The 112,953-nt window shown below is 63.0% G+C and carries 107 protein-coding genes and 2 tRNA genes (2 of these 109 cut by a window edge); 51 read left to right on the top strand and 58 right to left on the bottom strand.

Going from position 1 to position 112,953, the window contains the following annotated elements:
* Positions 1 to 481 carry the 5' portion of a ribonuclease PH gene (gene rph / locus LHJ54_RS10725; protein ID WP_228243893.1) on the bottom strand. It extends 245 nt beyond the left edge of the window, so only the first 481 of its 726 coding nucleotides appear in the window; the start codon lies at positions 479 to 481; its stop codon lies beyond the left edge, outside the window.
* Positions 482 to 562: 81 nt separating this feature from the next.
* Between rph and hrcA the strand changes: the two genes are divergently transcribed.
* The 3 genes from hrcA to LHJ54_RS10710 all read left to right on the top strand — a co-directional run bounded on the left by hrcA (position 563) and on the right by LHJ54_RS10710 (position 2,553).
* The gene (gene hrcA / locus LHJ54_RS10720; protein WP_228243892.1) at positions 563 to 1,603 is read left to right on the top strand and encodes a heat-inducible transcriptional repressor HrcA; all 1,041 of its coding nucleotides are present in this window, start codon (positions 563 to 565) and stop codon (positions 1,601 to 1,603) included.
* Between the two features lie 13 nt (positions 1,604 to 1,616).
* Positions 1,617 to 2,201 carry a nucleotide exchange factor GrpE gene (grpE, locus tag LHJ54_RS10715; RefSeq protein ID WP_228243891.1) on the top strand — a complete coding sequence of 195 codons (585 nt, stop codon included), beginning with the start codon at positions 1,617 to 1,619 and terminating at the stop codon, positions 2,199 to 2,201.
* Between the two features lie 61 nt (positions 2,202 to 2,262).
* On the top strand, positions 2,263 to 2,553 hold the full coding sequence (locus LHJ54_RS10710; protein WP_228243890.1) for a glycine zipper domain-containing protein: 291 nt from the start codon (positions 2,263 to 2,265) through the stop codon (positions 2,551 to 2,553).
* A gap of 58 nt (positions 2,554 to 2,611) precedes the next feature.
* On the opposite strand, the gene LHJ54_RS10705 is transcribed toward LHJ54_RS10710, so the two are convergent.
* Together LHJ54_RS10705 and LHJ54_RS10700 are read right to left on the bottom strand one after the other, a co-directional pair.
* Entirely contained in the window at positions 2,612 to 3,118 is a 507-nt protein-coding gene (locus LHJ54_RS10705) for a vgr related protein (RefSeq protein WP_228243889.1), read from the bottom strand.
* Positions 3,119 to 3,130: 12 nt separating this feature from the next.
* The gene (locus LHJ54_RS10700; protein ID WP_228243888.1) at positions 3,131 to 3,661 is read right to left on the bottom strand and encodes a copper chaperone PCu(A)C; all 531 of its coding nucleotides are present in this window, start codon (positions 3,659 to 3,661) and stop codon (positions 3,131 to 3,133) included.
* Positions 3,662 to 3,832: 171 nt separating this feature from the next.
* Between LHJ54_RS10700 and dnaK the strand changes: the two genes are divergently transcribed.
* Together dnaK and dnaJ are read left to right on the top strand one after the other, a co-directional pair.
* Complete coding sequence (dnaK, locus tag LHJ54_RS10695; protein ID WP_228243887.1) at positions 3,833 to 5,764, top strand: molecular chaperone DnaK; 1,932 nt, start codon at positions 3,833 to 3,835, stop codon at positions 5,762 to 5,764.
* Positions 5,765 to 5,842: 78 nt separating this feature from the next.
* Positions 5,843 to 6,955: a molecular chaperone DnaJ gene (dnaJ, locus tag LHJ54_RS10690; RefSeq protein WP_228243886.1), complete on the top strand. Its 1,113-nt coding sequence runs from the start codon at positions 5,843 to 5,845 to the stop codon at positions 6,953 to 6,955.
* Here the strand turns inward: dnaJ and LHJ54_RS10685 are convergent.
* Positions 6,952 to 9,285 carry a patatin-like protein gene (locus tag LHJ54_RS10685; protein ID WP_228243885.1) on the bottom strand — a complete coding sequence of 778 codons (2,334 nt, stop codon included), beginning with the start codon at positions 9,283 to 9,285 and terminating at the stop codon, positions 6,952 to 6,954. The two genes, dnaJ and LHJ54_RS10685, sit on opposite strands and share 4 nt — an antisense overlap.
* A gap of 70 nt (positions 9,286 to 9,355) precedes the next feature.
* On the opposite strand from LHJ54_RS10685, the gene radA reads away from it, so the two are divergent.
* The 11 genes from radA (at position 9,356) to rnr (ending at position 21,323) form a co-directional block, all read left to right on the top strand.
* On the top strand, positions 9,356 to 10,720 hold the full coding sequence (gene radA, locus LHJ54_RS10680; RefSeq protein WP_228243884.1) for a DNA repair protein RadA: 1,365 nt from the start codon (positions 9,356 to 9,358) through the stop codon (positions 10,718 to 10,720).
* A gap of 13 nt (positions 10,721 to 10,733) precedes the next feature.
* The gene (locus LHJ54_RS10675; protein ID WP_228243883.1) at positions 10,734 to 11,258 is read left to right on the top strand and encodes a CvpA family protein; all 525 of its coding nucleotides are present in this window, start codon (positions 10,734 to 10,736) and stop codon (positions 11,256 to 11,258) included.
* Complete coding sequence (locus tag LHJ54_RS10670) at positions 11,255 to 11,698, top strand: iron-sulfur cluster assembly scaffold protein (protein ID WP_228243882.1); 444 nt, start codon at positions 11,255 to 11,257, stop codon at positions 11,696 to 11,698. The genes LHJ54_RS10675 and LHJ54_RS10670 overlap by 4 nt, the downstream gene beginning before the upstream one ends.
* A 47-nt stretch (positions 11,699 to 11,745) precedes the next feature.
* Positions 11,746 to 13,404, top strand: a complete 1,659-nt coding sequence (locus tag LHJ54_RS10665) for an MFS transporter (RefSeq protein WP_228243880.1) — start codon at positions 11,746 to 11,748, stop codon at positions 13,402 to 13,404.
* Positions 13,394 to 14,434: an alanine racemase gene (gene alr / locus LHJ54_RS10660; RefSeq protein ID WP_228243879.1), complete on the top strand. Its 1,041-nt coding sequence runs from the start codon at positions 13,394 to 13,396 to the stop codon at positions 14,432 to 14,434. Before LHJ54_RS10665 ends, alr begins: the two co-directional genes overlap by 11 nt.
* Before the next feature lie 69 nt (positions 14,435 to 14,503).
* Positions 14,504 to 15,067, top strand: coding sequence for a polyhydroxyalkanoate synthesis repressor PhaR (gene phaR / locus LHJ54_RS10655; protein WP_228243878.1), 564 nt, complete (start codon positions 14,504 to 14,506; stop codon positions 15,065 to 15,067).
* Positions 15,068 to 15,113: 46 nt separating this feature from the next.
* Complete coding sequence (gene proS, locus LHJ54_RS10650) at positions 15,114 to 16,658, top strand: proline--tRNA ligase (RefSeq protein WP_228243877.1); 1,545 nt, start codon at positions 15,114 to 15,116, stop codon at positions 16,656 to 16,658.
* Between the two features lie 135 nt (positions 16,659 to 16,793).
* A complete protein-coding gene (locus LHJ54_RS10645) occupies positions 16,794 to 18,128 on the top strand; it encodes a M28 family peptidase (RefSeq protein ID WP_228243876.1) in 1,335 nt (444 codons plus the stop codon).
* Positions 18,129 to 18,164: 36 nt separating this feature from the next.
* Positions 18,165 to 18,518, top strand: coding sequence for a DUF6152 family protein (locus LHJ54_RS10640; protein ID WP_228243875.1), 354 nt, complete (start codon positions 18,165 to 18,167; stop codon positions 18,516 to 18,518).
* A gap of 3 nt (positions 18,519 to 18,521) precedes the next feature.
* Positions 18,522 to 19,001, top strand: a complete 480-nt coding sequence (locus tag LHJ54_RS10635; RefSeq protein WP_228243874.1) for a hypothetical protein — start codon at positions 18,522 to 18,524, stop codon at positions 18,999 to 19,001.
* Positions 19,002 to 19,034: 33 nt separating this feature from the next.
* Entirely contained in the window at positions 19,035 to 21,323 is a 2,289-nt protein-coding gene (gene rnr / locus LHJ54_RS10630; RefSeq protein WP_373457071.1) for a ribonuclease R, read from the top strand.
* Position 21,324: 1 nt separating this feature from the next.
* Here rnr and LHJ54_RS10625 read toward each other — a convergent pair whose 3' ends face one another.
* Positions 21,325 to 21,777 carry a universal stress protein gene (locus LHJ54_RS10625; RefSeq protein ID WP_228243871.1) on the bottom strand — a complete coding sequence of 151 codons (453 nt, stop codon included), beginning with the start codon at positions 21,775 to 21,777 and terminating at the stop codon, positions 21,325 to 21,327.
* Between the two features lie 124 nt (positions 21,778 to 21,901).
* On the opposite strand from LHJ54_RS10625, the gene LHJ54_RS10620 reads away from it, so the two are divergent.
* From LHJ54_RS10620 to LHJ54_RS10605, 4 genes are all read left to right on the top strand, one after another.
* Entirely contained in the window at positions 21,902 to 23,323 is a 1,422-nt protein-coding gene (locus tag LHJ54_RS10620; RefSeq protein ID WP_228244356.1) for a pyruvate dehydrogenase complex dihydrolipoamide acetyltransferase, read from the top strand.
* An 82-nt stretch (positions 23,324 to 23,405) separates the two neighbouring features.
* Positions 23,406 to 23,747: an acyl-CoA thioesterase gene (locus LHJ54_RS10615; RefSeq protein ID WP_228244355.1), complete on the top strand. Its 342-nt coding sequence runs from the start codon at positions 23,406 to 23,408 to the stop codon at positions 23,745 to 23,747.
* Positions 23,748 to 24,028: 281 nt separating this feature from the next.
* Entirely contained in the window at positions 24,029 to 25,438 is a 1,410-nt protein-coding gene (gene lpdA, locus LHJ54_RS10610) for a dihydrolipoyl dehydrogenase (RefSeq protein WP_228243870.1), read from the top strand.
* Between the two features lie 59 nt (positions 25,439 to 25,497).
* Positions 25,498 to 25,677 carry a hypothetical protein gene (locus LHJ54_RS10605; protein ID WP_228243869.1) on the top strand — a complete coding sequence of 60 codons (180 nt, stop codon included), beginning with the start codon at positions 25,498 to 25,500 and terminating at the stop codon, positions 25,675 to 25,677.
* A 16-nt stretch (positions 25,678 to 25,693) separates the two neighbouring features.
* On the opposite strand, the gene LHJ54_RS10600 is transcribed toward LHJ54_RS10605, so the two are convergent.
* Positions 25,694 to 25,783: transfer RNA gene (locus LHJ54_RS10600), tRNA-Ser, on the bottom strand.
* A gap of 103 nt (positions 25,784 to 25,886) precedes the next feature.
* Between LHJ54_RS10600 and LHJ54_RS10595 the strand changes: the two genes are divergently transcribed.
* The 9 genes from LHJ54_RS10595 to mazG all read left to right on the top strand — a co-directional run bounded on the left by LHJ54_RS10595 (position 25,887) and on the right by mazG (position 33,717).
* Complete coding sequence (locus LHJ54_RS10595) at positions 25,887 to 26,900, top strand: lytic transglycosylase domain-containing protein (RefSeq protein WP_228243868.1); 1,014 nt, start codon at positions 25,887 to 25,889, stop codon at positions 26,898 to 26,900.
* Between the two features lie 19 nt (positions 26,901 to 26,919).
* Positions 26,920 to 28,104, top strand: coding sequence for a D-alanyl-D-alanine carboxypeptidase family protein (locus tag LHJ54_RS10590; RefSeq protein WP_228243867.1), 1,185 nt, complete (start codon positions 26,920 to 26,922; stop codon positions 28,102 to 28,104).
* Positions 28,101 to 28,739 (top strand): dTMP kinase, encoded by a 639-nt coding sequence (gene tmk / locus LHJ54_RS10585; RefSeq protein ID WP_228243866.1) that lies wholly within the window; start codon positions 28,101 to 28,103, stop codon positions 28,737 to 28,739. Before LHJ54_RS10590 ends, tmk begins: the two co-directional genes overlap by 4 nt.
* A complete protein-coding gene (locus LHJ54_RS10580) occupies positions 28,736 to 29,599 on the top strand; it encodes a DNA polymerase III subunit delta' (protein ID WP_228243865.1) in 864 nt (287 codons plus the stop codon). The genes tmk and LHJ54_RS10580 overlap by 4 nt, the downstream gene beginning before the upstream one ends.
* Positions 29,592 to 31,142 (top strand): methionine--tRNA ligase, encoded by a 1,551-nt coding sequence (metG, locus tag LHJ54_RS10575; RefSeq protein WP_228243864.1) that lies wholly within the window; start codon positions 29,592 to 29,594, stop codon positions 31,140 to 31,142. Before LHJ54_RS10580 ends, metG begins: the two co-directional genes overlap by 8 nt.
* The gene (locus LHJ54_RS10570; protein WP_228243863.1) at positions 31,139 to 31,918 is read left to right on the top strand and encodes a TatD family hydrolase; all 780 of its coding nucleotides are present in this window, start codon (positions 31,139 to 31,141) and stop codon (positions 31,916 to 31,918) included. Before metG ends, LHJ54_RS10570 begins: the two co-directional genes overlap by 4 nt.
* Positions 31,915 to 32,682 carry an MBL fold metallo-hydrolase gene (locus LHJ54_RS10565; RefSeq protein ID WP_228243862.1) on the top strand — a complete coding sequence of 256 codons (768 nt, stop codon included), beginning with the start codon at positions 31,915 to 31,917 and terminating at the stop codon, positions 32,680 to 32,682. Before LHJ54_RS10570 ends, LHJ54_RS10565 begins: the two co-directional genes overlap by 4 nt.
* Complete coding sequence (locus LHJ54_RS10560) at positions 32,679 to 32,852, top strand: hypothetical protein (protein WP_228243860.1); 174 nt, start codon at positions 32,679 to 32,681, stop codon at positions 32,850 to 32,852. The genes LHJ54_RS10565 and LHJ54_RS10560 overlap by 4 nt, the downstream gene beginning before the upstream one ends.
* Positions 32,853 to 32,955: 103 nt before the next feature.
* Positions 32,956 to 33,717 (top strand): nucleoside triphosphate pyrophosphohydrolase, encoded by a 762-nt coding sequence (gene mazG, locus LHJ54_RS10555; RefSeq protein WP_241721442.1) that lies wholly within the window; start codon positions 32,956 to 32,958, stop codon positions 33,715 to 33,717.
* Here the strand turns inward: mazG and hflX are convergent.
* The 5 genes from hflX to dusB all read right to left on the bottom strand — a co-directional run bounded on the left by hflX (position 33,671) and on the right by dusB (position 40,473).
* Positions 33,671 to 35,035, bottom strand: a complete 1,365-nt coding sequence (gene hflX, locus LHJ54_RS10550; RefSeq protein WP_228243858.1) for a GTPase HflX — start codon at positions 35,033 to 35,035, stop codon at positions 33,671 to 33,673. The genes mazG and hflX overlap by 47 nt on opposite strands.
* The gene (hfq, locus tag LHJ54_RS10545) at positions 35,017 to 35,568 is read right to left on the bottom strand and encodes an RNA chaperone Hfq (RefSeq protein WP_228243857.1); all 552 of its coding nucleotides are present in this window, start codon (positions 35,566 to 35,568) and stop codon (positions 35,017 to 35,019) included. Before hfq ends, hflX begins: the two co-directional genes overlap by 19 nt.
* Positions 35,569 to 35,728: 160 nt before the next feature.
* On the bottom strand, positions 35,729 to 37,120 hold the full coding sequence (locus LHJ54_RS10540) for a sigma-54 dependent transcriptional regulator (protein ID WP_228243856.1): 1,392 nt from the start codon (positions 37,118 to 37,120) through the stop codon (positions 35,729 to 35,731).
* 20 nt (positions 37,121 to 37,140) lie between these two features.
* Positions 37,141 to 39,342 carry an ATP-binding protein gene (locus tag LHJ54_RS10535; protein ID WP_228243855.1) on the bottom strand — a complete coding sequence of 734 codons (2,202 nt, stop codon included), beginning with the start codon at positions 39,340 to 39,342 and terminating at the stop codon, positions 37,141 to 37,143.
* Positions 39,343 to 39,456: 114 nt separating this feature from the next.
* Complete coding sequence (dusB, locus tag LHJ54_RS10530) at positions 39,457 to 40,473, bottom strand: tRNA dihydrouridine synthase DusB (protein WP_228243854.1); 1,017 nt, start codon at positions 40,471 to 40,473, stop codon at positions 39,457 to 39,459.
* Positions 40,474 to 40,541: 68 nt separating this feature from the next.
* On the opposite strand from dusB, the gene LHJ54_RS10525 reads away from it, so the two are divergent.
* Both LHJ54_RS10525 and LHJ54_RS10520 read left to right on the top strand, forming a co-directional pair.
* Positions 40,542 to 41,693, top strand: coding sequence for a bifunctional 2-C-methyl-D-erythritol 4-phosphate cytidylyltransferase/2-C-methyl-D-erythritol 2,4-cyclodiphosphate synthase (locus LHJ54_RS10525; RefSeq protein WP_228243853.1), 1,152 nt, complete (start codon positions 40,542 to 40,544; stop codon positions 41,691 to 41,693).
* Positions 41,694 to 41,703: 10 nt separating this feature from the next.
* The gene (locus LHJ54_RS10520; RefSeq protein WP_228243852.1) at positions 41,704 to 42,234 is read left to right on the top strand and encodes a CinA family protein; all 531 of its coding nucleotides are present in this window, start codon (positions 41,704 to 41,706) and stop codon (positions 42,232 to 42,234) included.
* Here LHJ54_RS10520 and LHJ54_RS10515 read toward each other — a convergent pair.
* From LHJ54_RS10515 to LHJ54_RS10505, 3 genes are all read right to left on the bottom strand, one after another.
* Positions 42,226 to 42,681 carry a type II toxin-antitoxin system RatA family toxin gene (locus tag LHJ54_RS10515; protein WP_228243851.1) on the bottom strand — a complete coding sequence of 152 codons (456 nt, stop codon included), beginning with the start codon at positions 42,679 to 42,681 and terminating at the stop codon, positions 42,226 to 42,228. The two genes, LHJ54_RS10520 and LHJ54_RS10515, sit on opposite strands and share 9 nt — an antisense overlap.
* Positions 42,681 to 43,640 (bottom strand): lipoyl synthase, encoded by a 960-nt coding sequence (lipA, locus tag LHJ54_RS10510; RefSeq protein WP_228243850.1) that lies wholly within the window; start codon positions 43,638 to 43,640, stop codon positions 42,681 to 42,683. The genes LHJ54_RS10515 and lipA overlap by 1 nt, the downstream gene beginning before the upstream one ends.
* A 208-nt stretch (positions 43,641 to 43,848) precedes the next feature.
* Entirely contained in the window at positions 43,849 to 45,180 is a 1,332-nt protein-coding gene (locus LHJ54_RS10505; protein ID WP_228243849.1) for a tetratricopeptide repeat protein, read from the bottom strand.
* Between the two features lie 359 nt (positions 45,181 to 45,539).
* Here LHJ54_RS10505 and gyrA point away from each other — a divergent pair, with 359 nt between their 5' ends.
* Positions 45,540 to 48,242: a DNA gyrase subunit A gene (gyrA, locus tag LHJ54_RS10500; RefSeq protein WP_241721449.1), complete on the top strand. Its 2,703-nt coding sequence runs from the start codon at positions 45,540 to 45,542 to the stop codon at positions 48,240 to 48,242.
* A 51-nt stretch (positions 48,243 to 48,293) separates the two neighbouring features.
* A complete protein-coding gene (gene trmFO / locus LHJ54_RS10495; RefSeq protein WP_228243846.1) occupies positions 48,294 to 49,640 on the top strand; it encodes a methylenetetrahydrofolate--tRNA-(uracil(54)-C(5))-methyltransferase (FADH(2)-oxidizing) TrmFO in 1,347 nt (448 codons plus the stop codon).
* Here the strand turns inward: trmFO and LHJ54_RS10490 are convergent, their stop codons facing one another.
* Complete coding sequence (locus tag LHJ54_RS10490; RefSeq protein WP_228243845.1) at positions 49,641 to 50,108, bottom strand: hypothetical protein; 468 nt, start codon at positions 50,106 to 50,108, stop codon at positions 49,641 to 49,643.
* A gap of 55 nt (positions 50,109 to 50,163) precedes the next feature.
* The gene (locus LHJ54_RS10485) at positions 50,164 to 50,838 is read right to left on the bottom strand and encodes a hypothetical protein (protein ID WP_228243843.1); all 675 of its coding nucleotides are present in this window, start codon (positions 50,836 to 50,838) and stop codon (positions 50,164 to 50,166) included.
* 110 nt (positions 50,839 to 50,948) lie between these two features.
* Between LHJ54_RS10485 and LHJ54_RS10480 the strand changes: the two genes are divergently transcribed.
* The 3 genes from LHJ54_RS10480 to LHJ54_RS10470 are packed head-to-tail and all read left to right on the top strand — an operon-like array spanning position 50,949 to position 54,294.
* The gene (locus tag LHJ54_RS10480) at positions 50,949 to 52,994 is read left to right on the top strand and encodes a TadE/TadG family type IV pilus assembly protein (protein WP_228243841.1); all 2,046 of its coding nucleotides are present in this window, start codon (positions 50,949 to 50,951) and stop codon (positions 52,992 to 52,994) included.
* Positions 52,991 to 53,620, top strand: coding sequence for a TadE/TadG family type IV pilus assembly protein (locus LHJ54_RS10475; protein ID WP_228243840.1), 630 nt, complete (start codon positions 52,991 to 52,993; stop codon positions 53,618 to 53,620). The genes LHJ54_RS10480 and LHJ54_RS10475 overlap by 4 nt, the downstream gene beginning before the upstream one ends.
* Positions 53,611 to 54,294 (top strand): TadE/TadG family type IV pilus assembly protein, encoded by a 684-nt coding sequence (locus tag LHJ54_RS10470; protein WP_228243839.1) that lies wholly within the window; start codon positions 53,611 to 53,613, stop codon positions 54,292 to 54,294. Before LHJ54_RS10475 ends, LHJ54_RS10470 begins: the two co-directional genes overlap by 10 nt.
* Positions 54,295 to 54,304: 10 nt before the next feature.
* On the opposite strand, the gene LHJ54_RS10465 is transcribed toward LHJ54_RS10470, so the two are convergent.
* The 3 genes from LHJ54_RS10465 to LHJ54_RS10455 form a co-directional block, all read right to left on the bottom strand.
* Positions 54,305 to 55,708: a pyruvate dehydrogenase complex E1 component subunit beta gene (locus tag LHJ54_RS10465; RefSeq protein WP_228243838.1), complete on the bottom strand. Its 1,404-nt coding sequence runs from the start codon at positions 55,706 to 55,708 to the stop codon at positions 54,305 to 54,307.
* Positions 55,709 to 55,710: 2 nt separating this feature from the next.
* Entirely contained in the window at positions 55,711 to 56,766 is a 1,056-nt protein-coding gene (gene pdhA / locus LHJ54_RS10460; protein WP_241721441.1) for a pyruvate dehydrogenase (acetyl-transferring) E1 component subunit alpha, read from the bottom strand.
* Positions 56,767 to 56,890: 124 nt separating this feature from the next.
* Positions 56,891 to 57,214: a septum formation initiator family protein gene (locus LHJ54_RS10455; RefSeq protein WP_228243836.1), complete on the bottom strand. Its 324-nt coding sequence runs from the start codon at positions 57,212 to 57,214 to the stop codon at positions 56,891 to 56,893.
* Positions 57,215 to 57,420: 206 nt separating this feature from the next.
* Between LHJ54_RS10455 and hppD the strand changes: the two genes are divergently transcribed.
* Genes hppD through LHJ54_RS10440 form a run of 3 tightly spaced genes read left to right on the top strand, consistent with a single transcriptional unit; the run spans position 57,421 to position 60,022 of the window.
* The gene (hppD, locus tag LHJ54_RS10450) at positions 57,421 to 58,533 is read left to right on the top strand and encodes a 4-hydroxyphenylpyruvate dioxygenase (RefSeq protein ID WP_228243835.1); all 1,113 of its coding nucleotides are present in this window, start codon (positions 57,421 to 57,423) and stop codon (positions 58,531 to 58,533) included.
* Positions 58,534 to 58,556: 23 nt separating this feature from the next.
* Complete coding sequence (locus tag LHJ54_RS10445; protein ID WP_228243834.1) at positions 58,557 to 59,102, top strand: VOC family protein; 546 nt, start codon at positions 58,557 to 58,559, stop codon at positions 59,100 to 59,102.
* A 59-nt stretch (positions 59,103 to 59,161) separates the two neighbouring features.
* Positions 59,162 to 60,022, top strand: coding sequence for a mechanosensitive ion channel family protein (locus tag LHJ54_RS10440; RefSeq protein WP_228243833.1), 861 nt, complete (start codon positions 59,162 to 59,164; stop codon positions 60,020 to 60,022).
* Between the two features lie 114 nt (positions 60,023 to 60,136).
* Here LHJ54_RS10440 and LHJ54_RS10435 read toward each other — a convergent pair.
* From LHJ54_RS10435 to tpiA, 6 genes are all read right to left on the bottom strand, one after another.
* A tRNA-Arg gene (locus LHJ54_RS10435) sits at positions 60,137 to 60,213 on the bottom strand.
* A 51-nt stretch (positions 60,214 to 60,264) separates the two neighbouring features.
* A complete protein-coding gene (locus LHJ54_RS10430; protein ID WP_228243832.1) occupies positions 60,265 to 60,750 on the bottom strand; it encodes a DUF1178 family protein in 486 nt (161 codons plus the stop codon).
* A gap of 125 nt (positions 60,751 to 60,875) precedes the next feature.
* Positions 60,876 to 61,148 (bottom strand): glutaredoxin 3, encoded by a 273-nt coding sequence (gene grxC / locus LHJ54_RS10425; protein ID WP_228243831.1) that lies wholly within the window; start codon positions 61,146 to 61,148, stop codon positions 60,876 to 60,878.
* Between the two features lie 358 nt (positions 61,149 to 61,506).
* On the bottom strand, positions 61,507 to 63,141 hold the full coding sequence (locus tag LHJ54_RS10420) for a CTP synthase (RefSeq protein WP_228243830.1): 1,635 nt from the start codon (positions 63,139 to 63,141) through the stop codon (positions 61,507 to 61,509).
* A gap of 79 nt (positions 63,142 to 63,220) precedes the next feature.
* A complete protein-coding gene (secG, locus tag LHJ54_RS10415) occupies positions 63,221 to 63,607 on the bottom strand; it encodes a preprotein translocase subunit SecG (protein ID WP_228243829.1) in 387 nt (128 codons plus the stop codon).
* A gap of 79 nt (positions 63,608 to 63,686) precedes the next feature.
* Positions 63,687 to 64,460: a triose-phosphate isomerase gene (gene tpiA, locus LHJ54_RS10410; protein ID WP_228243828.1), complete on the bottom strand. Its 774-nt coding sequence runs from the start codon at positions 64,458 to 64,460 to the stop codon at positions 63,687 to 63,689.
* A 236-nt stretch (positions 64,461 to 64,696) separates the two neighbouring features.
* Here tpiA and LHJ54_RS10405 point away from each other — a divergent pair, with 236 nt between their 5' ends.
* From LHJ54_RS10405 to lexA, 7 genes are all read left to right on the top strand, one after another.
* Entirely contained in the window at positions 64,697 to 66,628 is a 1,932-nt protein-coding gene (locus LHJ54_RS10405) for a peptidylprolyl isomerase (RefSeq protein WP_228243827.1), read from the top strand.
* Positions 66,629 to 66,644: 16 nt separating this feature from the next.
* Complete coding sequence (locus tag LHJ54_RS10400; protein ID WP_228243826.1) at positions 66,645 to 68,177, top strand: anthranilate synthase component I family protein; 1,533 nt, start codon at positions 66,645 to 66,647, stop codon at positions 68,175 to 68,177.
* Between the two features lie 8 nt (positions 68,178 to 68,185).
* The gene (locus LHJ54_RS10395) at positions 68,186 to 69,049 is read left to right on the top strand and encodes a phosphodiester glycosidase family protein (protein WP_228243824.1); all 864 of its coding nucleotides are present in this window, start codon (positions 68,186 to 68,188) and stop codon (positions 69,047 to 69,049) included.
* Positions 69,046 to 69,645, top strand: coding sequence for an aminodeoxychorismate/anthranilate synthase component II (locus LHJ54_RS10390; RefSeq protein ID WP_228243823.1), 600 nt, complete (start codon positions 69,046 to 69,048; stop codon positions 69,643 to 69,645). The genes LHJ54_RS10395 and LHJ54_RS10390 overlap by 4 nt, the downstream gene beginning before the upstream one ends.
* Positions 69,642 to 70,649 (top strand): anthranilate phosphoribosyltransferase, encoded by a 1,008-nt coding sequence (gene trpD / locus LHJ54_RS10385; protein WP_228243822.1) that lies wholly within the window; start codon positions 69,642 to 69,644, stop codon positions 70,647 to 70,649. The genes LHJ54_RS10390 and trpD overlap by 4 nt, the downstream gene beginning before the upstream one ends.
* Positions 70,646 to 71,431 (top strand): indole-3-glycerol phosphate synthase TrpC, encoded by a 786-nt coding sequence (gene trpC / locus LHJ54_RS10380; protein WP_228243821.1) that lies wholly within the window; start codon positions 70,646 to 70,648, stop codon positions 71,429 to 71,431. Before trpD ends, trpC begins: the two co-directional genes overlap by 4 nt.
* A 182-nt stretch (positions 71,432 to 71,613) precedes the next feature.
* Positions 71,614 to 72,300 carry a transcriptional repressor LexA gene (gene lexA, locus LHJ54_RS10375; protein WP_228243820.1) on the top strand — a complete coding sequence of 229 codons (687 nt, stop codon included), beginning with the start codon at positions 71,614 to 71,616 and terminating at the stop codon, positions 72,298 to 72,300.
* On the opposite strand, the gene LHJ54_RS10370 is transcribed toward lexA, so the two are convergent.
* A complete protein-coding gene (locus LHJ54_RS10370) occupies positions 72,294 to 74,468 on the bottom strand; it encodes a ComEC/Rec2 family competence protein (RefSeq protein WP_241721440.1) in 2,175 nt (724 codons plus the stop codon). The genes lexA and LHJ54_RS10370 overlap by 7 nt on opposite strands.
* Positions 74,469 to 74,520: 52 nt before the next feature.
* Between LHJ54_RS10370 and gltX the strand changes: the two genes are divergently transcribed.
* Positions 74,521 to 75,966 (top strand): glutamate--tRNA ligase, encoded by a 1,446-nt coding sequence (gene gltX / locus LHJ54_RS10365; protein WP_228243818.1) that lies wholly within the window; start codon positions 74,521 to 74,523, stop codon positions 75,964 to 75,966.
* Between the two features lie 10 nt (positions 75,967 to 75,976).
* On the top strand, positions 75,977 to 77,254 hold the full coding sequence (locus tag LHJ54_RS10360) for a citrate synthase (protein ID WP_228244353.1): 1,278 nt from the start codon (positions 75,977 to 75,979) through the stop codon (positions 77,252 to 77,254).
* A 47-nt stretch (positions 77,255 to 77,301) separates the two neighbouring features.
* Here LHJ54_RS10360 and LHJ54_RS10355 read toward each other — a convergent pair whose 3' ends face one another.
* From LHJ54_RS10355 to LHJ54_RS10340, 4 genes are read right to left on the bottom strand one after another with little or no spacing between them, the layout of a single operon-like run.
* A complete protein-coding gene (locus tag LHJ54_RS10355; protein WP_228243817.1) occupies positions 77,302 to 78,681 on the bottom strand; it encodes a sensor histidine kinase KdpD in 1,380 nt (459 codons plus the stop codon).
* The gene (locus LHJ54_RS10350) at positions 78,678 to 79,628 is read right to left on the bottom strand and encodes a hypothetical protein (RefSeq protein WP_228243816.1); all 951 of its coding nucleotides are present in this window, start codon (positions 79,626 to 79,628) and stop codon (positions 78,678 to 78,680) included. The genes LHJ54_RS10355 and LHJ54_RS10350 overlap by 4 nt, the downstream gene beginning before the upstream one ends.
* 26 nt (positions 79,629 to 79,654) lie before the next feature.
* Positions 79,655 to 80,857, bottom strand: a complete 1,203-nt coding sequence (locus tag LHJ54_RS10345) for a hypothetical protein (RefSeq protein ID WP_228243815.1) — start codon at positions 80,855 to 80,857, stop codon at positions 79,655 to 79,657.
* A 60-nt stretch (positions 80,858 to 80,917) separates the two neighbouring features.
* Entirely contained in the window at positions 80,918 to 81,241 is a 324-nt protein-coding gene (locus LHJ54_RS10340) for an Hpt domain-containing protein (RefSeq protein ID WP_228243814.1), read from the bottom strand.
* A 70-nt stretch (positions 81,242 to 81,311) separates the two neighbouring features.
* Between LHJ54_RS10340 and LHJ54_RS10335 the strand changes: the two genes are divergently transcribed.
* Positions 81,312 to 83,966 (top strand): hypothetical protein, encoded by a 2,655-nt coding sequence (locus tag LHJ54_RS10335; RefSeq protein WP_228243813.1) that lies wholly within the window; start codon positions 81,312 to 81,314, stop codon positions 83,964 to 83,966.
* An 8-nt stretch (positions 83,967 to 83,974) separates the two neighbouring features.
* Here the strand turns inward: LHJ54_RS10335 and LHJ54_RS10330 are convergent, their stop codons facing one another.
* From LHJ54_RS10330 to LHJ54_RS10225, 22 genes are all read right to left on the bottom strand, one after another.
* Positions 83,975 to 84,268, bottom strand: a complete 294-nt coding sequence (locus LHJ54_RS10330) for a DUF1467 family protein (RefSeq protein WP_228243812.1) — start codon at positions 84,266 to 84,268, stop codon at positions 83,975 to 83,977.
* Positions 84,269 to 84,283: 15 nt separating this feature from the next.
* Positions 84,284 to 85,924 (bottom strand): ribonuclease J, encoded by a 1,641-nt coding sequence (locus tag LHJ54_RS10325; protein WP_228243811.1) that lies wholly within the window; start codon positions 85,922 to 85,924, stop codon positions 84,284 to 84,286.
* Entirely contained in the window at positions 85,921 to 86,712 is a 792-nt protein-coding gene (locus LHJ54_RS10320) for a type III pantothenate kinase (protein ID WP_228243810.1), read from the bottom strand. The genes LHJ54_RS10325 and LHJ54_RS10320 overlap by 4 nt, the downstream gene beginning before the upstream one ends.
* A 3-nt stretch (positions 86,713 to 86,715) precedes the next feature.
* On the bottom strand, positions 86,716 to 87,462 hold the full coding sequence (locus tag LHJ54_RS10315; protein ID WP_228243809.1) for a biotin--[acetyl-CoA-carboxylase] ligase: 747 nt from the start codon (positions 87,460 to 87,462) through the stop codon (positions 86,716 to 86,718).
* A complete protein-coding gene (gene nuoN / locus LHJ54_RS10310) occupies positions 87,459 to 88,934 on the bottom strand; it encodes an NADH-quinone oxidoreductase subunit NuoN (protein WP_228243808.1) in 1,476 nt (491 codons plus the stop codon). The genes LHJ54_RS10315 and nuoN overlap by 4 nt, the downstream gene beginning before the upstream one ends.
* Positions 88,934 to 90,493, bottom strand: a complete 1,560-nt coding sequence (locus tag LHJ54_RS10305; protein ID WP_228243807.1) for an NADH-quinone oxidoreductase subunit M — start codon at positions 90,491 to 90,493, stop codon at positions 88,934 to 88,936. The genes nuoN and LHJ54_RS10305 overlap by 1 nt, the downstream gene beginning before the upstream one ends.
* Complete coding sequence (nuoL, locus tag LHJ54_RS10300; protein WP_228243806.1) at positions 90,493 to 92,550, bottom strand: NADH-quinone oxidoreductase subunit L; 2,058 nt, start codon at positions 92,548 to 92,550, stop codon at positions 90,493 to 90,495. The genes LHJ54_RS10305 and nuoL overlap by 1 nt, the downstream gene beginning before the upstream one ends.
* A 7-nt stretch (positions 92,551 to 92,557) precedes the next feature.
* Positions 92,558 to 92,863 (bottom strand): NADH-quinone oxidoreductase subunit NuoK, encoded by a 306-nt coding sequence (nuoK, locus tag LHJ54_RS10295; protein ID WP_228243805.1) that lies wholly within the window; start codon positions 92,861 to 92,863, stop codon positions 92,558 to 92,560.
* Complete coding sequence (locus LHJ54_RS10290; RefSeq protein WP_228243803.1) at positions 92,860 to 93,480, bottom strand: NADH-quinone oxidoreductase subunit J; 621 nt, start codon at positions 93,478 to 93,480, stop codon at positions 92,860 to 92,862. Before LHJ54_RS10290 ends, nuoK begins: the two co-directional genes overlap by 4 nt.
* A gap of 126 nt (positions 93,481 to 93,606) precedes the next feature.
* A complete protein-coding gene (gene nuoI, locus LHJ54_RS10285; protein ID WP_228243802.1) occupies positions 93,607 to 94,092 on the bottom strand; it encodes an NADH-quinone oxidoreductase subunit NuoI in 486 nt (161 codons plus the stop codon).
* Positions 94,093 to 94,115: 23 nt separating this feature from the next.
* A complete protein-coding gene (nuoH, locus tag LHJ54_RS10280; RefSeq protein WP_228243801.1) occupies positions 94,116 to 95,237 on the bottom strand; it encodes an NADH-quinone oxidoreductase subunit NuoH in 1,122 nt (373 codons plus the stop codon).
* A 49-nt stretch (positions 95,238 to 95,286) separates the two neighbouring features.
* Positions 95,287 to 97,293, bottom strand: coding sequence for an NADH-quinone oxidoreductase subunit NuoG (nuoG, locus tag LHJ54_RS10275; protein ID WP_228243799.1), 2,007 nt, complete (start codon positions 97,291 to 97,293; stop codon positions 95,287 to 95,289).
* On the bottom strand, positions 97,293 to 98,021 hold the full coding sequence (locus LHJ54_RS10270; protein WP_228243798.1) for a hypothetical protein: 729 nt from the start codon (positions 98,019 to 98,021) through the stop codon (positions 97,293 to 97,295). Before LHJ54_RS10270 ends, nuoG begins: the two co-directional genes overlap by 1 nt.
* A gap of 42 nt (positions 98,022 to 98,063) precedes the next feature.
* A complete protein-coding gene (gene nuoF, locus LHJ54_RS10265) occupies positions 98,064 to 99,356 on the bottom strand; it encodes an NADH-quinone oxidoreductase subunit NuoF (RefSeq protein WP_228243797.1) in 1,293 nt (430 codons plus the stop codon).
* Positions 99,356 to 99,499: a hypothetical protein gene (locus LHJ54_RS10260; RefSeq protein WP_228243796.1), complete on the bottom strand. Its 144-nt coding sequence runs from the start codon at positions 99,497 to 99,499 to the stop codon at positions 99,356 to 99,358. Before LHJ54_RS10260 ends, nuoF begins: the two co-directional genes overlap by 1 nt.
* Positions 99,499 to 100,167, bottom strand: coding sequence for an NADH-quinone oxidoreductase subunit NuoE (nuoE, locus tag LHJ54_RS10255; protein ID WP_228243795.1), 669 nt, complete (start codon positions 100,165 to 100,167; stop codon positions 99,499 to 99,501). The genes LHJ54_RS10260 and nuoE overlap by 1 nt, the downstream gene beginning before the upstream one ends.
* Positions 100,160 to 100,342, bottom strand: coding sequence for a hypothetical protein (locus tag LHJ54_RS10250; protein WP_228243794.1), 183 nt, complete (start codon positions 100,340 to 100,342; stop codon positions 100,160 to 100,162). The genes nuoE and LHJ54_RS10250 overlap by 8 nt, the downstream gene beginning before the upstream one ends.
* The gene (locus tag LHJ54_RS10245) at positions 100,339 to 101,553 is read right to left on the bottom strand and encodes an NADH-quinone oxidoreductase subunit D (RefSeq protein ID WP_228243793.1); all 1,215 of its coding nucleotides are present in this window, start codon (positions 101,551 to 101,553) and stop codon (positions 100,339 to 100,341) included. The genes LHJ54_RS10250 and LHJ54_RS10245 overlap by 4 nt, the downstream gene beginning before the upstream one ends.
* Positions 101,554 to 102,444, bottom strand: coding sequence for an NADH-quinone oxidoreductase subunit C (locus LHJ54_RS10240; protein ID WP_228243792.1), 891 nt, complete (start codon positions 102,442 to 102,444; stop codon positions 101,554 to 101,556).
* Positions 102,441 to 103,031 (bottom strand): NADH-quinone oxidoreductase subunit B family protein, encoded by a 591-nt coding sequence (locus LHJ54_RS10235; RefSeq protein WP_228243791.1) that lies wholly within the window; start codon positions 103,029 to 103,031, stop codon positions 102,441 to 102,443. The genes LHJ54_RS10240 and LHJ54_RS10235 overlap by 4 nt, the downstream gene beginning before the upstream one ends.
* A gap of 1 nt (position 103,032) precedes the next feature.
* Positions 103,033 to 103,407 carry an NADH-quinone oxidoreductase subunit A gene (gene ndhC / locus LHJ54_RS10230; RefSeq protein ID WP_228243790.1) on the bottom strand — a complete coding sequence of 125 codons (375 nt, stop codon included), beginning with the start codon at positions 103,405 to 103,407 and terminating at the stop codon, positions 103,033 to 103,035.
* A 132-nt stretch (positions 103,408 to 103,539) separates the two neighbouring features.
* Entirely contained in the window at positions 103,540 to 104,946 is a 1,407-nt protein-coding gene (locus LHJ54_RS10225) for a coniferyl aldehyde dehydrogenase (protein ID WP_228243789.1), read from the bottom strand.
* Positions 104,947 to 105,070: 124 nt separating this feature from the next.
* Here LHJ54_RS10225 and LHJ54_RS10220 point away from each other — a divergent pair, with 124 nt between their 5' ends.
* A complete protein-coding gene (locus tag LHJ54_RS10220; protein WP_228243788.1) occupies positions 105,071 to 106,267 on the top strand; it encodes an acetyl-CoA C-acyltransferase in 1,197 nt (398 codons plus the stop codon).
* An 18-nt stretch (positions 106,268 to 106,285) separates the two neighbouring features.
* On the opposite strand, the gene LHJ54_RS10215 is transcribed toward LHJ54_RS10220, so the two are convergent.
* A complete protein-coding gene (locus tag LHJ54_RS10215) occupies positions 106,286 to 106,759 on the bottom strand; it encodes an SH3 domain-containing protein (RefSeq protein ID WP_228243787.1) in 474 nt (157 codons plus the stop codon).
* Positions 106,760 to 106,855: 96 nt separating this feature from the next.
* Between LHJ54_RS10215 and LHJ54_RS10210 the strand changes: the two genes are divergently transcribed.
* Complete coding sequence (locus LHJ54_RS10210) at positions 106,856 to 107,869, top strand: D-glycerate dehydrogenase (RefSeq protein WP_228243786.1); 1,014 nt, start codon at positions 106,856 to 106,858, stop codon at positions 107,867 to 107,869.
* 18 nt (positions 107,870 to 107,887) lie between these two features.
* On the opposite strand, the gene uvsE is transcribed toward LHJ54_RS10210, so the two are convergent.
* The 5 genes from uvsE to LHJ54_RS10185 all read right to left on the bottom strand — a co-directional run.
* The gene (gene uvsE, locus LHJ54_RS10205) at positions 107,888 to 109,051 is read right to left on the bottom strand and encodes a UV DNA damage repair endonuclease UvsE (protein WP_228243785.1); all 1,164 of its coding nucleotides are present in this window, start codon (positions 109,049 to 109,051) and stop codon (positions 107,888 to 107,890) included.
* A 322-nt stretch (positions 109,052 to 109,373) separates the two neighbouring features.
* The gene (locus LHJ54_RS10200) at positions 109,374 to 110,780 is read right to left on the bottom strand and encodes a nitronate monooxygenase family protein (RefSeq protein WP_228243784.1); all 1,407 of its coding nucleotides are present in this window, start codon (positions 110,778 to 110,780) and stop codon (positions 109,374 to 109,376) included.
* Positions 110,780 to 111,550, bottom strand: a complete 771-nt coding sequence (locus tag LHJ54_RS10195; RefSeq protein ID WP_228243783.1) for a class I SAM-dependent methyltransferase — start codon at positions 111,548 to 111,550, stop codon at positions 110,780 to 110,782. The genes LHJ54_RS10200 and LHJ54_RS10195 overlap by 1 nt, the downstream gene beginning before the upstream one ends.
* The gene (gene prfB, locus LHJ54_RS10190) at positions 111,547 to 112,674 is read right to left on the bottom strand and encodes a peptide chain release factor 2 (protein WP_228243782.1); all 1,128 of its coding nucleotides are present in this window, start codon (positions 112,672 to 112,674) and stop codon (positions 111,547 to 111,549) included. Before prfB ends, LHJ54_RS10195 begins: the two co-directional genes overlap by 4 nt.
* A gap of 95 nt (positions 112,675 to 112,769) precedes the next feature.
* Positions 112,770 to 112,953, bottom strand: the final stretch of a protein-coding gene (locus LHJ54_RS10185) for a penicillin-binding protein 1A (protein ID WP_228243781.1). Its footprint extends 2,330 nt past the window's final position; only the last 184 of its 2,514 coding nucleotides appear in the window; its start codon lies beyond the right edge, outside the window; it ends in the stop codon at positions 112,770 to 112,772.

Genomic DNA, 112,953 nt, shown 5'->3' with positions numbered 1-112,953 from the left:
CCGCCACCTTGCCCGTGATGGGATCGGTTGCCACCTGCTTGTTCGCCAGCAGGCCATCGACCGCCAGGCGCAAGGCGATCCAGGCGCCGGAAATCGCCGCGGTGCGGGTTCCGCCGTCCGCCTGCAGCACGTCGCAGTCGAGAGTTATCTGCCGCTCTCCCAGAGCCTTCAGATCAACCACGGCGCGCAAGGAACGGCCGATAAGCCGCTGTATTTCCTGTGTACGACCCGACTGCTTACCCTTGGCGGCTTCCCGATTGCCACGCGTGTGGGTGGCACGCGGCAGCATCGAATACTCGGCCGTGACCCAGCCCTGACCCTTGCCGCGCAACCAGGGTGGCAGCCGTTCTTCTACGCTGGCGGTGCACAGCACCCGCGTATCGCCAAACCCGATGAGGCACGATCCCTCGGCATGCCGGGTGAAGCCCGTTTCTACCGTCACCGTGCGCATTTCGTCAGGGGATCGACCGGAAGGCCGCATGATGTTCTCCAACTTGTCTGAGTGCGATCCATGCGTTGCCCAACATTTGCAGCCAGCGCAATTGGTTCTACATCGGTCGTCATGGCACCACCTGTTCTTGAACTGAGCGAGCGGGCGCGGGCGATCTTCCGGATGGTGGTGGAAGGCTATCTGGAGACCGGCCAGCCGGTTGGGTCGCGGACACTGGCAGGAGACGGTGGGTTGAACCTGTCCCCGGCGTCGATCCGGTCGGTGCTCGCGGAGCTGGAGCAGCTCGGACTGCTGAGCGCACCGCATGTGAGCGCGGGACGCATGCCGACCACCACCGGTCTGCGCCTGTTTGTGGACGCGATGATGCAGGTCGGCACGCCCACGCCGCAGGAACAGGAGACGATCCGGCAACGGTTGAGGGATCGCGGCCCGGTCGAGCAGGCGCTGGAAGAAACCAGTGCCCTTCTTTCCGAACTGTCGGGCGGCGCGGGCATTGTGTTCGTGCCCACGCGCGAGCCGCGGCTGCACCAGTTCAGCCTGGTGCCGCTGTCCGCCGGGCGGGCACTGGCGATCCTGGTGGGGGAAGATGGGCAGATCGAGAACCGGATGCTGGACCTGCCACCGGGCATTGGCTCGGCCGAACTGGAGCGGGCGAGCAACTACATTTCCGCGCGGCTGGCAGGGCGCACTCTGGCAGAGGCCTTGCGCCGGGTTCGCGAAGAACTCGCCTCGCAGCGGACGGCTCTCGACGAGGCCGCCCGCGATCTGGTCGAGCGCGGGCTTGCTGTCTGGAGCGAGGACGCCGAAGCCCGGCCCGTGCTGATCGTGCGCGGGCAGGCCAGGCTGCTCGACGATACAGCGGTGGCGGACCTTGACCGGGTGCGCCAGCTGCTCGACGATCTGGAAAGCAAGCGCGCCATCGCCGAGGTGCTCGACCACGCGCGCGAGGCGCAGGGAACGCGCATCTTTATCGGCGCGGAAAACCGGCTGTTCGCCTTGTCCGGGTCGTCCGTCATCGCCTCGCCCTATCGTGACCGGGACGGGCAGGTGATCGGTGTGCTGGGCGTCATCGGGCCAACGCGGTTGAATTACGCGCGGCTTGTGCCCATGGTGGATTTCACCGCCCGCTCGCTGGGCAAACTCATCGGATAATTACGGGAAAGCTATGAGCAAGGAAAAGCGGTCTTCGCAGGACGAGGCTGTGCAAAAGGAACTGGAGGGCGTTCCGGCGGAAATGCTGGATGGGAGCGCGGACGAGGAGAGCGGGGAGGATGCCGCCGACGATGCGCTCGCCTCGCTTCGCCGCGACCTCGACGCCGCCAGGCAGGATGTGCTTTACGCCCGCGCCGAAACGCAGAACGTGCGCCGCCGCGCGGAACGCGACGTGGCGGATGCCCGCAGCTATGCGGCCACCGACTTCGCGCGCGACATCCTGGGCGTGTCGGACAATCTGCAGCGTGCGATAGCATCGGTTCCGGCGGACCTGCGCGAGGACGAGCGGGTGAAGAACTTCCTGGCCGGGATCGATGCAACGCTGCGCGAACTTGAAAAGGTGCTGGGCCAGCATGGCATCACGCGCATAGCGGCCATGGGCCTGCCGCTCGATCCCAACCAGCATCAGGCGATGATCGAGGTGCCCAGCAGCGAAGCCGAGCCGGGTACTGTCGTCCAGGAAATGCAGCCTGGTTACATGATCAAGGACCGCCTGCTGCGCCCCGCGCTGGTCGGGGTGGCCAAGCAGCCGGAGTAGCGGGAACTTTCATCCTTTCAGGTCGTCCTCTCTTGCGACAGGGAGACGCAGGAGGACAACCATGAAAACGAAGATGTTACTTGCCCCGGCACTCGCGATTTCGACGCTCGGCCTTGGTGCATGTGCCCAGAACTACGCGGCCGAAGGCGCCGGTCTTGGCGCCGCAGCCGGTGCGGGCCTCGCCTTGCTGACCGGCGGCGATGTGGTCACCTACGCTTTGGCGGGCGGCGCGGCTGGCGGTCTTGCCGGTTATTTTGTGGACAAGAACGACCGCTGTGACGGTTATGCCGAAAACGGCTATCTTGACGACGACTGCTTCGGCACCGCGGGCTACCCGGTCGATCCGCGCTGAGTTGGCTTAAGTTGCAACGATCCCGCCGGGCTGCGCGCCAGGCGGGATTTTTCATGCCCTATTGGGGCCGGGCCGCGCCCCTGAAGTTTACCAGCACATCGTAAGCCGCAGGGTCCGCCACTCCTGCGACCTTGACGCCTTGTCGCAACCAGAAGGCATGCTTCACGATTTCGGCCTGCTGTTCGATCCCGTACCGGGTGAGATGCCATCCGGGTTTAAGACTGTAGTCGTAACGCGCCCACGGCATGCGCTTGCATACCAGATGCCACTTCCCATTGCTCTGCGTCTGCCAGACGTGCGTCAGCTCGTGGATCATCAATCCCTGGCGCAGCACGTCGACTTTCGAAAAATCATCGCAGTAGGCGGGCGATCGAGGATGAAAGTGCAGGTGCCCCAGCGGTGCCATGGTGATGTGGCGGGGCTGCAGCGGAAACCATTTGCGCCGCCGTATTGCGACGCCGGAATAGTCCAGCGCGTCGCCGAAGACCTGCCGGGCAAGCGCGATCTCTCCCGGGGTAAGCGGCCGTTCGCCCCCGGCCGGACAGCTCGCCGGAACCTCATCCATATGTCGGTGCGCTTACTGGTGGTTGTGCCCTGCGGCCGCACCAGTCGCCGCCGGCACAGGAGGCGGTGTTTCAGCTACGCTGCCGGCCGCGAGGATCGGCGTGCTAAAGGTCTCGCTTCCGCCGCCCAGCAGGTTCAGCGTTACTTCTGTCGTGCCGCCGGGTTGCAGGGTGGGCGCGACTCCCATCGCCATCAGGTGCCGGCCACCGGGCACGAACTCTACGCTTTCACCCGGCTGCAGCACCAGCGGCCCCATCTGACCCATGACCATTTGCCGATCCCATTCCATGTATTCGTGCAACTCCGCGCTTTGGGCGTCGGCGACCGAAGCGCCGCGGATGGTGATGGGCCGGTCGCGGTTGTTCGTCACGGTGAAGTAAATCGCCGCCGGTCTGCCCGATACGGCGTTCAGAACCATGCGGGGATCGCTTACGGTGACCCCGTCGTCGGCAGGAGCGACGGCGGAAACGTCGTCGGCCCGCTCGCACGCGGATAATCCCCACAACCCCGCGCCCAGCGCCAACGCCGCGACAATCTTTTTCATGCCCGCCACCGTCTTGTCTCCTGTCCTGTACCGCCGCCTCATAGCCGCGGCACTTGTCTTGTGCCACCACAAACCCGACCTATATCGCCGACAAGATTGAGCTTTGCTGCTGCTCACCTGCGTGGGCTGCGCAGCGGGCTTTTGATTCAAAACGCACGAGACGGGGACATAATGGCAAAAGTAATCGGTATCGACCTTGGCACCACCAACAGCTGCGTGGCCGTCATGGACGGCGGCAAGCCAAAGGTGGTCGAAAACTCCGAAGGCGCGCGCACCACGCCTTCCATCGTCGCCTTCACCAAGGATAACGAGCGGCTGATCGGTCAGCCGGCGAAGCGGCAGGCCGTGACCAATCCGGACAACACCATCTTCGCGGTCAAGCGCCTGATCGGTCGGCGTTTCGACGATCCGATGACCAAGAAGGACATGGATCTCGTTCCCTATGACATCGTCAAGGGCAAGAATGGCGATGCCTGGGTAGAGGCAGGCGGCACTGAATACTCGCCCAGCCAGGTGTCTGCCTTCATCCTTCAGAAGATGAAGGAAACGGCCGAAGCTTATCTGGGTGAAAGCGTGACGCAGGCGGTGATTACTGTGCCCGCGTACTTCAACGACGCGCAGCGGCAGGCGACGAAAGACGCCGGGCAGATCGCCGGGCTGGAAGTGCTGCGCATCATCAACGAACCCACCGCCGCGGCGCTGGCCTATGGCCTGGACAAGGAAGACGGCAAGACGATTGCCGTGTACGACCTTGGCGGCGGCACGTTCGACATCTCCGTTCTGGAGATTGGCGACGGCGTGTTCGAGGTGAAATCCACCAATGGCGACACTTTCCTGGGTGGTGAGGACTTCGACCAGGCTTTGGTCGAATACCTCGCAGAACAGTTCCAGAAGAAAGAGAACATGGACCTGCGCAAGGACAAGCTTGCGCTGCAGCGGCTGAAGGAAGCGGCGGAAAAGGCGAAGATCGAGCTGTCCAGTTCGCAGCAGACGGAAGTGAACCTGCCGTTCATCACCGCCCGCATGGAAGGTGGGTCGTCCACGCCACTGCACCTGGTCGAGACGATCACCCGGTCGCAGTTCGAGAAATTGGTCGACGGGCTGATCCAGCGCACGCTTGAGCCGTGCCGCAAGGCGCTGGCCGATGCGCAGCTGGACAAGGGCGGGATCGACGAAGTCGTGCTGGTCGGCGGGATGACCCGGATGCCCAAGGTACGCGAAGTGGTGGAAAGCTTCTTCGGCAAGAAGCCGCATACGGGCGTCAATCCTGACGAAGTGGTGGCCATGGGCGCCGCCATTCAGGCCGGCGTGTTGCAGGGCGACGTCAAGGATGTGTTGCTGCTTGACGTGACGCCGCTTTCGCTGGGGATCGAAACGCTGGGCGGGATTATGACCCGGATGATCGACCGCAACACGACCATCCCGACCAAGAAGACCCAGACCTACTCCACGGCCGAGGACAATCAGAACGCAGTGACGATCCGCGTCTTCCAGGGCGAGCGGGAAATGGCGGGCGACAACAAGCTGCTGGGCCAGTTCGACCTGGTCGGCATTCCGCCGGCGCCGCGCGGCGTGCCGCAGATCGAGGTGACGTTCGACATTGACGCCAACGGCATTGTCAACGTGTCTGCCAAGGACAAGGGCACGGGCAAGGAACAGCAAATCCGCATCCAGGCGTCCGGCGGCCTGAACGATGCCGACATCGAACAGATGGTGAAGGATGCGGAGCGGTTTGCCGAAGAGGACAAGAAGCGTCGTGCCTCCGCCGAAGCCCGCAACCAGGCGGACAGCCTGGTGCATGCTACGGAAAAGCAGCTGCAGGAGCATGGCGACAAGATCGATGCCGCGATCAAGTCCGAGGTCGAAGCCAAGATTGCGGAGACCAAGACGGCTCTCGATGGAGACGATGCCGACGCCATCAACGCCAAGGCGCAGGAATTGACGCAGGCGGCAATGAAGATGGGTCAGCAGATCTACGAAAAGGAGCAGGCGAGCGCGTCCCCGCAAGCCGCCGATGCCGCCGATGCCGGCACAGAGGGCAGTTCGTCGGATGAAGTGGTCGATGCCGAATTCTCCGAAGTCGAAGACGACAAGAAGGGCTGAACCTTCGAAGTGACCAACCAGCCGCCACCGGTGCAACGCCGCACCGGTGGCGGTTCCGGCGTCTGGGCGGGGTAGAAAATGGCAGTGGCTGAAATCGATCTATACGAATTGCTGGAGGTGGAGCGCGGCGCGAGCGATGCGGCGATCAAGGCCGCGTATCGCAAACTGGCGATGAAGTTTCATCCCGACCGCAACCCGGGTGATGCCGCGGCGGAGGCGCGTTTCAAGCAGATCAGCGCGGCTTACGAAGTCCTCAAGGACCCGCAGAAACGCTCCGCCTACGATCGCTACGGCCACGCGGCGTTTCAGCAGGGCGGGGGTGCGGGGTCGCAGGACTTCGCTGACATTGGCGATATATTCGAGACGATCTTCGGCAGCGCCTTTGGCGGGGCGACCGGCCGTGCGCAGCCGCGCCGCGGAGCCGACCTGCGCTACGATCTGGAAATCTCGCTCGACGATGCCTTCCAGGGCAAGTCGACGCAGATAGACATCGAAGTGTCCGTAGCTTGCGACACCTGCACCGGCAGCGGCGCAGCGCCGGGCACCGGCACGCGGGTTTGCAATCTGTGCAACGGCTTCGGCAAGGTGCGGGCAAAGCAGGGCTTCTTCGTGGTGGAGCGGCCGTGCCCGACCTGTCACGGCCGGGGCGAGGTGATCGAAAAACCGTGCGCTGGCTGCCGCGGAGAAGGGCGCGTGGACCAGCCGCAATCGCTGGCGGTCGAGATACCGCCCGGCGTGGATACCGGAACCCGCATCCGCCTGTCTGGCAAGGGCGAGGCCGGGCCGATGGGCGCCCCTCCGGGCGATCTCTACATCTTCCTGCATGTGCGCCCGCACGCCGTGTTCGATCGGCAAGGCACGAACCTTTACACAAGGGTTCCGGTCAGCTTCTCCACCGCCGCTTTGGGCGGAACGGTGGCCCTGCCGGGCATGGATGGCGAGACGATTGAGCTGGACATACCCGCAGGCATCCAGTCGGGCCGCCAGCTGCGCCAGCGCGGGGCCGGCATGCCGGTGCTGCAGGGGCGCGGCCGCGGCGATCTGGTGGCCGAAGTGCTGGTGGAGACGCCGACCAGGCTGACGCGTGAACAGCGCGAACTGCTTGAGCGATTCCGCGAACTGGAAACGGGCGAGCAATGCCCGCAATCGCGCGGCTTCCTCGACCGGCTGAAGGAAGCTTTCGGCGGCTAGGTTGCGGCAGCCATACCGTTGGCGAGGACTTCCGCGCGGATGGCTGCGACAAGGCCCGCGTCGGCGGTCAGCCGCTGTTCCTCCTGTTCAAGGATGGCCAGAAAAGCTTCCCGTTTGAAGCGTGCAACGACCGCATCAGGCGCCGCTTCCTCCAGCGTGGAAAATACCAGGTCGATCATCCGCTCCGCCCCGTGCAGGCGGCCCCACAGGTAATCGTTTTCCCGGTAAGCGCGGCTGAAGAAAGCGCCGAAATTGTAGAACTCGATCCCGCGCAGCGTTGCTCTCGTCCCGCCGCTACGGATAGACAGCGCATCGTCGGGCGAAATGCGATCGACCTTGATCGGGTCGAACTCGGCATAGCTGTCGTTGTGCAGCAGGTTGAAGGTTGCCGCATCGTAGAACGGGAAACCGAGATACGTCAGCAGCATCTTGCGCCGCAGATCCCGCGGCAACACTTCCAGCGTTTCGGCCAGCATGTGTTCGGCCTGGCTGTCAGTGGCGGGCAGCAGGCGGTTGGCGGCCAGATGCTGCAGAACGGCCGCCGGATCGCTGACGACATTTCCGGCAAGGCGGGTAAACACCGCGTCGCGCGGCGGGCTGTCCTCGCGTTCCACATACAGCGCGAGGATGCGGTAAATGCCGTTGCGGGCGGCTTCCAGCACCTCTTCCGGGTGGTCCATGGCAGGTTCCCAGTCGCGCGCGAGCCGGCGGGCGATCAGCCGCATCCGGCGGATACGGAAGCCGATGTCGTGGCTGCGGAAAAACGCGACCGCTTCGGGGCTGATCCCGCCATCGTTCCCCGCCACCCGCTCGAGCCCGCCCGCCGCCAGCGCGGTTTGCAGTGCAAGCTCGATCAACGGAAGATCGCTTTCCTGCATGGTGCCGCTGGCGCCGGCGGTCAGCCGAGCCAGGCGTTGAACCAGCCCGTTGAACTTGGCCTGCGTGTATGCGTGAAAGGCGTAGCCGGCCTGTGCCGCGGCAGCTTCCTGTGCCTTGCGCCGCCACCCTTTCAGCCGTCGCGGAGTTGGCCGGTCAAGAAAGAAGGTGTTGCCGAACAATCGCTCCACCGTGCGTTCCACTTCCGGCGTCAGGGCGAGAATGGTGCGGCGGAGCCGGGCTGCATTGCGCGACTGCGCATTCAGCGCTTCCAGATTGTCGCGGATCGGCTGCTCGCGCGGGATGGTAGAGAGCGAGCCGAAGATTGTGGCGAAAAAGCCGGGAGGAGCATCGCGGTCGACGCTGCGTTCCGCGCCGACGCGGTCGGGCCGGGGATCGATATAGATGAAGCGGCGGTCCACTTCCCGCTGGGCAGGCCGGCCATCCAGCCCCGCCATGGCACCGGCAAACGGAGCGTTGACCAGAACCGAACCGTCGATCAGCGCCAGTTCGTCGAGCCGATTGCTGCCTGCCCAGCTCTTGAACGCGGCGCGCAGGAATGCCTCGCGCCCGCGCCATTCCAGTTTATGCTGTTCCGCCAGACGATCGATCTCCGCCAGTTGGAGCGGCGGAAATGCCCCGGGAAAGCTGGCCGTGGCGCGTGCTGCCAGCACGAGTTCCAGCGGAAAAGCCAGTTCCTGACCCCCTTTCCGGGGGGTCCATCGGCGAAATGCGATCGGCAACCGGTGCTCTGTCTCCTCGATCAGCGGCGGGCTGTTCAGCCGGAGCAGTTCGCGGTGGCCATGGAAATCAGTGGCCGTGACATACAGGTCGAGGGGGTAGGCGGGCGGTAACAGCGGTTCGTCGGCGGGAACTGCCGCCATCGCGTCCAGCGCCTTCAGCAACAGACCTGAAAAGGCATCGCCGGAAAACGGGGGCTCGAACCAGCGGCCGCGGATAAGACGGGAAATCTTGCGTGTTACCTCGCTGCGCATGGGCGGCGCGACGCTGGTTGCGACCGCGCCGCCGGGTCTGCGCATCAGCCACCAGACGAGCGGCTGCGCCCAGATTTTGGCGAACCGCCACAGCGGGCGGGCGTCGGGATCGATGAGCTGTTCGCTGTCGGCCGCTTCCAGCCACAGGTCGGTCAGCGGTTCCAGGGACTGTCCGGAATAGACCGCCTGGGCCAGGAAAACGGCATTGATCCCGCCCGCGCTGGCGCCGGTGAGGATGTCCGGCAACACCCGCAGCTGCAGCCCATGACTTTCCTTCAGCAGCGCCAGCAGTTCGCCATATACGCGTTCGACCCCGCCGCGCGCCGCGCCTTTGCCGCCATGCCAGTCGCGGCTGGCACGGGCCAGATGCCACAACTCCTTGGTGACGCCGTGCATATAAACGGCAAGGCTGATCCCGCCGTAGCAGACGAGGGCGATCCGCAGTTCCTTTTGCCGCATGATCGGTGTTTGGCGGGGAAAACCGCAAATCGCAATTGCGTTCTGCAAATGTTCTTACTAGCTCGCATTCATGGCAAAACCGAAACGGCGATATGTCTGCCAGGCCTGCGGGGCGGTGACGAACCGGTGGCAGGGGCAGTGCGCGGATTGCGCGGAGTGGAACACGCTGGTGGAGGAAGCGCCGGCCACGGTCTTCTCGCAGAAACATGACCTGTCGAGCGGAGGGCGCGCGGTGCAGTTCGTTGGGCTGGATGAGCCCGGGTCCGTGCCGCAGCGCATGGCCACCGGCCTGGCCGAGTTCGACCGGGCGCTTGGCGGTGGACTGGTGCCGGGTTCGGCGGTTCTGATGGGCGGCGATCCGGGTATCGGCAAATCCACCCTGCTGTTGCAGGCCGCAGCGCGCATGGCGCGGGCGGGGCAGGGGACGATCTACGTCAGCGGAGAGGAGGCGACGGGGCAGGTCAGGTTGCGAGCGGCCCGCCTTGGCCTTGCCGATGCGCCGGTGCAGCTTGCCTCCGCCACGTCGGTGCGCGACATTCTGAGCACGCTGGGCCAGATGGTGGGGCCGGCCCTGCTGGTGATCGATTCGATCCAGACAATGTATTCCGACACCATCGAAGGCGCGCCCGGTTCGGTTAGCCAGGTGCGCGGCTGCGCGTTCGAACTGATCCGCTTTGCCAAGGAAAGCGGCGTCGCCCTCATTCTGGTAGGCCATGTGACCAAGGACGGCAGTATTGCCGGTCCCCGGGTGCTGGAACATATGGTCGATGTGGTGATGAGCTTCGAGGGCGAACGCAGCCATCAGTTCCGCATCCTTCGTGCGCTCAAGAACCGCTTTGGCGCGGTGGATGAGATCGGGGTATTCGCCATGGCGGGTGACGGGCTGGAAGAGGTCGCCAATCCGTCGATGCTGTTCCTGTCCGGCCGTGAACAGCCGATCGCCGGCAGCGCGGTGTTCCCTGCGCTGGAGGGGACGCGCCCGGTGCTGATCGAGATTCAGGCGCTGATCGTGCGGTTGCAGTCCGGGGCCACCCCACGCCGGGCGGTGGTGGGCTGGGACAGCGGTCGGTTGGCCATGCTGCTGGCGGTGCTTGAGTCCCGTTGCGGGCTGAACTTCTCCAGCGCGGAGGTCTATCTCAATGTCGCGGGCGGTTATCGCCTGTCCGATCCGGCGGCTGACCTCGCCGTGGCGGCGGCGCTGGTGTCCGCGCTTGCGGACAAGCCGTTGCCGGACAAGAGCGTCTGGCTGGGCGAGGTGTCGCTGGCCGGAGAGATCCGCCCGGTGGCGCATGGGCCGCTCCGGCTGCGGGAGGCTGCGAAGCTCGGCTTTGCGTCGGGGCACGGGCCTGCCGGGCTGGAGCCGCCGGCAAGCATCCGCTATCATCCGCAGGAGCGGCTCACCAACCTCGTTGACCGGGTGATGGCGGGCGCTTAAACGACCGGCTGGGATGACGGGTCTCGACTATATCTTGCTGCTGATCGTCGGCGTGTCCGCGGTGGGCGGCTTCATGCGCGGGCTGGTGCAGGAAATGCTGTCGCTCGCCGCCTGGTTCGTTGCCGTCTTCGCCATCCGCCTCCTGCACACCCCGGCGACCCAGATGCTGGCGGAGTACACGGGCGACGGGACCAGCACAGCCATTCTCGCCTTTCTCCTCCTCCTGCTGATCCCCTATTTCATCATGCGCTTCATCGCCAACAAGGCGGGAGCGACATCGCGCAAGTCCGTTATTGGTCCGGTGGACCGGGTGCTTGGGCTGGGCTTTGGCCTGATCAAGGGTTTCATCATCGTCGTACTCGCTTTTTCGCTGCTGGTGCTGGGCTATGACACCATCTGGGGTGCGCAGGGTCGGCCCGACTGGATCACCACCGCGCGCAGCTACAGCCTGGTGGATGCAAGCTCACGCGGTCTCGTCGAAATGATCGCGGAACACCGGGCCCGCCTGCTGGACGACGAAGCGGCGGAGTCGTCGTGACCAGGCAGGCAGAGCGGTCTGCCGCGCTGTACACGCCGAAACTGCTGGGGCTCACCATGCGGCTGGTGGATTATCCGTGGCAGGAACAGCACCGGTTTCACGCAACGGCGCGCTCGCGCACGTGCGGCGGAACGGTCGCGCTGTCCCTTGAGTGCGCGGACGGGCGGATTGCCCAACTAGGTTTGCGCGTGTCCGCCTGTGCCGTCGGTCAGGCGGCGGCAGCGATTTTCGCCGACGGCGCCCGTGGGCAGACGGCTGGCGACGTCGCAATCGCCGCAGCCGCTCTGGAAGCATGGCTGGGCGGCAGCGGCCCGGCACCGGGCTGGCCAGGGCTAGATGCGCTGGAACCTGCCATGCCGCACCGAGGTCGGCACGGAGCAATCCTGCTGCCCTGGGCGGCGGCGGTGGATGCACTTTGCAACCGGCGCGCACCGGACTAGGACAGCGGCGCCGGAGCTGGGGAGCGGCCATGTCGCAGGGGTTCTAAATGCAGAAACAGCCGCCAGTCACCGCAGAGCCGAGCCCGCGAGAAGTTCGGCTCGTCATCGCGGCCTCTTCAGCCGGAACGGTGTTCGAATGGTACGACTTCTTCATCTACGGCACGCTCGCCGGGATCATCGGGGCGACGTTCTTCCCCAGCGACAATGCCACGCTCCAGGTGCTGCTGGTCTGGGCCGGGTTCGCAATCGGCTTCGGTTTCCGCCCGCTGGGCGCCATCCTGTTCGGTTATCTGGGTGACAGGCTGGGTCGCAAATACACCTTTCTGGTGACCGTCACCCTGATGGGCATCGCCACGGCGGGGGTGGGGCTGGTGCCCAGCGCGCAGAGCATCGGCCTGCTGGCACCGGCCATCGTCATCATCCTGCGCATTCTGCAGGGGCTGGCGCTGGGCGGCGAATATGGCGGCGCCGCGATCTATGTCGCGGAACACGCGCCGCCGGAAAAGCGCGGTTTTTATACCAGCTTCATCCAGGCGAGCGTCGTGGGCGGTTTTGTTCTGTCCATTGTGGTCGTGCTGGTCTGCCGCGCGCTCATTCCGGCAGATGCGTTTGCCCAGTGGGGTTGGCGGGTCCCGTTCCTGTTGTCCATCCTGCTGCTGGCTCTGTCGCTGTGGATGCGCCTGAAGCTGTCGGAAAGTCCGGTATTCCAGGCGATGAAGGCGGCGGGAGAGACAGCACGAAACCCGTTTCTGGAAAGCTTCACCTATCCCGGTAACAAGAAGCGCATCTTTGTCGCCCTGTTCGGCGTCACCGGCATCCTGACAACGATCTGGTACACCGCCTTCTTTTCCGGTCTGTCATTCCTGCGCGGTCCAATGCGGGTGGACGAAGCGGTCGTCGAAGTCATTCTGCTGGCCGCCGGAACCCTCTCCATGATGTTCTATATTCTGGTGGGCAGATGGTCCGACCGGGTCGGCCGCAGGCTGCCCATCGTGGTCGGCGCGGTCTTGACCCTGCTGTTGCTGTTCCCCGTGTTCTGGGGGATTGGCGCGCTCGCCAATCCGGGCCTTCGCGCCAGCGCGGAACGCGCGCCGGTGGTCGTCGCCGGGTCGGATTGCACCTATGACCCCTTTGCCGAAGAGCAGGCGGCGCCATGCGGCCAGCTGCTGCAGGAGCTGACCAATCTGGGCGTGCCCTATGACATCACCAACTTGGGCACCGCCGCTCCGCTCGTTCTGGCGGTGGGTGACGCGCGGACCCCGCTGAACGACAGCATCGCGGCGGCGACGACGGCGGCCGAACGCAGGGCGATAGTGCAGCCCCTGCTGGAAGCGCAGGGCTACGACTTCGCCGTGCAACGTCCGCCGTTCGTGAACATCGTCGGCATAATCGCCCTGCTGCTCGTCATGGGTGTATTGTCGGCGCTGACCTATGGCTCAGTGGCTGCCCTCCTGGCCGAGATGTTTCCGGCGAGGATCCGCTACAGTTCCCTGTCGATCCCTTACCACATCGGGGCCGGATACCTTGGCGGCTTCCTGCCGCTGATCGCCAGCTACATCGTTGCCACCACCGGCAACGCCTATGCCGGCCTTTGGTACACCTGGGCTGTGGTGGCGTTCGGGCTGGCGATCTGCCTGTGGGGCGTGCCGGGTGGACGTCCCCGAGATTTTGCCGATACGGAGGTGGGCAGAACCCATGGTGCCTGAGCCGCCGCCAACCCTGCGTCTGGACGTCGATGCGGCCGCGCTGGCGCACAACTGGCGCGCGCTCGACCGGCTGTCCGGCGCGGCGGCGGCTGGCGCGGCGGTCAAGGCGGACTGTTACGGCCTGGGCGCGGCGCGTTGTGTGCCGGTGCTGCGCGATGCAGGTGCGCGCGACTTCTTCGTCGCGCACTGGTCGGAAGTTCCGACGGTCGCCGCCCATATCCCGCCCGGCAATATCAGCGTACTGCACGGCGCGCTGTCTGCCGCCGAAGCGCAGTACGCGATCTCAGCAGGGGTCAAGCCGGTCATCAATTCCCTGTATCAGGCCAGGCTGTGGCTGGAGGCGGGCGGCGGCGCCTGCGACCTGATGGTGGACAGCGGCATGAACCGCCTGGGCATCAGGCCGGAAGAAGCGGGCGATCCGCTGATCGCTTCGCTGAGGGTGGATGTGCTGATGTCGCATCTCTCCTCCGCCGACGAAGACGCGCCCAGCAACGCACGGCAGCTGGAGACGCTGCGCGCGCTGCTGCCGCAGGTCAGGCACCGGCGCGCCAGCCTGGCGAATTCAGCCGGGCTGATGCTGGGGCCGGCGTATCATCTGGATCTGACGCGCCCTGGCCTGGCGCTTTATGGCGGACTCCCCCGTGCCGAACTGGCAGGGGCGATCAGGCCGGTAGCACGCGTGCAGGCGGCGATCATCCAGCGGCGGGTCGTCAGGGCGGGCGAAACGATCGGTTACAACCGTACCTTCACCGCACAGACGGATCTGCCGGTCGGCATCGTGTCGCTTGGCTATGCGGATGGTTTCCTGCGCAGCTGGGGCAAGAGCGGCTACCTGCTGAAAGACGATTGCAGGCTGCCGCTGGTGGGGCGGGTGTCGATGGACATGGTGGCGGTCGACCTGACGCGGGCACCCGGCCTTGCCGAGGGTGACTTTCTTCAGGTTCCCTTCGACCTGCCGCCGGCGGCCGAGGCAACGGGACTGTCGCAATACGAGCTGCTCACAACCCTCGGCCGTCGCTTCGCCCGATGAAGGCTTGTTGCACTCGCGTTGCTGCGGGTGCTAATGCCACGGTCAAGGCTTTCAGCAGAGTTGCAACCCATGGCAAAGAAGCAGGCGGACGGCGAACCCGTCATCATCAAGAAATACGCCAATCGGCGGCTCTACAACACCGGCACGTCAAGCTACATCACGCTGGATGATCTGGCCGTAATGGTCCGACAGAACGTCGATTTTCAGGTTCTCGACGCCAAGACGAACGAGGATCTGACACATTCCATCCTGACGCAGATCATCATGGAGCAGGAGGCGAGCTGCGCCGAACAGCTCCTGCCGATCAGCTTCCTGCGCGACCTGATCGCCATGTATGGCAATTCCATGCAGGCCATGATGCCGACCTATCTGGAAGCAAGCATGGCGCAGTTCCGGCAGAACCAGGACAAGCTGCGCGAAGCATGGGAAAAGGGTCTGACCGAAAACCCCTTCGCGCGCCTGGCCGAAGGCAACCTGGCAATGATGCGAGCGGCGGCGGGCGCGTTCATGCCACAAACGGCAGGAAAGCCGGACCTTCACACGGCATCCAAGCGCCCCGACGCAGCTGATCTCGCTGCCCTCAAGGAGCAGATGGCCGCCATGCAGAAGCGGCTGGACGAACTGGGCCAATAGCGCCTCGCATCACTCTCGCCACTCCATTTCAGCAGGACATTCACCTTTGCCAACGATCCGCCATGCGCTCGACGTGAAGCGCGCCGATGACTTTGCCCAATGGTATCAGGCGGTCATTGCCGCCGCCGACATGGCGGAGGAGTCCGGTGTCCGCGGCTGCATGATCATCAAGCCGTGGGGCTATGGCATCTGGGAACGGATCCAGCGGCTGCTGGACGACAGGATCAAGGCGACGGGGCATCAGAACGCCTACTTTCCCCTGTTCATCCCCTTGTCCTATTTCGAACGTGAAGCCGACCATGTGGAAGGGTTTGCCAAGGAAATGGCGGTCGTGACCCATCACCGCCTGGTCGCAGACGGCAACGGCGGCCTTGTGCCAGACCCGGAAGCCCGGCTGGAAGAACCGCTGGTGGTGCGCCCCACATCCGAAACGATCATTGGCGAAGCCATGGCCCGGTGGGTTCAGAGCTGGCGCGACCTGCCGCTCAAGCTGAACCAGTGGGCCAATGTGGTGCGCTGGGAAATGCGGACCCGCATGTTTCTCAGGACATCCGAATTCCTGTGGCAGGAAGGGCATACCGCCCACGCCGATGCGGCCGAAGCGAAAGAACACACGCTGCGGATGCTGGAAGTATACCGCGCCTGCGCCGAAGAGGATCTGGCGCTGCCCGTCATCGCCGGCGAGAAGCCGGAAAATGAACGGTTTCCCGGCGCCGTCGAAACCTGGTCCATCGAGGCCATGATGCAGGATGGCAAGGCGCTGCAGGCGGGGACATCGCATTACCTCGGCACCAATTTCGCGGCCGCTGCCGGCATCCGCTATCAGGACCGGGGGGGTCAGCAGCAGCTTGCCCACACCACCAGCTGGGGCGTGTCCACCCGGATGATCGGCGGGATCATCATGACGCATGGCGATGACGACGGATTACGCGTTCCGCCCAAGCTCGCGCCGTATCAGGTAATCATACTGCCCATGCTGCGCGACGTGCCGGAGGATGCGGCGCTGATCGACTACTGCGAAGGTCTGCGGGCCACACTGGCCGGGCAGACTGCCTTTGGAGAGCCGCTGCGCGTACTGCTCGACACCCGCCCCGGCAAGGTTGCCGGTAAACGGTGGGATTGGGTCCGCCGGGGCGCTCCGCTGATCGTGGAGGTCGGCGGACGCGACCTGGAGAACGGCACCGTCAGCCTGCTGCGCCGCGACCGCCTGTGGGACAAGGACACCGGCAAACCCTTCTTCCAGACGCCGACCCGTCAGGTCGCGGGCCAGACCATCGCCAGCGTTCTGGCCGACATCCAGCACGCGCTGTTCGTGGAAGCCCAGGAACGGCGGGATGCGAGCATCCGGCGTGACGTGACGAGCTTTGAAGAACTGGCGGCCTGTTTTCAGTCGGGCGATCCGTTCAAGGGTTGGGTGGAGGTCGAGTGGGCAAAGCCTGCGGGCGCGGAACTGGACCAGGTGGTGGAGCGGGTGAAAGCGCTCAAGCTGACGTTCCGCAACGTGCCGGCAAATGCGCTTCCGGTAAGCGGCACCTGCATCTTCACCGGAAAACCGGCGGTGGAGCGGGTGCTGGTGGCACGCGCCTACTGACGCTGGCTGGCGGGGTTGTTTTCCGCCTTTCACCGCGTGCAGCTCGCTCCCGCGCAGGGGATTGGGCAGTCGCGGGCGCCAGCCCGAGGAAAGACGTAGTTGTATTTGCGCGACCAGCAGGCAACACTGCGGGTCATGCGAAGAGTCTTTCTTGCCGCGGCCTGCCTCGCCAGTCCGCTCGCCGCCCAGCCAGCCGATCCGGCGGTCGCCGTGTCAGCCGAACGCCTGCGGGCGGATGTGGATAAACTCGTCAGCTTTGGCACCCGTCACACGCTGTCGTCGCAAACCGATCCGAACCGCGGTATCGGCGCGGCGGTCGATTGGGGTCTGGCAGAGTTCCGCCGGATCTCCGCCGGATGCGGCGACTGCCTTGAAGTGGTCGCGCCTGAAGACACGGTGCAGGGCAACCGGATCCCGCAGCCCACCCGGTTGCGCAACGCGGTTGCGATCCAGCGCGGAACACAGCGCCCTGACGAGGTGGTGATAATCCAGGGTCACATCGACAGCCGCGGCAGCGATGTCATGGACTTCACCAGCGACGCACCCGGCGCGAACGATGATGGATCGGGTACGGCCCTGGTGCTCGAAGCGGCGCGGGTGCTGTCCGGGCGGCAATACCCGGTCACGATCGTTTATGCGCTCCTTTCCGGCGAGGAACAGGGGCTTTACGGCGGTCGGCTGCTGGCGCAGTACGCCGCGCAGCAGGGATGGCAGGTCAAAGCGGTTCTCAACAACGACATTGTGGGCAACACCTGCGGTTCGGACGGTTATTGCGAACCTGACCGGGTGCGGGTGTTCTCGGAAGGGCCGCGCGCCGACCTGACTGACGCGCTGCGCGCGGATCAGCGGCGAAACGGCGGGGAGAACGACAGTCCGTCGCGCAATCTTGCCCGGTGGATCGATGCGTTGGCCCAAGAAACGCCGGGCAGTCTTGATGTGCGCCAGATCTGGCGCACCGACAGAATGGGCCGGGGCGGGGACCAGATCCCTTTCCTTGAGGCAGGTTATCCGGCTGTCCGGTTTTCCGTGGGTGTGGAGGACTACGATCACCAGCACCAGGATCTCAGGGTGGAAAATGGCGTCACCTATGGCGACACGGTAGATGAGATGGACTTTCCCTACCTCGCCAGAGTGACGCAGCTGAATGTGCGTGCTGCGGATGCGCTGGCCCGAACACCGGCGCCCCCTGCGCCGGTGGCCGAGGCAGCGGTGCAGACATTCACCGCGATCGCGTGGCAGGCCGTGCCCGGCGCGGCGAATTACCAGGTATGGCAGCGGCCGACCGACGCCTCCGGCTGGCCTGACGAACCCGTCATCGCTGGCACTACGGAAACCCGCGTCAGCTTGGCCGGCGTGCGCGGGGACGACTGGATTTTCGGCGTGAGCGCGTGTGCCGAGAACGGCCCGTGCAGTCCCGTGGCGAGCGCCGTGCCGGCGGGTGCCTTTCGCCCGGCCGCGGCACGGAATTGAACCAAATTCGCTGAGCAGACATCGAGGAGCAGTACGATGCAGTCACTAACGAAAATCGCGCTGGCCGGGCTGATGGCGGCCACCCCCGTGGCGGTGTGGGCGCATCACGGGTGGAGTTCCTACAACGAAGCGGAACCGGTGACACTGACCGGACCCCTGTACGATGTAAGCTGGGGCAACCCGCATGGAACGGCCAAGATGAACTGGCAGAACCGGGAGTGGGACGTGATCCTTGCCCCCGTATCGCGCATGACGGCGCGTGGTCTGCAGCTGGAAGAGATCAACAACCGTCAGCGCATAACCCTGACCGGCTATGTCCGTCGTGACGGTACACCGGAGATGCGGGTCGAGCGGATCGTGGTGAACGGCAAAACCGTCGAGTTGCGCTGAGGCATGGAGACGGCGCTGCTGGCGCTGAACGGCTGGCTGGAAGCGGCGGGACTGGTCGATTGGGCGCGGAGCAGTGCGCATGTCTATCCATGGGCCAATGTGCTGCATGTGATCGGCGTGGCGCTGCTCGTCGGCGGGATCGGCGTGGTCGACCTGAGAGTGGCCGGGCTGTGGCGCGCCCTGCCGCTTGAACCTTTATCCCGCGCACTGACACCAATCGCGATTGCCGGACTGCTTGTGCAAGGCGCATCGGGGCTGGTGCTGTTCGCCGCCGATGGGGCGGCGCTCGCCGCGTCGGAGACCTTTCAGATCAAGCTCGGCCTGCTCGGGCTCGCGCTGCTGAACGCGGCGGCGTTCCGCCTGCGCTGGTGTCGGGGTCGCGGCAACCGGACGCCTGGCGGCCTGCTGCGGGCGTCGGCGCTGCTGTCCCTGCTGCTGTGGCTGGCCATCGCGGTCGCCGGCAGGCTGATCGCCTATTACTGACGCGTGGTTGAGCGGCGGGATGAAAGCGCCCATATGGCGGGCATGCCGCGCAAAACAGCAACCGGCTTGCCTTCGCGCGAGCAGATCCTCCAGTTCATCCAGACCAGCGAGGTTCCGGCGGGCAAGCGGGAGATCGCCAAGGCATTCGGTCTCAAGGGCGAGGAGAAGATCGCCCTGAAGGCGCGGCTGAAGGACATGGCCGATGAAGGGCTGATCGACGGCAACCGCAGCGCCTTCCACCAGATGGGCGGAGTGCCCCGCGTAACCGTTCTGACGGTAGCAGAGATCGACGATGGTGTCGCCGTGGCCGTGCCGGAAAACTGGGCGGCGGATGCAGGCAAGCCGCCCCGCATCCAGCTTGTGGAATCGCGTGGAAAGGACCGCAAGTCAGGCAAGGGGCAGGCGGCGTTGAAGCGCGGGGACCGGGTTCTGGCGCGGACCGAGGAGACGCAGCACGGCTGGCGCGGGCATCCGATCAAGAAACTGCCTGCGCGCAGCGAAGGATTGATCGGTGTCGTGGAACTGGATGGTGCGGGCAAGCCGTGGCTGGCACCGGTGGACAAGCGTGTGCGGCAAGCGTCCCCGATCAGCGACATGGGCGAGGCGCGCGCGGGGGAACTGGTCCTGGCGGAACGTGTGGGGCGGTCGGCGCGTGGCGGCGTCAAGGTCGTCGAAGTGGTTGGCGACCCGCTGGCGCCCAGGAGTTTTTCTCTCATCGCCATCGCGCAGCACGGCATTCCGCACGTCTTTGCGCAGGAAGCGCTGGACGAGGCCGGGCGTGCCGCGGACCTGCCGCTGAGCGAGGACTGGCGCGAAGACCTGCGCGACCTGCCGATCGTGGCCATTGACCCTGCCGACGCGCGGGATCACGACGATGCCATCTGGGCACAGCCGGACGGGCAGGGCGGGTTCCGCGCGGTGGTCGCAATCGCGGACGTGTCGTTCTATGTCCGGCCGGGCGGCGCGCTCGACCGCGAGGCGCGCAAGCGGGGCAATTCCGTGTACTTTCCCGACCGGGTCGTGCCGATGCTGCCTGAGGTTCTGTCCGCCGACATCTGCTCGCTCGTCGAAGGAGAGGATCGGGCTGCCATGGTCTGTCACCTCGACGTGTCGCCGGAAGGCAAGCTGACGGGGTGGCGCTTCACGCGCGCGACCGTGCGGCTGGCTGCCAACATCGCCTATGAGGATGCCCAGAAGGCGATCGACGACGGATGGGCGTCGCAGGAGTTGCGGCACTTGTGGGACTGCTGGCGGCTGCTGCACAAGGCGCGGGAGGCACGCGATCCGCTCGACCTTGACCTGCCCGAACGCCGGGTGGTGCTGAACGAAGCGGGGCAGATCGAGGAAATCGCCGTGCGCGAGCGGCTGGATGCGCACCGCGTGGTGGAAGACTTCATGATCGCCGCCAATGTGGCGGCGGCTAAGGCGCTGGAAGCCAGGACAGCGCCGGTCGTTTACCGCGTGCACGAGTCGCCCAGCCGGGAAAAGCTGCTTGCCCTGCGTGACTTTCTCGCGACTTCGGGACGCAAGCTGGCGTTGGGGCAGGTGGTCACGCCTTTGCTGTTCAACCGGATGCTGAAGGACATCGGCGACGAGGCGGAGCGGGCGCTGGTGATGGAAGCGGTCCTGCGCAGCCAGACGCAGGCGTATTACGGGCCGCAGAACGCCGGCCATTTCGGCCTTGCTCTGGGGTCGTACGCGCATTTCACCTCGCCGATCCGCCGCTATGCCGACCTTCTGGTCCATCGGGCGCTGGTCGATGCCTATGGGTTGGAGCAGCCGAAGCCGAAAGCGCAATTGCCCGCAACCACCGGCCTGTCCGAACGCGACCGGGCCAGCCTGCAACAGGTGTCCGATGCGATCAGCACCGCCGAACGCCGGGCAATGGAGGCAGAACGCGATACCATAGACCGCTATGTCGCCGCCTGGCTGGCCGGCCGCGTCGGCGAGGTGTTCGCAACCCGGATCACCGGGGTTCAGGGCTTCGGCTTTTTCGCCACCATCCTGCAGCTGGGCGGCGACGGGCTGGTGCCGGTATCGACGCTGGGCGACGAGTACTTCCGGTACGAAGAGGGCAGCCAGGCGCTGGTGGGCGAGGATAGCGGGACGCGCTATGCGGTCGGGGACCGGTTGGAACTGAGGCTGGCGGAGGCAAATCCGCTGACAGGAGCGCTCAAGTTCGAGTTGCCGGAGGGCGGATCAAAACCGGTGGGACCGCGCGGGCGACGCCCGTCGCCCAAACCTGACGGTAAAAAGCATGCGCAGGGGAAGCGTGGCCGACCCGGCAACATCCGTCATCAGGGTCGCGGGAAGCGCCGCTAGGTCAGGCCAGTTCGTCGATCGCTTTGGTCGAAAGGGCGCCTGGCACGATATAGAGCGGGCAGGGCAGCGACCCCGCCACCGCCGCAAAGTGAGTGACCAGCGGTCCGGGTCCGTTGTCGTGCGAAGCGGCCAGAACGAGGGCGGCAACGCCGTCGAATTCTTCCAGATAGGTGCGGATTACCTTCTGCGGGTCTCCTTCGCGCACGGAGATGACCGGACGCTTGCCATACTCTGCGAAGATGTTTCCTGCCTCCGCAGTGGCGAGCACTTCGGCCCGCTCCTTCGCTTCCTGTTCTATGGTCGCCTGGACCGAGCCGAACGCGTTGAAGCTGCCGGGTTCCACCAGCGCGAGGATATGCACAGCTCCGCCGGTACGTGCGGCCCGCCGCGCCGCAAAGCGCAGGGCAAGGCGCGTTTCCGCCGATTCGTCCATGACAACCAGATATATGCGCATCGGCCCACCCCCAGCGGCCCGCTTCTACGCCGGCTTGGCCGAGCGGTGCAAGGTCTTGCGGCTGCGTGCAGAAGACGCCAGAGAACCGCCGAACGCCTGTCAATCCGAGGATCGCCGCGCCGCCATGCCCATCACCATCAAGATGCCCGCCCTGTCCCCCACCATGGAAGAAGGCACGCTCGCCCGCTGGCTGGTGAAGGAAGGGGATAGTGTTTCTGCCGGGGACATCATGGCCGAGATCGAAACCGACAAGGCGACCATGGAGTTCGAGGCGGTTGATGAAGGCACGATTGCCTCCATCCTCGTTGCCGAGGGCACCGAAGGCGTGAAGGTGGGAACTGCCATCGCGCTGCTGACGGAGGAGGGCGAAGATGCCGCGGCGGTCGCAGCCGCGGGCGGAGGCGACGACGGCGATTCCGGCAGTACGAGTGGTGGTGATGGTGCGGAATCATCCGGCGATCTGCGCGAAGTCCGCGAAGAAAAAGTGGAAGGCGAACGGGCGCGGGTCGAGAAAGAGCCGGCCGCTGGTGCCACGGCTGCTGCACCGCAGGCGGGCGCAACCCCATCCGCCGGACAGAACGCACCGGGCGCCGACCGCGCCGGTTCGGCAAACGGAGGGCGGCGCATCGTCGCGTCGCCGCTGGCCCGCCGGCTCGCAGAGCAGAAGGGACTGGACCTCGCGGCCATCAAGGGCAGCGGACCCAACGGCCGGATCGTCAAGGCGGATGTGGATCAGGCGCAGGGGCAGCCAGCCCCCGCCGCTGCCCCGGCCGCCAAGCCGGACGAACGGACCGCCACCCAGCCGCAGTCAGCCGGGGCAACCGCCCAGGCAGGACAAGCCGCACCCGAAGGCGGCACGCCCTTCCAGGCAGAAAAGCTGTCGAACATCCGCAAAGTCATCGCCCGCCGCTTGACCGAATCCAAGCGGGAGGTGCCGCACTACTACCTCACCGTCGACATCAACCTCGATCCGCTGCTGGCGCTGAGGCAGCAGCTCAACGAGTCGCTCGAAGCGGACGGAGTCAAGCTGTCGGTCAACGACCTGCTGATCAAGGCGCTGGCCCGCGCGCTGATGCGGGTGCCGCAGTGCAACGTCAGCTTCCAGGGCGACACGCTGCACCGCTACAGCCGCGCGGATATCGCCGTCGCCGTGGCCGCGCCAAGTGGCCTGATCACGCCCATCGTGACGCACGCCGATACGCGCGGGCTGGCTGCCATCAGCACCGCGATGAAGGAGCTGATCGACAAGGCGCGTGACGGCAAGCTGCAACCGCATGAGTATCAGGGCGGCAGCGCCTCGCTCTCGAACCTTGGCATGTATGGCATCAAGCAGTTTGACGCCGTGATAAACCCGCCGCAGGGGATGATCATGGCCGTGGGTGCGGGCGAGCGGCGCCCGTGGGTGCTGGACGGGGAACTGACCGTCGCGACAGTCATGAGCGCCAGCGGCAGCTTCGATCACCGCGCGATCGACGGTGCCGACGGGGCGCAGTTGATGGCGGCTTTCAAGCAGCTGTGCGAACAGCCGATGGGGCTGGTCGTTTGAAGCCGGCTTCTAAGCCTTTCAATGGCCAGGCGTTGAGCAGGCCGGCCGCTTGAATCGCGAACCCGCCATCCGCGTGACCGCCATGCCGGCCGATGCCAACGCCTATGGCGACATATTCGGCGGCTGGCTGATGAGCCTGATGGACTCGGCCGCGGGTCTGGTCGCCGCACGGCGGACGCGCGGACGTGCCGTCACCGTCGCGATGGACGGCATGGAGTTCCACAAGCCTGTCAAGGTCGGGGACGAGGTGTCGGTCTATGCCTCCATCGAACGGGTCGGACGAACCTCGCTGTGCATCGCGACACAGGCATGGCGCCGCGAACGGCATTCGGAGCAGGCGGAACAGGTCACACAGGCGCGCTTTACCTTTGTGGCGGTCGACGAGCACGGCCGGCCGCGCCCGATTGAGCCTACGGGCGGCTAAGCCCTGCCTGGCGAGCCGCAACCATGCCGAAACCTTTCAGGTCGGCCACAGCCACCGTTCTGCGCTTGGGCTGCGGTGAAGGCGGCGAGCGGTGCGGCGCATCCGCCTGTCCTACAAAACCGCGTTCGTGTCATGAACAATGTCCATGGCCGACGCATCATTTAACCAGGTGAACCGCAACCGGCAAACACGCTTGAGCGCCGGAGATGTTTTTCGCTCAGGACTGTGTAACACCCGGTCCATGTCTCAACGTATCACGACCGCTAGGAACGAGTAGAACCATGGCTGACACTTACGATCTTCTGGTGCTGGGCAGCGGCCCCGGCGGTTATGTCGCGGCGATCCGCGGAGCCCAGCTGGGGCTCAAGACCGGCATAGTCGAACGCGAGCTGCTGGGCGGGATTTGCCTCAACTGGGGGTGCATTCCGACCAAGGCGCTGCTGCGTTCGGCGGAGGTGCTGCACATGATGCAGCACGCGCAGGACTACGGCCTGAAGGTGGCGGGGGAGATCGAGGCGGACCTGGACGCAGTGGTGAAGCGCAGCCGCGGCGTGGCGAAGCAGCTGAACCAGGGCGTGACCCACCTGATGAAGAAGAACGGCATCGCCGTGCACATGGGGTCGGGACGGCTTACAGCGCCTGGCAGGCTAACTGTGACCAGCGAGAAGGGCGAGGAGGAGCTGCAAGCGAGGCACATCATCCTGGCAACCGGCGCGCGTGCTCGCGACCTCCCATTCGCGCCCGCTGACGGCAAGCGGGTCTGGAACTATCGCCATGCCATGACGCCGCCAACAATGCCGGACCGGCTGCTGGTCATCGGATCGGGCGCCATCGGTATCGAATTCGCCAGCTTCTATAACGACATGGGTGCGGATGTTACGGTTGTGGAGATGCTCGACCGGATTGTACCGGTGGAAGATGCGGAAGTGTCCTCCTTCCTCGAACAGTCGCTCACCAAACAGGGTATTCGCATCCTCACATCAGCCGGGGTCGAAGCGTTGAAGGTGAGCGATGACGGCGTTACTGCGGCAATCAAGAGCAAGGATGGCAAAACCGCTGACGAGACGTTCAGCCATGTCATCGTGGCAGTCGGCATCGTTGCCAACACGCATGACATCGGCATCGACCAGCTGGTCGAGTTGGAGCGGGGCTTCATCCAGATCGACCCGTATGGTCGCACGCAAACCGAAGGGCTGTGGGCAATCGGCGACTGCACGCCCGGACCATGGCTGGCGCACAAGGCCAGTCATGAGGGTGTGACTGCCGCAGAAGCCATCGCGCAGGATTTGGGCAAGGGCGGCAATCCGCACCCCATGAACCGGCGCAACATCCCGGCCTGCACCTATTGCCATCCGCAGATTGCCTCAGTTGGGCTGACGGAAGCTGCCGCGAAAGAGGCAGGGCATCAGGTGAAGATCGGCAAGTTCCCGTTCATCGGCAACGGCAAGGCGATCGCTCTGGGAGAGGCGCAGGGTTTCGTCAAAACCGTGTTCGACGCGGCGACCGGCGAGTTGCTGGGCGCGCACATGATCGGTGCAGAGGTCACTGAACTGATCCAGGGCTATACCATCGGCAAGACGCTGGAGACGACCGAGGCGGAGTTGATGGAAACGGTGTTCCCGCACCCCACGCTGTCTGAGATGATGCACGAAAGCGTGCTGTCCGCCTATGGCAGAGCGCTTCATATCTGAGGCAGGCGCGGGGAAAGGGTCGGCGACTGCTTCGTTCTGGTTCATGAAGGAGCAGGCAAATGACCAAAGAAAAGCGCAACGGGCCGCTAGGCATGAGCGGTCATGGGGATGACGATGACGATTCTTCCAATGTGGAAAATCACAGCGCGTTGCAGAACCAATCTGATGTTTCGCCGAGCAACTATCCAGCTGAACAGCGGCGAGACCAGAACCTGGTGACGCCGCCTAAGAAGCGGTAGATCGCAAGCCGGCAGATGGCGGACAGGGTGGGATTCGAACCCACGGTGAGCTTGCACCCACGGCGGTTTTCAAGACCGCTGCATTAAACCGCTCTGCCACCTGTCCGTCGCCGTTGCCTAGCGCCCGGATGCCGGCTTGTCATCACCCGCTGCCGTCTTGCCAAACAACAAACTGTTGAAGTGGCGCCGCCAATCCCGCACAATGCGGTATGCTACGATATTCGCTGCTTTCACTGGGCCTTGCCCTCGTCCTGGGCTGCGCCCCCGTCAAGGCTCAAACCTTTGACTCCTATCTCCAGACTGTAGGCCAGCGCGCCCAGGCCGAAGGCGTGAGCGCCCGAACGGTGGAACAGATGCTGGGCGGGCTGACGCCGAACCAGCGCGTGATTGAACTGGACCGGGCGCAGCCCGGCACACCGAGCGCGCCGGGCGTATTCCCACCGGTCAGCGCGTACATCGCGCGCCACGTGGACGCCGCGCGGATCGCCGGCGGCAGGCGCCTGTACGCACAGATGGGCAATTTCGCTGCCCGTCTGGAACGCGAGTACGGGGTGCCGGAACCCATTGTGATCGCCATCTACGGCCACGAAACCTCCTACGGGCGGGTGATGGGGGATTTCGATCTCGCCCGCTCGCTTGCCACACTAGCGTGGGAAGGCCGCCGGCGGGCATTGTTCGAGGAGGAACTGATTGCTCTCCTCAAGATCGCTGACAAGAACCGTTACAGCCGCGATCAGCTCCGCGGCAGCTGGGCGGGCGCTTTTGGCGGACCGCAGTTCCTTCCCAGCGTTTACCTGCGCCTGGCGACGGACGGAGACGGGGACGGACGGGCCGACCTGTTCAACAGCCCGGCCGACACGCTGGCATCGATCGCCAACTACCTGCGTGACGCAGGGTGGCGGGCCGGACAGCCATGGGGCGTTAACGCGACGGTGGGAGCCGGGTTCGACTGGAGCCAGCTGCAGACGCGGATGGTGTCTCCGGCTTGCCCGCGCGTTCACGACCGGCATAGCGCCTGGCGCACGGTGGCGGAGTGGCGCGCGCTGGGTGTGCGCCCTCAAGGCGTGATCGGCGACAACGTGCTGGCCTCGTTGTTTCAGCCCGACGGACCTGGAACGCCGGCCTATCTGCTGACCGGCAACTATCGCGCAATCCTGGAATACAACTGCTCTAATTACTACGCGATGAGCGTTGGTCTGCTTGCCGATGCGATCGTGCGGTAAGGAGCGCTGGACGGTTGATATGAGCAAGCCCAGTGTCCCGCGAGACGTGACCAAAGTGGCCTTTCTTGCCGCCTGCGTTCTGGCTTGCCCACAACCTCTCGCCGCCGCTTCTACGGCGGCGGTGGCGCAATTGCCGACCGAGCAGGATGCGCCGATCGCCCTGCTGGTTGATCTGACCAGCGGGCAGACGCTGTTCGCGCGGCAGGCGGACCGGCGTTTCGCGCCTGCCTCGATTGCCAAGGTGATGACGGCCTACACCGCGTTCGAGCAGATCAAGCAGGGGAAGATCTCGCTCACGCAATCGCTGCCGGTCAGGCCTGACACCTTCGCACAGTGGAGCCGCGTCGGCTCGACCATGTATCTGCCCAACGGCGCCCGCCCGTCGGTGAATCAGCTGCTGGTGGGGATCACTACCGTGTCTGCCAATGATGGCGCCGTGGTTCTGGCGGAAGGCGCAGCTGGGTCAGTGGCCGAATGGCTTCGCCTGATGAACGGCAATGCCCGCGCACTGGGTATGCGGGACAGCCGGTTCAGCACGCCCAACGGTTGGCCGGATGGCGGCGAAACCTACACCACCGCACGGGACCTGGTGAAGCTGGCAGAAGCAACGGTCACCCGTCACCCGCAGCTCTACAAGGCGTATTTCGGCCACCGGACCTTCACATACAATGGTATTACCCAGCGCAATCATGATCCGATCACCGGGCGGGTGCCGGGGGCGGACGGACTCAAGACCGGTTACACAGACGCCGCCGGGTTCGGCTTTCTCGGGTCGGCGGAACGGGACGGCAGGCGCCTTGCCATGGTGGTGGCAGCCAGCGACACGTCCGCAGCGCGTGATCGGGCGGCCCGTGCGCTGATGGAGTGGGGTTTTGCCCGTTACGAAGCGCATCGGCTGTTGCCAGCCAGGCAACCCATCGCGGAAGCGAAAGTGCAGGGCGGCGCCGTGCGCTCGGTCGGCCTGGTCACAGGTGGCCCCCTGACGATCACCACGCTGAGGGGCACTGCCCCCGCCGTCCGCATGAAGGTCCGATACGACGGGCCGCTGCAGGCTCCTCTACAAAGAGGGGCGCCCTATGCTTTGCTGGAAGTCCGGGTCGATGGTATGCCGCCCTACACCGTGCCGCTGTTGGCGGCGCAGGATGTCCCGGGGGCCAACGCTTTGCAAAGGACGCTCAACGGCGCCATCGGCTGGATCTCTTGAAGCAGGCGCACCTGATCAGTTTCGAAGGCGGGGAAGGCTGCGGGAAATCGACGCAGGCGCGATTACTCGCGGACTGGCTGGAGGCGCAGGGCGTCCCGGCCGTGCTGACGCGCGAGCCGGGCGGCACTCCGGGTGCCGAAGCTATCCGGCAGATGGTTCTCGATCCGCCGGAAACCGGATGGAGCGCCGAAGCAGAGGCGCTGCTGTTCGCCGCAGCGAGAGCGGATCACGTGGCCCGCTTGATCAGGCCTGCGCTGGCAGCGGGCCGTTGGGTAATCTGCGATCGGTTTATCGACTCTAGCCTTGCTTATCAGGGTGCTGCCAGCGGCATCGGACTCGAACAGGTTCGCCAGTTGCATGTGATCGGCAGCAAGGGTTTGCTGCCCAGCAAGACAATTCTTCTCGACGTGCCGCCGCATGAGGCGGCCCGCCGGATCAAGCGGCGAGAGAACCAGCAGACTGATGCGATCGAGGAGCGGAGTGCGGCCTATCACCAACAGGTCGCGGCTGCCTTTCGCCTCCTGGCGCAGCAGGAGCCGGAGCGGTTTGTCGTGATTGACGGGTCCGGCCCGATTTCCGGGATACAGGAACAGGTCCGCTTCGCGTTGAGGATGCTTCCGGGAGTAGAGGGTTGAGCAGCAACGCCGCCGCACAGGAAGCTTGGGCGGCCGCGTTGACGGGCGGGCGGATGCATCATGCCTGGCTGCTTGCCGGTCCTGCTGGTTCAGGTGCGAGGAAGTTTGCGTTCGCCGCAGCGGCGGAGCTGGTCGGTTCCGAGGACGCCGCCGGCTACCATCCGGATATCGAGCACCTTAAGCGGGAGCCGAAGGACGCGAGCGAAGCCAGGAAGCAGGAGGAAGGCAAGCCGTTCGACCTTGCCCGCAGCATCTCTGTCGCGCAGATCCGTCGGCTACAGCAACGCCTGACCACCCGCCCAAGTGCAGGCACGCGCCGTGCGATCATTGTCGACACCATCGACGATCTGGAGACAGCGGCAGCCAACGCCATGCTGAAAAGCCTGGAGGAGCCGCCCGGTGGAACTGTGTTCCTGCTCATCTGCCATAATCCGGGAAGGTTACTCGCCACGATCAGGTCCCGCTGCCGGGTATTGCGCTTCCTTGCGCAAGATGCACCATCTGGGGACGAGGCAGGTCCACAGACCGTGCGGGATGCGGCCCGCGCGGCTGTGGAGAGCATGGTCGCAGGCGAACCGGCTTCCGGCAATGACTCCGCTGAAACTTTGATGGCCGCGATGGGAGCGCGGCCACGCCGGGAAGAACTGCACGCGGTCATCGCACTTGCGCGGACCAGGCTGATCGATCACCTGCCAGCCGCAGGCAGTAAAGAAATGCCTGCGCTGGATGGCATTTACCAGGAGTTGGGGCTCTTGGAGAGAGAGCTTGCCACCTATAACTACGATCCGGACTTGGCGGCGGCCCGTATCGCGGCCTTGCTCGCCAGCCTTCGCGGCCCTATCGCCGCGCGCAATGGCTGAACCGTATTACATAACCACTGCGATAAACTATCCCAACGGCCGTCCGCACATCGGGCACGCCTACGAAGCGATCGCGGCCGATGTAATCGCCCGCTTCCACCGCCTGCAAGGCCGCTTGGTACGATTTCAGACTGGAACGGATGAGCATGGCCTGAAGATGGCGCGCAAGGCCAAGGAAGAAGGCCGCACACCACGCGAACTGGCTGACGAAATGTCATCCTATTTCCGGGAGATGGCTGACGGTCTTGATATATCCTTCGACCGTTTCATCCGCACGGTTGAGCCAGCGCATCATGCCGCGAGCCAGGCATTGTGGCAGGCGATGGAGCGCAGCGGCGACCTTTACCTTGACCGCTATGAAGGATGGTACTCGGTCCGCGATGAAGCCTTCTACGACGACAAGGAGTTAGTCGTGGGCGAGGGCGGTGAACGCCTGTCGCCCCAGGGTACTCCCGTCGAGTGGACGGTGGAAGAAAGCTGGTTCTTCCGGCTGAGCAATTATCAGGATCGCTTGCTGGCGCTGTATGATGAACAGCCCGACTTCATTGCGCCCGCCAGCCGTCGGAACGAGATGCGGGCGTTTGTATCATCCGGGCTTCGCGACCTTTCGGTGAGCCGGACGAGCTTCGAATGGGGCGTCCGGGTACCTGGATCAGACACCCATGTGATGTATGTCTGGGTCGATGCACTCACCAACTATCTGACGGGCCTGGGCTATCCCGAGCCGGCGGTCGACTTACAGCGTTTCTGGCCGGCCGACCTGCACCTCGTCGGCAAGGACATTGTTCGCTTTCACGCTGTCTACTGGCCCGCGTTTCTCATGAGCGCCGGCCTTCCGTTGCCGCGCAAGGTTTATGGCCATGGCTTTGTCCTTAACCAAGGGCGCAAAGAGTCGAAGAGCCTGGGCAATGTGACCGATCCTCTGGAGCTTGCACAGCGCTACGGCGTCGATGTGCTGCGCTACTTCCTGATGCGGGAGGTATCGTTCGGGCAGGACGGAACATGGTCTCACGAGGCAATCGTGATGCGTTCGAACGCTGACCTGGCGAACAGTTTTGGCAATCTGGTGCAGCGAGTGTTCGGGTTCATATTCAAGAACCTGCATGGCAAAGCTTCTGTCAGACAAGAACTTCAGGCAGAGGATCGGGCATTTCTGTCACAGGTTCGCGAGGCGTGCGCCAGGACGCTGCCCCAGCACTTCGAGGCACTTTTGCTCAACCAGGGGCTTGATGCGTGGATGCAGGCGGTGTTCGCCTGCAACGCCTATGTGGATGAGCAGGCACCCTGGGCGCTGAGGAAGTCCGACCCGGAGCGGATGGAGACGGTGCTGGCAGTGCTGTGCAGCGCCATCCGTTGCCTCGCGACAGCCATACAGCCGGTGATCCCGCGCAGCGCCGCTCGGGTGCTCGACACGATGCATGTGCCGGATGACGCCCGGACCTTCGCCCACATTGATGCCGAAGGTGGGGAGGGCGCCTACACCATTGCTCAGCCCGTTCCTCTCTTTCCGCGGCTTGAACTGCCGGAAAGCCCGCCGACATGACCTTGATCGACAGCCATTGTCATCTCAACTACGAAGGCCTCGTGGAGGATCAGGTCGGCGTCCTGAACCGAGCGCGCTCTGCCGGTGTTGGCGGGTTCCTCAACATCTCGACCAAGAAGGCGGAGTGGTCCCAGATCGTCGCAGTCGCGGAACGGGAGCCGGATGTATGGGCCAGCATCGGCGTGCATCCGCATGCCGCCGATCAGCATCTCGATGTTACGAGCGACACATTGGTCGATGCCGCTGATCACCCCAAGGTTATCGGTCTGGGTGAAACTGGGCTGGACTACTTTTACGATCATTCCGACCGCATGGCGCAGCAAACGCTGTTTCGCCGGCACCTAGCCGCGGCGCGCGAGCTTGGCCTGCCGGTGATCATCCACACGCGTGATGCAGAGGAGGATACGCTCGGCATCCTGCGGGAGGAGTTGCAGTCGGGCAACTTTCCAGCCTTGATCCACTGCTTCACCGGGACGGAGGCATTCGCCGAAGCGGTCCTAGAACTCGGCCTTTGCATTTCGATTTCCGGCATTGTGACCTTCAAGAACGCCAGGAGTGTTCAGGCCGTGGCGGCCAAAGTGCCGCAAGATCGGCTCCTGGTGGAGACCGACAGCCCGTTCCTGGCGCCTGTTCCCCATCGCGGCCGCGTGTGCGAGCCGGCGTACCTGACAGATACTCTCAGCTTCCTTGCCGACTTGCGAGGAACGTCGCCAGAGTGCCTCGCTGAGCAGACAACCGCCAACTTCCGGCGCCTTTTCAGCAAGGCGGCGCCATGAAGCTCATCCTGCTTGGCACCGGAACTTCAACGGGTGTGCCGCGCATAGGCAACGATTGGGGCGAGTGCGATCCGGCAGAGCCGAAGAACCGAAGATCCCGCTGCTCCGCGATGATCGAAAGCGAGGATGGAAAACGGATCCTGATCGACACTTCGACAGATTTGCGGATGCAATTGCTCGATCAGCAGATAGACGCCGTGGACGCGATCGTGTGGACCCACGACCATGCGGATCACTGCCATGGTATCGATGATCTGCGACCGATGCGCTATGGCCGCAGCAATCCGTTGCCCGGGTTCGCGGGCGAGGAAACGGTGCGCCGGCTTCGTGGGCGGTTCGGTTATGTCTTTGCCGGGCGGGACGGATATTCCACGATTGTTGAACTGGCGCAGCTCAACAAGCTGCATCTGGTTGCCGGCTGTTCCATCCGCCATTGTGAAATGCCGCACGGATCGATGACAAGCACAGGACTTTTGTTCGAGTGCAGTGATAAATCAATTGGCTATGCTGTTGATTTTCACGAGATTACGGATGAGATGCTGACTTTGTTTGACGGAGTGAAGCTGTTGGTCAGCGACTGCCTGCGCCGACAGAATCATCCGACTCACGCGAACCTCGAGATGGCGCTGGAGTTTGCCGCCGCCGTGCGCGCGCAGCAGGTCGTTCTGACACACATGGATAACACGATGGATTACGCGGCAGTCAGCGCGGAACTCCCCGACCATGTTTTTGTCGGGTATGACGGCATGGAGATCGTGGTGTGAACGAGTATGCTATCGTCTCCCTGGTGGCACTCGGCGGCTTCCTGATCCTTGCGCTGAGCGCGTTGCGCGCCAGACAGATGGACTTCAAAAGAGGCGCGATACTGGCAGGTGCGTGGATAGTGATTTTTGCCGTGGTCGCGATCCTTACCTCGACATTGATGGCGGCCTGACGCTAAACCGCCGTTCATTTTACATAATATCTATTATCATTCTCCTGAGTCTTGCGAGTTGCCCATGAATGCTGATCACTCCTTAGCGCCCCTGCTGTCAGTGATGCGGCGACTGCGCGATCCAGACACTGGTTGCACTTGGGATCTAGCGCAGGATTTTGCCTCCGTTGCGCCGTATACGATTGAAGAAGCTTACGAAGTCGCCGATGCAATCGACCGCGCTGACGTGACAGCGTTAAAGGAAGAACTGGGCGATCTTCTGCTTCAGGTAGTGTATCACGCGCAAATCGCTGCTGAGGCTGGCGCGTTCAGCTTTGCGGACGTGGCTGCCGGGATCACCGCCAAGATGATCGCACGACACCCGCATGTTTTCGATACGAAAACTCACGCCATAGACAGCGGCATGACAGATGTTCGGTGGGAAGAGCTCAAGCACACCGAGCGCGCCGACAAGGGCGCGGACAGCTCGATGGATGGAGTGGCGCGCGCTTTACCGGCGCTGATGCGGGCGCAAAAGCTGCAGAAACGGGCCGCCCGCGATGGGTTCGACTGGCCGAACGTCGAAGGCCCGCTTGCAAAACTGCATGAGGAGATCGACGAATTCACGGCGGCTCCTGACGACACTGCGCGTGCCGAAGAAGCGGGCGATCTCCTGTTCGCTGCCGTCAATCTTCTCCGCGCATACGGGATTGATGGTGAGCAAGCTTTACGGAGCGCGAACGAGAAGTTCGAGCGGCGGTATCGTGCCATGGAAGAACTGGCAGCCGATGCATTTTCTTCCCTGTCCCTGGAGGAGCAGGAAGCTTTGTGGCAGAGCGTCAAACTGCGGGAGCAACCGGGCTGCCCTTCGCCCCAGGTAGCTTAATGAATTGCCCGAACGCCTTTGGTGACAGGCGAACCAGCACATGCTGCATACCTGCTGCCACATCGCGGGTTTCGCGTACAACTTCACCGTGTTCGTGAAGCCAGGCGAGCCTTCTGCCATCACTCAGCGGCAAAGCAAGCCTGTATTCCCGCGATTGCAGCGACAGCTGTTCGGACAACCGACGTAACAGCAAGTCGACCCCCTCCCCCGTCAGGGCCGACACAGGCACCATCGAGGGGTCTTCGCGCGCCTGCTCAAGCAAGGCCGCTCGTCGATCAGGGTCCAGCTGGTCGATTTTGTTCAGCACTTCCACGACAGGAACCAGAGGCGGCTCGCCGCTCGTCTGAATAACCCCGAGATCGGCCAGAATGGTATGCACCTGTTCGCGTTCCGCCTGGGTCTGTTCTCCGGCAATATCGCGCACATGACAGATGAGGTCAGCCTCGGTTACCTCCTCCAGAGTGGCGCGGAATGCGGCGACAAGCTGTGTCGGCAGATCCGAGATGAACCCCACCGTGTCCGACAGGATAGCCTTTTCGATCCCCGGCAATGCGATTGCCCGCATGGTGGGATCGAGCGTGGCAAACAGCATGTCCTGCGCCACCACGTCGGCACCGGTAAGTCGATTGAACAGGGTAGATTTGCCCGCATTGGTGTAGCCCACCAGCGCGATGACCGGCCAGGGCGCCCTTCCCCTGCGTTCGCGATGCAGCGTGCGGGTGCGGCGGACCTGATCAAGTTCCCGGCGCAGCCTCGCGATCCGCTGGCGGATCATTCGTCGGTCCGCCTCGATCTGCGTCTCTCCCGGGCCTCCCAGGAAACCGTATCCACCACGTTGCCGCTCAAGGTGTGTCCAGCTTCGCACCAGGCGGCTTTGCTGATACTCGAGGTGGGCAAGTTCTACCTGCAGCCGGCCTTCCGCAGTTGCCGCCCGCTCGCCGAAGATTTCCAGGATCAGACCCGTCCGGTCGATGACCTTCCGCTGCAATTCCTGTTCCAGGTTTCGCTGCTGGATGGGTGTAAGCGGCCCGTCGATGATGACCAGCTGTACCTCGTCCCGCTCGCAGGCGGCGGCGATGTTGTCGATCTGGCCTTTTCCGAACAAGGTCGCGGGCCGGACTGTGCGAACAGGTATGATGACGCTGCCGACGCGGCGAATACCGATCGCTGCGGCGAGACCCTCTGCCTCTTCAAGCCGAGCGGACGCATTCCGGTCATACTCGACCCCGCGGATGTCGGGGCACACCACCAGCCCGCGTGCACCACGCGTGACTTCTTCCGTCAAACCATCGTCAAAAATCAGCTCTCGCCTTCCCATTCGTCGCTGAGATCAACAGTTTCTGCAGGCTGTATGGTAGAAACCGCATGCTTGTAGGCGAGCTGCACGTACCCATCCCTCTCTAGCAAGACGCAGAAGAGGTCGTATGAGGCGAGACGGCCTTGCAGCATAACCCCGTTGACCAGAAACACCGTGACCTGGACCTCGGCCTCTGCAACCCGGGACAGGAAGATATCCTGAAGAATCTTCTGCTTCGGAGTGATCGGGTGACTCGCGAACTGCCTGGGGTCGGTCTGCTGTGCGGGCATGATGGTTGAGATGGCGTGCTTGTAAACGAGCTGGGCTTGGCCGTCGCGCCGCAGAAGCACGGAAAAGTTGTCGAACCAGGTTATGATGCCCTGCAGTTTGACGCCCTTGACCAGAAACATGGTGACGGAAGTCTTGTTCTTGCGCAGATGGTTCAGGAACGCGTCCTGCAAATTGCCGGGTTTCTGCTTGTCGGCGCCTTCCTGTTGCGGCGCCGCTTTCTTCGGTGCCGTAGGCCGCACGCTGAGGGTCGATCCACCCGGCATTGAAGTTCTCCTGTCCTATGGCCCTCGACGAGCGGCGAAGAACGCGGCGACATCGTTCAGCCCCAGAGCCCCGCTATCCACCCGTCCGTTGATGTGGCCGCAACTATGAAGCGAAATGATCTGGCGGGCGGTTGGTTTCCTCAAGGGCCCAGGTCGGGCTTCAATCGATTTCACTTTCATCAAGCCGCCTTTCGCCCAGTCCGAGCAGCTTCAGCTTTCGGTGAAGGGCGCTGCGCTCCATTCCGATAAAGCTGGCGGTCCTCGATATGTTGCCGGAGAAGCGGCGAATTTGCACCGACAGGTACTCGCGTTCGAAATTCTCCCGCGCCTCTCGCAAAGGCGCCCCCATCAAGGTGGACAGGCTGCCGCTTGATTGGCGTGCCTGAACGCCCAGCACCTCGCTTGGCAGCATGTCGGGCTGGATGCAGGACAGTTCTTCCCGCGGCGAAAGGATGATCGTGCGTTCTACCACGTTGCGCAACTGGCGCACATTGCCCGGCCAATCGTATGATTGCAGCACCGCCAGCGCCTCGGGGCTGATGTCAGGTGGTTGCAGGCTCTGGCTGGCGGCGAAGCGCGCGAAGAAGTATTCTGCCAGCGCTGGGATGTCCTCACGCCGGTCTGCCAGCGGAGGAACTGCCACCGGAACGACAGCCAGGCGGTAGAACAAGTCCTCTCTGAACCGCTTCTCGGCGATTTCCTTGTCGAGATCGCGTGCGGTTGAAGACACCACTCGTGCGTCCACCCCGATCTGCCGGTTGCCGCCGACCCTGACGAAACTCTGCTCCGTAAGCACGCGAAGGATCCGCGCCTGCGTCGAAAGGGGCATGTCTGCGACTTCATCGAAGTACAGCGTTCCGCCGTCGGCCAGTTCCAGCAATCCGGGGCGCACCAGCTTGCCGTCGGCTTCCTCTCCAAACAGTTCCTCCTCGAAACGTTCTGGCGTGATGCGGGCCGAATTAACCACCACGAACGCATTGTCAGCCCGGCTGCTCCAGCTGTGCAGCAGCCGCGCGGCGATCTCCTTGCCTGACCCCGCCGGCCCGGTGATCAGGACGCGACTACCCGTCCCTGCCACTCTTTTCAGGGTTGCGCGAACATTGTTGATTGCAGCGGAGTGACCGGTGAATTCGCTGTCGTTGGGCAGACGCTGCTGCAAGCCGATCATGTTGCGACGCAGCTTTTCAGTAGCTGTAGCCCGTTCCACCAGCAGCAGCAGTCGTTCGGTTTCAAACGGCTTCTCGATGAAGTCCACCGCACCCCGGCTGACGGCCGACACGGCGGTGTCGATGTTGCCGTGGCCGGAAAAGATGATGACCGGCAGATCGGGTTCGCGTTGCTTCAGCGCGTCGAGAACCTCCAGCCCGTCCATCGGGCTGCCGTGGAGCCAGACGTCCAGCAGGACGAGGTGTGGCCGCTTGTCATCCACCGCCGCCAGCGCCGAGGCGCTGTCGCCCGCGGTGCGGCAGCTGTAGCCTTCGTCGCTCAGCACCCCCGCGACCAACTCGCGAATATCGCGCTCGTCATCGACTACAAGTATGTCCAGGGCCACTTATCCGCTCTCCATTAATTTCAACCGGCTGCCCGCAAGTCAGACGCAACAGGCGATCTGGCGAAGCGGAGAACCACGGTTGAGCCGCCATCGGCCTGCGGATGAAAGGCAAGGTCGCCGCCGTGCTCTTCCACAATCTTGCTGACAATGGCCAGGCCAAGACCAGTCCCCTTCTCGCGAGTGGTCACATACGGTTCGACAATGCGCTCGTAATCCTTGGGCAGGCCGATGCCGTTGTCCGTCGTGGATACGGTGACGAAATCATCCGTAACCGAAACAGTCACTGCTACGCGGCCCGTCCACTCGCCCGGCTCGTTCACCTTGCGCGCATCGATGGCCTCCACCGCGTTCTTGAGCACGTTGGTCACGGCCTGCCCGACCTGATGGCGGTCGCACATGAAACGCAGATCGTCTCCCTCTTCGGCGTAGGTGAACCGAATGTCCTGGCGCGCCACTTCCTGAAGAAAGAGCGCCTGGCGGACGAGATCGGCCGCATCTTCCTGCCGGAAGACGGGCTTGGGCAGCCGCGCGAAGGAGGAGAATTCGTCCACCATCTTGCGCAGGTCACCCACCTGGCGAACGATGGTGCTTGTGAGGTCGTCGAACAGCTCGCCGTCCGCTGCTATCTGTTTGCGATACCGCCGCTTCAGCCGCTCTGTTGCGAGCTGGATGGGGGTCAGCGGGTTCTTGATCTCGTGCGCGATGCGCCGAGCCACGTCCGACCAGGCGGCCTGACGCTGATCGATGATCTGCCGGGTGATGTCGTCAAAGGTGATGACGTGCCCGTCATGCTGCGCCCGAACCTTCACGGCCAGAGTGATGAGTTCCCCGCCACGCGTCATGGTGACCAGCCCCTGCCCGGAGCTGCTTTCGATAAGGGCGGCGATCTCAGGAGCGACATCCGTCAGGATGTGACCCGCCTCGACCGGACCCTGCCGCTCGAAAAGAACCTGTTGCGCAGAAGCGTTCATCAAGAGGATGCGCCCGCCCTGATCAACAGAGACGATCCCGGCGCTGACCGATTCCAGCACCGCCTCGGTGAAACTGCGCCGCTCGTCGAGCTGGTGATTGGCCTTGAGCAGCGCAGCGGTCTGTTTTTCCAGTTGCGCCGTCATGCGGTTGAACGCGCGGTTGAGGAGGCCAATCTCATCACCACTGGTACGGCCCGCCACCCGCAAGGAGAAGTTGCCGGCCCCGACCCTCCGGGCGGCCGCGACCAGTTCGGTCAGGGGCTGGACCTGCCGATCGGCAAACCGCAAGGCGAACCAGACGGCAAAGGCGACCAGCGCAAGACTGACGAAAAACAGCGCAAGGACAAAGCGCAGCTGCAAGGCGCGGGCGCGTTCAGTCAGCAGGTTGTAATCGGCAGCGATCGCCTCCGCCTTCTTCCAGTAGGCGAAGCTTTCCGCTTCCGAATTGCGCGAAGTATAAAGATAGATGCCGCTTTGTACGTCGATGGCAGAAACGGCCTCGATCCGCGCCGGTCCGCCTTCCACATAAACCAGCTGGCCGCCCTTGATCGCCGCAAGATGCCGGTTGACGAAATCGGCCGGTTGGTTGTCGCCGCGAAGGTTAAGGAGCGCGGCGATCCGCGTGGTGCCATCGGCCGCTTCCTGAAGAATAACGGACTCGCTCAGATCGCGGCTTTGCGCCTGGTATCCGTACCAGGTAGCAAAGCTGCTATCGAGGATGCTGCCTTGCTCAAGATAGGCCCGCATGTCGCCCGCCATCGCAACCGTTTCGCGCGCCACGTCGAGCTGGTTGTTCTGGTAATACCCCTCGGCAAGCTGATTGGCATTTTCCATGAGGCCGCGCGAAGCGTCCGAAAAGAAGAAGTCGACCCCGAACTTGAACAGGATGGCGGCGAAGGCCGCGAACAGCAGCGTCGGAACAGCGGCAATCAGGGAAAACAGAAAGACGAGCCGGACGTGCAGCCGCGCTGTGCTGCCTGCAGCCCTGCGAAGCGCCAATCGCCGACCGCCCAGCACCAGAAGGGCCATGGCCGGAACCAACGCCCCGACCAGCAGCATCGTGACCTGAGCCGACGGGAGGATCTGGCCGCCCGGAGAGGCCGAACTGAAGCTCCAGTATGCCGCCCAGATCATCAGGATGAGCGCGGTGGCCGACCCGAATTCCAGCCACAGGAACAGGTTTCCGCGTGGTGCCCTTCCGCCCAGCAGGCGGTGGGCAGACCTTTTTGGCGGCGTTTTCTCGCTGCTCATTGCGGGTGCCGGGGACATAGTTGCCGGGTTACAACCCGCCTGTTGCATTTTCGCAAGAGTTAATTTTTCAGCAAGTCACCCAACGCGGCGGGATGTGCCGTCGCTCGGGTCAGATCACGCCGCCTTGCGGTGCAACAGCGGTTCGAAAAAACGTGCAAGCTCGTCAAGGACGGTCGCGGCTTGTTCGATGAAATTGACCCGGTTCCGGAACTCCGCCGAGCCGGGCAGCCCCTTGGTGTACCAACCGAGATGCTTGCGGGCGATGCGTACCCCGATGTCCGCACCATAGTGCTCCAGCATGGCGCCGTAATGCTCCCGGATCAGCGCGTACTGTTCGCTGAGGTCCGGGTCCGCGAAAGCGTTGCCCGTTCGCCACCAGTGCATTACCTGACCAAGCAGCCACGGTTTACCATATGCCCCGCGCCCGATCATCACGCCGTCCGCACCCGATTGCTCCAGCGCGGCGCTGCTGTCGGCTATGGTGCAAATATCCCCGTTGACGATTACGGGGATCGTGACGGCCTCTTTCACCTTCCGCACAAAGCCCCAATCGGCTGAGCCCTTGTACATCTGGTTGCGCGTGCGCCCGTGCACAGTGATCATCTGTGCGCCGAGGCTTTCTGCGATGCGTGCAAGTTCGGGTGCGTTGAGCGAGGCGTGGTCCCAACCCATGCGCATCTTGACTGTGACGGGGACATCGACCGCTTTCACCGTGGCATCGATGAGGCTCGCGGCCAGCGGCAGATCGCGCATCAGCGCGCTGCCCGCATCACCGTTCACGACCTTCTTCACAGGGCACCCCATGTTGATGTCGATGATGGCCGCCCCGCGGTCCGCATTCAGCTTCGCCGCCTCCGCCATCTCTGCAGGCGAGCAACCGGCAAGCTGCAGCGACACCGGTTCCTCCACCGCATCCCACGCCGCCTTCTGCAGGCTTTGCCTGGTTTCGCGTATCATGGCCGGCGAGGCGATCATTTCGGTCACGTTGAGGCCCGAGCCATAGCGGCGGACCAGCTTGCGAAACGGCATGTCCGTCACACCGGTCATGGGTGCCAGAATGACCGGCACAGCTATGGCAACCGGTCCGATGGCGATCGGCTTAAGGGTTGGCGGTGCGGGGAAGTCAGTCATACCAGGGCTTTTCCGCGGCGGCAGGTAATGCATTGCGGTCCGCGCGGCAACCGGTTAGCGCGCGCGGCATGGATGACCATGGCGCCCTGCCCGCTTTCAGCGCGATCATTGTGGCTGGCGGTTCCGGCAGCCGGGCCGGCGGGGGCAAGCCCAAGCAGTTCGCCCGCTATCGTGGCAAGCCGCTGCTTGCGCATTCGCTGGATGCGTTCTGCGCCATGGGCGCGCAGGAAATCATCGTTGTTCATCCAGCTGGCGCCGAAGCCACGGTCGAAACGATGACAAGCGGATGCACCGCGCCGGTAACGCTGGTGGCAGGCGGCCCTACCCGCCAGCAATCGGTTCGCAACGGCTTGCGGGCGCGTGGCGGTGCGGCTGATCGGGTTCTGATCCACGATGCCGCACGGCCAGGCGTCACGCACCGTGTCGTAGCCCGGCTTCTTGCCGCTTTGGACCGGCATGACGGGGCCATTCCGGTCCTGCCGGTGGTCGACAGCCTTGCGCAAGGTTCGGACGGACTGATGACGTGCACTGCTGACCGGGACGCGCTGTGGCGTGTCCAGACGCCGCAGGCCTTCCGGTCCAGCGCCATCGATGCCGCGCATCGCGCCTGGAACAGAGAGCCGGATGCGGGCGATGATGCACAGGTTGTGCTGGCGAATGGGGGCACGATTGCCTTTGTGGAAGGAGACGAGGCGCTGAAGAAGATCACCTTTGCGGCCGACTTCCCAGATCAGGCTCCTGCGGTGCGGGTCGGCACCGGCTTTGACGTGCATCGCCTGGCTGCGGGCGAGGAACTTTGGCTTGGCGGCATCAGAATAGACAGTCCGGTCGGTCTGGCGGGCCATTCCGACGCGGACGTGGTTCTGCACGCACTGGTGGATGCGCTTCTCGGCGCGATTGGCGAAGGCGACATCGGCACGCACTTTCCGCCCAGTGATCCGCAATGGAAAGGCGCTTCCTCGGACAAGTTTCTGCGTCATGCTGTCCGGTTGGTGGCGGAGCAGGGATATGTCATCGGGAATATCGATCTTACCGTCATCTGCGAAACCCCCCGCATCGGCCCGCACAGAACCGCCATGCAAAATCGCATCGCCGAGCTGGTGGAGGCACATTCATCGCTCGTGAGCATCAAGGCGACCACTACCGAAGGGCTCGGCTTCACCGGACGAGCTGAAGGTATCGCGGCCCAGGCAGTTGCGACCTTGCTGAAACAAACGTAATGCCGCCCGTATGAGCGATGAGCATCTGCTGCCCGACGCGATCGTGGATCTGGCACGGCGGGTCGTCGAGGAAAACCGCGCAGCCGGGCGCACCGTCGCGATCGCGGAAAGCTGCACCGGCGGACTGGTGGCGGCCGCCCTTACCGAAGTGCCCGGTGCTTCGGCGGTGTTCGAACGCGGTTTCGTGACCTATTCCAACGCCGCGAAGCAGGACGTGCTGAACGTGGCGAGCGACATCATCGAAACATTCGGGGCGGTGTCGGTCGCCTGCGTCTGGGCGATGGCGCAAGGCGCTCTTGCCCGGTCGGGGGCAGATGTTGCCGTTGCCGTCAGCGGAGTGGCCGGACCCGATGGCGGAACCGCGCTGAAGCCGGTTGGCACTGTGGTATTTGCAAGAGCGGTGCGTGGTCAGGTGAGGCACGAGGACACCGAACTCCGCAAATTCGAGGAACACAGCCGCGCTGGCGTCCGGCGGGCGGCGACCTTATGCGCGCTCGAACTTCTTCTGCCGCGCGACAGCGACACGATCACCTCAGCCTGAGGCGGCGGCTTCTGGCTGGCCGTACAATTCAGCTGCGCGAGCTTCAAAAGCGGCAACCATCTTGCGAAATGCGCGGTCGAGATACTGTCCGGCAAGCGCTTCGAAGATGCGGCTTTTAAACTTGAAGTCGACGCAGAAATCGATTTCGCACGTTCGTGGATCGATCGGGCGGAAGTGCCACCTGTTGTCGAGATCGCGCAAGGGTCCATCGACATACTGCACGCGTATGGAAGACGGTCTATCCTTGGTGACGGCCGAGGTGAACTTCTCACGAATGGCCTTGAACCCGACCACCATGTCCGCGACCATCCGCGTATCGCTGTTGGTCGTGACTCTGGTCGCAATCACCCACGGAAGGAACTGCGGGTAATTGCCGACGTCGGCGACGAGATCAAACATCTGCTCGGCCGAATAGGGCATGCGGCGGGTTTCACGGATCGACGGCATCAGCGCACCTGGGCGGCTTTGGCGGCGATCTTCGCTTCACGCGCAGCCCGCATCTTCGCGAAGTCATCGCCCGCGTGATAGCTGGATCTGGTCAGCGGACTGGCCGCGACCTGCAGAAACCCTTTGGCCCGCGCAATGGACCCATATGCGGCGAACGCTTTAGGGTTGACAAACTCCTCAACATTGGCGTGGCGCGGCGTGGGTTGCAGATACTGACCCATGGTGATGAAATCGACGTCCGCACTGCGCATGTCGTCCATGACCTGATGCACTTCAAGCCGCTGCTCCCCCAGGCCCAGCATGATACCGGACTTCGTGAAGATCAGCGAGTCATGCGCCTTTACTTCTTCCAGCAGGCGCAGCGACGCGTAATATCGCGCACCTGGGCGAATGGTCGGATAAAGCCTCGGCACAGTTTCGAGATTGTGATTGTAAACATCGGGTCCGGCAGCGCAAATCGCTTCCACCGCAGGGCGCATCTTGTTGCGGAAGTCTGGCGTCAGGATCTCGATAGTGGTACCCGGCGTCTCCCGACGCAGCGCCTCGATGACTCTGACGAAGTGCCCTGCCCCACCATCGGGCAGGTCGTCTCGGTCGACTGACGTGACCACGATGTGTTGCAGACCCAGCTTGGCGGCGGCGGCGGCGACATGTTCCGGCTCCAGCGGGTCGACAGTCCGCGGCATGCCTGTCTTCACGTTGCAGAAGGCGCAGGCACGGGTGCAGACATCCCCAAGGATCATCACCGTCGCGTGCTTCTTCTCCCAGCATTCGCCAATGTTGGGGCATGCAGCTTCTTCGCAGACGGTGTTGAGCGACAGGTCGCGCATCAACGTGCGGGTTTCCTGATACCCCTTGCCCACCGGCGCCTTGACCCGAATCCAGTCCGGCTTGCGCTGCCGCGGCGGGCGCGGCTCGGTCAAGGGCGGCGGGGAGGACATGTCGTTCATGCCGCCCATCTAGGCGGGCGTGTGACGGGCCGCAAGGCGGTGTCGCAGTCGCGACCGAACGAACTAATAGGAAGCATGTTGATCGGGTAGAAACGCCCGGTGCAAGCAGTTGAACTTGCCGCGTCTCGCCACAGCAGCCCGTCCAGAACGATGGCGAGAGAGCAGAAATGGCAGCACCGCCAGGCGCCGCCATTTCCCAACTTTCTGAAATTTTACTTCAGGCGCCGGTCGCGCCGCCGGCTCGTTGTTGAGCGTAAGTAGCCCATAGCTTAGAGACGGCTGCGCGGCTTCCTTCCACCTGATTGAAGGTTGCTACGGCATCCGCATACTTGCCCTGGTTCACCTGCGCGATGCCCATGCGGTTGAGCACGGTTGCAGTATCAGCGCCCGGCATGGTGAGCGCACGGCGATAGAACCCTTCCGCCTTGGCATACTGCCCCAGATCGAGCGCCACGTTGCCTGCGGCCATGACCGTCGCCAGACGCGCGCCACTGGCATTCGCATCGCGCTCCAGCCCGGCGAAGTCGCCGGTGAGCTGACCCTGCCGCGCCCGGGCAGTCGTCAGCGCCTCGGACGCGAAGGTGTTGCCGCGATCAAGCTTGCCCGAGGCATAACCTTCGTCGATAACCTGCTGCACTTCGTTAGGCAGGCGTCGGGGATCGGCGAATTCGACATAGCTCAGGTACTCCCGTCCTTCGCGGAATGTCTTGGTCGCACGCTGAAGGCGAAGCAGGTCCAGCATGTCGTCATCGGTAAAGTCTCCGCTGGAGCGGGTCACAACAACGGCGTCGCCCCAGCTGTCGGCGGAGGGATGGTACTGCGCGAACATCTGCGCAAACCTGATCGCTTCGGCCTTGTTGTCGCCTGTATAGGCCGTGGCGAGGCCCTTGCGGATGTACTCGCTTGCAGGCGTCTGGCCAGCGGCGATCTGTCGTTCGATCTGCTGCGACAGATAGGCCAGCCCGCCCGCAGTGTCATTCTGCTGAAAATGAGTCTCGGCAATCAGCAGGTGGGGATCGTTAGCGGTGTAGCCTGCCTGCACCGAGGCCATAAGATAGCTGCGCGCGCGGCCGTAATCCTGGGCCTGAAAAGCAAGCTGCCCGGCAACAAAATTGATTTCGCCCAAGCTCTGCGGTGGCAGTTTGCCACTCTCCAGCATAAGGCTCAGCCCCTGCAGCTGCATCGCATTGTCGCTGTTTTCGCGCCCGGCCGAGTAGATGAACTGCCCGCCCGCCAGCTTGTCATCGGGGGTGGATATCGCGGCCGCGATGGAAGGCGCGGCGGCCCGCAGGGCGGCGGCATCTCGCGGTGTTGCATTCAGCAGCTCAGCCACCGGGCGGTAAGCGGCCACGAAAGCTTCGGAATACTGTCCCTGGGCCTGTTGCCGCTCCGCCCTCTGGGCCTGTTGCCGCTCGGCCCTGGTCTGGGCACTCGCGGGCGCTTCCAGTGCGGTGAACGTCAGCACCGAACCCGTCGCCATGGCGACCGCAAGGGCTGCCAGCGATACATTGCCACGCGGCAGCTTGCCTGAAAGTATTCTGGAAATCATCTTTGATCCTTTTCCTTGCGTGGGTCACGTGCGCAGAACGTAAACCTTTGTGTTGCCTGCGTGACCGATCCACCCGAACTGCCTGCGAAGTAGGGGCGGCGGGCTGAATACCGTTTGAATACCGGCAAGGCAAAACCCATATTCGACCCTATCCCGCACATCACCGCCACTTGTGTGGATAAAGCTTCTGGGCAAGCCATCTTGTTCCCGCTGCCGGTGGCAAAAGCTGGCCCTTTGCGGCTAAGAAGACCTTCAGAACGCCTCCCAAGAACTGGAAGAAATCCTTGAGCGACACCGATCTGCTTGACTCCCGTCCCGCTTCACCAAGCCCCTATGAGCGGGTCGACATCGTCGACGAGATGAAAACGAGTTATCTCGATTACGCGATGAGCGTCATCGTAAGCCGCGCCCTTCCCGATGTTCGCGATGGGTTGAAGCCTGTTCACCGGCGCATCCTCTACGCCAGCCAGGAAGGCGGCTTCGTCGCCGGACGCCCGTACCGCAAGAGCGCCAAGATCGTGGGCGACGTCATGGGTAATTACCATCCCCATGGCGACAGCGCGATCTATGACGCTCTGGCGCGCATGACGCAGGATTGGTCGATGCGGGTGCCGCTGATCGACGGCCAGGGCAATTTCGGCAGCGTTGACCCCGACCCGCCGGCGTCCATGCGATACACCGAAGCGCGACTGGCGCGGGTGGCCAACGCACTCCTCGACGACCTTGACAAGGACACGGTCAACTTCGCTGACAACTACGACGGTTCACGGCGCGAACCGACTGTATTGCCTGCACGGTTTCCCAACCTGCTCGTCAACGGTGCCGGCGGTATCGCGGTGGGGATGGCAACGAACATCCCGCCGCATAATCTGGGCGAGGTGATCGATGGATGCTTTGCATTCATGGACAACCCCGCGATCACTTCCGAGCAGCTGTGCGAGATCATCCCCGGACCTGACTTTCCCACGGCTCCGCTGATCCTGGGCCAGGCCGGCAGCCGGGCGGCCTATACCACGGGCCGTGGATCCATCCTGATGCGGGCGCGGCATGCGATCGAGGAGCAACGCGGCGACCGGCAATCCATCGTGCTCACCTCCATTCCGTTTCAGGTGGGCAAGAACGCCCTCGTGGAAAAGATCGCCGAGGCCGCGAAGGACAAGCGGATCGAGGGCATTTCCGACATTCGCGACGAGTCCAGCCGCGAAGGAATTCGCATTGTCATCGACCTGAAGCGGGACGCGTCGGCCGAAGTCGTCCTCAATCAGGTCTGGCGGTATTCGCCGGCTCAGGCGAGTTTCCCCGCAAACATGCTTGCAATCCGGGGTGGCCGGCCCGAAGTCTTGAACCTGCGAGACATCATCCAGGCATTCATCGCCTTCCGCGAGGAAGTAATCGCGCGCCGGACCAAGTTCGAACTGAACAAGGCGCGCGAACGGGCGCATATCTTGCTTGGTCTGGTTGTTGCGGTGTCGAACCTCGACGAGGTGGTGCGGATCATCCGCAGTGCGACCAATCCAGCTGACGCGCGAACCAAGCTGCTCGCGCGCGAGTGGCCCATCGGTGACATCGCGCAATACATCGCTCTTGTCGAGGCGATCGAGGTGAATGCCGAACAGGCGAGCGGCAGCTACCGCCTCTCGGAACGGCAGGTCCGCGCGATCCTCGATTTGCGGCTGCACCGCCTGACCGCGCTGGGCCGTGACGAGATTGGCGGCGAGCTCAGTGACTTGTCGGAGCAGATCGCGTATCTGCTCGGCATCCTGGCCGACCGGGTGAAGCTGTACGAAGTCATGCGGCAGGAGTTGGCCGAAATCCGCGCGGCCTTCGCAACCCCGCGCCTGTCCGAAATCGCCCCTGCGTGGGACGGACTGGACGACGAAGACCTGATCGAGCGGGACGAAATGGTCGTCACCGTGACCATGGATGGTTACATCAAGCGTACGCCGCTCTCCACCTTTCGCGCGCAGCATCGCGGTGGCAAGGGGCGCGCGGGAATGGCGACAAAGCAAGAGGACGCGATCAGCGACCTGTTCGTCACCAGCACGCACAATCCGGTGCTGTTTTTCTCCACAGCCGGCAAGGTTTACCGTCTGAAAGTCTGGAAACTGCCGGAAGGCGGTCCCCAGACGCGGGGACGCCCCATCGTCAATCTTCTGCCTGCGCTGGACGCTGGCGAAACAATTGCCGCGGTTCTTCCCCTCCCGGAAGATGAGGCCAGCTGGGGCGCGCTTCATGTCGTTTTCGCCACGGCGAGAGGCAATGTGCGGCGGAACTCGATGGACGCGTTTGCAAATGTGCCTTCGAACGGAAAGCTGGCCATGCGGTTCGAAGATGGCTCGAATGACCGCTTGATCGGTGTCGCGCTGCTGAATGCCGGTGACGATGTTCTCCTTGCCAGCCGCCAGGGCAAAGCGATCCGCTTCGCCGGAGAAGACATACGCGAATTTGCCAGCCGCACGTCTACGGGGGTGCGCGGCATGCTGTTGAAAGGCGACGACGAGGTTATCTCCCTCGCCATCCTGAGCGGCGGCGCATGGTCGTCCGACGAACGGGACGCCTATCTGCGCGTGGCGCCGTGGAAGGTGAACGAGGGCGCAGGCGATGCCAGCCCACAGCAGCATGAGATGGCGCAAGCCGAACAGTTCATCCTGACCGTCTGCGCGAATGGCTACGGCAAAATCAGCTCCGCCTACGAGTATCGCCGGACTGGCCGGGGCGGACAGGGTATCGTCAACATCGACAACATCAAGCGCAACGGCCCGGTTGTCGCCAGCTTCACTGCCACCCCGGACGATCAGTTGATGCTGGTGACGGATCAGGCGAAGCTGATCCGGATATCTCTGTCCTCGCTGCGGGTGATCGGGCGCGGTTCGGCCGGTGTCCGCCTGTTCGACGTCGCGGCCGGCGAGCACGTCGTCGGAGCGGCCCGCATCGACGACGAAGCAGGTCCTGAAAATGAGGCAGAGGCCGCGATTGTAGAGGAAATGGCGGGACGCGGGATCGAGACGACGCAGCCGGAAACGACCATGGACCGTGACGACCCCACTCCGCTCGACGTCTGACTTGGGTGGCGGGGTTGAAGGTTTACTTGCCGGGCGTGTAGGGCGCTGCCGATGACACATGATGTGCACATCATCGGCGGAGGCCTCGCGGGGAGCGAAGCCGCCTGGCAGCTTGCCAGACGGGGTTTTCGCGTCCGTTTGTCCGAAATGCGCGGCGGCGGCGGTGCTACGCCCGCGCATCAGACGGACGGTCTGGCGGAACTGGTATGCTCCAATTCCTTCCGTTCCGATGATGATGAGCGCAACGCCGTGGGGCTTCTGCACCACGAAATGCGCCAGCTGGACAGCCTGGTCATGCAGGTCGGCGAAATCACGCGGGTGCCGGCAGGCAGCGCCATGGCGGTGGACCGGGACCAGTTTTCAGCCGAGATTACCCGCGCTCTGACGAGCCACCCCAACATCGATGTCGTGCGCGAGCAGGTCACCGCCCTGCCCCCGTCCGGCCCGACAATCGTCGCGACCGGCCCGCTGACGGCTCAGAGCCTGGCCGAGAGCATCATCGCAGTTACCGGTGAAGAACGGTTGGCGTTTTTCGACGCCATTGCTCCCATCGTGTACCGCGACAGCATCAACATGGACATCTGCTGGATCCAGTCGCGCTGGAACAAGCGTACGGCCGCTTCCAACGCGGAGGGGGACTACATCAACTGTCCGCTCGACCGGGAACAGTACCTCGCCTTCTATTCCGGCCTGCTTGCAGGAGACAAGACCGAGTTCCGGGAGTGGGAGCAGAATACACCCTATTTTGAAGGGTGCATGCCTATCGAAGTCATGGCCGAGCGCGGGGTCGACACGCTGCGTTATGGTCCGATGAAGCCGGTCGGGCTTGACGATCCGCGTACGGGACGCTGGCCGCACGCCGTCGTTCAGTTGCGGCAGGACAACGCGTTAGGCACCCTGTGGAACATGGTCGGGTTCCAGACCAAGCTTAAGTATGGCGCACAGTTGGAGCTGTTTCGCACCATTCCCGGGCTGGAGAATGCCGAGTTCGCACGACTTGGCGGCCTGCACCGCAACACCTTCCTCAACGCGCCTGCGGTGCTCGACCGGCAATTGCGTTTGCGGCGTGCACCGCACATCCGGTTTGCCGGCCAGATCACCGGTTGCGAAGGCTATGTGGAAAGCGCGGCTGTGGGTCTAGCAGCAGGTTTGATGGCAGCCGCCGAACTGGCCGGCCGCAGCTGGCAGGATTTGCCGCGAAGCACCGCCATGGGTGCAATTCTTGCCCATATTACGGGCGATGCCGAGGCGGACACCTATCAGCCCATGAACGTCAACTTCGGCCTCTTCCCGCCTTTGCATGATGTTGCCAAGAAGTCGCGGAAAGAAGCCTATACCTCCCGCGCCAAGGCCGAGCTTGCCGGCTGGCTTGCCGCGCACCGGTTCGAGCCTGCCTGATCAGAGGCAGGAGCAGCGGGACTTGGGTTTGCCCTGCTTGGGCGCGGTGGCCAGGAATTCGGCGGGGGTGAGATCCTGATCCTGGTTAACGTCGGCGGCCTCAAACTTCTTCACGGTTGCGACAGCCCACTCTTCAAAGGTGAGCAGATTGTTGCCGTCCACATCCAGCTTCCGAAAGGCTGCGGTGCGAGTGGAGAGCATCTCGTTGCGCGAAACCCGCCAATTGCGGTCACGGTCGTACCGGAAGAACCGCTGCTGTTCGCGTGTCAGTTCGCTCGCGACTGGCGGAGCTGGTCCGCGAAGCCTGGCATCCTCTGCACTGGCCACCGGCAGGGCAAGCCGGTCGGAGCGTTCGTCCACGGCCGGTGGCGGGGCCGCCGCCTCGACCTGTGCCCTGCCCTGCAACCAGAACAGGCCGATGCCAAAAAGGAGGAGAACGCCCAGCGCGCCCAGAACAACACGATTCATGCAGGCGGCATAGCGGCAATCCTTTACCAGTTTCTTGCGCCCCGGCCTCGTGAAGTTACCGACCGACTAGACCAACCCGCAGGGCGGCGAGCGCATCGCCGCGCCGAGACAGCGGCGGTTGCCCGCCGCGCAGCAGCGACCGCTGCCCTAACGCCGCGAGCACCGACACGGGCCGCAACTGTCGCGGAAGACGGGGCAGGCGGATGGGCCACCCTTGCGTCAGGTCCTGCACGGAAGCATCATCGCCCCCCGCGCGAAGGTGATGCAGGGCATCGGCCGCCACCCACCAGCGCGCGCCCTCGGCGACCGCCGCGCCGTCCGCCTCCATTCCGAGCAGGCGGGCTGCCGCCGCGTAACCGGCGGTGCGCGCCCTGATGCTGTCGGGCAGTGTGGTGGCGTTTTCACGGTAAAACAGCAAGGCTTCCCAGCCATCCACCATCTCCACGAGGTCGCGGCTGCGCGCCGCCCAGCCGCTTTGGGTCAGCAGGCGCAGCAGCGGATCTGAATGCGGCCTGTCATCCAGACCTTGCAACTGTTCCCGCCACCACGCCATGCGGATCTGCACCAGCGCCGGTTCACGGGCACCGGCGACCATCCGGCCAAGCCTCGTCTCAAACGCAAACAGGCTGCGATAGACCGGCCGCGCTGCCGGAGCCGCATAGTTCAGTGCGACCGTCTGCGCGTCCGTCAGATCAGCGTCGTCCATCGGCGGCTCTACGCAAGTTTTCATCTCCTTTCCTACCCCGCGCAAGGAATTTACCAAAGGAGGTAATCATTTGTTAGCCGCACCTCCCCTAAAGGAACTCCAAACATCCAAGTGGGGCTTCGATGAAACAGCGAGTGGCAGCACACCGGAGCAAGCACCGCACGACGCTCGCCCGGTTGAGGCATGACAAGCGGGGTAACGTGGTGGCCATTACGGCGGCGGCCATCATCCCGATGATCGGCGTGATCGGCGGCGCGATAGACACCAGTCGCCTGTACCTGACCAAAAGCCGGCTGCAGGCCGCCTGCGACTCCGCCGTGCTGGCCGGGCGCAAGGCCATGACCACGAACATCTACACCGCCACCGCCCGCGCGCGTGCGAACGGCATGTTCAACTTCAATTTTCAGGACGCCGATTACCAGACGACCGGAACGAGCTTCATCACGGCGGCGGATCAGGACGGCCGGCTCAACGGCACTGCTTCCACCAATGTGCCAATGACGCTCATGAAAATGTTCGGGTTCGGCGATCGTCCGATGCAGGTAACATGCAGCGCCGACATACAGGTGCCGAACATCGACATCGTGTTCGTGCTGGACGTCACGGGATCCATGAACGGCACCATGGGAAGCGGCACGCGGCTGACCGCCCTCAAACAGGCGGCAAAGGACTTCGCCGACGTCATGGATGCCGCGCTGATCGGCAACACGCGGTCGCAGGTGCGTTACGGCTTCGTCCCCTACAGCCAGACAGTGAACGGCCGCGATCTGTTCAAGAGCAACCCTGACGCGACCCGTGGCGAATTGCCGTTGAGCTACCTTGCGGACACGGTGACGGCGGAATCGCGGGTGGCGAACTTCAACACCTGGCAGGACTGGACCCCCGATCCCTGGACCGGAGCCAGCAGCTTCAACCAGACCTTCAGCACCAGCCGGGCAGAGAGCCGCCAACCGTTTACCACCACCAGCGCAAGCGCGACTAAAATCTCGAACAGCGATTGTGACGCGTATGGTCAGAACCTCTCCTTTTCGGTGAAGGGTATCAACCAGGACGTGTTTCTGTATCCGCAAACGAGCTGGACGGGCTCGGGCCAGGGAGCGTCCGAACTGTACCAGCTCGATGGTTCAACTAACTGGACGACGCAGGAACCGACCACAGGCAACCGGTACGTAAAAGTCACGTTTTCCCGCGTGACAGCGCAGTGGAACGACAACAACGGCAACAACACGAGCAGCTATCAGAATTGCGTTCGGCGGGTGACACGTACAACCTTCCATCGCGGCTGGCGGTTTACAAACTGGATATATCGGCCGGTTGAATACGGCACCCAGACCTACAAGTCGGGCGGGTCGATCCCCTTTGTGTCCGCAGTGAATGCTAATTACCTTGTTCCTGACCGGGGCGCGTATGATCCGGTGGCGCTGCGGCAATTGCCCCGCCAAGGCGGCCTGACCGCTGCGTCGATGACCTGGAACGGCTGTCTGGAAGAGCGCGATACCGTCGTGGCGACCAATTTCGCTCCGATCCCGAGCGGCGCGAAGGATCTCGACATATTCAACGGCGGAACCAACGACTCTATGCGCTGGCGAACGGTCTTGCCAAATCTCAGCTGGAACCGAGGCACACCTGCGCAAACCACAGGCTTCGTCAACCAGAACCACAACTGCCCTCAATCGTTTATGCGCAACCTGAATTCCATGACGCGCGCCGAGTATGACGCCTACATCGACGGGCTTGTCGCCGCGGGCAGCACCTATCACGACATCGGGCTGGTCTGGGGGTTGCGCATGATCTCTCCGACCGGGATGTTTGCAAACCGCAACCTCCTGGGACCGAATGGCGGACAGATCAGCCGGCACATCATCTTCCTGACGGACGGCAAGATGGAGCCGAGCGAACAGACCTATTCATCCTATGGTTATGAGCAGACGTCGCAGCGCATCAGGGGCGGCGGAGGCGCCTCGCTTGTTGATCGTCATAACGCACGCTTCAAGGCGCTGTGCGACAGCCAGCGCGGCCTGGTAAGTGTCTGGGCGGTCGCCTTTGGTGAGCCGCTCGGGTCTACCTTGCGCAACTGCGCCGATCCCGGGCGCGCGTATGAAGCCAACAGCGCCTCTGAATTGAGCGAGGCTTTCCGGCGCATCGCCAAGGAAGTCGCTGACCTGAGGCTGGTCGAATGAGCCGCCTCGCGTCAGTCAGCCGCTTGTGGACGGTCTCGCAACGCCTGTACCGCTGTCAAAGGGGCGTGTCTGCGGTCGAGTTCGGCTTCATCGGCCCGATTTTCATCATGCTCCTGCTGGCGGTGTTCGACACGGGTTTTGCCATCTACACGCGCGCGGTGCTGCAAGGCGCTGTTGAGGAAGGTGCACGCACTGCATCTCTCGAGAACACGCATTGGCACCTGATCGAACAGCGCGTCAACGATCAGGTCCGGGCCGTCATCCCGGCAGCCGATCCCGAAACTGACATCTCTTTCGAGATCGACCCATTCTACTACCAGAATTACGCCGATGTCGTAATCCCCGAGGATTTTACCGACAGCAATGGCAACGACACCTATGATCCAGGCGAATGTTTCGTGGATCGAAACGGCAATCAGACCTATGACACGGATGTCGGGGTTCAGGGTCGCGGCGGCGCGCAGGACGTGGTGGCCATCCGCGCCCAGCTTGATTTCAAGCGCGCCATGCCGCTGTGGAAATTCCTGAACCAGCCGCAGGTGATGACGCTGACGGCCAGTACGTATCTGCGCAATCAGCCCTTCTCGGGACAGGCATCGCGGGTGGGGGTGCGGATATGCCCATGAACATTGTGCGGCGGTTCTTTCCTCGCCTCCGCGGGGATCAAGGCGGCGTGGTGGTGATCGAGTTCGCCTATACGCTGCCCATCTTCATGCTGCTGGGCATTACCGGCGTCGAACTGGCGCATTTTGCGATCACCAATATGCGGGTCAGCCAGGTTGCCATGACGGTAGCCGACAACATCTCGCGCGCGAAACAGACCGTGCCGCTGGCCCTTCCACGTTTGCGGGAAGTCGACATCAACGACAACCTACTTGGCGCAATGGTCCAAGGCGGCGAAAGTCTGAAGATTTTCGACGAAGGGCGACTTATCGTGTCCAGCCTGCAGCAGAATGCCTCCGGACGGCAGACGATCGCGTGGCAGCGTTGCAAGGGTTTGCTGAACGTGGCTTCTGCTTACGGCGTACAAGGGGCGACCCAGCCGGCCAGCGGAACCGGCGGGTTCCAGGGCATGGGAAGCGGCGCGAACCAGGTCCGGGCGGAACCCAACAGCGCAATCATCTTCGCCGAAGTCTCCTATGAATACCGCCCGCTCTTCAGCGGCTGGGTGCTGGGACCCAAACGCATCCGGCGCGAAGCCGCCTTTTTCGTGCGGGACGACCGCGACCTGACGCGCATCTACAACGATGCGCCTGCCGCGAGCGTGTCCTCATGCAACAAGTTCGACACCACCTTCTGAGCCTCGGCGGTCAGGCCTTGCGGTAACATACGCGCCGCACGGCGTCTGCAATACGGTCCGCATCGATCAGGGCAAGCTTCTCCAGGTTCGCTGCGTAAGGCAGCGGCACATCCTCGTTGCAGACGCGCAGGACCGGAGCGTCGAGGTGGTCGAACCCTTCTTCCATGCAAATGGTCACCACTTCTGACGCGATGGAGCAGGTTGGCCAGCCTTCTTCGGCAATCACCAGCCGGTTGGTTTTCTTGAGGCTATCCAGCACCGCACCCTTGTCCAGTGGCCGCAAGGTGCGCAGGTCGATGACTTCGGAATCAATACCTTCCTGCGCCAGCATCTCCGCGGCTTCGAGCGCAAAACCGACGCCGATGGAGTAGCTGATGATGGTGACGTCGGCCCCTTCCCGGACCACCCGCGCCTTGCCAATCGGCAGGACATGGTCATCGAGATCAGGCACCTCGAAGTTGCGGCCGTAAACCAGCTCGTTTTCGAGAAAGACAACCGGATCCTCGCATCGGATCGCCGCCTTCAGCAGCCCTTTCGCGTCGGCCGCGTCGTAGGGTGCGATGACGATTAGGCCGGGCACGCTGGCGTACCAAGGCGCAAAGTTCTGGCTGTGCTGTGCGGCAACCCGGCTCGCCGCGCCATTGGGTCCGCGGAACACCACCGGACAGCGCATCTGCCCGCCGGACATGTAGTTCGTCTTGGCGGCCGAGTTCACGATGTGGTCGATGGCCTGCATGGCGAAATTGAAGGTCATGAACTCGACGATCGGGCGCAATCCGCCCATCGCCGCACCGGTGCCCACGCCCGCAAAGCCGTATTCGGTGATCGGTGTGTCGATCACCCGCTTCGGGCCGAATTCGTCAAGCAGACCCTGCGTCACCTTGTAGGCGCCCTGATACTGGGCGACCTCTTCACCCATGATGAAGACGCGCTCGTCGCGCCGCATCTCTTCGGCCATGGCGTCGCGCAAGGCTTCGCGCACCGTGGTGTTCTTCATCGGAGTGTCCGCCGGTATCGCGGGGTCGCGGCGGCTTGCTGCCGATGCGGCTGGGGTGACCGCGTCATCGGGATCGACGCTGCCGGCGTCCTGGCGTTCTCCAGCGACAGCGGCCGGCCCCTTGGGCCTGTCTCTGGCGCCGTCGGGGATGGCCATCGCAGCAGGCGATTCAGCGTCTTCGCCGTCCAGCAAGGCGATAACGGTGCCTACTTTCACGTTCTCGGAGCCTTCAGCGATAACGATCTTGCTGAGCACGCCTTCGTCGATGGCTTCGAATTCCATCGTGGCCTTGTCGGTTTCGATCTCCGCCAGAACGTCGCCCGGCGCGATCTCGTCCCCTTCCTGCTTGAGCCAGCGTGCAAGCGTCCCTTCCTCCATCGTCGGGGAAAGCGCCGGCATCTTCAGTTCAATCGGCATGATCAGTAAGTTCCCACCAGCACATCCGTGTACAGTTCCGCGTCGTCCGGCTCAGGCGAGGTTTCAGCGAAATCCGCTGCTTCGGCGATACGGCTTCGAATTTCCCTGTCGATGCCTTTCAGGTCGTCCTCGGTCGTGCCCGCTTCGATCAGGTGCCTTTTCAGCCCCTCGATGGGATCCTTGTGCTCGCGATAGTCCTGAACCTCCTCGCGCGTCCGGTATTTGGCCGGATCGGACATTGAGTGCCCGCGATAGCGATACGTGTTGCACTCCATCAGAACCGGCCCGTTACCGTTCCGCACGTGAGCAAAGGCGATTTCGGCTGCCTGCCGGACTTCCAGCACATCCATACCGTTGACATCCATTCCAGGGATCCGGAACGCAGCCCCTCGCCGGTAGAACTCCGTTTCCGCGGAAGAGCGTTTGACCGCTGTGCCCATCGCGTACTGGTTGTTCTCGACCACGAACACGATCGGCAATTTCCACAGGGCGGCCATGTTGAAGGTTTCGTAGACCTGCCCCTGATTGGCCGCCCCGTCCCCGAAGTAGGCGAGGCACAGGCCGCCATCGCCAGTGTATTGATGCGCCAGGGCCAAGCCTCCGCCAAGGGCCACCTGCGCCCCGACGATGCCGTGCCCGCCGTAGAATTTGTGCTCGGTCGAAAACATGTGCATCGACCCGCCCTTACCCTTGGAAATGCCAGCCTGACGACCGGTCAGTTCGGCCATGATGACGTTGGGATCGATGCCATAGGCGAGCATGTGCCCATGATCGCGGTAGCCGGTGATCACGCTGTCACGCTCGCTGTCGAGAGCGCTCTGCAGGCCGATCGCCACCGCCTCTTGTCCGATGTAGAGGTGGCAGAAGCCGCCGATCAGGCCGAGGCCGTAGAGCTGCCCCGCTTTCTCCTCGAACCGGCGGATGAGCAGCATCTGCCTGTAGAATTCGAGCATCTCGTCGGCGGTGGCCTGGTACTGCTTGTCGGCTTCAAACCGTTCCTGCAGCATGTTCAATCGAAAGCCGTCTTCCGGCTGCACGCTTGGATCTTCCGCCGGCATTCGCTGTGGGGACTGGGTCAAAGCCAGGTGTCCTCTGCATTGGATCAGGATTCGTCGCGGCTATAAGACCAGAACCGCTACAAGAGCAACGGCTTGACCGGGACGCATCTGTCCGACCGCTGGCCTATTCTTCCTCGGTCTTGAGCGTTACGATCACCTCGTCCGGATGCAGGACGTTGAGTTTTTCGCGGATGAGTTCACCCACCAGGTCCGGGTCGGCGCGCGCGGGATCAAGCAATGCGACCCGCTGCCGAAGCCGGTCGCGCTGCGCGGTGAGGGCCGCAAGCCGCTGTTCCCGCTCCTCGCGAAGCTGCGTATTCTCGTGCCATGCATACAGACCCGACGGCCCGGCGACGGCGAGGCCGCTCAGCAGGCACAGCGTCGCGGCTACCGCGTGGCGCAGGTTCAATCGCCCGCGCCGCTTGTCGAGATTGGATCGTAGCTTCATCTTGGCTGGCAACCATACCGCGCCCTTGCCTTGGCGCAAACAGCTTCTTTGTCCGACATCGGTGTCACGGCAGCCTTCAGGACTTGGCCTTGGCGGGTTAACCTCCGCCCTGCCCCCATTCCAAGCCCTGCCTGGCGCCGCTACTTTGACTTTGGCGCAAGCGGCAACATATAGGATGCCATAACACGAGAATGAGGAAGCTTGAAGTGGCCGACCTGTTTGACAATCCAGCTGGACTGGACGGATTCGAGTTCGTGGAGTTCTGCGCACCCGAAAAAGGCGTGCTGGAGCCCGTCTTTGCCGCGATGGGTTTTACCCATGTCGCCGATCATCGATCGAAGGATGTGCAATTGTGGCGGCAGAACGGCATCAACCTGATTACCAATTATGAACCGCACAGCGCCGCCTGGTATTTCGCGCAGGAGCACGGGCCAAGCGCGTGCGGAATGGCGTTCCGCGTCCGCGATGCTGCCGAGGCGTGGGATCACCTTCTTGAAAACGGCGCGCAGCCCCAGCACACCGAAGTCGGTCCGATGGAGCTTCATATCCCGGCGATCAAGGGCATCGGCGGTGCCAGCGTGTATCTGGTCGACCGTTACGAAGGAGCGCCAAAAGGCGACCTGTCGATTTACGACATCGACTTCATATTCAAGGAAGGTGTCGACCGCCACCCGGCTGGTGCCGGGTTCCTGCGCATCGACCACCTGACCCATAACGTGTACAAAGGCAGAATGGCGTACTGGGCGGACTGGTACGAGCGCCTCTTCAACTTCAGGGAAATACGTTTCTTCGACATCAAGGGTGAATACACCGGCCTTACTTCGCAGGCGTTGACCGCCCCGGATGGGAAGATCCGCATCCCGCTCAACGAGGAGGGAGAGGGCGGCAAGGGCCAGATCGAGGAATTCCTGCGTCAGTTCAATGGCGAAGGAATTCAGCACATTGCGCTGATCTGCGACGATCTGGTGGCCGCATGGGACAAGCTCAAGGCGTTTGGCGTTCCCTTCATGACAGCACCTCCCGAGACATATTACGAGATGCTGGACGAACGGCTCCCCGGTCACGGAGAGCCGGTGGATGCCTTTAAATCGCGCGGCATTCTCCTCGACGGATCAACCGAAGGTGGCCAGCCCCGCCTCCTTCTCCAGATCTTTGCCGAGGCGCAGGTTGGCCCCGTCTTTTTCGAATTCATCCAGCGCAAGGGCGATGAAGGGTTTGGCGAAGGCAATTTCAAGGCGCTGTTTGAATCGCTCGAACGCGACCAGATCCGGCGCGGCGCGTTGAAGGTGGACGACAGCGTAGCGGAACCGGCCGAATGAATTCTCAGCACACGGAGAGCGTCATGAACGATCATCCAATCAGGCTTGGCGGCGTCCACCATGTCGCGTACCGCTGCAAGGATGCCGGAGAAACGGTGGAGTGGTACCGGCGCGTCCTTGGGATGGAGTACACCACCGCCTTTGCCGAGGATCACGTGCCGTCCACCGGCGCATATGACCCTTACATGCATGTGTTTTTGGACGCGGGGAACGGAAACATCCTCGCTTTCTTCGAGCTCCCCAATCAAACCGCGATGGGCCGCGATGAGAACACTCCGGCCTGGGTGCAGCACCTTGCCTTCAAGGTCGGGTCGGAAGACGAACTGCTCGCCGCCAAACGGCACGTCGAGAGTGAAGGGGTCGAGGTACTTGGCCCAACCCACCACGGTGTTTTCAAATCGATCTACTTTTTCGATCCCAACGGCCATCGCATCGAACTGGCAGCAGATATCGGCACGGACGAGCAGTACGCTGAACTCAGGCGGGTCGCGCAACCGATGCTGGAGGAGTGGAGCCGCACCAAAAAAGCTCCGCGGCACGCAGCCTGGCTTCATGAACTCACCAGGTAGTTGACCTGCGCGCCGGCGCAGCGTTTACAGCGAAGCCGCACGATCAAGGGGCCTCGCCCGTGAACTACATTCAGACATTGCAGGCGCAATTACATTCGATGGCGACGGGCTTCGTTGCCGCGTTGCCCGGTGTGGTAATTGCGCTCGCCATCCTGCTGGTGACCTGGATCGTCGCTCGTTTCGCATCGCGCATAGCCGATCTCCTGATCGGGCGCACCGACATCCGGCTGTCGCTGCGGGACCTGTTTACCACACTGGTGCGGGTCGCCATCTGGTTGATCGGCATCATGTTGGCGTCGGTCGTGGTCATGCCGGGACTGACACCCGCCAGTCTTCTTGCCGGACTAGGCATCGGAGCCGTCGCGATCGGCTTTGCGTTTCAGGACATTTTCGAGAACTTCTTCGCAGGCGTTCTCATCATGGTGCGCGAAAAGATGCGCATTGGCGACATCATTGAGTGCGAGGGCATCAAGGGGCGGGTGGAGCATATCACCCTGCGGGAAACACATGTCCGGTCCTTGTCCAACGAACTCACCATCGTCCCCAATTCCATGTTGTTCAAGAACCCGGTGCGAATACTGACGGATGACGATCTGCGGAGGCACGAGGTAATCGTTGGAGTTTCGTACGATACGAACCTTGACCGTGCTGCCGAGGTAATCCGCCGCGCAGTGGAAAAGGCCGAGGGAGTAGAGGCCACTCGCGGCGTGGACGTGTTCGCGCAGGAGTTCGCGTCCAGTTCGATCGACATGCTCGTGCGTTGGTGGGCTGGCTCGACGCCGAAAGCGGGCTGGGAAAGCAGGGATCGTGTGGTGCGCGCAATCAAGCGGGCGCTCGATGAAGCCGATATCGAGATCCCCTTCCCCTATATCACCCACACGTTCAAGGAAGGCGTGAAGCTACCCCGGTGCGACGGTTGACCATCCGCCGGCATAGCGGCTCAAGCTTGTTCCTTCTTTGGAAAGGGTAGAGCGCGCAGCTGTTCGATATACCTGCCGGGGTAGTTTGCATCCCCTCTGACACGCTGAATAGCGTGGTGCGCCCGACAGGATTCGAACCTGTGGCCCCCAGATTAGGAATCTGGTGCTCTATCCTGCTGAGCTACGGGCGCCTGTGCCAGAGCGATAGCCGGCGCAATGGGTGATGGCAATCTGACGCCTGCTCAATTGATTTCGTCCGGCGGGGCGAACGGGACGAGAATAGGCGCAATCATGATCCCTTCGTCGATCAGCGCCTCAGCCTCGGCCCGATCGGCCCGTCCGTGGATCGGTTCCGCTTCCTCGTCTCCGTAGTGCATTGCGCGCGAGCGTTCGGCAAATGCGTCCCCCACCCACACGCTCGTCTTGAGGGCGTCCGCCTGGATCGCGGCCAGAGCACGCATCGCCGCGGCAAGATGCGGAGGAACCGATTTGCCCGGTGCCGCGTCAGGGTCGGCGTCTCGGATGTCAGGCGCCGCCTGGCGGGAACGGGTGCTCCGGTTGCCCTTCGCCGGTATAGCGGGCGCCATCGGCGCTTTCTCGATTTGGTCGCAACCGCACATGGGACAAGTCAGAAGACCCGAAGTCCGCTGATGCACATAATCGGCACTGTCCCTGAACCAGCCTTCAAACCGATGTTCGTGGCTGCATCTGAGATCAAAGGTTATCATCACTGCGTAATGTGGCGACAGCATCGAGCTAAGCAAGGACAGTCTTGCAACTTGACCTTGTTGCTGGCCGCTAGCGCCTTGCGGCCACGCCCCTGCGGGCCAACCGGCCTGTCCTCTGGCGAAGGTCAGGCGACGTTCCCGTCGTCCTGCAATAACGGGTCGAGCTTGCCCGCCCTTTCGAGCGCCGCGAGATCGTCAGATCCGCCGATGTGGAGGGTTCCGATAAAGATTTGGGGCACCGTTCTTGCGTTCGGCGCACGCCTGCGCATTTCCTCACGCGCTTCACCGCCCGTGGTCACATCATGTTCGATATAGCTCACATTCTTCTCGTCCAGCAGGCGTTTGGCTCGAACACAGTACCCGCACCCAAACTTCGTGTAGATATCGACCTTTGGCATTCTCACCTCTCTCGCGCCGGGATCGCCTTTTAAGGAGCCCGGCGAGCACTCCTTGCAATGGGAAGAAGCGACGAGGCAAGGGAAGGTTTCAGAGCAGGTGAAGTTGCGAGGCAGGAGGAGAGGGCCGGCGTTTCGGCCAGCCCTCTCCCGCGGTGCTTTCGCACCGCCTACCTGACAGAGCATCATCCGGGTCGCAGTGGACGATGACCGGCCAGGACAGTGTGTAGCGTCCTGAGCAACTCTGAAGCGCTGGTTTGGCAGCAGCGCAGTGGATGTCTGCCGGTCTATCGTTGTGGGTCTGGTGAAGCGACTGGTTTGGCTAAGCCGTCTCACGACGGGACGCAGGGAAAGCCGCTTCTTAAACGAGCCGGGCTTGAGCCACCGCGGCACCGATAAAGCCACTGAAGAGTGGATGCGGGTCGAAGGGGCGTGACTTCAATTCAGGATGAAACTGAACCCCGATGAACCAGGGATGGTCCGGTCGCTCCACGATTTCGGGCAGCAGGCCGTCTGGCGACATGCCTGAAAAGATCAGCCCTTCCCGCTCCAGTGGTTCGCGATAGGCGATATTCACCTCGTAACGGTGCCGATGCCGTTCCGAGATGGTCGCTGCGCCGCCATAGATGGCAGATGCGTGGCTGTTCCCGGTCAACTGAGCGTCGTACGCGCCCAGGCGCATCGTCCCGCCGAGGTCCCCGCTTTCGCCCCGCCGTTCCAGACCTTCCTTGCCCAGCCATTCGGTGATGATGCCAACGACCGGCTCTTGCGTTGGCCCGAACTCGGTCGAAGAAGCCGCCGCGAACCCGGCCGAACGCGCCCCTTCGATACATGCCATCTGCATGCCGAGGCAGATACCCAGGAAAGGGATCTTGTGCTCCTTTGCGAAGCGGACGCTGGCGATCTTCCCTTCAGATCCCCGCTCACCAAAGCCGCCGGGCACCAGGATGCCGTGCAGCGGCTCCAGCGCCGCGACGACGTCCCCTTCGGGCTGCTCGAACAGTTCCGCGTCTATCCAGCGGACGTTGACCTTGACGCGGTTGGCCATGCCGCCATGGACCAGCGCTTCGCCAAGGGACTTGTACGCATCCTGCAGGCCAACATACTTGCCAATCACCCCGATCGTCACCTCTCCCTCCGGATGGTGAAACCGCTCCACGATGTTGTGCCAGGCGGTGAGGTCAGGAGGCGGCGCATCTTCTATGCCGAAGGATTGGAGCACCTCCGAATCCAGCCCTTCCGCGTGGTATTGCAGCGGCACGGAGTAGATGCTGGGAGCATCAAGAGCCTGGATCACGGCGGTTTCGCGCACGTTGCAGAATTGCGCAATCTTCCGCCGCTCCCCGATCGGCAACGGGTGTTCGCACCGGCACAGCAGGACGTCGGGCTGAATGCCGAGAGACGCGAGTTCCCGCACTGAATGCTGCGTTGGCTTGGTCTTCAATTCTCCGGCGGCGGCGATGTACGGCACCAGCGTCACATGAATGCTGAGCGTCTGCCGCGCCGGCAACTCGTTGCGCAGCTGCCGAATGGCTTCGATGAACGGCAGGGATTCAATATCGCCAACCGTGCCGCCGATTTCGCACAGGATGAAATCGTGGTCATCCTGGTCGGCCAGGGCAAAGGCCTTGATCGCGTCGGTGACGTGGGGGATCACCTGCACCGTTGCGCCAATGTAGTCCCCGCGCCGTTCACGTGCGATGATCTGGCTGTATATGCGGCCTGATGTGATGTTGTCGGATTGGCGGGCGTTGACCCCGGTGAACCGCTCGTAATGCCCCAGATCCAGGTCGGTTTCGGCCCCATCATCGGTGACGAACACCTCGCCGTGCTGATACGGGCTCATCGTCCCGGGATCTACATTGAGGTACGGATCGAATTTCCTGATCCTGACCTTGAAGCCGCGCGCCTGAAGCAATGCCCCAAGGCTTGCCGCCATCAAACCCTTGCCAAGCGAGGAGACCACGCCGCCGGTAATGAATATAAACCGCGCCATGGGATTCGGGCCTTAAGCGGCGTTATGGATTCGGGGCAAGCCCCACGCCGCGTCCTTCTACACTAAAACTGAAGACGCCTTACTGCCCCTCGGCGGGAGTATTCACCAGCGGGTCATTGGCCAGCCCCTGAGGTGCCGTAGCAGGGTTGCCAACAGGATTGCCTGACAGGGGATCAGGTTGCCCGCCAGCGGGCGCGATGTTGCGCTCAAGCGTACTCTCGACCGCTTGCCCGCCGGTTACGTTGACCGCGAGACCCGCCAGCAGAATGGACAGGCCGACAAACAGGATCGCCAGAATGCGCGTTGTTCTGGTGAGGAAATCCGCCGCTCCGCGCGCGCTGAGCATCCCGGTCGGGCTTCCACCCACGCCCAGTCCGCCACCTTCGGAACGCTGCATGAGGATGACCACGACCAGCGCGGCCGCGACGATCGCCTGCACGATCATAAGAAAAGTGAAAAGTGTCATGAAGTCCTGCGTTCCAAGGGGATGCTGCCGCTAGCGGGGCGATGTAATCCGATGTTGTTCCTTAAACAAGCGTCGCGGACTATTCCGCGTCACTGCCTGTCGCGGCCAGGACAATGCCCATGAAGCTCTGAGCCGAGAGGCTGGCCCCACCCACCAGTGCCCCGTTTACGTCGGGCAGGGCAAGGATTTCCCCCGCGTTCTCGGGCTTGACGGACCCTCCATACAGGATGCGCACCTGCTCGCCCTGCTCCTGACCGTATTGGGTCACGAGCAAGGCCCGGATACGGTTGTGCATGGCGGAAATATCATCGGACGAGGCTGTGCGGCCGGTGCCGATGGCCCATACTGGTTCGTAAGCGACCGTCAGAACTTCACTGACACTGGAGCTGAACTCGCCGGCTTGCGGCAAGATCGCCTGCAACTGTTCAAGTACGAAACCTTCCTCCTTACCTTCATCGCGAACGGCCGCGCTTTCTCCGCAACACAGGATCAGTTGCAGTCCCGCGGCAAGCGCCTGACGGCATTTGGCGGTCAGCAGGGCGCTGTCCTCGCCATGATGTTGCCGCCGCTCGCTGTGACCCAGAAGCACGAATTTGGCGCCAACGTCGGCGATCATGGACGCGGCGATGTCACCCGTAAACGCGCCGATGTCGTTGGCGCTGCAATCCTGCGCGCCGACACTGATCTGTTCGGCTTCCGCCTGAACCGCGTGCAACAGGGTGTAGGGCGGCGCGAGCGCGACGTCCACCGCGCCAATACGCTGAGCCGCCCGATCGATGGCGCGCGCCTCCGACAGCATCGCGCGAGTTCCGTTCATCTTCCAGTTGCCGACAACGAGTGGGCGAATGGGCATAAGTGTTCCTGATGTTGTTGGTCGAGAGACGGTGTGCGTCAGCGCCCGTTTCCGCATCGGCGCGCTAGCGCACCTTTCGCCGCAGGTCAAAAGGCACGCACCGCAGTTGCCGTGATCTTCTAAGGCGGTTAAGGCACCGCACGAATTCCGCGCGGATTGCCGACAGCAAGCTGCCTCACCTCCGCCGCGGATGCATGGTCGCAGCAAACAGAGCAGAACGGGTTGCATTCAGGGCGATGAAGTTTTTCCGCAATTTCTTCAAGTCCAAGCTGGGTCTTGGCATCACGCTGGGGTTCTTGGCTCTGATCGCGTTCGCCTTCGCCAGCAGCGATGTCGCCAACACCACCATGTTCGGCGGGGTGGCGGGAGGTGACCGCGTGGCGGTTGTCGGCGATACCAGGATCTCTACCGCTGATTTCACCCGCAGCGCAAACGATGCTGTCCAGCGGCTGCGGCAGCAGGATCCCACCTTGTCGATGTCGGCATTCGTCGCACAGGGCGGTCTTGAGCAGGTTCTGGAGCAGATGGTCAGCCGGACAGCCATCGCAGAATATGCCGGCCGCATCGGGCTGCGCGCCGGGACCAATCTCGTCAACAGCGAGATACAGGGCATCTCCGCGTTTCGCGGGCCCGATGGCCGGTTCAATCAGGCGATCTATACGCAGGCGCTTGCTGCCCAGGGGCTGAACGACCGGCTGGTTCGGGATGATCTGGCTGCCGGCCTGCTGGCGCAGCAACTGCTGCGGCCGGCGACCTATGGCACGGTGATCCCCAGTTCCGTGGCCCAGCGCTACGCTGCGCTGTTCAAGGAGCGCCGGCGCGGAACGATCGCGTTCCTTCCAAGTGCGGCTTTCGCCCCTGCGGGCGACCCCACAGACGCGCAGTTGCAGGCATTTTACCAGACGAACCGGGATCGGTTCATCCGGCCGGAACGACGCATCTTGCGCTTTGCCACCTTCGGAGCCGACGCGGTGAGCGGGCAAGTCGAGCCGACCGAGGCAGCGATCGCTGCTTACTATCAAGCCAATCAGGCGCAGTTCGCGGCATCCGAGACGCGCAGTTTCACCCAGGTAATCGCCGCCACACAGGATCAGGCAAATGCCATCAGGCAGGCTGCGCAGGGTGGCCAGTCGCTTGCCAACGCGGCGCAGCAGGTTGGTCTGCGGACGACCAATCTTAACGCACTCAGCCGCGCCGCTTTAACCCAGCAGGCTTCCGAAGGAGTAGCGCAGGCCTACTTTGCGGCACCTGCGGGCGCTTTGACCGCTCCGGCCAGAAGCGCATTGGGATGGCACGTTGCACAAGTGACGAACATCACGCGGCAGCCGGGCCGCACCTTGGCTCAGGCAAGGGGTGAGATCGCCGCCACCCTTCGGGAGCGCAATCGCACCGAGGCGCTGAATGCCTTGAGCGAAGAAGTGGAAGAGCGTCTCGCGCAGGGCAGTTCGCTGCCGCAGGTTGCCCAGACACTTGGAGTTCAGGTCCGGACCACTCCGCCTGTCACTGCCGAAGGTCTCGTCTATGGATCTCTTGATCAAACGATCGATGCGGCGGTGCGCCCTGCCGTCGCGACCGCGTTCCAGATGGAGGAGAGCGAGCCGCAACTGACCGAGATCGCCCCGGGGGAGTATCTGTTATTCGATGTGCAGCGGATCACTGAAAGCGGTGTGGCTCCGCTGGCGGAAATCCGCGGCGACGTTGCGACGGCATGGCGCCTGGCCCAGGGTCTGGCCGCTGCCAGCCGGGCCGCCGACCGGCTCGCCGCCCAAGCTCAGGGCGAACGCACCCTGGCGCAAGCCGCTGCTGCGGCCAGCGTAACCCAGGCGCAGATCGAAAACATTGACTTGACCCGAGAGCAACTGGCCCAGACTGCTTCGCAGCGGGTGCCCCCGCCGCTCGCTCTGTTGTTCAGCATGGCTTCGGGTACATCAAAGAAGCTGGAGGCCGAGCAGGGCCTGGGATACTACGTCGTGGATCTTCAGTCGGTCGAGGCGGGGGCGCTGGCGTCCAGCGACCCACTGGTTGCGCAGGCCCGCTCGTCCCTCGGACCGCTGCTCGGAGACGAATACGCGCAGCAACTGGCAGCGGCCGCTCGCGCTGCAGTCGGTTACGAGCGGAACGACGCCGCTTTCACGGCTGTACGACGCCAGCTCACCGGCACCGAGTAAGTCTGCACATCAGCCGATGATCGACATACAGGGAGCGGAGGTTGCAGCCGCCAGCTTGACGCGTGGTCATCCCGCTTGCGTGCACCTGCAAATGGTGTCGGACACGCTGACCCCGGTTGCGGCAGCCCTGCGGTTGATGGAGCCTGCAAGAGGCGACTTCCTGCTCGAATCGGTGGAGGGTGGTGAAACCCGCGGCCGCTATAGCCTTCTGGGCGTAGATCCGGACCTTGTGTTCACCGCCAAGAATGGGCGCGCCCGGATCAACCGCGTCTGGAAGAAGGATCGAGAGGCATTCGGCGCGTTAGAGGAAGCCCCCTTGCAGGCTTTGGAGTCGCTGCGCCGGGAATGCTGCTTCGACGTGCCTGCCGCCCTCCCCCCTGTTCTCGCCAGCCTGGTCGGCTATCTGGGGTTTGAGGTCACGGCCTTGATCGAAGACCTCCCAGCCCCCGCACACGATCCTTTGTGCCTGCCTGATATGGCGTTCGTCCGGCCATCGGCAGTGGTCATATTCGACCAGCTCAAGGATGAGGCGTTTGCCCTCGCGCCCATCTGGACATCTCAGCCCCTGCCTCCGGAGCAGGCATCGAAATGTATCGACGAGGCGTGCGAGCGGCTCCGCGCACTTCATGCCCGGCTGGAGTCGGGCCCGATGTCGCCTGGAACACAGCGCGGCTCAGGTCCTGATCCGGCCGAGGTACACTCTCCGGCAGCCGCCCTTGCCCCTACCCGGTATCGTGAACTGGTTCGTCAGGCGCAGGAGTATATCGCCGCAGGCGACGTTTTTCAGGTTGTCCTGGCGCAGCGTTTCACCGCCCACTTCGATCTGCCCGCGTTGGACCTGTATCGCGCCCTGCGCCGTATCAATCCTTCACCCTTCCTCTATCTGCTGGACCTGCCGGGCTTTGCGCTGGTGGGATCAAGCCCGGAGATACTCGTTCGCGTGCGGGACGGGGATGTGACCGTGCGTCCGATCGCCGGCACCCGTCCGCGGGGCCGCGACACCGCCGCGGATCGTCAGATGGAGACTGACCTGCTGAACGACCCGAAGGAGCGTGCAGAGCATCTCATGCTGCTCGACCTCGGGCGCAACGATGTGGGGCGCGTTGCACGGTCCGGCACCGTGAAGGTGACGGCCAGCTATACCGTGGAACGATACAGCCATGTCATGCATCTGGTCAGCAACGTCACGGGCAGACTTGCCGAAGGCGTGGGTCCATTGAACGCCGTGCTGGCGGGGTTTCCGGCAGGCACTGTCAGCGGCGCGCCCAAGGTCCGGGCCTGCCAGATCATCGCTGAACTGGAAAACGAAGTACGCGGTCCTTACGCCGGAGCGGTGGGCTATTTCGCTCCGGACGGATCGGTGGACAGTTGCATCGTCCTTCGAACAGCGGTCCTCAAGGATGGCCTGATGCATGTGACGGCAGGCGCCGGCATCGTGAAGGACAGCGACCCGGAAGCCGAGCAAAGGGAGTGCGAGGCCAAGGCCGGCGCGTTGTTCGCGGCGGCCGATGAAGCCAGAAGACTAGCGGCGGCCGAACGGCTGACCTAAAGCGTACGATGATGCTCCGCTCGAAAGCCCTGTTCCCACTGAGCCTGATTCTCGCGCTTGCTGCGGGATGCGACCAGCAGCAGCCCGGCGATCCGCTGGTTCGAACGCCCATTCGTACTGGCGCGGCCGACACCGCCACCCCGTCTCAGCAATCCAGCCCGAACGAATCGCGGGTGCAGGTGGAATCGTCCTGCCGCCCGGTGATCTTCGAGAATACATCCTTCACGCATTGCCTCGCTGTTCCGGCACGCCACACGATCCGTACCGCGTGGCGCGGAAGCGATGATCAACCGCTGCGCAGCTTTGCCCGCTATGCCGCCAACGCCGGTGACGCGGCCGCGTCGGTCGCCTTTGCGTTTAATGCCGGAATGTTCGATGAAGATGGCCAGCCCATCGGCTACTTCGTCGAGGATGGAGAGCGGCTGCACACGCTGAACACCGGCACCGGCGAAGGCGATTTCTACGCCAAGCCCAACGGCGTGTTCTTCGGGACCGACGATCAATGGCAGATCATGACCTCTGACGCCTTCCTCAAGACGGTTTCAGAGCGACCCAAGTTCGGTACGCAGTCCGGTCCCATGCTGGTCATCGAAGGGCGGCTGCATCCCGATATCGCGCCGGATGGCGATGATCGGGTGTTTCGCAACGCCGTGGGTGTTGATGCAAACGGCCGGGCGCACTTCGTCATCAGCAATGCGCCGGTGAGTTTCGGCAAGCTCGCGCGTCTGTACCGGGACAAGCTTGAGGTAGGCGATGCGCTCCACCTCGATGCCAAGGTATCGTCCTTGTGGAGTCCCGCAAACGGAAGGATGGACGATGCCAGCCCGCTGGGACCTCTGATCATCGTCGACAGGCGGGCGAACACCGAATGATCCTGGTTCTCGATAATTACGACAGCTTCACCTACAACCTTGTGCACTATCTGCTGGAGCTGGGCTCCAAGGTGGAGGTCGTCCGCAACGACGCCCTCACCGTTGACGAGGCCATGTCGGCCGGTGCGTCGGGGTTTCTCATTTCACCAGGGCCGTGCACTCCTTCCGAGGCGGGCATCAGCCTGGAACTCGTCGCTGCCTGCGCCGAGGCTGGTCGTCCGCTTCTCGGCGTGTGCCTGGGTCATCAGGCAATCGGGCAGCACTTCGGCGCACGTGTGGTGCGTGGCGGCCTGATGCACGGCAAGACCAGCGAGGTGGCGCACGATCAGAGCGGGGTGTTCACCGGGCTGCCATCGCCGTTCACGGCCACCCGCTATCATTCGTTGGTGGTCGAAGACGTGCCGGATACCCTGATCGTCAACGCGACCAGCACGACTCCCGGTATCGACGGCACTGCCGTCATGGGTCTGCGTCATCGGGCGCTCCCCATCCACGGTGTCCAGTTCCATCCGGAAAGCATTGCCACACAGCATGGGCATGCCCTGTTGGCAAACTTTCTGGCCATCTGCGACGCCGACGCGCGCGCCGCGGCATGAACGGTATGCCTGACCCGCTGGTCCGCCTTGATGCCCAAGCGGCAGAGGCAGTGTTCGGCAGGATCCTCGACGATGCCACCCTGCCAGAGGAGACGATTGCCGATTTCCTCATCGGCTTGACCGAGCGCAGCGAAACGGCCGAGGAGATTGCCGGCGCGGCACAGGCGCTCAGAGCCCGGCTCCTCCCTGTCGACGCGCCGCCAGGCACGATCGACGTCTGCGGAACCGGAGGTGACGGCCATCACACGCTGAACGTCTCCACGGCGGTCAGCCTCGTGGTAGCCGCCGCGGGTGTGCCGGTAGCCAAGCACGGCAATCGCGCTGCCTCGTCCCGCTCGGGCGCCGCTGATACGCTGGAGGTTCTGGGCCTGGACATGGCCGCAGCCGGCAGATCGGCAGAGCGTACCCTGGCGGAACTGGGCATCTGCTTCCTCTTTGCCGCGAACCACCATCCCGCGATGCGCCGAATCCAGCCAATACGGCAGCGGATCGGCCGGCGGACCATTTTCAACTTGATGGGTCCGCTCTCCAACCCAGCGCGCGTGGAGAGCCAACTGATCGGCATCGCACGCCCCGCCTATGTGCCCATCTACGCGGCGGCGAAGGCGATGCTGGGAACGCGGCACACCATGATTGTGTCGGGCGACGAAGGGCTCGATGAACTGAGCTTGGCTGGGGGTAACGAGATCGCCGAGGTTCGCGGCGAAACCTATCTGATGCGACGCATGACCGCACAGGATGTCGGCCTGCCGCATTCCCCCGTGCAGTCCATTCGCGGAGGCGATCCCCGGCATAACGCGGCGGCGCTGCGTGCGTTGCTGGACGGGTCGCCCGGACCATACAGGGACGCAGTGGTGCTGAACGCAGCGGCCGCGTTCCATGTTGCGGGCAAGGGAGCGGACTGGCACGAACGGCGTGCCCTGGCCGAAGCCAGTCTCGACAGCGGACGTGCGCGGCAGTTGCTGCATGACTGGATCGCCATGGCGCAAAGGAATGGCACGTGAACAAGCTTGACGAAATCTGCGCGGTCAAGCGCGAGGAGGTCGCGAGCGGCAAAGCAAAGGCGACGCTCGGCGATCTCGAACGGCGCGCGGCGGAGCAAAGCGCTCCACGCGGTTTCCAGCAGGCGCTCGCCTCAGCGGCAGGTAACGGCTTTGCGCTGATCGCCGAGGTGAAGCGGGCGAGTCCGTCAAAGGGGCTGATCCGCCACGACTTCGACCCGCCCGCTCTGGCCGCGGCTTACGAAGCAGGAGGGGCGGCATGCCTGTCAGTTCTGACTGACGAGCAGTTCTTTGCCGGGCATCAGGACTACCTGCGATCCGCCCGCGCCGCCTGCCACTTGCCGGTTCTGCGCAAGGATTTCATGATCGACCCTTGGCAGGTTTACGAGGCGCGGGCGGCGGGCGCAGATGCGATCCTGCTGATCGCGGCGATCCTGGAAGATGCGGTCATGCTGCAACTGGAAGCGGCAGCGCGGGATTGCGGGATGGACGTGCTGGTCGAAGTGCATGATGAATCAGAGATGGAGCGTGCCTGGCACCTGCAATCTCGTCTGATCGGCATCAACAATCGCGACCTGAAAACATTTTCGACCGACCTTTCGGTCTGCGAACGTCTCGCTCCACTGGCCCCGCCGAACGCCCTCCTTGTTGCCGAAAGCGGCATCTCTACTCATGATGATTGTCAACAACTGGAGCGCAGCGGCATCCGCTGTTTTCTGGTGGGCGAAAGCCTGATGCGGCAGCAGGACATCCACGCCGCGACGCAACGCCTTCTTCAGGGCTGAACAGGCCAGGCGGAAGGCGGCAGGCGGCGCCACCATCACAAATTCATAGCAAGACCTCTTGCACGCTTTGCGACAATTGCACCGGTTACTTGACGTTGCGAGCAAAGTTGCCTAATTGTTCTGCATCCGTTCACCATGTCGTCCCGGAATGATGACTTGGCCTGTCTCGCGGGAGAGGTTTGATGCTTACTGCAAAGCAACACGAATTGCTCAATTTCATTCAAGCGCGACTGGAGGTGAGCGGCGTTTCGCCATCATTTGAAGAAATGAGAGAAGCGCTCGACCTGCGCAGCAAGTCAGGTGTGCATCGTCTGATTTCAGCGTTGGAAGAACGCGGCTTCATCCGCCGTCTGCCCAATCGTGCCCGTGCTCTGGAAGTTCTGCGCAACGCAGACGACAGGAGCAGCCTGGCGACCAGGCAATCGTCACCGCGCACGATCAGCACGAGCAGCTTCGGCAGAGCGGATCTGCGGCAACCCGCGAACGATATCGTCGAGTTGCCGCTGCATGGCCGAATAGCCGCGGGCGTTCCCATCGAAGCTATCGAGGACCGCGTCAGCCTGAGCGTGCCGTCCGCCCTGCTTGGACCAGGAGAGCATTACGCGCTCGAAGTTTCCGGTGACTCCATGGTCGAGGCGGGGATATTCGACGGTGACTACGCGCTGGTGCGCCGCACGGAAACCGCCCGCGACGGAGAAATCGTGGTCGCGCTCGTCAACGACGAGGAAGCGACGCTCAAGTATCTGCGGCGCGACAACGGACGCATTCGCCTTGATCCGGCGAACTCGGCCTATGATCCGCAGGTGTATGAGGCGCATCAGGTCAAGGTTCAGGGCCGGTTGGCAGGACTGCTTCGCCGCTATCACTGACCTCCGTTTCGGTCGGGCGCGCTCCACCAGCCGTGCCGGCCCTGATGGTCGGCCACCGCTTCCACGCGATGTTTGTCCAGGTAAATGGCGATGCCTCCTGTACGGGAGAGATGCTGGCGATCTGCCTTCAGCCAGGCTGGCCGGCAACTGCGGGGCAGCCGGCGGCCTGCAATCACGATGTCCACCTGCGAACAGGCTGCGGCAAGCTGCCGCTCCTCGATCATGACGTTGTTGCGGGCAAGAAGCAGGCGCCATTCGCGGCCCCTGCCCGGTACGTTGGCGACACAGAACTCCGGGCTGCAAGCGGCGTCGCGCCAACTCGCCAGGTGGAGAACGTCACCGTCTGTCGCGGACAACTCCTGCAGCTGTTCAACGGCATAGCCGCCGGGTTCTCCGCGCAGGATCAGGAGCTTGCCGGATGAATCGCGGATCGCCGCATTCTTCCCATCGCCCGTGACGAGCACATCCGGCACGGGCGTCAGAATGAGCAGGATCGTCGCCACCCCAACCGGCAGCAGCCCCGCAAGCCGGACCGGACCGCGCCACAGAGCAAGCCACATTCCACCTATGGCGAACAGGGCGATGGTTGCTCGATCCATTTGCGGAAACAGTCTGACAGCTCCCGGCTGCGCGGCCGTGAAGCGGGCTATTTCGAGCAGCAGGTTGAGCGACTGCTCGACCGCCCACCATGCTGGCGCGCCTACTCCCACCACGTCAAGCAGCAAGGCGAACGCGATCAGCGGCATGGCGCAGAACGTGACGAGCGGAATGGCCATCACATTCGCAAATGCTCCGTAAAAGCCGGAGCGATGGAAATGGAACATAACAATGGGGGTGAGCGCCAGCTCGATAACCACGCCGGTCAGGAACAAAGCGGCAGTCTGCCGCCCTAGCCTGTGCGTCAAGCTCTCGCCCGACCTAGCGAGAAACTTGCGCATCGGCTCCGACCCGTGCAGCGCCACGATGGCAATCACTGCCGCGAAGCTCATCTGGAAGCTCGGCCCAAGCAGTGCCTCAGGAGAAAACAGCATCACCACGGCCGCGGCAACCGCGATCATCCTTAGCGACAGCGGCTCGCGACCGAGAGCCATCGCAGCCAGAACGAGCAGGGCCGCAAGGCAACTTCGGACGGTCGGAACCTCGGCTCCGGTCAGCAAGGTATAGCCTACCCCGCCGGCAGCGCCGATGCCCGCCGCAAGCAGTGGCAGCCGGACACGGAGCGCAAGCCACGGCCATAGCCCGAGCAGTTTCAGCGAAACCAGATAGCATGCCCCGACAAGGGCGCTGACATGCAATCCGCTGATCGAAAGAAGGTGCGTTAGCCCGGAGTCGCGCATCGCATCTTCGTCGACCTGAGAGATGGCACCGCGATCGCCGCTGGCGAAGGCGGCCGCGATAGTGCCGGCGGACCCCTCCACTTGCCCTCTGACGTGCGCTGCCAAACGGCGCTGCAAATCGGGTAGTAATTCACCCTGTGCGGGCGGCGCCTTCGATATCTCGACATCTCCGATCAGTGTGCCGGATGCGGAGAGCCCGTCGAACCATGCCTTTCTTGCGAAATCATATGCGCCGGGTACCAGCGGCGGCGCTGGCGGAAGCAGCCTTGCGCGCAGGCGCAGATGCGCTCCTTCCCGGAGCGATCCTCCGTCCCTGGCAAGTGGCACGTTGAGCCGGACTTTCATTGCCCGCCCGTCGTCGGCGTCCCGCACGGCCAGCAGCAAGCGGACACGGTCGTTAGCGGGCTGTTCGGTGCGTTCCAGAACCACCGCATTTAGCACCCTTACCTGCGGGTGGGGTATCGCGGCGGCACCCACCAGTTCCGATTTAGTCCATACCAGCGCCAGTCCCGCCGCGCACACCAGCGGCATGGTCGTCCCTGCAAGCAAAAGGAGATTGCGATCAGCCCGGCGACCCCAGACCCCCCAGACCGTCACGGCGCAGAGCAGCAGCCCTGTCATCGCGGCTACCCAGTGCATGGGGGACGGCAGCGCAAACCATGTCGCAATTCCCGCGCCCAGCGCTACCGTCAGCCAGGGTCCACGATCATTGGCGCTGGTTGTCAGGAACGCTTCGACTTTGTCCGTCCATCTGGACAAGGAGACGCGTGTCAGCCAAGAGCGCTGCATTGCAGCATCGTACGCCTTGCCTGGCATCGGCAATGTGGTCATGGCCCAGTCAGTACGCGGCAACCGGTAAGGATTGGTGAAGGAGGTCGGGCAAATGGCGGCAGACGGACGGCAGGTAGTGACGCGGTTCGCGCCTTCCCCGACCGGCTTTCTGCACATTGGCGGCGCACGCACCGCCCTGTTCAACTGGTTGTTCGCGCGTCACCACGGCGGAAAAGCCCTCCTTAGGATAGAAGACACCGACACCAAGCGGTCCACGCAGCAGGCCATTGATGCGATCATCTCGGGGCTCGACTGGCTTGGCCTGGACTACGATGACGCGCCTGTGTTCCAGTCCTCCCGTGCCGAGCGTCATCGGGACGTCGCTTTGCAGCTCCTGGCGGGGGGTTACGCCTATCGGTGCTACGCCACCCCGGAAGAGCTGGAAACGATGCGGGCGGAACAGCGCGCCGCCAAGCAGCCGATCCGTTACGATCGGCGGTGGCGAGATCGTGCTCCTGCCGACGCGCCTGCCGATCAGCCTTTCACCGTCCGCCTGCGTGTGCCGCAAGACGGCGACACCGTGATCGAAGATGCCGTGCAGGGTCAGGTGCGGGTCGCGAACAAGGAAATTGACGATTACGTCTTGCTCAGGGCGGACGGCACACCGACGTACATGCTGGCGGTAGTGGTCGACGATCACGACATGGGCGTGACCCATGTCATCAGAGGTGACGACCACCTGAACAACGCCTTTCGTCAGTTGCCGATCTTTCGCGCAATGAACATGATCGAGGGCGGCTGGCCGGACCCGGTGTTTGCGCATATTCCGCTGATCCATGGCAGCGACGGCAGCAAGCTGTCGAAGCGCCACGGAGCCTTGGGGGTAGAGGCATATCGTGACGAATTCGGTATCCTGCCGGAAGCGTTGATGAATTACCTCCTTCGGCTCGGCTGGGGCCACGGCGATCGCGAAGAGATCACCCGCGAAGAAGCAATCGCCCTGTTCGATCTCGATGGGATTGGTCGCAGCCCATCACGGTTCGACCTGAAGAAGCTTGAACACATCAACGGGCACTATCTGCGGCAGGCTGACGATCACCGCCTCGCCGCTTTGGTGGCCGAACGCATGGAACGGGCGCCGAACATGGAACTGTTGGCCCGCGCCATGCCCGCCCTCAAGACAAGGGCGAAAAACCTCAACGAACTCGCTGAAGGTGCGCGATTTCTGCTGCCGGGTGAACCGGCAGTGATGGCGGAAAAGGCGCAGGCTCTGCTCGAGGGGGACGGACTCGCCCGCCTCCAGATCGCGGCGACGGCTCTGCGGGCAGCCCAGTCGTGGACGCTGGATGCGCTTGAGACAACGCTCAAGCATGCAGCCGACGCGCACGAGATCGGTATCGGAAAGCTGGCGCAGCCTTTGCGGGCTGCCCTGACAGGCTCTACGACATCGCCCGGTATTTACGATGTTCTCGCGTTGCTCGGGCGTGAGGAGTCGCTCGCGCGGATAGATGCTCAACTCGCGTCCGTGCGAACTATGGAACACGATCAAGGAGAATAGGGTGTCCGCCATGCATGCCAAACTGGAGCTCGACAACAAAACCCACGACTTTTCGATCCTGACCGGCACCTGTGGTCCGGATGTCATCGACATCCGCAAGCTGTACGGGCAGACCGGCTGCTTCACCTACGATCCGGGTTTCAAGTCCACAGCCAGCTGCGAAAGCGCGCTGACCTTCATCGATGGCGAGGAAGGCGTTCTGCTGCACCGCGGCTATCCCATCGGACAGTTGGCGGAGCATTCTAGTTTTATGGAGGTGTCATACCTCCTCCTGAACGGAGAACTGCCCAGCCACGACGAGCTGGACGATTTTACCTATACCATCACCAGGCACACCATGCTGCACGACCAGCTGCGGCAGTTCTACCAGGGATTCCGTCGCGATGCGCATCCCATGGCGATCATGTGCGGGGTGGTCGGCGCATTATCCGCTTTCTACCACGACAGCACCGACATCTCCGATCCTGAACATCGCAAGATCAGCAGCCATCGGCTGATCGCCAAGATGCCCACGATTGCGGCCTGGGCTTATAAATACGCCATAGGCCAGCCATTCATGCAGCCGCACAACGACCTGAGCTACACAGGCAATTTCCTGCGCATGACCTTTGGCGTCCCGGCAGAAGAGTACGAGCTGCATCCGGCGGTAGAGCGCGCGATGGATCGCATTTTCATCCTGCACGCCGATCATGAGCAGAACGCTTCCACGTCGACCGTTCGGCTTGCGGGATCGTCCGGCGCGAACCCGTTCGCCTGCATCGCGGCGGGCATAGCCTGCCTGTGGGGACCGGCGCACGGCGGCGCGAACGAGGCAGCCCTGAACATGCTGCACGAAATCGGCACACCGGACCGCATCCCGCATTACATCGCGCGCGCGAAGGACAAGGACGATCCGTTCCGCCTGATGGGCTTCGGTCACCGCGTTTACAAGAACTACGATCCTCGCGCCGCAGTCATGCAGAAGACAGTGCGCGAGGTTTTCGATGCGCTGAAGGTTTCCGATCCTGTGTTTGAAACGGCCCTGCGGCTGGAAGAAATTGCGTTGAACGACGATTACTTCAAGGAAAAGAAACTGTTTCCGAACGTCGATTTCTATTCAGGCATCATCCTGTCTGCCATCGGCTTCCCGACCACGATGTTTACGGCGCTGTTCGCGCTGGCCCGGACCGTCGGCTGGGTGGCGCAGTGGAACGAGATGATCTCGGACCCGGACCAGGTAATCGGTCGACCGCGGCAGCTTTATACCGGCCCGACACAAAGGGATTATGTACCGCTGGAAGATCGCTGATCCTGTGCGGCCCGTCTGCACCGGCTGACCGGAGCGGCGGGCCATCTTTATTCCGCCAGCGGCAGAGCCATGACAAAGCGCGTGCCCGCATCGGGGGTGCTGTCGATCCATAGCTTTCCTTGCATCGCCTGGGCGAGCCGCTGCGCGATGTACAAGCCCAGCCCCAGCCCCTGCGCGTCGGTCCTGCCCAAACGTTCGTACTTGCCGAAAATTTGCTGTTGTTCTTCAGGGGAAATGCCAGCGCCTTGATCGGTGACAGAAATGGCGCCCCCGCCGTCAGTACAATCGATCTGTATCCGGACGTCGGCTGAAGCAGGACCATATTTGATGGCGTTGCTCAGCAGGTTCAACAACACCTGGAGAACGCGGCGCTGGTCGCCGCGAACACAAAGCTGCTTGTCGGCGGAAGGGGTGACAATGTTGACGCCCCGCTCTCTGGCTTGTCCGCTCAACAGCCGGGCGGCCGTGCGCGCGGTGTCCGCCAGATCCACGTTCCCGATGTTGAGGGCCAGCTGATCTGCGTCGATCTGCTGCAGATCCTCAAGATCGCCTACCAGCATTTGCAGGTGTCGACCCGCCGCGATGATGTCGGCGGCATAATCGCTGTATTCCTCTGACACAGGTCCGGCCAATCTGCGCTTGATCGATCCGGCATTCTCGATGATGCGGGAAACCGGACCATGCAGGGACGGCAACAGGCTTGTCGCAACCTCCTGCAGCAGCGCTGGCTCCTCCGCCGACGGGTTAGCGGTTGCCGTCAACGGCGTGAGTGCAACCAGGGACAAGTTGAAGCCGCCTGCCCCGTACTCATCGTTGCCGATCGGATCGAGGTGAGCTTGCCAGGTGCGGTTCGACCCCTTCAGTCGGCACGTCGCGCCATCCAGCAATCGCCAGTGTACGGGCTGTAATCCCATACCGTCATCCAAGGTAACGAACCGCGTCCAGGGCTGACCAAGGCCATCGGTGAAATCCCGCTTCACCAGTTCGAGGTCGCTGCTGCCGGCTTCAACCGAAATGATGTTCTGCGCAGGATCCAACCGCACCGTCATTTCCGCCAATTGGCGCTTGATCCGTGCGCCTTTGTCTTCCGTGTGCGCGAGCTCCTGCTTGTCACGCGGCTGCGCCTGCCATGTCAGGAGCCTGATCGCGCACCCTGTGTTCTTCGGGTCAGTCGATGGTGCGAGTTCGACCAATCCGGTGATCTTGGTGGCATTGGTTAGCGCCGTGAAAGGACGTGTCATGCGAAGGCCGCCCGCGCGTGCCCGGCGGACCAGCGACAGCAGTTCGGGAATGGCGATCGTTCCCGGCATGGTTCCGCCGCAATCCTGCTGCAAGGTGAGCAGCACCTGGTCGGCGCGGATAAGCCGGTCGTCGGCATCGCTGAGACCCTGTGCAGCGGCTTGTTCGTCCTGAGGGAACCTGGTCATAATCCGGTTCCTTCGCCCGTCGCCACTTCTAGAGCAGCCAGAAGTTGTGCGGGTCCTGCGAAAGCCAAGACAGAAAGTACCGGTATGGCCGCCTGGTTGTGCAACAGGATCAGATTGCGCGAAAGCGCCTTCCGCGTGCAGCCCGATGACAGCGCCTCCAGCGCGAACCGGGCCTGTTGTCCCGCGGGCAGGAGCGCAGCGGCATCCACCCACTCCAGTTCGGCACGCTCTGCAAAGGCCGCCAGGAACAGACCGGTGCCGGCCTTTTCCAGCTGCCAGCCCCGCTTGTCCGGATATTCCGGCCGGTTGACCAGAAGCTTGAATAGGGCGTACCGGGTTCCCTCCTCTTGGTAACTAGTCCGCACCTCCTGCTCCACGGCATCGGCAACATCGGTACGCGCCGACGCCGTCCGGCCAATGGCGAGGGCAATGCGGAGCAAATCTGCCGGAAGTTGTTCCAGCGGCAACCGCATGCGCTCCATCGCTCCAAGATGCCGCATCTGCGCGGAAAGACAGGAGGCAGCGGTCCTCGAGGTGATCGCGTCGGCGGACGCGATCATCTCCTGCAACAACCGTGGCAGCAGCGGATCGAGGTCGGCTTCGCGCGCCAGGCGGGTTGTCAGCTGGTATTCCAGGCACAGCGCATGGCAATACGCCAGCAGGCGCGGTTCAGTCATGAGCGCGGCAAGGATTGCGTCAATGCTGTTTGCGGGCGCTTCGCTTGCGTTCTGTCCAAGTTCAGCGCCGGCGAGCTGCTGGGCGAGATGCAGCAGCAGGCCACGGCTGCGGGCGATTAGCTCATCGTTGAACAGGCCACGATCGGACCACCCGATCGCGAAGGCCAGTTGCTGCGCCAGATCGGTGCGCGCTGCGGTCGCGGCGGCGATCAGTTCACGGACGGCCGCATCCGGGTTGGTGGAGCGTGACTGCGGCTTGTGATCAGGCATCGTGACTGGCCCCTACTGCAAGGCTGTCACTCGGTCGTCAGATGCTTTCGCGCTGTCTCATAAAACAACAACAGGACGATGATGGTTACCGTGATCAGCATCGCTACCGGAGCCAGGAAGCCCAGCATATGGCCCAGCAGCAGGATGGTTGTGAGTAGCACCTGGTCGCCGGCCGCGGACGCCAGGTTCGCGGGCAACCTGTGCCTGCCCAACTCCATGGTCCCGCCCAACGCGGCTGCCGTGAACCAGGCGAAAGCCCCGGGCACTGACGGCAGAAATGCTGCGGCCACTATAATGATCAAGGCAGCGGCGTTACCGATCCGCAGGGCGGACCAGAGCCGACGCCGAGATGCGTTGTACAATTCCAGACCCGACACCCGCGCCAGAGTTCGTGCTGCGACGTTCAGCGCACCCGATACGGCCAACACCAGCAAGGCGGCCGCAGTGAGGTTCTGCCATCCCAACGACAGCGCCACTGCCATCAGCGCAAGAGAAGTGGCGGGCAAGGCCACCGGCCAATTGGATGAGGCAAGAAGACGAGGCGCCAGCTTGACTGTGACGCGCTCGATGATTGCCTGAATGGGTGCGGCAAAGCTGACGTTCGCCGCCAAGTTGTCGATCCGATCTGCTTCGATCTGCGCCAGATGCTCGGCATTTCTGACAAGCGTTATCCTCCCGTCCCGCAGGACGCCTGCCTGCAAGTTGACGACGGGCGCGCCGTTCATCAGCGTCAGTCGCAACAGAGATGAGGCAGGGTCAATATCCTCGGGCAGGTGGAGAAGCTCCTGCACGATCTGACCCCGCCCCACCAGAACGCCGGCCCAGGCGCGGTCCGCGTCTATCCGTTCAAAGCCCAGCGGGAGGGCACTGTCGGCCGGCAGGGCCAGCACGATTGGTCCCGACGCCGGCGCTGTTGCCAGCAGATCGGAGTCGCACACCACGCCTCCCGCAAAAACGAGGAGCAGATCGCCGCTGGAGACAAACGCCGGCAAATGCCGGGCTTGGCTAACAACACGCAGATGCACTCCCGCCGCCGCACACAGGTCGCGAAGTGCGGGCAGTTCCCCTGGCGGTTGTTCCGACAGGCAGATGATCCGCTCGCACCCGTCAGCGATCGCCAGCGCCACCTGATGCTGCAGGATGGTACGGCCGGCCAGCGAGTGAGCCCCGCGCACTACTGGGCTGTCCGCTGCATGGAGAGGCTCGGCAGTCAGGAGAGCGATTTTCACGGCCCGGAAACCTACAGGTTCGGGCGGCGAGGACAAGGTTCTGCGCGGTGTCCCTGCGCGCTACTGGCTGCTTTGGAGAGGCCGCTGGCGCTCGAGTAGAGCGACTTGCGCCTCAAGGGATCGAAGCACCGTCGGCTCTCCGGGAGCGGCGGTGACGGCGGCCGTGGCGAGGGCGACCAGTTCGTCCGCATGGAAACTTGCCGCAATGGCGCGCAGGCGAAGTGCCGCCATCTGCCAGTTCGCATCACATCTTGACCGGCGCAGAAGATCGGCCTGCCGCCGGGCGCTGACCAGAAATGCCTGCCGCAGCTCTGCCTGAAGGGCGAGATCGTTGCCGGCTGCCGCCGACAGCGTCATGTCCAAAGCAGAAGGTTCCAAGCTCATCAGTTACCGCATAGGCTTCTTCTGGTTAAAATTGGTTTATCGAGATGAGGAACATGGTAGCTTGCAGCCCATGACCCCACGCCATCCCATCCGCAGCATTCAAACTCACATTGGCTCTATCGAGCCTGATTCTGATCGCCACGGCGGGGCGTCAGAAGACGCCGCAACGGCACAGGACATCGCGGCCGCCGATGAGCCTGTGTGGACAGACGCGGATGCAGAGGCTGAACAGGCTGAGCCGCGCCTTGCAGTCACGCGCGGGGACAAGTGGGTTTCGGCTGGCGCCGCCTTATTCGCGTTGGCCTGGACGGTGCTGTTCATTGCAGGCGCTGGCCCGCAAATTTCCTCAAGCCCAGATGCGGCAGAGTTTGCCGCGCTGATCCAGGGGTGGGCGTTGCCCGTTATCCTCATTGCGGTCCTGTGGCTGTTAGTCATGCGCAGCAGCACGCGCGAGGCGCGCAGATTCGGCAACCTGACCGCCTCGCTGGAACGGCAGACTGTGGTGCTTGAAGAACGGCTGCTGGGGATCAACCGGGAACTGAGCCTCGCCCGCGAGTTCCTGAGTGCAGAGACAAGAGAGCTGGATTATCTCGGCCGCTCAGCGGTGGAACGGATCGGGGAGCACGCAGGCGCGCTGCAGGCGCTGATCCAGCAGAACGGTGCCCAGGTCGATAGCATAGCCAGCGTCAGCAGCGCTGCGCTCGATAACATGAACCGCCTGAGGCAGGAGTTGCCGGTAATCGCCGCCTCCGCCCGCGACATGAGCAACCTGATCGGCAATGTCGGACGCAGCGCGTCTGAACAGATGGGTCTGCTGAAAACAGGCTTTGACGACATGACGCAAGCAGGGCAGGCCAACGAAAGCCAGATCGAAACGCTGAGGAACGAAGCAACGGAAACTGTGGCATTCGTCCGCGAAAGCATAGCGGAACTCGCCGGGCAGGCGCACGACCGGTTGGCCGAGTTGCGTCACCGTACCGAGGATTATCGCCGGACCATGCTGGCCCAGGAGGAGGAAGCCCTGGCGTCGGCCAAGTCCCGCGCGACGCGGTTCGGCAGCGAGCTTTCCGTTTTCCACGCACGTCTGGCAGAAGAGGAAGATGCCCATCTTGCCCGGGTGGAGCAGCGCCTCGTCGCCACTCGCGAACAGATCAGCGCGGTGCATGAAGAGATCGCGTCGCGAACGCAAGAGGCCGATCATGCCGGCCAGCGGCGTCTTGACGCACTGCGCGATTACCTCATCCAGCTCCTCTCGGAAATAGAGCAGTTAGAACGTCAGGCCGACGCCACATCCGGTCAGCGGCTGGGCGTGCTGCGCGACAGCGTGGATCAGGTCGACACCGCCATATCTCAGCGGCTGATCCGTACCGACAAGGAACTTGCGCGGCAGCGGGACGCCTGGGAGGAGGCGGAACAGGCCGCGCTGGCGCGGCAGACCGAACGGCATGACACGCTGGATCAGCAGCTTTCCGCCTACCGGGAACAGCAGGTCGCCCAAACGCTGATGTTGGCAGAGCACAGCGAGGAGATTGCACAGAGGGTAGCGGCGGCTACCGAGCAGATGGGCGAGATCGTCGCCGCAGTGGAGGACGCGCACGCCAGGATAGAAGCGGCGGCGGCAGGGCTGACGACAAGACTGGGCGACGGACGCGAATTGATCGACGAGTCGGACATGGCGCTTACTTCAGTGCTGCAGTCCGGCGAGCGGGTGCAGGCGCTGCTGCAGAACAGCCTGATTCCTGGCAGCGGCGAGTTGCGCGGGACTTTGACCAGCGCTGTTGCTGATCTCGAACATGCGGAGCAGAGCGGCAACATCATCGCCGCGGCCCTGCAAAGCATGAAAGGAACGACCGCTGACATCACCGCGTCACTGGCTGATGCAGCCGAATTGAGCCGGTCGGCAAGCGAGGCAGTGACGTCACTTGGTGGCACCGTGGCGGCTCACCAGCAGGAGCATGCGGCGGCCTTTGAACAATTGCGAAGTGAGCTGGCTGCGCTGGAGGAGCGCGCGGAGGCCACGGCCGAGCATCTGCGTCATTCGTTGCAAAATGCCGGCCTGGCTATCCGCGATGAACTTGCCGCCGCCCTGCAGAATCATGCCGGCGACGACGGTATGGTAGCTTCTCTGGCGGAGCAGGTAGGCACAAGAAGCGCGGAAGCGATCAGCGGTGCCTTGGAAGAAAGCGGGTCGAAGATCGCCGACGAAATGGCCCAGCGGATGCAAACCGCCGCGGAAACCGGGCGTGAAGCCGTGATGCATTTGCGCGATCAGCTTGCGCGGGTGCATGAACTGACAAGCAATCTCGAGGCGCGCATTGCGCGGGCGCGCGAACAGTCGGAAGAGAACGTCGACAACGATTTTTCACGCCGCGTTGCCTTGATTACCGAGCGGCTCAATTCCACCGCAATAGACTTGGACAATCTGCTGTCTGTCGAAGTCAGCGAGACGGCATGGGCATCGTACCTCAAGGGCGACCGCGGGATCTTCACTCGCAAGGTGCTGAAGCTTCTCAACCGCCGGGACACGAAGGAGATCGCTGATCTCTACAATGCGGACAGTGAATTCCGCGATCACGTCAACCGCTATGTCCACGACTTCGAAGCGATGCTGCGTTCGCTGCTGTCCACCCGGAATGGCAACGCGCTGGGCGTTCTCATCCTTAGCTCCGACATGGGCAAGCTGTATGTGGCGCTGGCGCAGTCGATCGAGCGCTTGAGGAACTGAGCGGGGGTTTAATCCTCCAGCAACGCCCGAACTTGCGGCGGTGGTTCAAAGAGGTTGAGATCCTCCGCCTGAACCCAGCCGTTGACGTAGTTCGCGATGTAGATGCCCGTCAGCAGCGCGGCCACCCAGGTCGCGCGCCAGGCAACCGCCCGCGGCCGAAAGTTTGCCGGGGCGCTGTCCGCCTGGCCGGCAGTTTTTGTGATCCCCAGCTCGTCATGGGTTCGCACGCCGAACGGGAGCATCAAGAACGCGACCGCCACCCACACCAGAGCGTAGATGGCGACAACAGAGGTCCATTCCATGACGGCAATATAGGTTCAGAGAGTGACGACGTGAACCTGCGGGTTCTTGCCGCTCCATTGCCGGGCCGTCTGCCTGGCAGCCAATCGCGCAGCTTCGCTGACAGCGGCTGGATCGCCCTTGGCGGCGCCTTTCAGCCGCTGCACGGCCCTGGCGACAGCGGTCTGGGCATCGAGAATGAAGTCGGCATGGTCTTCGTCAAGGGGCAGCCCGAATGCCTCAACCTTGCAGCGGCCCTCTCCTCCGAGCAGCACGACGACCAGACCGTTCTGAGCCATTCGGCGACGTATGGTGATCGCCTCTCCGTCGGCCGGTATGATGATGTCGCCGTCAAGCAGAAGCCGACCGGAACGCACCTCCATCAGCTTCTCGGGTTTGCCCGGCGCGAGCCGGACGATCTGCCCGTTCTTCTGCACGATTGCTTCGGGGACGCCGCTATCGAGAGCCAGCCTCGCCTGTTCCTGCATGTGGCGCATCTCGCCGTGAACCGGGACAAGGATGTCCGGGCGGAGCCAGCCATACATCGCCTCCAGTTCCGGGCGCCCTGGATGGCCGGACACGTGGATGGGGCGCTGCCGGTCCGTCACCATGATGATACCGCGCTGCGCCAGCGTGTTCTGCATTCGGCCGATGGGAATTTCGTTGCCGGGTATCTGCCTGCTGGAGAACAGCACCACATCGCCGCTCGCCAGTTCGATGGGGTGATTGCCTTCCGCCATGCGCGCCAGCGCAGCGCGCGGTTCGCCCTGGCCCCCGGTTGCGAGCACAAGAACCTCTCCGCGCGGAAGGCTCATAGCCTCCTCGAACGTCACCGGATCGGGGAAGTCGGCGAGATACCCGTTGTCGCGGGCCACCTCCAGGATGCGGTCGATCGACCTGCCGGCGATGCAGATCTGGCGCCCGGTTTCCCTCGCTACATCACCCAGGGTCTGCAGGCGGGCCACATTGGAGGCAAAGGTTGTAACGACAACCCGCTTGCCGTCATGCCGCGCTACTTCATCCAGCAACCCCTTGTGAACGGCGCCTTCGGAACCGCTCGGCTCGGGGTTGAAGGCATTGGTGGAGTCGCAGACGAGCGCCAGAACACCCTCGTCCCCGATCTGCCTGAGGTCCGCCGCAGTCGCTGGCTCGCCGACGATGGGATCTTCGTCCAGCTTCCAGTCACCACTATGGAAAACCCGGCCATGCGGGGTGTCGATCAGGAGCGCGTTAGCTTCTGCGATGGAATGCGCCAGCGGGAAATAGGCGAGGTCGAACGGACCAAGGCGGAAGTTTTCGCCTTCTTCGATGATATTCAGCTCAACCGATTGTGTCAGGCCAGCTTCTTTGAGCTTGCGGGCGATGAGGTCGGCGGTGAAGGGGGTGGCGTAAAGCGGTACGCCGAGCTCTTGCGCGAAGTAGGGGATCGCGCCGATGTGGTCTTCGTGCCCGTGGGTCAACACGATGCCCAGCAGCGCGTCCACGCGTTCCTCAATGAACTCAAGGTCGGGCAGCACCAGGTCGACGCCCGGATACTCCCCGCCTGAAAAGGTCATGCCAAGGTCCACCATCAGCCACTTGCCATCGCAGCCGTAAAGGTTGACGTTCATCCCGACCTCGCCAGACCCGCCAAGACTGAGGAAGAGAAGTTCCCGTTCTGGAGTTCCGTCGCGCTTCAAGAGGGTGTCCGTTCGGCGCAGATGGCAAGGCCGTGCAAGGTCAGATCCGGATCAACCGCATCGAACAAATCGGTATGCTGATCGAACAGCAGCGCAAGCCCGCCGGTCGCAATGACCTTCGCCGGCCTGCCTACCTCGGCGCGAAGCCGTGCTACAAGCCCTTCGATCATCGCCACATATCCCCAGAAAATTCCTATACGCATCTGTTCCTCGGTATTGCGCCCGATCACGCTGGCAGCCTCGGGCGGAAGGATGGCGATGCGGGGCAGCTTGGCGGTATTGCTTACCAACGCTTCAAGCGACAGATTGATGCCAGGCGCGATGATCCCACCCTTGTAGGCGCCGCGAAAATCCACCACGTCAAGAGTGGTGGCAGTGCCGAAGTCCAGGATGATGAGGTCGCCGCCATGCCGACGATGTGCGGCAATGGCGTTCAGCGCCCGATCGGCGCCAAGCGACCTTGGTTCTGCCACGTCCAGTTCGATCCCCCAGCCCGCCTCGCCTTCTCCCGCAATCAACGGCTCCACTCCGAAATAGCGGCGCGCAAGAACCGACAAGTTGTGATTGGCCCGTGGCACGACCGAACCGATGATGACCCGGCGGACGTCCTCCCGCGGCACTCCCTCGATGGCGAGCAGTTGAAGCAGCCATACAGCATATTCGTCACCGGTGCGGCGCGGATCGGTGGCTATGCGCCAGCGGGCCCGGATCGTGCGGTCAGCCCGATCATCGCCGTCGAACAGGGCGAAGACGATGTTGGTGTTGCCCGCGTCGATGGCCAGAAGCATTGGTCAGCTTTCCCTGTTCAGCATTACGTCGCCCGCACGGATCAGGCGCGTCTCTCCGGACGTGAGAGCGAGGCGCAAAGAGCCATCCTCTGCCAGACCGGCAAACTCGCCGGCAAGCTGCGACTCTCCGGGCGGCAGCACCGTCAACCGCGTTCCGACCGGGTGCGCCGCCGTTTGCCACCGGCGAATTACCGGCTCCACGCCGTATGTCCGCCATCGGGCAAGCTCTTCGGCCACGCTGTCGGCCAAAGTGGCGGCGAACAGGTCGCGATTGGGAGCCGGGCCATAGCGGGTCAGCGCGGCGGTTTCGCGGCCCGCCACTGCCGGAGCATGAGCGAGATTGACCCCGAAGCCGGCCACCACGCAATCCCCTGCTCGTTCGAGGAGAATACCGGCCAGCTTCGCACCATCAACCATCAGGTCGTTGGGCCATTTGAGTTCCAGCTGAACCGGCCTGGGCAACAGGGTGTGAACCGCTTCATACAAGGCCAGCCCGGCGACGAGCGCCAAGGAAGCTGGCGCCGGATCGCCGGGGGCAAGCCGGATCACGGTGGAACCCATGAAGTTGCCGCATCCGTCCTGCCAGTGCCGGCCCTGACGCCCCCTTCCCGCAGTCTGCCGGTCGGCAATGAGCCATTCACCTTCCGGAACACGCAAGGCGCCCCTGACGCTAGCGAGAAGGTCAGCGTTGGTGGAAGCTGTCGAGGAGACGAACTGCAATCGGCCGGACGAGAGCGTCGCCTGCCTCATGCGAGCGTGAACAGCGACACCGCGGCTTGATTAGACCACGCTCCGAGCCATGGCGTCAGCAGGAAGCCGAGCGGAGAGATGAACAGGGTCGCGATGACCAGAACTGCCCAGTGCGCGGCGGGGCTGCGCGCCACATGCCGCGTGGCTTCAGCGCCGGCAGGTGCGTCGAAGAACATCACCTTGACGAACTTGATGTAATAGAACGCCCCGATCACGCTGGCCGCAATGCCGATCGCGGCAAGCGCCACCAGATCCGCCTGCACCGCTGCCTGGAACACCACGAACTTGGCCCAGAAGCCGAACAGCGGTGGGATGCCAGCGAGGCTGAACATCAGCAGCAGGATGCACCAGGCCAGCGCGGGTTTTGTGCCTGCGAGTCCGGCGATGTCGGCAAAGGTCGAAAGCGGCACCCCGTCGTCGTCGGTCAGCATCAGAAGCGCAACAAAGCTGCCAATGGTCATGGCGGCATAGATCACCAGATAGGTCAGCATCGCGCTCGCTCCGGCGGGGGTGCCGGTGGCCAGTCCGATCAGCAGAAAGCCGACATTGTTGATCGAGCTGTAGGCGAGCACACGTTTCAGGCTTTCCTGCCCGATCGCACCCAGCGCGCCGACCACGATTGAGGCGAGGGCCGCAAAGACCACGATCTGCTGCCAACCGAAAAGTTGTTCGCCAAAGGCGTACAGCGTCATGCGGGCCAGCACCGCGACCGCGGCGATCTTCGGCGCGCTGGCGAAGAAGGTGGTGACAGGCGTTGGCGCACCTTCATAGACATCGGGCGTCCACATGTGGAACGGCACCGCAGACACCTTGAACGCCAGCCCTGCGAGTACGAACACCACTCCAAACAGCGCGCCCGTGCCAAGTTCGCCGGTGAGCGCAGCCCGAATTCCGGCGTAGCTGGTGTTACCCGTGAAGCCATAGACGAGGCTCATGCCGTAAAGCAGTATGCCGCTGGCTAGCGCGCCCAGAACGAAGTATTTTAATCCTGCCTCTGCCGAACGCATGTCGTTGCGTGCGAAACTGGCAAGGACGTAGGAAGACAGGCTGCTGAGCTCGAGCCCGATGTACAAGGTCATGAGATCGACGGCGGACACCATCATTCCCATGCCGACGGCGTTGAACAGCATCAGGACCGCATACTCACCGCGGTAGATACCGCGCCGCTCGAAATAGCGCGGGGTCACGATGAGGCAGGCAATGGTGGACACATAGATCAGCAGCTTTGCAAAACCGGCGAAGGTATCCAGCCGATAGAGCCCGAAAAACGCTTCGGTCTGCGCAAGGCCTGCACCGTTGTTCATTACCGCCGCGGTGAATGCTGTGGCACCGACCAAAGCTGCGACGGAGATGATCGTGACCAAGCGGGCGGCGCGCTGTCCGCCCCACGCCGTCACGAGCAGCAGTAGTAGCGCCGCCGCAGCCAGTCCGATCTCTGCGCCGGCCAGGTAAAAGGATAAGCCGAAGTCCATCAGTGCGCGCCCTCCCCCGCATGCTCTGCGCCAGGCAGCGTGGCCATGGCATTGGCGGATTGTGCGCGCGGCGCGCCCATCACCAGGTTCGCATCACCCGCCGGCGCCGCTCTTGCAAGTCGCGCTTCCAGCATGGCGATATCCTGTCGCATGGGCGCAAGGAAGCTTTCCGGGTAGACGCCCATCCACAACACTGCCGCCGCGATCGGCGCGAGCAGCACCCACTCGCGCGCATTAAGGTCGCGCATGGCTGCGGCATCGGCGTTGCGCTGCTCGCCGTATGCCACGCGCGCATACAGGTACAGCATGTAACCGGCCGCAAGAATGATCCCCGTGGTAAGCACCAGCGCAGCCCAGCTTGAAACCTGATACACGCCTGCGAGGCTCAGAAATTCGGCAACAAAACCGCTTGTCCCCGGTAGACCGATGCTCGCCATGGTGAACAGGAGGAAGAACAGGGCGTAGGCAGGCATGTTGATGGCCAGGCCGCCGTAGCGGGCGATTTCCCGCGTGTGCAGCCGGTCATAGATGACGCCCACGCACAGGAACAGCGCGCCCGATACCAGGCCGTGGCTCAGCATCATCACCATCGCGCCTTCGAGACCCTGTACGTTGAAGGCGAACAGTCCCGCCGTCACGATCGCCATATGCGCCACGCTGGAGTAGGCGATCAGCTTCTTCATGTCGTGCTGCACCAGGGCGATCAGCGAAGTGATCACTATCGCGGCCATGGACAGACCCAGGATCAGCCAGGTGAACTGCGCGCTTGCTTCAGGAAACATGGGCAGGCTGAACCGGATGAACCCGTATCCGCCCATCTTCAGCAGTACCCCTGCCAGGATCACCGAGCCGGCGGTGGGCGCCTGAACATGCGCGTCGGGCAACCACGTATGCACCGGCCACATCGGCATCTTGACCGCGAAGCTGGCGAAAAAGGCCAGCCACAGCCAGGTTTGCGCAGCGGGCGCGAAATCATATTCCATTAGGGCAGGAATGCTGCTGGTTCCGGCGACGTTGACCATCCACAGCATGGCGATCAGCATCAACACCGAGCCGAGCAGCGTGTAGAGGAAGAACTTGTAACTGGCGTAGATCCGGTCGTCGCCGCCCCAGACGCCGATGATGAGATACATCGGGATCAAGCCCGCTTCGAAGAAAATGTAGAACAGGAAGATGTCCTGTGCGGCAAATACGCCGATCATCAGCGCTTCCATGAACAGGAAAGCGGCCATGTATTCGCCTACACGCGTGCGGATCGCTTCCCAGCTGGCGAGGATGCAGAACGGCATCAAGAATACGCTGAGCATGATAAGCATCAAGGCGATGCCATCCACACCCAGTGCCCAGCTGAACCCCGCGAACAGGGGGGCATACTCCTGGAACTGCCATTGCGCGCCGCCGATGTCGAAATTGAGCCACAGGACGATGCCCAGCAACAGGTTGATCAGCGTTGCGCCAAGCGCGATGAGCCGCGCCGGACGGGCGTCGACCAGCAGGCAAGCGATGCCCGCAATGAGCGGCACCAGCAGCATCAGCGAAAGGATTGGCAAGCCCCCCATTACACGAGCACCCACGTAACCGCGCCGACCAAGCCCAGCAGCATCACGAGCGCGTAGCTGTACAGGTAGCCGTTCTGCAGCTTCTTGGCGGCAAAGCTGCCTTGCTGAACCGCCCAGGCTGCTCCGTTCGGGCCAAAGCGATCAATGATGCCGACATCGCCGCGTTGCCACAGCTGGCGACCCAGCCAAAATGCGGGGCGCACAAAGATCGCCCGATAGAGATCATCGAAATACCACTTGTTGTAGAACAGGCGGTAGATCGGCCCCATCTGCTCCGCCGTCTTGGCCGGAATGGACGTGTCGCGGATATAAGCGAACCACGCGAAGGCGAGGCCCAGCACCATTGCAATCGTCGCCGCCAGCTTGACAGGCAGCGGCACCGCGTGAAGCGCATGGATCAACGCCTCGTTGTAGTAGATCGAACCGTTCCAGAACCTGGCGCCATCGATGAATTGCGGTGCGAATGCGAAGCCTGCCGCAATCGCGCCCAGCGTCAGCACGCCGAGCGGGACCAGCATGGACACGGGGCTCTCGTGCGGATGATATCCGGCGGTTCCCTCGTGCTGATCGGGGCCGGGCACATCGTGCGGACTGCCCATGTCGGCGCTTTCCTGTCGAGGAGGATTGCCTTCTTCGGGTGAGTGGTGCCCGTGACCGACGGCATGCTGAATGTGTTCGCTCTCGCTCCACCTTGGCCGGCCCCAGAACGTCAGGAACATCAGCCGCCAGCTGTAGAAGCTCGTCAGCAGGGCAACCAGCGTTCCGGTCCAGAAGGCAAACGTCGCCATGTCCGTGCCGCGAGCGAACGCCGCTTCCAGAATGGCGTCCTTGGAGTGGAAGCCGGCGAACCCACCGATGCCGTAGATGCCCACGCCAGTTATCGCCAGCGTTCCGAACAGCATGGCCCAGAATGTCAGTGGAATGTGCCGGCGCAGAGCCCCGTAATACCGCATGTCCTGCTCGTGGTGCATGGCGTGGATAACGGACCCTGCGCCCAGAAACAGCAGTGCCTTGAAGAAGGCGTGCGTAAAAAGGTGGAACATGGCAACGCCGTAGGCGCCGACGCCGGCGGCGAAGAACATGTAGCCAAGCTGCGAGCAGGTTGAATAGGCGATCACTCGCTTGATGTCCCACTGCGTCATGCCGACCGTGGCGGCGAACAGGCAGGTGGCCGCGCCGATGAAGGTTACCAGCGCGAGCGCAACCGGCGCCGCTTCGAACATGGGGGATAGCCGGCACACCATGAACACACCGGCCGTGACCATGGTGGCCGCATGGATCAGGGCGGATACCGGCGTTGGCCCCTCCATAGCATCGGGAAGCCACGTATGCAGGCCCAACTGTGCCGACTTGCCCATCGCACCGATGAACAGCAGGATGCACAGCACGTCCATCGTCTGCAGGCGCATGCCAAGGAAGCCTATCGTGGCGCCGCTCATCCCCGCAGCAGCCGCATTGATCTCGGTCAGGGATGTGGTGCCGAACACCAGATAGGTGCCAAAGATGCCGAGCATGAAGCCCAGATCGCCTACGCGATTGACCACAAAAGCTTTGATCGCCGCCGCATTGGCTGAAGGCTTGCGGAACCAGAAGCCGATCAGCAGATAGCTCGCCAGCCCCACGCCTTCCCAGCCGAAGAACATCTGGACGAGGTTGTCAGCCGTTACCAGCATCAGCATGGCAAAGGTAAACAGCGACAGATAGGCGAAGAAGCGCGGCTGGTCCGGGTCTTCCGCCATGTACCCCCAGGAGTAGATGTGGACCAGAGCCGACACGGTGGTGATCACCACCAGCATTACCGCGGTCAGCGTGTCGACGCGCAGCGCCCAGTCAAACGTCAGTGTGCCTGACTGCACCCATTGGGCTACCGGCACGACGGACGGCTGCGCGGTACCGTTGAGGAAGCCCAAGAATATCGGCCACGACAGGACGCACGACAGGATCAGCGCGCCCGTGGTCACACTCTTGGCAAACACGCTTGGCAGGTGCTTGTTGGGCAGCCCCGCGACCAGCGCTGCCAGCAACGGCAGGAAGACGATCAACAATATCGGCTGCACTGGTGCCCTACCCTTTCAACCGATCGACATCATCGACCGCAATGGTGCCGCGTCCGCGGAAATAGATGACCAGAATGGCGAGGCCGATCGCCGCTTCCGCCGCCGCAACCGTCAGAACGAACATGGCGAAGATCTGGCCAGCCAGATCGTTCAGGAAGGCGCTGAACGCGACCAGGTTGATGTTCACTGCCAGCAGGATGAGTTCGATCGCCATCAGGATGACAATCACATTCTTCCGGTTGAGGAAGATGCCCAGAACACCCAGCACGAACAGGATCGTGCCGACGATGATGTAATGCTCCACGCCGATCACAGCTCCACCCCTTCACCGGTCGCAGGCTGCCGCATGATGGTGGCATCCTCGGGCCTTCGGGCGATCTGTCGCGCGATGTCCTGGCGCCCTGACGAACCTTCGCGCTTGCGGTGCGTCAGCACGATGGCGCCGATCATGGCGACCAGAAGGACCAGGCCGGCCGCCTCGAACAGGAACAGGTAACGGGAGTAGAGCAGTATTCCCAGCGCGGTTATGTTGCTCACCCCAGCAACCGGCGCGGTGGCGCCGCCCGCCGTGCCGAGGTCGATCGCCCCCGCCTGCCACGCGCCGATGCCAAGGATCAGTTCCGCCAGCAGCACCAGCGCAATGGCAATGCCGAGCGGAAAGTTCTTGATAAAGCCGCTGCGCAACTCGGCGAAATCGATATCGAGCATCATGACGACGAACAGGAACAGGACCGCCACGGCGCCGACATAGACGATCACCAGAAGTACGGCGATGAACTCCGCACCAACCAGCACCATCAAGCCTGCGGCATTGAAGAACGCCAGGATCAGCCACAGCACCGAATGAACCGGGTTGCGCGCCATGATCACCATCACCGCACTGGTGATGACAATGGTTGCGAACAGATAAAAGGCGATGGCCTGGATCAAACTAGAAAACTACCCTTCTCCACCCCTCAGCCTGGCAGCTGGCAGATCGGTGCTGGCACCCGGGCGAGGCGGCGTGCATTGGCACGCGCCCCGGCCCGAGCGGATCGGAATCGATTGGATGCGCCCCTAGCGGTAGGGAGCGTCCGCTTCAAGGTTCGCTGCTATAGCCCGCTCCCACTTGTCACCATTCGCCAGCAGCTTGGCCTTGTCGTAAAGCAGTTCTTCCCTGGTTTCCGTGGAATATTCCAGGTTCGGTCCCTCTACGATGGCATCCACCGGGCAGGCTTCCTGGCAGAAGCCGCAATAGATGCATTTTGTCATGTCGATGTCATAGCGGGTGGTCCGCCGGCTGCCATCTGCGCGCGGTTCGCTTTCGATGGTGATGGCCTGCGCCGGACACACTGCCTCGCAAAGTTTGCAGGCGATGCACCGCTCCTCGCCGTTGGGATAGCGTCGCAGCGCGTGTTCGCCGCGAAAACGGGGAGAGATCGGGTTCTTCTCGTAGGGGTAGTTGATCGTCACCTTGGGCTTGAAGAAATACTTCAATGTCAGGGCATGCGCCTTGACGAATTCCCACAGAGTGAAAGACTTGATGAGTTGGGCGGCGTTCATGGCAAATCCATTCAGTCAGCGCGTTAGCGAGCGACGGCAGGGGGGCTTGCTGCGGCGGGAGTCGCTGTCGCTGCCGCAAGCACGGCGGAATTGCCCTCGCCCCACCGCGTCAGCATCAGCCAGCCGCTCACCAGGACGACGAACAGCAGGCTGAGTGGCAGAAACACTTTCCAGCCCAGACGCATCAGCTGGTCGTAACGGAAACGGGGCACTGTCGCCTTGATCAGGCTGAACACGAAGAAAAAGAAGAAGATCTTGCCAAACAGCCAGACAAAACCGGGAATGTCGAACCATGGGATCAGATCGATGTTCAGGGGCGGCAGCCAACCGCCGAAGAACAGGATCGAGAGCAGCGCGCACATCAGCAGGACGTTGGCGTATTCCCCCAGCCAGAACAGAGCGAAGCTCATGGAAGAATATTCGGTCTGGTACCCTGCCACCAGTTCCGATTCCGCCTCCGTAAGATCAAAAGGAGCGCGCGCCGTCTCAGCCAGAGCAGAGATCAGAAACATCACGAACAGCGGAAACAGCAGGATATTGAACGCAAAGGCGTTCACGATACCGAACCCGTGGCCGAGCTGGGCCAGCACGATCCCGTTCATGTTGAATGTCCCGGCATAGAGCACCACGCAGACAAGGATGAAGCCGATGCTGACCTCGTACGAGATCATCTGCGCGGCGGCCCGCATGGCGGAAAAGAACGGGTATTTGGAATTCGATGCCCAGCCTGCAACGACCACGCCGTACACGCCCAGCGAGCTGATCGCGAGAATGTACAGGAGACCGACATTGATGTCGGCCAGCACGGCCTCCGGACCGAACGGCACCACCGCCCAGGCGAGCAGGGCAACTGTGAAGGTGATGATAGGAGCGATCAGGAACAGACCCTTGTTCGCCGCGCTCGGGACGATCGTTTCCTGCAGGAAAACCTTCAAACCATCCGCAAAGGACTGGAGCAGGCCGAACGGGCCCACGACATTGGGTCCGCGACGCAGGGCAACTGCGGCCCAAACCTTGCGGTCGACATAGATGATCATCGCCACAGCCAGCATGAGCGGCAGGGCGATGAGCAGGATGCCGGCAACTGTCGCAAGCGCCCAGGCCGTGCCGTAGCTCAGGCCGAGTTCCGTGAAGAAAGCAGTCACGTGTTTGCTCCAGGCTTGCTCGACCGCGGCGCGTGCGGGATTGTCGCGGTCACTCCGCTGCCTCCAGCAGTTCTTCGCCATGCAGCAGTTCGGCGGAACAGCGTTGCATGACCGTGCTTGCCCGCGCGATAGGGTTGGTCAGGTAAAAGTCCTTCACCGGATAGGTGATCGTCCCGCTCGCGCGCATGTTCCGGTCGCCTGCAGGCAGCGATCCGTACTGAGCCAGACCCTGTTCACCCAGCCCAGGGACGGCAGCGATCATCGCTGCGCGCAGTTCGGAAAAGCTGTCAAACCCGACGCTGATGCCGAGCTCGTCAGCGAGCGCCCGCACGATTGTCCAGTCTTCCCGCGCATCGCCCGGCGGGAACACCGCCTTTTCTGCCCGCTGCACGCGTCCCTCTGTATTCACAAAGGTTCCATCCTTCTCGGCAAAGCTTGCACCCGGCAGAACGATGTCCGCCGCATGGGCGCCGCGATCTCCGTGGTGCCCGATGTAAACCTTGAGACTGCCACCGAAAGGCGCATAGTCCATTTCGTCCGCACCCAGCGACAGCAGGACGTTCGGCTGTGCCTCGACCAGTTCCGCCATGCCGCGCGGCCGCGCGAAGCCAAGCATGAGGCCGCCCATCCGGCTGGCCGCCATGTGCAGCACGTTGAACCCGTTCCAGCCATCCCGGAACAGCTGCCACTGCTCGGCCAGGACGAGTGCAGGCGCAAGCGCCCCCTTGGCCAGACCTGCCGCCCCGACGATGATGGCCGGCCGCTGCGCCTGCGACATCGCTTGGGCTATCGCATCGGGAAGATCGTGCAGCAATTCGGCATCGTCGCCCAGGAACTCGCCCCTGAAGGTTGTCTCCCATTCCGGGCCTATCAGGAACACCTTGGCGCCGCGTTTGACCGCCTTGCGCAGGCGCGCGTTCACCAACGCTGCTTCCCAACGGACATGACTGCCGATGATGAGAATGGCATCAGCGTTCTCGATACCGGCCAGCGTGGAATTGAAATTCACTGCCGCGAGGTTCGAAGCGTCGTAGGCGAGCCCGGTCTGTCGTCCCTCCAGGAGGTCGGAGCCCAGCGCATTGACCAGGCGCTTAGCCGCGAACATCGTTTCGCAGTCGACAAGATCTCCGGCCACGGCGGCGATGCTGCCCTGTGGGGAAGCCGAGACGATCATGCCGAACGCATCCTGCCAGCTGGCCGGGTGCAGGCGCCCCTCGCGTCTGATCCACACCTGATCGAGGCGGCGGCGCTGCAGGCCATCGACCTGCCAGCGACCCTTGTCGGACAGCCATTCTTCATTGACGTCGTCGTTCACGCGCGGCAGCGCGCGCATCACTTCACGCCCGCGACTGTCGAGGCGGATATTCGCCCCCACCGCGTCCGACACGTCGATGGACAGCGTCTTGCGTAGCTCCCAGGGGCGCGCTTCAAATGCATAGGGCCGGCTGGTCAGCGCGCCCACCGGGCACAGGTCGACGACATTCGCCGACAACTCGTGCTTGGCCGCCTGTTCCAGATAGGTGGTGATCTCCATGTTCTCGCCACGGCCAACCGCGCCAATCTCGTCCACGCCGGCGATCTCCTCGGAGAACCGAACACAGCGGGTGCAGTGGATGCAGCGGGTCATGATCGTCTTGATCAGCGGACCCATGTATTTTTCGGAAACAGCGCGCTTGTTCTCTTGATAGCGCGAAGCGCCGCGCCCGTAATACATCGCTTGGTCTTGCAGGTCGCATTCCCCGCCCTGGTCACAGATCGGGCAGTCGAGCGGATGGTTGATGAGCAGGAACTCCATCACCCCTTCGCGCGCCGTCTTGACCATCAGGCTGTCGGTGCGAATCTCCTGCCCGTCAGTTGCTGGCAGCGCGCAGCTGGCCTGCGGCTTGGGCGGCCCCGGCTTCACCTCGACCAGGCACATGCGGCAATTGCCCGCGATGCTCAGCCGCTCGTGATAGCAGAAGCGGGGGATTTCCTTGCCGGCAAGCTCGCACGCCTGCAGCACGGTGGCGCCATCAGGAACTTCGATTTCCAGCCCGTCAACGGTGACTTGAGGCATTATGCTTTCGCTTTCAAAAATTCTCGATGGTGTTGAAGTTCACGGTATAACGCCATTGAAAGTATGAAGCGCAAGCTGCTCCGGTCAAACTTCACCTCTTGGCCTTCGATGATGCACGGTGACAGCGCGGGCACTATCGCCGCTAAAGCCGAGGTCTCGGCAGAGCTATCGGGTGGAGACAGGATCAATCCGCGCACATCACTCGCTGACGTTTGGATCACGCATTGACCAAAGCGTTCCGTAGCATTGTTGGGCTTCAAACGAGATAGTCGCCATTCTGCCGTAGTGTCCGCCGCCAAGGCTTCGATGTCTCTTTTGTTGAAACTGTGTTCAACGAAGTGCTCAGCAAAGGCTCCCGCGAAACTTAAAAAGCCTCCTTGCACAAGAACGCCTTCAGCACTGAAACATCGTTCACTTTGATGACCTAACATTCGCGTGAGTCTGTTAACTGCTTTGCTCTGCTGCTCCGTTCCATAAGGTTCGGCGAGAGCCTGTCGCGCTAGTGTAGGAAAGAGTTCTGCGGCACATCGGGCATACGCATTGAAAGCTGCACGTGATGAGCCCCGATGTCTCAGATCCACCGACCCTGTAGCTCCACTTTCTCTACGACTAACGTTGGAGCCCGTAACAGCGGTAGGTGCGCTTTGCGCCGCCACCTCCGCGGCGATAGTCGTGCAGAATGCGGTAGTGCATACACAGACAGCAACCTTGCGAAAAATGGCGTTCATTGTTTCAACCTTCCAGTTGATCAATCAGTATTGGAACACTCGTCATTCCGCCGCCTCCGCGAAAGTGCTCTGCCGCTCCAATATTCGCCGCTCCATCTCAGGTCGGAAGTGCCGGATCAGCCCTTGGATCGGCCACGCCGCCGCGTCGCCCAGCGCGCAGATCGTGTGGCCTTCGACTTGCTTGGTCACCTGATGCAGCATGTCGATCTCCTCGACTGCCGCATCGCCTTCACGCAGGCGTTCCATCACCCGCCACATCCAGCCGGTGCCTTCGCGGCAGGGGGTGCACTGACCACAGGACTCGTGCTTGTAGAAGTAGGAGAGGCGAGCAATCGCGCGGACTATGTCGGTGGACTTGTCCATGACGATGATGCCGGCTGTGCCAAGGCCGGAGCCGAGCTCCTTCATGCCGTCAAAGTCCATCGGCGCATCCATGATCTGCTCTGCCGGGACCAGAGGAACCGACGAGCCGCCGGGGATGACCGCCAGCAGGTTTTCCCACCCGCCACGGATGCCGCCGCAATGTTTCTCGATCAATTCGCGGAAGGGAATGCTCATCGCTTCCTCTACCACGCACGGGCGTTCCACATGGCCGCTGATCTGGAACAGCTTGGTGCCAGCGTTCCCCTCGCGGCCGAAGGAGGAGAACCAGCCCGCACCCCGCCGCAGGATGGTTGGCGTCACCGCGATCGATTCGACGTTGTTAACCGTTGTGGGGCAGCCGTACAGGCCGGCCCCGGCGGGAAACGGAGGCTTCAGGCGCGGCTGCCCCTTCTTGCCTTCCAGGCTCTCGATCATCGCGGTTTCTTCGCCGCAGATGTATGCCCCGCCGCCCCGGTGCATGAACACGTCGAAGTCGTAGCCCGACCCACTGGCATTCTTCCCGATCAGCCCGGCGTCGTAAGCCTCGTCGATCGCCGCCTGCAGCACTCTGGCTTCGCTGATGTATTCACCGCGGATGTAGATGTAGGCCGCCCGCGCCCGCATGGCGAAACCCGCGACCAAGGCACCTTCAATGAGTTTGTGCGGATCGTGCCGGATGATTTCGCGATCCTTGCAGGACCCCGGTTCCGACTCGTCGGCGTTGATGACCAAGAAGCTTGGCCTGCCGTCCTTGCTTTCCTTCGGCATGAACGACCACTTGAGGCCAGTGGGAAAGCCCGCTCCGCCCCGGCCGCGAAGACCGCTGGCCTTGATTTCGTCAATAATGGCGTCCTGCCCGCGCGCCAGCAGCGCTCCGGTGTTGTCCCAGTCGCCGCGCGCCTTTGCTGCCCCCAGGGTCCAGTCCTGAAACCCGTACAGATTGGTGAAGATGCGATCCTTATCCGCCAGCATCAGCCCATCACTCCAAAAACTATAATGGCGGCGATGATCAGGATGCCCCCCAAGGCGAGCGTCTTGACGATGCCGGTGAGGAACTTCCAGGCGATGACGACAGCTACGAGGGCGACCACGATGGCGGCGAGTGACAGGTCCATCACCATTCGCTCCGGTAATCGTGATTGGCACTCACCATTTCCTTGAGCGTAGTCGGTCCGCCCGCAGGTTCCGATGTGTGCCGCCCCGGCTCCTGTGTGCCCGCCTTCGGCCGCTCTCCCCGCGCCAGAGCGTCGAAAATGGCGTCCAGCCGCTCCGGCGTGAGATCCTCGTAGTTGTCGTCGTTGATCTGCACCATCGGTGCGGTGGCGCAATTGCCCATGCATTCCACTTCGGTCAGCGTCCACAGCCCGTCCGGCGACACGTGCCCCTTCTTCATGCCACGAGCATGACAGGTGTCGAACAGAGCGTCCGATCCACGCAGCATGCATGGCGTCGTCCCGCAGACCTGCACGTGATACTTTCCGACCGGCTGCAGGTTGTACATGAAGTAGAAGGTGGCGACTTCAAGCGCGCGGATCACAGGCATGTCGAGATAGCGAGCCACATACTCGATCACAGGCAGGGGCAGCCAGCCGGCAGTACCGGTTTCCTCACCAACCTGTTCCTGTGCGATGAAGAGCAGCGGCATGATCGCGGAACGCTGGCGCCCGTTCGGGTAGCGCGCGATGGCTTGATCCGCCTTGGCCTTGTTCTGCGGGGTGAAGACGAAGCCATTCCATCGGGCCCGCAGTTCCGGCGTGTCGGCGCTGGGTGTGCGATCAGCCATTTGCGAGCCTCCGCTCCAGCACCCGGCCAGCATACAGGCCGATCACAGCCGCAGCAGCGGTCGACACCACCTCTTTCGTGCTGGCCTCGCCATGGAAGAGCGCCAGATAGGCGGCGATGGCCGCGCAAAAGCCGGCGACGCTCACGATCAGAATTAAGACCTCCCGCAGCATCACCGGTCGCACTCCCCGAACACGACATCGATCGCGCCCAGAATGGCCGTGGCATCGGGGAGCATGTGACCTTTGGACATGAACTCCATCGCCTGAAGATGCGAAAACGCTGTTGGACGGATTTTGCAGCGGTATGGCTTGTTGGTGCCGTCGCTGACGAGATAGACCCCGAACTCGCCCTTGGGGCTTTCGGTGGCTACGTAAACTTCACCCGCCGGAACATGAAAACCTTCGGTGTAGAGTTTGAAGTGGTGTATCAAAGCCTCCATCGACTGCTTCATCTCGGCCCGCGGAGGCGGCGCTACCTTGCGATCTTCGCTGGCGATCGGACCGGCGGGCAGTTGCGCCAGGCATTGTTTGATGATCTTGGCGCTTTCGTAGACTTCCTTTACGCGCACCATGAATCGGTCGTAGCAGTCGGAGTTCGTCCCGACCGGGATGTCGAACTCCATCCTGTCATATACGTCGTAGGGCTGGCTCTTGCGCAGGTCCCACGGAATGCCCGCCGCGCGGATCATCGGACCGGAAAATCCCCACGCCAGCGCGTCTTGCTTGCTGACGACGGCAATGTCGACGTTGCGCTGTTTGAAGATGCGGTTGTCCAGCACCAGGCTCATCGCATCGCCGAACAGTTCGGGCAGGCGCGTGTCGACCCAGTGGCCGATGTCAACCAGCAGCTTCTCGGGCACATCCTGATGCACGCCCCCGGGACGGAACCAGGCGGCATGCATCCGCGCGCCGCTGGCCCGTTCGTAGAAGCCCATGAGGTCTTCACGCAGTTCGAACACCCACAGGTTCGGCGTCATCGCGCCCACATCCATGACATGGGCACCGATGTTCAGCATGTGGTTCTTTATGCGCGTCAATTCGGCAAAAAGCACCCTCAGGTATTGCGCGCGCAAGGGAACTTCAATGTTCAGCAGCTTTTCCACTGCAAGCACGTACGAGTGCTCCATGCACATCGGGCTGCAGTAATCCAGCCGGTCGAAATACGGCAGCGCCTGCAGGTAGGTCTTTGTCTCGATCAGCTTCTCAGTCCCGCGGTGTAGCAAGCCCACGTGAGGATCGATCCGTTCGATAATCTCGCCGTCAAGCTCCATCACCAGACGCAGCACACCATGGGCCGCCGGATGTTGCGGCCCGAAGTTGATGGTGTAGTTGTTGATCGTCTGGTCGCCGGTGGTTGGCGACTCCTCGACCTTTAACACGCTCATCTAGCTGTCTTTCTCTTCCGGCTGCGTGGCAGGCGGTGTATCGGCAGTGCTCCCGCGGCGCGGCGACCGGTCAGGTCGGTCTTCCGTCGGGTCAGGTGCGCCGGGTTCGTCGACGGACGTAGCGACGGGGACAGGCTCAGCGCCTCCCTGGCCTGGCGTCGTGGTTGCCCCGCCGGCCGTCGCCACATGCTCCGCCGCCTTCTTGTCGGTCGCCGGTCCTGCCCCGGTCTGGATCTGCTTTTCTGTCGTCTTGACCTCGGCCACAGGCGCGGTCGACCCCTTTTCGTCGCCCGGCAACGGGTAATCGGCCCCTTCCCATGGAGACAGGAAATCGAACTGGCGCAGATCCTGGGCAAGCTTTACCGGCTCATACACCACCCGCTTCTCGTCCTCAGAGTAGCGCAGTTCCACGTATCCGGTGAGCGGAAAATCCTTGCGGAACGGGTGGCCTTCGAAACCATAATCGGTCAGAATCCGACGAAGGTCCGTGTTTCCGGCGAACACCACGCCGAACAGATCGAACACCTCCCGCTCAAGCCACCCGGCGTTTGGCCAAAGGGTCGTGACAGTGGGCACCGGAGTGGCTTCGTCGGTACGCACCTTAACCATGATGCGCCGGTTCGCTGTGACTGACAGCAGCATGTACACGATCTCGAACCGTTCGGCGCGCGCGGGATAGTCGACCCCGGCAATCTCCATCAGCTGCTGGTAGCCGTGTTCGTCGCGCAGGGTGCGCAGCACCGCCTCGATGCTGTCCCGGCGCACGTTGAACAGGAGTTCTCCGTGTGCACGCCGCGCGTCCAGCAGATCGCCGCCCATCGCTTGCGACAGTTCGTCCAGCATCGCCTCCGACGCTTCGTACCGAGGTGCGGAATGGAGCACCGAACTCATCGTTCGATCGTCCCGACCCGCCGGATCTTGCGCTGCAACTGCATCACGCCGTACAGCAGCGCCTCGGCCGTCGGCGGACAGCCAGGTACGTAGATGTCCACCGGCACGATGCGATCGCAGCCACGCACAACGGAATAGCTGTAGTGGTAATAGCCGCCGCCATTGGCGCAGCTACCCATGCTGATCACGTATTTCGGATCAGACATCTGATCGTACACTTTGCGCAGCGCAGGAGCCATCTTATTACACAAGGTGCCCGCCACGATCATCACGTCCGATTGTCGCGGCGAGGCGCGCGGAGCGACGCCGAACCGTTCCATATCGTACCTGGGCATGTTGACGTGGATCATCTCCACCGCGCAACAGGCCAGGCCGAACGTCATCCACCACAGCGACCCGGTACGCGCCCACTGAAATAATTCCTCTGTCGAAGTGACAAGGAACCCCTTGTTGTCGACTTCGGTCTGGACCGCCTGGAAATAGCCGGCATCGGGCAGGCGGACCTCGCCGCCCTGCGCGGCGGGCCCGGTATCGGGCCGCGAAAGCTGTTCGCGCCCAGCCGGAGAGGTAGTTGAGTAGTCGGTCATGTCAGTCCCAGTCCAGCGCGCCCATCTTCCATTCATAGGCGAGGCCCACCGCCAGGATGCCGAGGAAGATCATCATGCCGGCCCACCCGGCCCATCCGGTAAACTCGAGGCTCACCGCCCAGGGATATAGGAATGCGGCCTCAAGATCGAACAGGATAAAAGAGATCGCAACCAGATAAAAGCGGATGTCAAACTGACTGCGCGCATCTTCAAATGCCGGAAAGCCGCACTCATACTCGCTCAGCTTCTCCGCGGTGGGGTTGTACGAACCCGTCAGCCGCGAAACGCCCATCGGCAGAAAGACGAAAGCGGTCGACAAGCCAAGGGCTATGACCAGAAAGATCAGGATCGGCAGGTATTGCGAGAGATCTACCACGGAAAAGCCTAGCTGGTGTTGGCGGTTGCGCGGGCATCTACGCCCCTCTGGCCGTATGCGCAAGGCCGAGAAGTGCGTGAAACGCAGCTTGCCGTTTTCGATCTGTTCCGCGCCGACCTAGGCGCAAGAAAGCTACCTCATCGCCATCCGCGCCGCTTTGTCTGTGGCCTGGCCATAGGGCGGCTTGAAGCCGGCCAGTTTCGCAATGTCGATGGCAGGCTGGGTGTATATGCTGCGCGCGTGGCTGAACTCGCGGAACCCCTCCGGCCCGTGGTACGAGCCGATACCCGATGGTCCGACCCCGCCGAACGGCAGGTCGTCCATCGAAACGTGGAACACCACGTCATTCACCGTGACGCCGCCGGAAATGGTGCGGGTCAGCACCTGCTCCTGTTCCACCCTGTCGCTGCCGAAGTAGTAAAGGCCGAGCGGGCGATCACGCCCATTGACATAATCCACCGCATCCTCTGCCCGGCTGTATGTCTTCACCGGCAGAACCGGGCCGAAGATCTCTTCCTGCATCGCCCGCATGTCGTCTGTGACGTTGCGCAGGATGGTCAGCGGCATCTTGCGGTTGTTCGACGCGGTGAAATCCTCGTTCGCCGGGTTCACCTCCACCACCTCGGCCCCCTTTTGACGCGCATCCTCGACCATGTCTTGCAACCGCTCGAAATGGCGATCCGTCACCACGCTGGCATAGTCATCGTTGCTCAACAGGGTCGGATACATGTCGCGCACGCCCAACTCCACTGCCGCGATGGCCGCGTCCTCCTGGCTTTCGTGGACCAGCAGGTAATCCGGTGCCAGGCAGATCTGACCGGCATTCATCATCTTGCCCATCGCAATCCGCTCCCCCGCGCGGCGGAGGTCGGCGCTGCGGCCGACGAATACAGGCGACTTTCCACCCAGCTCCAGCGTAACGGGCACAAGGTTCTTCGCCGCCGCTTCCATCACCTTGCGGCCTGTCGCGGTCGAGCCGGTGAAAACCAGGTGGTCGAACGGCAGCTCGGAAAATGCCTGCGCGACATCCGGGCCTCCCGTGACGACCGCCACCTCTTCGGGAGCGAACACCTTGTCCACCAGTTCGGCGGTGAGGCTGCTTGTACGTTCGGTAAACTCTGATGGTTTCAGCATGGCGCGATTGCCCGCCGCCAGCACCTGCATCAGCGGTCCGAAAGACAGGTTCACAGGGAAGTTCCAGGGCGACATGATCCCCACGACACCTTTGGCTTCGTACCGCACCTCTGCCTTGGCACCCAGCAGCGGCAACGGGAAATCCAACCGGCGCCGATCCGGCTTTGCCCAGCCAGCCAGGTTCTTGAGACAATATTTGCCGAACCGTACCGTGCCCGCAATATCCGTCATCATGGACTGGCGAACGGAGCGGCTGCCGAAGTCTTCGGCCATCGCCGCGCACAGCGGTTCGGCGTGGTCGGTGAGAAGCTTCATCGCGCGCTCGATCCGGTTGCGGCGCACCGCCAGCCGTTCCGGCCGCGAGGCGACAAAGGCGGCACGCTGCCGCTCGAGAATACCGGTCATCTCACCGCTGCTGCTCGACACCACTGCTCTCCCGTTGCCTTTGCCTTATCGCCGCACTACGTCGCCGCACTAGCTGGTAGCCGCTTATCGGCATCCCTTGCAAGCTCGCGAAAGGCTCAAAACGATGGTTCAATTCAGCGCTTCCGACCCGGTCGTCATCCTGTCCTACGCCCGGACCCCGATGGGCGGGATGCAAGGGGTGCTGGCGGACGCGAGCGCAACGGACCTGGGCGCGGCAGCGGTTCAGGCGGCGGTGGAGCGGGCCGGGATAGCGGGTGAGAACGTCGACCGGATCTACATGGGCTGCGTGCTGCCCGCAGGTCTGGGGCAGGCGCCCGCGCGGCAGGCGGCCATCAAGGCTGGCCTGCCCAAGAGCGTCCAGGCAACCACGGTGAACAAGGTCTGCGGGAGCGGGATGCAAACGGTGATCATGGGGGCCGAGGCTCTGGCCAGCGGATCGGCGCAGATGATCGTTGCCGGCGGGATGGAAAGCATGACCAATGCGCCGTATCTTCTGAAGAAACATCGCTCCGGCGCGCGGATCGGGCATGACACCGCGTACGACCACATGTTTCTCGACGGGCTTGAGGACGCCTACGAGGCGGGGCGCGCCATGGGTACTTTTGCGCAGGAAACGGCGAACGAATACCAGATGACCCGAGAAGACATGGATGCCTATTCCATCGAATCCCTGCGCCGCGCCAATGCCGCTATCGAAAGCGGCGCTTTCGCGGACGAGGTTATAGCAGTGACCGTGTCGGGGCGCGCGGGTGATACGATGGTCGACACCGACGAACAGCCCGGGCGCGGCAAGCCGGAGAAGATACCCACGTTGAGGCCCGCCTTCGCCAAGGATGGCACGATCACTGCGGCGACGTCGTCATCCATTTCGGATGGTGCGGCTGCTGTAGTTCTTACCCGCCAGAGTGTTGCCACGCAGAACGGTCTGTCGCCGGTGGCGCGCATCGTCGCGACCGCTGCCCACGCTCAGGAACCTGCGAAGTTTACGACGGCGCCGATCGGTGCCATCGAAAAGGTGCTGGCAAATGCAGGTTGGTCAAAGGATGAAGTCGACCTGTGGGAAATCAACGAGGCTTTTGCATGTGTCGCAATGTTCGCAATGCGGGACATCGGCATTCCGCACGACAAGATCAACGTGAACGGTGGCGGCACGGCGCTGGGCCACCCCATCGGTGCAAGCGGAACGCGCATCATTGTGACGCTGCTGAACGCTCTCCGGCGGCAGAACAAAAAGAAGGGGATTGCCAGCCTGTGCATCGGCGGCGGTGAAGCGACCGCCGTGGCAGTGGAGCTTGTCTGACGGCAGATCGCCTGCGGATCAGGGTTCCTCGTCACCCCAGAGCCGGTCGGCCTCTACCCACCCACGGTAACGCTGGTCGACGGAAATGCGGCACCAGCCAGCTTCGCAAGTTTCCAGGCTGCCCACCACGCCGGGTTCCAGGCGCCAGCGCAGCTCGGAAACATAGCTGGGCGCGGTTCGCATCGCCGCATAGCCGTCCCCGGTGACGATCACTCCACGCTTGTCATCGAGCAGCCGGGCAACCACCCATCCGCGGGTGCCATCCGGATCTTCCACCAGCCGCCACCCCTCGCGCAGGCGCAGCACCTTCAACGGCAAGCCGGGGCGGCGATACACCCATGCGATGCGAAACTCCGCGCTGGGACCGACCCGCATGTTCAGTTCCTTCGCCTTGACCGTGGCCCAGTAAGGTGTCGGGCGATCCTGCGCGGCTGCCGGAGTGGAGAGCAAGAGGACGAACGGCAGGAAAATGAACGCGGCGCGAATGAACATGAGGTTCAGCTTAAGACCGCAAGGCTGCGCGGGGCAAGCATCTTGTCCGCCACACGGGTTGACGCAGCACAGGCCCGCAGCCTAGCTGCACGTACGATGGCCAGTTCAGCCACCACTACTCCGCGCATCATCGGCAGGCCGCGCGTAATCGCCACCCGCGCCCTTATGCCCGCTGTCGAGCGGCGAATGGCCGAATTGTTCGATTTCGTGCCGAACGACGACGATCATCCCTTCACGCGCGACGAAATCTTGACCGCCATGCGCGACTGCGATGTTCTGGTACCGACGGTCACTGACCGGATCAGCGATGATCTCATCAACAGTGCCGACGAACGGCTTCGCCTGATCGCCAGCTTTGGAGCGGGAACGGATCACCTGGACCTCGCCGCAGCCACGGCTCGCCGGATCATTGTCACCAACACGCCCGGGGTATTCACCGACGACACTGCCGATCTGACCATGGCGCTGATCATCGGAGTTCCCCGCCGCGTGCGTGAAGGGGTCGAGCTGGTGAGAAACGGGGAGTGGTCTGGCTGGGCGCCGTCTGCCCTGCTTGGACGCAAACTGGCCGGCAAGACCCTTGGCATTGTCGGAATGGGGCGGATCGGCCAGGCTGTCGCCCATCGGGCCCGGGCGTTCGGCCTGCAGATAGCGTACCACAATCGCAAGCGGCTGCCCGAGGCGCTGGAGAACATGCTCCACGCCAGATTTGTGCCCGATCTGGACGCATTAGTGAAGCAGGCCGACATTCTCACCCTCCACTGCCCCGCCACGCCTGCCACCCGAGGCATCATTGATGGCCGGAGGATCGGGTTGATGAAAGAGGGAGCATCCCTCATCAACACCGCGCGCGGCGATCTGGTGGATCAGAACGCGCTTATAACCGCACTGCAGGATGGCCGTTTGATGGGTGCGGGGCTGGACGTCTACCCTGAAGAACCGCAGGTGGACCCGCGCCTACTCGCGCACCCCAACGTCATGACCCTGCCCCACATCGGCAGCGCCACGATCGAAGGACGCGAGGAGTCCGGAATGCGGGTTATCGCGAACATCCGTGCGTGGGCCGACGGCCACCGCCCGCCCGATCAGGTACTCGAAGGCGTACTTTAACGACCCACCTGAGCGCGGCTACTCAGCCGCGACTTGGAACCCTTCATCCACATCAGGCTCACGATCCGCCGCGGCTACATGTTCCAGCCGGTTCTCGTCCTCCGCCAGTTGGGCGGCATCAGCGGGCGTTATGCCGAACCGTGCGGCAACGTCGGGAGCGTAGCGGAGCAGGTCGGGCCGAAGGCGCATCAGGCTGATGTCCTTTGCCTTACCCTCCAGCATCACGTCGAAATAAAGACCGTCCGCCATTCGCATGAAGGTCGCGAATTCGAAGGGGTTGGTGAAATCGGAATGGCCGGTCCAAACAGGAGGGCGCAGCACAGTCTTGATCCGCGCGGTGTGCTTCACAGGAGCCTTGAGCAGCTCACCTCTAGCCGCAGAGTGCTTGCCGGCTCTGGCCGCTTCGCGCTGTTTGGGCGTGATCTTCACCTTCACTTCGCGCAGTTCGGTTCGGGGTGAGGAAAAGTGCAGCTTGGGTCGCACTCCTTGCGGCCATGTCGCCATGAACCTCTCAAGCGTGTCGCGCATGTCGAGCCGCTCGGGGTTGAGGCACCAGAAATGCTGGTAGTCGAACACCAGCCTCACCCCGGTTCTTTCGTGGATCCACAGCACATCCGCGGCTGAAAAGCGGATGTCGTCGTGTTCCAGCACCAGTCGCCGCCGAACGTGATCCGGACACTGTTCCCAACCCTTGATCCAGCGCGCACGGCTGGCTTCGTGATCGTCATAAACCCCGCCCACATGAGTCACCATGACAGCTTCGTCGTCCAGCTCCATGCGGTCCAGCATTTCGGCTTGGCTGGCCAGGTCCCAGATGCTCTTTGCGGTCAGCTTCTCGTCCGGAGAGTTCAGCAGGACGTATTGCGAGGGGTGGAAGGACAGGCGAATACCGTAATCCTTTGCCTTGCGTCCGAAGGCCTTGAGCTCCGCATCACTGTCGGCGACCTGGCCGTGGAACTGCGGCAAATCGGGGTGCGTGGCGTAGGGGGCGATGTCCGACGATAGCCGGTACATCTCGATGTTCTCGTCCCGCAGATAGTCCAGCACCGGGTCGAGCAGTTCAAGCGAGCACTTGAGATGCGGGTTCTTCTGCCAGCGGCGGCCGTCCTGTGTCTTCATGCCTTGCCGTCCCATGACCTTTACCGGAAAGCCGAGGCGCAGGGGATGGGAATGGCCGGTCATCCACCCTCAATGCAGCAGCGCGCCGATAGGTCCGGCGGACAGCGGCGAAGCGAGACATGGACCGGGTGTTACACTGTTCAAGAGCATAGCCGCGCGTCGTCCCGGCAGGAGCAAATCCGGTTGAGGCTACGCCGTCAGAGAACGCTACCCTCAATAAGCACAAGGTCGCCCGTAGGACAGGCAGGTTGTGCAGGAAAGCTGCATCTTGAGAGCGACGAAACCTTCTCAGCCTCCCTGCCGGGCCGATTGCCGTCTTGAAGCCGTTGTCTCGGGCTGCCTTACTGAGCGGGTGGGGTGCCCGCCTTCCCCCGCGCCTCGCCTCTCAATCCCCCGTCAGAATCCTGTCCACCAGCTGCTTCACTGTCGGGGTGAAGTTGTTCGAGTAGAACGGGTCCGTCTTGAAGCGGTAAGCCGCGTGACCGGCGAACATCAGGTTCTGTTCGACCGGCTCTCCGTGCGCGATGTCCTGCAGGGTTTTCTGAATGCAGAAGCTGCGCGGGTCGGCGAGGCGTCCGGTGGTGTAGTCGTCGTGATCCTTCCAGCTGGAGAACTGGCAGTGCGACAGACACCCCATGCAGTCCCTCTGGTCCTGCCGGATTGTGTCACGACTTTGCGGGGTGACATAGATGATCGTGTCGTCGGGCGTCTTCAGCGCCTCGGTATAGCCTTGCGCGAACCAGACCTGCGCACGCTGGTAGTCGCGCTGGGCCACCCAGAAGTTCTTGCCCCGAACCCCCACGTCAAGCTGCGTCGTGTGTTCTCCGGCCGCAACCTTGCTGTAAGGGATCTGCCGTTCGGACCGGTGGACCAGGTCGAGCAGGAACGGGTTCCTGACGGCGCTGGAATAGAAGCCCGTGGGCGAGAACTTGTGCAGGAGCACGTCGCCCGGCTCGATCGTCCGTAATGCGTCCTTCCATCCCTGCGGTATCGGACTTTCTTCTGTCAGCAGCGGCCGGGTTCCGAACTGGAACGCAATTTTGCCCAGCTCAGGGTTGTCGATCCAGTCGTTCCATTCCCGAAGATACCAAACGCCGCCAGCCATGACGATCGGCACGTCCTCGCTCACCCCTTCTGCGCGCATAATTTCGCGCAGCGCCTTGACGCGCGGATAGGGATCTTCGGGCTTCAGGGGGTCTTCTGCGTTGGACAGGCCGTTGTGGCCGCCCGCCAGCCACGGATCTTCGTACACCACGGCAGCCATAAGATCGCTGACCTTGTGGTAGGATCGCTTCCACAGGGCACGAAAAGCGCGGGCTGAGCTGATGATGGGCAGGTAATGCACGTTGAAGCGCGCGGCGATTTCAGCCAGCTTGTACGGCATGCCTGCGCCGCAGGTTACGCCCGTTACCAGCCCGCGGGTGCGCTCCAGAACCCCTTCCAGCACCTGCTGCGCCCCGCCCTGCTCCCACAGGACATTGATGTTGATCGCCCCCTGGCCGCGGGAAAGTTCGTAGGCACGCTGCACCTGTTCGACCGCACCGTCGATGGCATAGCGTACCAGCTGGAAGTGCCGCTCCACCCGCGTCATTGCGTCATAGACCTGCGGAATGATCTTGCCTTCGGCGTCATAGCTGTCCGCGTTCACGGCGCTGACCGTACCGATGCCTCCAGCCGCTGCCCAGGCGCCCGAACTGGCGTGGTTGGTGGCGGATACCCCCTTCCCGCCTTCCACCAGCGGCCAGACTTCGCGGTCGCCATAAAGTATCGGCTGCAAACCTTTGAAAGACATTACTGATTTCCTGTTGCGGCGGGGGTTTCTTCGCCTTCAGCCCGCTCAACTACGCGGCAGGGCTGGATTGAACGGGGCGGAGTGCGAGTACGCATGGGACGGAACTTGGCAAAATATCCGGCAAGCTGCGGCGTTTCGTTGAACTCGATCAACTCAAAACCAACGGCTCGGAACTCGCACTGGAGGAGGAGAGGATCGATCCCGTGCTGATCGGTGGGCCGGTTCACATCGACCACGATGACTTCGCCACCCGGTTTGAGCGCCGGCCACAGGCGCCACAGAAACGCATACGGTTCTGCGACCTCGTGGTACATGTGGACCAGGAACACGCGGTCGAAGCTCGCCGGTGGGAGCCGCGGATCGTCCGCAGCCCCAAGGACGATGGAGACGTTGTCGAGCTGTTCCCGGTTCACCCGCTCGCCCAGCCGCTGCAACGCGGCCGCGTCGATGTCCTGTGCCAGAACGCGGCCATTGGGGCCGACCCGTTCAGCAAGGCGTACGGTGTAGTACCCCTCGCCCGCGCCAATGTCGGCCACCGTCATGCCGGGCGTAATCCGCGCCAGATCCATCACCACCTGCGCTTCGTTGACGCTGTCGCGCTGTGTTTCGGTGGAGAACTGGGTCGCGCCCAGCCCGGATACCGGGCGGTCGGGCAAAGGAAATTCCTGCGCGGTGTCGGGCCGGTCCGGCTGGGATTCTACCCGTTCGCAGCCGCTCGTCGCCAGCGCCGCTGCCAGCGCAAGGAGCAAGAGGTGTCCACGCCGGATCATTCCACATCCTCCACTTCGGCCTTTTCGCCAGTGACCCGCTGGGCCAGCGCAGCGGAGATGAAAGGATCGAGCGCCCCGTCCAGCACAGCGTCAGGCGATGTCGAGGTCGTACCGGTGCGCAGATCCTTGACCAGCTGATAGGGTTGCAGGACGTAGGAACGGATCTGGTGACCCCAGCCGATGTCGCTCTTCTCCTGATATTCGCCCGATGCCGCGGCTTCACGTTCGGCCATTTCGCGTTCGTACAGGCGCGCCTTCAGCATCGACATGGCCGTGGCGCGATTCTTGTGCTGGCTACGGTCGTTCTGACTTGCGACCACAATGCCGGTGGGCTGATGGGTGATGCGCACCGCGGAATCGGTGGTGTTGACGTGCTGCCCGCCCGCGCCCGACGCGCGGTACGTGTCGATCTTGAGGTCGGCGGGGTTGATTTCGATTTCCACCTCGTCGTCGATCACCGGATAGACCCAGACCGAACTGAAGGAGGTGTGCCGCCGTGCGTTGCTGTCATACGGGCTGATGCGGACAAGCCGGTGAACGCCGCTTTCGGTCTTGGCGTAGCCATAGGCGTTTTCACCCTTCACCAGCAGGGTCGCCGACTTAATCCCGGCCTGCTCGCCCGCCTGATACTCCACCGTTTCGACCTTGAACCCGCGACGTTCGGCCCAGCGGGCGTACATGCGGAACAGCATTTCCGCCCAGTCCTGGCTTTCGGTTCCGCCCGCCCCGGCATGAATTTCGATGTAGGTGTCGTTGGCATCGACTTCTCCGGACAGGAGCGCCTGCACCTTGTCGGCATCCGCGCGGTCGGCCAGACCCGCAAGACTGGCCAGCCCTTCGTCGGTGATGGTCTCGTCGCCCTCCGCTTCGCCCATTTCGATGAACTCGATGGCGTCGGCCATTTCCCGCTCAATGTCGCGCACCGTCGTGACGGCAGATTGAAGCCGCTTCTGCTCCTGCGTAATGGCCTGCGCCTGCTTGGGGTTGTTCCACAGGTCCGGGTCCTGCACCCGCGCGCTCAACTCGTCGAGCCGGCGCAGCGCGCGCTCCCAATCCAGGGAGCGACGCACAAGCGCAAGCGCGGCTTCGATGCGGTCAATGTGAGCTTGCCCTTCGGCGCGCATTCCCTGTCACTTCCTTGAAAACGAATGTGGACGCGCGCCTAGCGCAAGGTGCGGGCGCTAGGCAATCGTTGAGACGGTGAAAGCGCAGCGGCAGGTCAGTACAGTCCGCCCTGCTCCTCGACGAAGTCGCCTGCCTCTCCCACGGCGGTTACGCTTTGTCGCTGCTGAGAGGATTGCTGCTGCGCCACGCCATTCCGGGCAAGACGGATGAGCTCGAGCATTTCCTCGCGCCTTGCGGCAATCTGGCTCTGCCGGGTGGCGATTGGCGGCTCGCTGTCC

The organism is Porphyrobacter sp. GA68 (assembly GCF_022605525.1).
Classification (GTDB): domain Bacteria; phylum Pseudomonadota; class Alphaproteobacteria; order Sphingomonadales; family Sphingomonadaceae; genus Qipengyuania_B.
Note: the sequence above shows the minus strand (reverse complement) of the source record. Positions and strands in the feature narration are given on the sequence as shown.

What these genes read in the sequence shown, in the direction of transcription:
- LHJ54_RS10195 (WP_228243783.1), bottom strand. Translation starts at nt 111,550, where the DNA reads ATGATCCGGCGTGGACACCTCTTGCTCCTTGCGCTGGCAGCGGCGCTG.
- LHJ54_RS10620 (WP_228244356.1), top strand. Translation starts at nt 21,902, where the DNA reads ATGCCCATCACCATCAAGATGCCCGCCCTGTCCCCCACCATGGAAGAA.
- LHJ54_RS10315 (WP_228243809.1), bottom strand. Translation starts at nt 87,462, where the DNA reads ATGAGGCAGGCGACGCTCTCGTCCGGCCGATTGCAGTTCGTCTCCTCG.
- LHJ54_RS10615 (WP_228244355.1), top strand. Translation starts at nt 23,406, where the DNA reads ATGCCGGCCGATGCCAACGCCTATGGCGACATATTCGGCGGCTGGCTG.
- LHJ54_RS10525 (WP_228243853.1), top strand. Translation starts at nt 40,542, where the DNA reads ATGGATGACCATGGCGCCCTGCCCGCTTTCAGCGCGATCATTGTGGCT.
- LHJ54_RS10260 (WP_228243796.1), bottom strand. Translation starts at nt 99,499, where the DNA reads ATGGACCTGTCACTCGCCGCCATCGTGGTCGCCCTCGTAGCTGTCGTC.
- LHJ54_RS10465 (WP_228243838.1), bottom strand. Translation starts at nt 55,708, where the DNA reads ATGCCGATTGAACTGAAGATGCCGGCGCTTTCCCCGACGATGGAGGAA.
- secG (WP_228243829.1), bottom strand. Translation starts at nt 63,607, where the DNA reads ATGACACTTTTCACTTTTCTTATGATCGTGCAGGCGATCGTCGCGGCC.
- LHJ54_RS10485 (WP_228243843.1), bottom strand. Translation starts at nt 50,838, where the DNA reads ATGAAAACTTGCGTAGAGCCGCCGATGGACGACGCTGATCTGACGGAC.
- LHJ54_RS10685 (WP_228243885.1), bottom strand. Translation starts at nt 9,285, where the DNA reads ATGCGGCAAAAGGAACTGCGGATCGCCCTCGTCTGCTACGGCGGGATC.
- LHJ54_RS10475 (WP_228243840.1), top strand. Translation starts at nt 52,991, where the DNA reads ATGAGCCGCCTCGCGTCAGTCAGCCGCTTGTGGACGGTCTCGCAACGC.
- LHJ54_RS10235 (WP_228243791.1), bottom strand. Translation starts at nt 103,031, where the DNA reads ATGACCGACTACTCAACTACCTCTCCGGCTGGGCGCGAACAGCTTTCG.
- LHJ54_RS10595 (WP_228243868.1), top strand. Translation starts at nt 25,887, where the DNA reads ATGCTACGATATTCGCTGCTTTCACTGGGCCTTGCCCTCGTCCTGGGC.
- alr (WP_228243879.1), top strand. Translation starts at nt 13,394, where the DNA reads ATGGTGCCTGAGCCGCCGCCAACCCTGCGTCTGGACGTCGATGCGGCC.
- grxC (WP_228243831.1), bottom strand. Translation starts at nt 61,148, where the DNA reads ATGCCAAAGGTCGATATCTACACGAAGTTTGGGTGCGGGTACTGTGTT.
- radA (WP_228243884.1), top strand. Translation starts at nt 9,356, where the DNA reads ATGGCAAAACCGAAACGGCGATATGTCTGCCAGGCCTGCGGGGCGGTG.
- trpD (WP_228243822.1), top strand. Translation starts at nt 69,642, where the DNA reads ATGAACGGTATGCCTGACCCGCTGGTCCGCCTTGATGCCCAAGCGGCA.
- LHJ54_RS10570 (WP_228243863.1), top strand. Translation starts at nt 31,139, where the DNA reads ATGACCTTGATCGACAGCCATTGTCATCTCAACTACGAAGGCCTCGTG.
- tpiA (WP_228243828.1), bottom strand. Translation starts at nt 64,460, where the DNA reads ATGCCCATTCGCCCACTCGTTGTCGGCAACTGGAAGATGAACGGAACT.
- LHJ54_RS10320 (WP_228243810.1), bottom strand. Translation starts at nt 86,712, where the DNA reads ATGCTTCTGGCCATCGACGCGGGCAACACCAACATCGTCTTCGCCCTG.
- dnaJ (WP_228243886.1), top strand. Translation starts at nt 5,843, where the DNA reads ATGGCAGTGGCTGAAATCGATCTATACGAATTGCTGGAGGTGGAGCGC.
- hfq (WP_228243857.1), bottom strand. Translation starts at nt 35,568, where the DNA reads ATGCCGGGTGGATCGACCCTCAGCGTGCGGCCTACGGCACCGAAGAAA.
- LHJ54_RS10710 (WP_228243890.1), top strand. Translation starts at nt 2,263, where the DNA reads ATGAAAACGAAGATGTTACTTGCCCCGGCACTCGCGATTTCGACGCTC.
- LHJ54_RS10635 (WP_228243874.1), top strand. Translation starts at nt 18,522, where the DNA reads ATGGAGACGGCGCTGCTGGCGCTGAACGGCTGGCTGGAAGCGGCGGGA.
- LHJ54_RS10455 (WP_228243836.1), bottom strand. Translation starts at nt 57,214, where the DNA reads ATGAAGCTACGATCCAATCTCGACAAGCGGCGCGGGCGATTGAACCTG.
- lipA (WP_228243850.1), bottom strand. Translation starts at nt 43,640, where the DNA reads ATGGGCGGCATGAACGACATGTCCTCCCCGCCGCCCTTGACCGAGCCG.
- dusB (WP_228243854.1), bottom strand. Translation starts at nt 40,473, where the DNA reads ATGACTGACTTCCCCGCACCGCCAACCCTTAAGCCGATCGCCATCGGA.
- LHJ54_RS10520 (WP_228243852.1), top strand. Translation starts at nt 41,704, where the DNA reads ATGAGCGATGAGCATCTGCTGCCCGACGCGATCGTGGATCTGGCACGG.
- dnaK (WP_228243887.1), top strand. Translation starts at nt 3,833, where the DNA reads ATGGCAAAAGTAATCGGTATCGACCTTGGCACCACCAACAGCTGCGTG.
- hflX (WP_228243858.1), bottom strand. Translation starts at nt 35,035, where the DNA reads ATGGGAAGGCGAGAGCTGATTTTTGACGATGGTTTGACGGAAGAAGTC.
- LHJ54_RS10565 (WP_228243862.1), top strand. Translation starts at nt 31,915, where the DNA reads ATGAAGCTCATCCTGCTTGGCACCGGAACTTCAACGGGTGTGCCGCGC.
- LHJ54_RS10645 (WP_228243876.1), top strand. Translation starts at nt 16,794, where the DNA reads ATGCGAAGAGTCTTTCTTGCCGCGGCCTGCCTCGCCAGTCCGCTCGCC.
- LHJ54_RS10270 (WP_228243798.1), bottom strand. Translation starts at nt 98,021, where the DNA reads ATGAACGCCATTTTTCGCAAGGTTGCTGTCTGTGTATGCACTACCGCA.
- LHJ54_RS10675 (WP_228243883.1), top strand. Translation starts at nt 10,734, where the DNA reads ATGACGGGTCTCGACTATATCTTGCTGCTGATCGTCGGCGTGTCCGCG.
- LHJ54_RS10210 (WP_228243786.1), top strand. Translation starts at nt 106,856, where the DNA reads ATGGCCAGTTCAGCCACCACTACTCCGCGCATCATCGGCAGGCCGCGC.
- LHJ54_RS10405 (WP_228243827.1), top strand. Translation starts at nt 64,697, where the DNA reads ATGAAGTTTTTCCGCAATTTCTTCAAGTCCAAGCTGGGTCTTGGCATC.
- LHJ54_RS10215 (WP_228243787.1), bottom strand. Translation starts at nt 106,759, where the DNA reads ATGTTCATTCGCGCCGCGTTCATTTTCCTGCCGTTCGTCCTCTTGCTC.
- nuoN (WP_228243808.1), bottom strand. Translation starts at nt 88,934, where the DNA reads ATGGACTTCGGCTTATCCTTTTACCTGGCCGGCGCAGAGATCGGACTG.
- phaR (WP_228243878.1), top strand. Translation starts at nt 14,504, where the DNA reads ATGGCAAAGAAGCAGGCGGACGGCGAACCCGTCATCATCAAGAAATAC.
- LHJ54_RS10340 (WP_228243814.1), bottom strand. Translation starts at nt 81,241, where the DNA reads ATGAGCTTGGAACCTTCTGCTTTGGACATGACGCTGTCGGCGGCAGCC.
- LHJ54_RS10225 (WP_228243789.1), bottom strand. Translation starts at nt 104,946, where the DNA reads ATGACCGGTATTCTCGAGCGGCAGCGTGCCGCCTTTGTCGCCTCGCGG.
- LHJ54_RS10305 (WP_228243807.1), bottom strand. Translation starts at nt 90,493, where the DNA reads ATGGGGGGCTTGCCAATCCTTTCGCTGATGCTGCTGGTGCCGCTCATT.
- uvsE (WP_228243785.1), bottom strand. Translation starts at nt 109,051, where the DNA reads ATGACCGGCCATTCCCATCCCCTGCGCCTCGGCTTTCCGGTAAAGGTC.
- LHJ54_RS10605 (WP_228243869.1), top strand. Translation starts at nt 25,498, where the DNA reads ATGACCAAAGAAAAGCGCAACGGGCCGCTAGGCATGAGCGGTCATGGG.
- LHJ54_RS10330 (WP_228243812.1), bottom strand. Translation starts at nt 84,268, where the DNA reads ATGGAATGGACCTCTGTTGTCGCCATCTACGCTCTGGTGTGGGTGGCG.
- LHJ54_RS10335 (WP_228243813.1), top strand. Translation starts at nt 81,312, where the DNA reads ATGACCCCACGCCATCCCATCCGCAGCATTCAAACTCACATTGGCTCT.
- LHJ54_RS10625 (WP_228243871.1), bottom strand. Translation starts at nt 21,777, where the DNA reads ATGCGCATATATCTGGTTGTCATGGACGAATCGGCGGAAACGCGCCTT.
- LHJ54_RS10515 (WP_228243851.1), bottom strand. Translation starts at nt 42,681, where the DNA reads ATGCCGTCGATCCGTGAAACCCGCCGCATGCCCTATTCGGCCGAGCAG.
- trmFO (WP_228243846.1), top strand. Translation starts at nt 48,294, where the DNA reads ATGACACATGATGTGCACATCATCGGCGGAGGCCTCGCGGGGAGCGAA.
- LHJ54_RS10700 (WP_228243888.1), bottom strand. Translation starts at nt 3,661, where the DNA reads ATGAAAAAGATTGTCGCGGCGTTGGCGCTGGGCGCGGGGTTGTGGGGA.
- LHJ54_RS10350 (WP_228243816.1), bottom strand. Translation starts at nt 79,628, where the DNA reads ATGCCTGATCACAAGCCGCAGTCACGCTCCACCAACCCGGATGCGGCC.
- LHJ54_RS10240 (WP_228243792.1), bottom strand. Translation starts at nt 102,444, where the DNA reads ATGAGTTCGGTGCTCCATTCCGCACCTCGGTACGAAGCGTCGGAGGCG.
- LHJ54_RS10640 (WP_228243875.1), top strand. Translation starts at nt 18,165, where the DNA reads ATGCAGTCACTAACGAAAATCGCGCTGGCCGGGCTGATGGCGGCCACC.
- pdhA (WP_241721441.1), bottom strand. Translation starts at nt 56,766, where the DNA reads ATGCCGGCGGAAGATCCAAGCGTGCAGCCGGAAGACGGCTTTCGATTG.
- gltX (WP_228243818.1), top strand. Translation starts at nt 74,521, where the DNA reads ATGGCGGCAGACGGACGGCAGGTAGTGACGCGGTTCGCGCCTTCCCCG.
- LHJ54_RS10395 (WP_228243824.1), top strand. Translation starts at nt 68,186, where the DNA reads ATGATGCTCCGCTCGAAAGCCCTGTTCCCACTGAGCCTGATTCTCGCG.
- metG (WP_228243864.1), top strand. Translation starts at nt 29,592, where the DNA reads ATGGCTGAACCGTATTACATAACCACTGCGATAAACTATCCCAACGGC.
- LHJ54_RS10220 (WP_228243788.1), top strand. Translation starts at nt 105,071, where the DNA reads ATGGTTCAATTCAGCGCTTCCGACCCGGTCGTCATCCTGTCCTACGCC.
- rnr (WP_373457071.1), top strand. Translation starts at nt 19,035, where the DNA reads ATGGCGGGCATGCCGCGCAAAACAGCAACCGGCTTGCCTTCGCGCGAG.
- lexA (WP_228243820.1), top strand. Translation starts at nt 71,614, where the DNA reads ATGCTTACTGCAAAGCAACACGAATTGCTCAATTTCATTCAAGCGCGA.
- LHJ54_RS10590 (WP_228243867.1), top strand. Translation starts at nt 26,920, where the DNA reads ATGAGCAAGCCCAGTGTCCCGCGAGACGTGACCAAAGTGGCCTTTCTT.
- LHJ54_RS10390 (WP_228243823.1), top strand. Translation starts at nt 69,046, where the DNA reads ATGATCCTGGTTCTCGATAATTACGACAGCTTCACCTACAACCTTGTG.
- LHJ54_RS10490 (WP_228243845.1), bottom strand. Translation starts at nt 50,108, where the DNA reads ATGAATCGTGTTGTTCTGGGCGCGCTGGGCGTTCTCCTCCTTTTTGGC.
- gyrA (WP_241721449.1), top strand. Translation starts at nt 45,540, where the DNA reads ATGAAAACGAGTTATCTCGATTACGCGATGAGCGTCATCGTAAGCCGC.
- nuoE (WP_228243795.1), bottom strand. Translation starts at nt 100,167, where the DNA reads ATGGCTGATCGCACACCCAGCGCCGACACGCCGGAACTGCGGGCCCGA.
- LHJ54_RS10200 (WP_228243784.1), bottom strand. Translation starts at nt 110,780, where the DNA reads ATGTCTTTCAAAGGTTTGCAGCCGATACTTTATGGCGACCGCGAAGTC.
- mazG (WP_241721442.1), top strand. Translation starts at nt 32,956, where the DNA reads ATGCGGCGACTGCGCGATCCAGACACTGGTTGCACTTGGGATCTAGCG.
- LHJ54_RS10535 (WP_228243855.1), bottom strand. Translation starts at nt 39,342, where the DNA reads ATGAGCAGCGAGAAAACGCCGCCAAAAAGGTCTGCCCACCGCCTGCTG.
- grpE (WP_228243891.1), top strand. Translation starts at nt 1,617, where the DNA reads ATGAGCAAGGAAAAGCGGTCTTCGCAGGACGAGGCTGTGCAAAAGGAA.
- LHJ54_RS10470 (WP_228243839.1), top strand. Translation starts at nt 53,611, where the DNA reads ATGCCCATGAACATTGTGCGGCGGTTCTTTCCTCGCCTCCGCGGGGAT.
- LHJ54_RS10370 (WP_241721440.1), bottom strand. Translation starts at nt 74,468, where the DNA reads ATGACCACATTGCCGATGCCAGGCAAGGCGTACGATGCTGCAATGCAG.
- LHJ54_RS10400 (WP_228243826.1), top strand. Translation starts at nt 66,645, where the DNA reads ATGATCGACATACAGGGAGCGGAGGTTGCAGCCGCCAGCTTGACGCGT.
- nuoG (WP_228243799.1), bottom strand. Translation starts at nt 97,293, where the DNA reads ATGCCTCAAGTCACCGTTGACGGGCTGGAAATCGAAGTTCCTGATGGC.
- LHJ54_RS10505 (WP_228243849.1), bottom strand. Translation starts at nt 45,180, where the DNA reads ATGATTTCCAGAATACTTTCAGGCAAGCTGCCGCGTGGCAATGTATCG.
- LHJ54_RS10355 (WP_228243817.1), bottom strand. Translation starts at nt 78,681, where the DNA reads ATGACCAGGTTCCCTCAGGACGAACAAGCCGCTGCACAGGGTCTCAGC.
- LHJ54_RS10245 (WP_228243793.1), bottom strand. Translation starts at nt 101,553, where the DNA reads ATGAGCGTGTTAAAGGTCGAGGAGTCGCCAACCACCGGCGACCAGACG.
- nuoI (WP_228243802.1), bottom strand. Translation starts at nt 94,092, where the DNA reads ATGAACGCCGCCCAACTCATCAAGTCTTTCACTCTGTGGGAATTCGTC.
- hrcA (WP_228243892.1), top strand. Translation starts at nt 563, where the DNA reads ATGGCACCACCTGTTCTTGAACTGAGCGAGCGGGCGCGGGCGATCTTC.
- LHJ54_RS10420 (WP_228243830.1), bottom strand. Translation starts at nt 63,141, where the DNA reads ATGGCGCGGTTTATATTCATTACCGGCGGCGTGGTCTCCTCGCTTGGC.
- LHJ54_RS10705 (WP_228243889.1), bottom strand. Translation starts at nt 3,118, where the DNA reads ATGGATGAGGTTCCGGCGAGCTGTCCGGCCGGGGGCGAACGGCCGCTT.
- LHJ54_RS10360 (WP_228244353.1), top strand. Translation starts at nt 75,977, where the DNA reads ATGCATGCCAAACTGGAGCTCGACAACAAAACCCACGACTTTTCGATC.
- LHJ54_RS10665 (WP_228243880.1), top strand. Translation starts at nt 11,746, where the DNA reads ATGCAGAAACAGCCGCCAGTCACCGCAGAGCCGAGCCCGCGAGAAGTT.
- LHJ54_RS10430 (WP_228243832.1), bottom strand. Translation starts at nt 60,750, where the DNA reads ATGATAACCTTTGATCTCAGATGCAGCCACGAACATCGGTTTGAAGGC.
- lpdA (WP_228243870.1), top strand. Translation starts at nt 24,029, where the DNA reads ATGGCTGACACTTACGATCTTCTGGTGCTGGGCAGCGGCCCCGGCGGT.
- LHJ54_RS10445 (WP_228243834.1), top strand. Translation starts at nt 58,557, where the DNA reads ATGAACGATCATCCAATCAGGCTTGGCGGCGTCCACCATGTCGCGTAC.
- nuoF (WP_228243797.1), bottom strand. Translation starts at nt 99,356, where the DNA reads ATGCTGGCGGATAAGGATCGCATCTTCACCAATCTGTACGGGTTTCAG.
- prfB (WP_228243782.1), bottom strand. Translation starts at nt 112,674, where the DNA reads ATGCGCGCCGAAGGGCAAGCTCACATTGACCGCATCGAAGCCGCGCTT.